The 115,343-nt window shown below is 32.9% G+C and carries 112 protein-coding genes, 1 tRNA gene and 1 riboswitch (1 of these 114 running past the window's edge); of the genes, 36 read left to right on the top strand and 77 right to left on the bottom strand.

Going from position 1 to position 115,343, the window contains the following annotated elements:
• Positions 1-227: 227 nt before the first annotated feature.
• Positions 228-1,556, top strand: coding sequence for a carboxylesterase family protein (locus tag ABD940_RS16580; protein ID WP_345206463.1), 1,329 nt, complete (start codon positions 228-230; stop codon positions 1,554-1,556).
• A gap of 137 nt (positions 1,557-1,693) precedes the next feature.
• Here ABD940_RS16580 and ABD940_RS16575 read toward each other — a convergent pair whose 3' ends face one another.
• From ABD940_RS16575 to ABD940_RS16560, 4 genes are all read right to left on the bottom strand, one after another.
• Positions 1,694-3,166, bottom strand: a complete 1,473-nt coding sequence (locus ABD940_RS16575) for an alpha-amylase (protein ID WP_345206459.1) — start codon at positions 3,164-3,166, stop codon at positions 1,694-1,696.
• Between the two features lie 45 nt (positions 3,167-3,211).
• Positions 3,212-4,309 carry a DNA polymerase IV gene (gene dinB / locus ABD940_RS16570; RefSeq protein WP_345206456.1) on the bottom strand — a complete coding sequence of 366 codons (1,098 nt, stop codon included), beginning with the start codon at positions 4,307-4,309 and terminating at the stop codon, positions 3,212-3,214.
• A 50-nt stretch (positions 4,310-4,359) separates the two neighbouring features.
• Positions 4,360-4,821: a hypothetical protein gene (locus ABD940_RS16565; protein ID WP_345206453.1), complete on the bottom strand. Its 462-nt coding sequence runs from the start codon at positions 4,819-4,821 to the stop codon at positions 4,360-4,362.
• 141 nt (positions 4,822-4,962) lie between these two features.
• Positions 4,963-5,478: a TlpA family protein disulfide reductase gene (locus tag ABD940_RS16560; RefSeq protein ID WP_345206451.1), complete on the bottom strand. Its 516-nt coding sequence runs from the start codon at positions 5,476-5,478 to the stop codon at positions 4,963-4,965.
• Positions 5,479-5,633: 155 nt separating this feature from the next.
• Between ABD940_RS16560 and ABD940_RS16555 the strand changes: the two genes are divergently transcribed.
• Positions 5,634-6,344, top strand: coding sequence for a hypothetical protein (locus tag ABD940_RS16555; protein WP_345206448.1), 711 nt, complete (start codon positions 5,634-5,636; stop codon positions 6,342-6,344).
• Here the strand turns inward: ABD940_RS16555 and ABD940_RS16550 are convergent.
• Both ABD940_RS16550 and lpxK read right to left on the bottom strand, forming a co-directional pair.
• A complete protein-coding gene (locus tag ABD940_RS16550) occupies positions 6,339-7,154 on the bottom strand; it encodes a purine-nucleoside phosphorylase (RefSeq protein WP_345206446.1) in 816 nt (271 codons plus the stop codon). The genes ABD940_RS16555 and ABD940_RS16550 overlap by 6 nt on opposite strands.
• Positions 7,138-8,163 (bottom strand): tetraacyldisaccharide 4'-kinase, encoded by a 1,026-nt coding sequence (gene lpxK / locus ABD940_RS16545; protein WP_345206444.1) that lies wholly within the window; start codon positions 8,161-8,163, stop codon positions 7,138-7,140. Before lpxK ends, ABD940_RS16550 begins: the two co-directional genes overlap by 17 nt.
• Before the next feature lie 130 nt (positions 8,164-8,293).
• On the opposite strand from lpxK, the gene truA reads away from it, so the two are divergent.
• The 4 genes from truA to ABD940_RS16525 all read left to right on the top strand — a co-directional run bounded on the left by truA (position 8,294) and on the right by ABD940_RS16525 (position 11,090).
• A complete protein-coding gene (gene truA / locus ABD940_RS16540) occupies positions 8,294-9,028 on the top strand; it encodes a tRNA pseudouridine(38-40) synthase TruA (RefSeq protein ID WP_345206441.1) in 735 nt (244 codons plus the stop codon).
• Between the two features lie 209 nt (positions 9,029-9,237).
• Positions 9,238-9,576 carry a hypothetical protein gene (locus ABD940_RS16535; RefSeq protein ID WP_345206439.1) on the top strand — a complete coding sequence of 113 codons (339 nt, stop codon included), beginning with the start codon at positions 9,238-9,240 and terminating at the stop codon, positions 9,574-9,576.
• A 69-nt stretch (positions 9,577-9,645) separates the two neighbouring features.
• On the top strand, positions 9,646-10,233 hold the full coding sequence (locus ABD940_RS16530) for a Crp/Fnr family transcriptional regulator (RefSeq protein ID WP_345206436.1): 588 nt from the start codon (positions 9,646-9,648) through the stop codon (positions 10,231-10,233).
• An 86-nt stretch (positions 10,234-10,319) separates the two neighbouring features.
• Positions 10,320-11,090, top strand: coding sequence for an alpha/beta hydrolase (locus ABD940_RS16525; RefSeq protein WP_345206434.1), 771 nt, complete (start codon positions 10,320-10,322; stop codon positions 11,088-11,090).
• 136 nt (positions 11,091-11,226) lie between these two features.
• Here ABD940_RS16525 and ABD940_RS16520 read toward each other — a convergent pair whose 3' ends face one another.
• Positions 11,227-11,388: a hypothetical protein gene (locus tag ABD940_RS16520; RefSeq protein ID WP_345206432.1), complete on the bottom strand. Its 162-nt coding sequence runs from the start codon at positions 11,386-11,388 to the stop codon at positions 11,227-11,229.
• A 163-nt stretch (positions 11,389-11,551) separates the two neighbouring features.
• On the opposite strand from ABD940_RS16520, the gene ABD940_RS16515 reads away from it, so the two are divergent.
• Entirely contained in the window at positions 11,552-13,312 is a 1,761-nt protein-coding gene (locus ABD940_RS16515; protein WP_345206429.1) for an ABC transporter ATP-binding protein, read from the top strand.
• Between the two features lie 515 nt (positions 13,313-13,827).
• Entirely contained in the window at positions 13,828-14,040 is a 213-nt protein-coding gene (locus ABD940_RS16510; protein ID WP_345206426.1) for a hypothetical protein, read from the top strand.
• Positions 14,041-14,099: 59 nt separating this feature from the next.
• On the opposite strand, the gene ABD940_RS16505 is transcribed toward ABD940_RS16510, so the two are convergent.
• From ABD940_RS16505 to ABD940_RS16270, 48 genes are all read right to left on the bottom strand, one after another.
• Positions 14,100-15,392, bottom strand: coding sequence for an MFS transporter (locus ABD940_RS16505; RefSeq protein WP_345206424.1), 1,293 nt, complete (start codon positions 15,390-15,392; stop codon positions 14,100-14,102).
• Positions 15,393-15,443: 51 nt separating this feature from the next.
• Entirely contained in the window at positions 15,444-16,106 is a 663-nt protein-coding gene (locus tag ABD940_RS16500; RefSeq protein ID WP_345206421.1) for a hypothetical protein, read from the bottom strand.
• An 82-nt stretch (positions 16,107-16,188) separates the two neighbouring features.
• Positions 16,189-16,941 (bottom strand): DUF3575 domain-containing protein, encoded by a 753-nt coding sequence (locus ABD940_RS16495; RefSeq protein ID WP_345206419.1) that lies wholly within the window; start codon positions 16,939-16,941, stop codon positions 16,189-16,191.
• A gap of 204 nt (positions 16,942-17,145) precedes the next feature.
• Positions 17,146-18,147 carry a T9SS type A sorting domain-containing protein gene (locus tag ABD940_RS16490; RefSeq protein WP_345206416.1) on the bottom strand — a complete coding sequence of 334 codons (1,002 nt, stop codon included), beginning with the start codon at positions 18,145-18,147 and terminating at the stop codon, positions 17,146-17,148.
• 145 nt (positions 18,148-18,292) lie between these two features.
• Positions 18,293-18,943, bottom strand: coding sequence for a 3,4-dihydroxy-2-butanone-4-phosphate synthase (ribB, locus tag ABD940_RS16485; RefSeq protein ID WP_345206413.1), 651 nt, complete (start codon positions 18,941-18,943; stop codon positions 18,293-18,295).
• Positions 18,944-19,037: 94 nt separating this feature from the next.
• A riboswitch (FMN riboswitch) is annotated at positions 19,038-19,163 on the bottom strand.
• A gap of 161 nt (positions 19,164-19,324) precedes the next feature.
• On the bottom strand, positions 19,325-19,732 hold the full coding sequence (locus ABD940_RS16480) for a DUF1801 domain-containing protein (protein WP_345206409.1): 408 nt from the start codon (positions 19,730-19,732) through the stop codon (positions 19,325-19,327).
• Between the two features lie 128 nt (positions 19,733-19,860).
• The gene (locus ABD940_RS16475) at positions 19,861-20,439 is read right to left on the bottom strand and encodes a peroxiredoxin family protein (protein ID WP_345206406.1); all 579 of its coding nucleotides are present in this window, start codon (positions 20,437-20,439) and stop codon (positions 19,861-19,863) included.
• An 81-nt stretch (positions 20,440-20,520) separates the two neighbouring features.
• Positions 20,521-21,771: an RNA polymerase sigma factor gene (locus ABD940_RS16470; RefSeq protein ID WP_345206403.1), complete on the bottom strand. Its 1,251-nt coding sequence runs from the start codon at positions 21,769-21,771 to the stop codon at positions 20,521-20,523.
• 13 nt (positions 21,772-21,784) lie between these two features.
• Positions 21,785-22,132, bottom strand: coding sequence for a YciI family protein (locus ABD940_RS16465; protein WP_345206401.1), 348 nt, complete (start codon positions 22,130-22,132; stop codon positions 21,785-21,787).
• A gap of 73 nt (positions 22,133-22,205) precedes the next feature.
• Positions 22,206-22,961, bottom strand: coding sequence for an SDR family oxidoreductase (locus tag ABD940_RS16460; RefSeq protein WP_345206398.1), 756 nt, complete (start codon positions 22,959-22,961; stop codon positions 22,206-22,208).
• A 132-nt stretch (positions 22,962-23,093) separates the two neighbouring features.
• Positions 23,094-23,519, bottom strand: coding sequence for an NAD(+)--rifampin ADP-ribosyltransferase (gene arr / locus ABD940_RS16455; RefSeq protein ID WP_345206396.1), 426 nt, complete (start codon positions 23,517-23,519; stop codon positions 23,094-23,096).
• Between the two features lie 45 nt (positions 23,520-23,564).
• Positions 23,565-23,900, bottom strand: coding sequence for a peptidoglycan DD-metalloendopeptidase family protein (locus ABD940_RS16450; protein WP_345206394.1), 336 nt, complete (start codon positions 23,898-23,900; stop codon positions 23,565-23,567).
• Positions 23,901-24,066: 166 nt separating this feature from the next.
• Positions 24,067-25,104 (bottom strand): RNA ligase family protein, encoded by a 1,038-nt coding sequence (locus ABD940_RS16445; RefSeq protein WP_345206391.1) that lies wholly within the window; start codon positions 25,102-25,104, stop codon positions 24,067-24,069.
• Positions 25,105-25,204: 100 nt separating this feature from the next.
• Entirely contained in the window at positions 25,205-25,888 is a 684-nt protein-coding gene (locus ABD940_RS16440) for a hypothetical protein (RefSeq protein WP_345206387.1), read from the bottom strand.
• A gap of 93 nt (positions 25,889-25,981) precedes the next feature.
• Positions 25,982-26,521 (bottom strand): hypothetical protein, encoded by a 540-nt coding sequence (locus ABD940_RS16435; RefSeq protein WP_345206384.1) that lies wholly within the window; start codon positions 26,519-26,521, stop codon positions 25,982-25,984.
• Positions 26,522-26,568: 47 nt separating this feature from the next.
• A complete protein-coding gene (locus tag ABD940_RS16430; protein ID WP_345206381.1) occupies positions 26,569-26,979 on the bottom strand; it encodes a hypothetical protein in 411 nt (136 codons plus the stop codon).
• Entirely contained in the window at positions 26,976-27,524 is a 549-nt protein-coding gene (locus tag ABD940_RS16425) for a bifunctional (p)ppGpp synthetase/guanosine-3',5'-bis(diphosphate) 3'-pyrophosphohydrolase (protein ID WP_345206378.1), read from the bottom strand. The genes ABD940_RS16430 and ABD940_RS16425 overlap by 4 nt, the downstream gene beginning before the upstream one ends.
• A 10-nt stretch (positions 27,525-27,534) precedes the next feature.
• Positions 27,535-28,227, bottom strand: a complete 693-nt coding sequence (locus ABD940_RS16420; RefSeq protein ID WP_345206376.1) for a hypothetical protein — start codon at positions 28,225-28,227, stop codon at positions 27,535-27,537.
• Positions 28,228-28,251: 24 nt separating this feature from the next.
• Complete coding sequence (locus ABD940_RS16415; RefSeq protein ID WP_345206373.1) at positions 28,252-28,650, bottom strand: hypothetical protein; 399 nt, start codon at positions 28,648-28,650, stop codon at positions 28,252-28,254.
• Between the two features lie 132 nt (positions 28,651-28,782).
• Positions 28,783-29,469, bottom strand: a complete 687-nt coding sequence (locus ABD940_RS16410; protein ID WP_345206370.1) for a hypothetical protein — start codon at positions 29,467-29,469, stop codon at positions 28,783-28,785.
• A 50-nt stretch (positions 29,470-29,519) separates the two neighbouring features.
• A complete protein-coding gene (locus tag ABD940_RS16405; RefSeq protein WP_345206368.1) occupies positions 29,520-30,287 on the bottom strand; it encodes a hypothetical protein in 768 nt (255 codons plus the stop codon).
• Positions 30,288-30,300: 13 nt separating this feature from the next.
• Positions 30,301-30,660 carry a hypothetical protein gene (locus ABD940_RS16400; protein WP_345206365.1) on the bottom strand — a complete coding sequence of 120 codons (360 nt, stop codon included), beginning with the start codon at positions 30,658-30,660 and terminating at the stop codon, positions 30,301-30,303.
• A gap of 34 nt (positions 30,661-30,694) precedes the next feature.
• The gene (locus ABD940_RS16395) at positions 30,695-31,570 is read right to left on the bottom strand and encodes a hypothetical protein (RefSeq protein ID WP_345206362.1); all 876 of its coding nucleotides are present in this window, start codon (positions 31,568-31,570) and stop codon (positions 30,695-30,697) included.
• A gap of 46 nt (positions 31,571-31,616) precedes the next feature.
• The gene (locus ABD940_RS16390; protein WP_345206359.1) at positions 31,617-32,126 is read right to left on the bottom strand and encodes a hypothetical protein; all 510 of its coding nucleotides are present in this window, start codon (positions 32,124-32,126) and stop codon (positions 31,617-31,619) included.
• A gap of 37 nt (positions 32,127-32,163) precedes the next feature.
• Complete coding sequence (locus tag ABD940_RS16385) at positions 32,164-33,030, bottom strand: metallophosphoesterase family protein (protein WP_345206356.1); 867 nt, start codon at positions 33,028-33,030, stop codon at positions 32,164-32,166.
• Between the two features lie 78 nt (positions 33,031-33,108).
• Positions 33,109-33,543, bottom strand: coding sequence for a hypothetical protein (locus tag ABD940_RS16380; protein ID WP_345206353.1), 435 nt, complete (start codon positions 33,541-33,543; stop codon positions 33,109-33,111).
• Positions 33,544-33,718: 175 nt separating this feature from the next.
• Positions 33,719-34,024, bottom strand: coding sequence for a hypothetical protein (locus ABD940_RS16375; RefSeq protein ID WP_345206351.1), 306 nt, complete (start codon positions 34,022-34,024; stop codon positions 33,719-33,721).
• A 24-nt stretch (positions 34,025-34,048) separates the two neighbouring features.
• Positions 34,049-34,795 carry a hypothetical protein gene (locus tag ABD940_RS16370; protein WP_345206348.1) on the bottom strand — a complete coding sequence of 249 codons (747 nt, stop codon included), beginning with the start codon at positions 34,793-34,795 and terminating at the stop codon, positions 34,049-34,051.
• A gap of 24 nt (positions 34,796-34,819) precedes the next feature.
• Positions 34,820-35,374: a hypothetical protein gene (locus ABD940_RS16365; RefSeq protein ID WP_345206345.1), complete on the bottom strand. Its 555-nt coding sequence runs from the start codon at positions 35,372-35,374 to the stop codon at positions 34,820-34,822.
• Between the two features lie 17 nt (positions 35,375-35,391).
• A complete protein-coding gene (locus ABD940_RS16360) occupies positions 35,392-35,925 on the bottom strand; it encodes a hypothetical protein (protein ID WP_345206342.1) in 534 nt (177 codons plus the stop codon).
• A gap of 307 nt (positions 35,926-36,232) precedes the next feature.
• Positions 36,233-37,243 carry a hypothetical protein gene (locus ABD940_RS16355; protein WP_345206340.1) on the bottom strand — a complete coding sequence of 337 codons (1,011 nt, stop codon included), beginning with the start codon at positions 37,241-37,243 and terminating at the stop codon, positions 36,233-36,235.
• A gap of 34 nt (positions 37,244-37,277) precedes the next feature.
• Positions 37,278-37,502, bottom strand: coding sequence for a hypothetical protein (locus ABD940_RS16350; RefSeq protein WP_345206338.1), 225 nt, complete (start codon positions 37,500-37,502; stop codon positions 37,278-37,280).
• Between the two features lie 16 nt (positions 37,503-37,518).
• Complete coding sequence (locus ABD940_RS16345; protein ID WP_345206335.1) at positions 37,519-38,379, bottom strand: hypothetical protein; 861 nt, start codon at positions 38,377-38,379, stop codon at positions 37,519-37,521.
• A 39-nt stretch (positions 38,380-38,418) separates the two neighbouring features.
• On the bottom strand, positions 38,419-38,946 hold the full coding sequence (locus ABD940_RS16340) for a hypothetical protein (RefSeq protein ID WP_345206333.1): 528 nt from the start codon (positions 38,944-38,946) through the stop codon (positions 38,419-38,421).
• Between the two features lie 5 nt (positions 38,947-38,951).
• Positions 38,952-40,133: a leucine-rich repeat domain-containing protein gene (locus tag ABD940_RS16335; protein ID WP_345206331.1), complete on the bottom strand. Its 1,182-nt coding sequence runs from the start codon at positions 40,131-40,133 to the stop codon at positions 38,952-38,954.
• Positions 40,134-40,189: 56 nt separating this feature from the next.
• Complete coding sequence (locus tag ABD940_RS16330; RefSeq protein WP_345206329.1) at positions 40,190-40,687, bottom strand: hypothetical protein; 498 nt, start codon at positions 40,685-40,687, stop codon at positions 40,190-40,192.
• A 68-nt stretch (positions 40,688-40,755) separates the two neighbouring features.
• Positions 40,756-41,490 (bottom strand): hypothetical protein, encoded by a 735-nt coding sequence (locus ABD940_RS16325; RefSeq protein WP_345206326.1) that lies wholly within the window; start codon positions 41,488-41,490, stop codon positions 40,756-40,758.
• Between the two features lie 9 nt (positions 41,491-41,499).
• Positions 41,500-42,678 carry a Kelch repeat-containing protein gene (locus tag ABD940_RS16320; protein ID WP_345206323.1) on the bottom strand — a complete coding sequence of 393 codons (1,179 nt, stop codon included), beginning with the start codon at positions 42,676-42,678 and terminating at the stop codon, positions 41,500-41,502.
• 219 nt (positions 42,679-42,897) lie between these two features.
• Positions 42,898-43,626 (bottom strand): hypothetical protein, encoded by a 729-nt coding sequence (locus ABD940_RS16315; protein WP_345206321.1) that lies wholly within the window; start codon positions 43,624-43,626, stop codon positions 42,898-42,900.
• Positions 43,623-45,215: an RNA-directed DNA polymerase gene (locus tag ABD940_RS16310; RefSeq protein WP_345206318.1), complete on the bottom strand. Its 1,593-nt coding sequence runs from the start codon at positions 45,213-45,215 to the stop codon at positions 43,623-43,625. Before ABD940_RS16310 ends, ABD940_RS16315 begins: the two co-directional genes overlap by 4 nt.
• 115 nt (positions 45,216-45,330) lie before the next feature.
• A complete protein-coding gene (gene groL / locus ABD940_RS16305) occupies positions 45,331-46,956 on the bottom strand; it encodes a chaperonin GroEL (protein ID WP_345206316.1) in 1,626 nt (541 codons plus the stop codon).
• A gap of 79 nt (positions 46,957-47,035) precedes the next feature.
• Positions 47,036-47,365 (bottom strand): four helix bundle protein, encoded by a 330-nt coding sequence (locus ABD940_RS16300; protein ID WP_345206313.1) that lies wholly within the window; start codon positions 47,363-47,365, stop codon positions 47,036-47,038.
• Between the two features lie 34 nt (positions 47,366-47,399).
• The gene (locus tag ABD940_RS16295) at positions 47,400-47,678 is read right to left on the bottom strand and encodes a co-chaperone GroES (RefSeq protein ID WP_047399416.1); all 279 of its coding nucleotides are present in this window, start codon (positions 47,676-47,678) and stop codon (positions 47,400-47,402) included.
• 145 nt (positions 47,679-47,823) lie between these two features.
• Positions 47,824-48,714, bottom strand: a complete 891-nt coding sequence (locus ABD940_RS16290) for a hypothetical protein (RefSeq protein ID WP_345206311.1) — start codon at positions 48,712-48,714, stop codon at positions 47,824-47,826.
• An 89-nt stretch (positions 48,715-48,803) separates the two neighbouring features.
• Complete coding sequence (locus ABD940_RS16285; RefSeq protein ID WP_345206308.1) at positions 48,804-49,301, bottom strand: DUF3108 domain-containing protein; 498 nt, start codon at positions 49,299-49,301, stop codon at positions 48,804-48,806.
• On the bottom strand, positions 49,298-49,525 hold the full coding sequence (locus tag ABD940_RS16280) for a hypothetical protein (RefSeq protein WP_345206305.1): 228 nt from the start codon (positions 49,523-49,525) through the stop codon (positions 49,298-49,300). Before ABD940_RS16280 ends, ABD940_RS16285 begins: the two co-directional genes overlap by 4 nt.
• A gap of 54 nt (positions 49,526-49,579) precedes the next feature.
• Positions 49,580-51,964 (bottom strand): M1 family metallopeptidase, encoded by a 2,385-nt coding sequence (locus ABD940_RS16275; protein ID WP_345206302.1) that lies wholly within the window; start codon positions 51,962-51,964, stop codon positions 49,580-49,582.
• A 68-nt stretch (positions 51,965-52,032) separates the two neighbouring features.
• The gene (locus ABD940_RS16270) at positions 52,033-52,611 is read right to left on the bottom strand and encodes a HupE/UreJ family protein (protein WP_345206299.1); all 579 of its coding nucleotides are present in this window, start codon (positions 52,609-52,611) and stop codon (positions 52,033-52,035) included.
• Positions 52,612-52,676: 65 nt separating this feature from the next.
• Here ABD940_RS16270 and ABD940_RS16265 point away from each other — a divergent pair, with 65 nt between their 5' ends.
• The 3 genes from ABD940_RS16265 to ABD940_RS16255 are packed head-to-tail and all read left to right on the top strand — an operon-like array spanning position 52,677 to position 53,694.
• Complete coding sequence (locus tag ABD940_RS16265) at positions 52,677-52,919, top strand: hypothetical protein (protein ID WP_345206297.1); 243 nt, start codon at positions 52,677-52,679, stop codon at positions 52,917-52,919.
• Positions 52,895-53,197: a hypothetical protein gene (locus ABD940_RS16260; protein WP_345206295.1), complete on the top strand. Its 303-nt coding sequence runs from the start codon at positions 52,895-52,897 to the stop codon at positions 53,195-53,197. Before ABD940_RS16265 ends, ABD940_RS16260 begins: the two co-directional genes overlap by 25 nt.
• A complete protein-coding gene (locus ABD940_RS16255) occupies positions 53,194-53,694 on the top strand; it encodes a DUF6702 family protein (RefSeq protein ID WP_345206293.1) in 501 nt (166 codons plus the stop codon). The genes ABD940_RS16260 and ABD940_RS16255 overlap by 4 nt, the downstream gene beginning before the upstream one ends.
• 1 nt (position 53,695) lies before the next feature.
• On the opposite strand, the gene ABD940_RS16250 is transcribed toward ABD940_RS16255, so the two are convergent.
• The 5 genes from ABD940_RS16250 to radA all read right to left on the bottom strand — a co-directional run bounded on the left by ABD940_RS16250 (position 53,696) and on the right by radA (position 58,670).
• Entirely contained in the window at positions 53,696-54,289 is a 594-nt protein-coding gene (locus ABD940_RS16250; protein WP_345206291.1) for an acyl carrier protein phosphodiesterase, read from the bottom strand.
• A complete protein-coding gene (locus ABD940_RS16245) occupies positions 54,286-54,993 on the bottom strand; it encodes a VanW family protein (RefSeq protein ID WP_345206289.1) in 708 nt (235 codons plus the stop codon). Before ABD940_RS16245 ends, ABD940_RS16250 begins: the two co-directional genes overlap by 4 nt.
• The gene (locus tag ABD940_RS16240) at positions 54,990-55,658 is read right to left on the bottom strand and encodes a class I SAM-dependent DNA methyltransferase (RefSeq protein ID WP_345206287.1); all 669 of its coding nucleotides are present in this window, start codon (positions 55,656-55,658) and stop codon (positions 54,990-54,992) included. The genes ABD940_RS16245 and ABD940_RS16240 overlap by 4 nt, the downstream gene beginning before the upstream one ends.
• A gap of 46 nt (positions 55,659-55,704) precedes the next feature.
• Positions 55,705-57,249, bottom strand: coding sequence for a M12 family metallo-peptidase (locus tag ABD940_RS16235; RefSeq protein ID WP_345206284.1), 1,545 nt, complete (start codon positions 57,247-57,249; stop codon positions 55,705-55,707).
• A 68-nt stretch (positions 57,250-57,317) separates the two neighbouring features.
• A complete protein-coding gene (gene radA, locus ABD940_RS16230; protein ID WP_345206508.1) occupies positions 57,318-58,670 on the bottom strand; it encodes a DNA repair protein RadA in 1,353 nt (450 codons plus the stop codon).
• A gap of 59 nt (positions 58,671-58,729) precedes the next feature.
• Between radA and ABD940_RS16225 the strand changes: the two genes are divergently transcribed.
• The 4 genes from ABD940_RS16225 (at position 58,730) to yidC (ending at position 63,718) form a co-directional block, all read left to right on the top strand.
• Positions 58,730-59,137 (top strand): hypothetical protein, encoded by a 408-nt coding sequence (locus ABD940_RS16225; RefSeq protein WP_345206281.1) that lies wholly within the window; start codon positions 58,730-58,732, stop codon positions 59,135-59,137.
• 69 nt (positions 59,138-59,206) lie between these two features.
• Entirely contained in the window at positions 59,207-59,776 is a 570-nt protein-coding gene (locus ABD940_RS16220; RefSeq protein WP_345206278.1) for a YceI family protein, read from the top strand.
• Positions 59,777-60,114: 338 nt separating this feature from the next.
• Positions 60,115-61,722 carry a CTP synthase gene (pyrG, locus tag ABD940_RS16215; RefSeq protein WP_345206275.1) on the top strand — a complete coding sequence of 536 codons (1,608 nt, stop codon included), beginning with the start codon at positions 60,115-60,117 and terminating at the stop codon, positions 61,720-61,722.
• Between the two features lie 199 nt (positions 61,723-61,921).
• Positions 61,922-63,718, top strand: coding sequence for a membrane protein insertase YidC (gene yidC, locus ABD940_RS16210; protein ID WP_345206272.1), 1,797 nt, complete (start codon positions 61,922-61,924; stop codon positions 63,716-63,718).
• A gap of 90 nt (positions 63,719-63,808) precedes the next feature.
• Here the strand turns inward: yidC and ABD940_RS16205 are convergent, their stop codons facing one another.
• Positions 63,809-64,393 (bottom strand): ribonuclease HII, encoded by a 585-nt coding sequence (locus tag ABD940_RS16205; RefSeq protein ID WP_345206269.1) that lies wholly within the window; start codon positions 64,391-64,393, stop codon positions 63,809-63,811.
• Positions 64,394-64,511: 118 nt separating this feature from the next.
• Here ABD940_RS16205 and ABD940_RS16200 point away from each other — a divergent pair, with 118 nt between their 5' ends.
• The 6 genes from ABD940_RS16200 (at position 64,512) to argS (ending at position 76,827) form a co-directional block, all read left to right on the top strand.
• Entirely contained in the window at positions 64,512-67,508 is a 2,997-nt protein-coding gene (locus ABD940_RS16200) for a SusC/RagA family TonB-linked outer membrane protein (RefSeq protein ID WP_345206267.1), read from the top strand.
• A 29-nt stretch (positions 67,509-67,537) separates the two neighbouring features.
• Complete coding sequence (locus ABD940_RS16195; protein ID WP_345206264.1) at positions 67,538-69,169, top strand: SusD/RagB family nutrient-binding outer membrane lipoprotein; 1,632 nt, start codon at positions 67,538-67,540, stop codon at positions 69,167-69,169.
• Positions 69,170-69,582: 413 nt separating this feature from the next.
• Positions 69,583-72,591 (top strand): SusC/RagA family TonB-linked outer membrane protein, encoded by a 3,009-nt coding sequence (locus tag ABD940_RS16190; protein WP_345206260.1) that lies wholly within the window; start codon positions 69,583-69,585, stop codon positions 72,589-72,591.
• Positions 72,592-72,594: 3 nt separating this feature from the next.
• Entirely contained in the window at positions 72,595-74,106 is a 1,512-nt protein-coding gene (locus ABD940_RS16185) for a SusD/RagB family nutrient-binding outer membrane lipoprotein (RefSeq protein ID WP_345206257.1), read from the top strand.
• A 72-nt stretch (positions 74,107-74,178) separates the two neighbouring features.
• A complete protein-coding gene (locus ABD940_RS16180; RefSeq protein ID WP_345206254.1) occupies positions 74,179-74,631 on the top strand; it encodes a lipocalin-like domain-containing protein in 453 nt (150 codons plus the stop codon).
• Between the two features lie 108 nt (positions 74,632-74,739).
• Positions 74,740-76,827, top strand: a complete 2,088-nt coding sequence (argS, locus tag ABD940_RS16175; protein ID WP_345206250.1) for an arginine--tRNA ligase — start codon at positions 74,740-74,742, stop codon at positions 76,825-76,827.
• Positions 76,828-76,881: 54 nt separating this feature from the next.
• On the opposite strand, the gene ABD940_RS16170 is transcribed toward argS, so the two are convergent.
• The 5 genes from ABD940_RS16170 to ccoN form a co-directional block, all read right to left on the bottom strand.
• Complete coding sequence (locus tag ABD940_RS16170) at positions 76,882-77,811, bottom strand: YihY/virulence factor BrkB family protein (protein ID WP_345206247.1); 930 nt, start codon at positions 77,809-77,811, stop codon at positions 76,882-76,884.
• Between the two features lie 17 nt (positions 77,812-77,828).
• On the bottom strand, positions 77,829-80,156 hold the full coding sequence (gene tamL, locus ABD940_RS16165) for a translocation and assembly module lipoprotein TamL (protein WP_345206245.1): 2,328 nt from the start codon (positions 80,154-80,156) through the stop codon (positions 77,829-77,831).
• Positions 80,156-85,192 (bottom strand): translocation/assembly module TamB domain-containing protein, encoded by a 5,037-nt coding sequence (locus ABD940_RS16160; RefSeq protein WP_345206242.1) that lies wholly within the window; start codon positions 85,190-85,192, stop codon positions 80,156-80,158. The genes tamL and ABD940_RS16160 overlap by 1 nt, the downstream gene beginning before the upstream one ends.
• A gap of 303 nt (positions 85,193-85,495) precedes the next feature.
• Positions 85,496-86,383, bottom strand: coding sequence for a cbb3-type cytochrome c oxidase N-terminal domain-containing protein (locus ABD940_RS16155; protein WP_345206239.1), 888 nt, complete (start codon positions 86,381-86,383; stop codon positions 85,496-85,498).
• A gap of 16 nt (positions 86,384-86,399) precedes the next feature.
• Positions 86,400-88,679 (bottom strand): cytochrome-c oxidase, cbb3-type subunit I, encoded by a 2,280-nt coding sequence (gene ccoN / locus ABD940_RS16150; RefSeq protein ID WP_345206235.1) that lies wholly within the window; start codon positions 88,677-88,679, stop codon positions 86,400-86,402.
• Positions 88,680-88,862: 183 nt separating this feature from the next.
• Between ccoN and ABD940_RS16145 the strand changes: the two genes are divergently transcribed.
• Positions 88,863-89,156, top strand: coding sequence for a helix-turn-helix domain-containing protein (locus ABD940_RS16145; RefSeq protein WP_345206232.1), 294 nt, complete (start codon positions 88,863-88,865; stop codon positions 89,154-89,156).
• Positions 89,157-89,224: 68 nt separating this feature from the next.
• Here ABD940_RS16145 and ABD940_RS16140 read toward each other — a convergent pair whose 3' ends face one another.
• Both ABD940_RS16140 and ABD940_RS16135 read right to left on the bottom strand, forming a co-directional pair.
• Positions 89,225-90,568, bottom strand: coding sequence for an alkaline phosphatase family protein (locus ABD940_RS16140; protein ID WP_345206229.1), 1,344 nt, complete (start codon positions 90,566-90,568; stop codon positions 89,225-89,227).
• A 194-nt stretch (positions 90,569-90,762) separates the two neighbouring features.
• Positions 90,763-90,833, bottom strand: a tRNA-Gln gene (locus tag ABD940_RS16135).
• A 98-nt stretch (positions 90,834-90,931) separates the two neighbouring features.
• On the opposite strand from ABD940_RS16135, the gene ABD940_RS16130 reads away from it, so the two are divergent.
• The 7 genes from ABD940_RS16130 (at position 90,932) to ABD940_RS16100 (ending at position 96,425) form a co-directional block, all read left to right on the top strand.
• Positions 90,932-91,969: an AMP-binding protein gene (locus tag ABD940_RS16130; protein ID WP_345206226.1), complete on the top strand. Its 1,038-nt coding sequence runs from the start codon at positions 90,932-90,934 to the stop codon at positions 91,967-91,969.
• On the top strand, positions 91,950-92,414 hold the full coding sequence (locus tag ABD940_RS16125; protein WP_345206222.1) for a hypothetical protein: 465 nt from the start codon (positions 91,950-91,952) through the stop codon (positions 92,412-92,414). Before ABD940_RS16130 ends, ABD940_RS16125 begins: the two co-directional genes overlap by 20 nt.
• Positions 92,411-92,803, top strand: a complete 393-nt coding sequence (gene arfB, locus ABD940_RS16120) for an alternative ribosome rescue aminoacyl-tRNA hydrolase ArfB (protein WP_345206218.1) — start codon at positions 92,411-92,413, stop codon at positions 92,801-92,803. Before ABD940_RS16125 ends, arfB begins: the two co-directional genes overlap by 4 nt.
• A gap of 66 nt (positions 92,804-92,869) precedes the next feature.
• Positions 92,870-93,841 (top strand): deoxyhypusine synthase family protein, encoded by a 972-nt coding sequence (locus tag ABD940_RS16115; protein WP_345206215.1) that lies wholly within the window; start codon positions 92,870-92,872, stop codon positions 93,839-93,841.
• A gap of 63 nt (positions 93,842-93,904) precedes the next feature.
• A complete protein-coding gene (locus ABD940_RS16110; RefSeq protein ID WP_345206212.1) occupies positions 93,905-94,996 on the top strand; it encodes an acyltransferase family protein in 1,092 nt (363 codons plus the stop codon).
• Between the two features lie 226 nt (positions 94,997-95,222).
• The gene (locus tag ABD940_RS16105) at positions 95,223-95,519 is read left to right on the top strand and encodes an MGMT family protein (RefSeq protein WP_345206208.1); all 297 of its coding nucleotides are present in this window, start codon (positions 95,223-95,225) and stop codon (positions 95,517-95,519) included.
• Between the two features lie 102 nt (positions 95,520-95,621).
• Positions 95,622-96,425 (top strand): alpha/beta hydrolase, encoded by an 804-nt coding sequence (locus ABD940_RS16100; RefSeq protein ID WP_345206205.1) that lies wholly within the window; start codon positions 95,622-95,624, stop codon positions 96,423-96,425.
• Between the two features lie 96 nt (positions 96,426-96,521).
• Here the strand turns inward: ABD940_RS16100 and htpG are convergent, their stop codons facing one another.
• The 9 genes from htpG to ABD940_RS16055 all read right to left on the bottom strand — a co-directional run bounded on the left by htpG (position 96,522) and on the right by ABD940_RS16055 (position 107,557).
• Positions 96,522-98,414, bottom strand: coding sequence for a molecular chaperone HtpG (htpG, locus tag ABD940_RS16095; RefSeq protein WP_345206200.1), 1,893 nt, complete (start codon positions 98,412-98,414; stop codon positions 96,522-96,524).
• Positions 98,415-98,505: 91 nt separating this feature from the next.
• A complete protein-coding gene (locus tag ABD940_RS16090; RefSeq protein WP_345206197.1) occupies positions 98,506-99,234 on the bottom strand; it encodes a phosphodiester glycosidase family protein in 729 nt (242 codons plus the stop codon).
• 74 nt (positions 99,235-99,308) lie between these two features.
• Complete coding sequence (gene recA / locus ABD940_RS16085; protein WP_345206193.1) at positions 99,309-100,310, bottom strand: recombinase RecA; 1,002 nt, start codon at positions 100,308-100,310, stop codon at positions 99,309-99,311.
• Positions 100,311-100,568: 258 nt separating this feature from the next.
• Complete coding sequence (locus tag ABD940_RS16080; protein WP_345206190.1) at positions 100,569-101,765, bottom strand: oxygenase MpaB family protein; 1,197 nt, start codon at positions 101,763-101,765, stop codon at positions 100,569-100,571.
• A 146-nt stretch (positions 101,766-101,911) separates the two neighbouring features.
• The gene (locus ABD940_RS16075; RefSeq protein ID WP_345206186.1) at positions 101,912-102,691 is read right to left on the bottom strand and encodes a response regulator transcription factor; all 780 of its coding nucleotides are present in this window, start codon (positions 102,689-102,691) and stop codon (positions 101,912-101,914) included.
• Positions 102,692-103,042: 351 nt separating this feature from the next.
• On the bottom strand, positions 103,043-104,053 hold the full coding sequence (gene gap, locus ABD940_RS16070; RefSeq protein ID WP_345206183.1) for a type I glyceraldehyde-3-phosphate dehydrogenase: 1,011 nt from the start codon (positions 104,051-104,053) through the stop codon (positions 103,043-103,045).
• A 30-nt stretch (positions 104,054-104,083) separates the two neighbouring features.
• The gene (pfkA, locus tag ABD940_RS16065) at positions 104,084-105,070 is read right to left on the bottom strand and encodes a 6-phosphofructokinase (RefSeq protein ID WP_345206179.1); all 987 of its coding nucleotides are present in this window, start codon (positions 105,068-105,070) and stop codon (positions 104,084-104,086) included.
• A 286-nt stretch (positions 105,071-105,356) separates the two neighbouring features.
• Entirely contained in the window at positions 105,357-106,115 is a 759-nt protein-coding gene (locus ABD940_RS16060; protein WP_345206175.1) for a TIGR03915 family putative DNA repair protein, read from the bottom strand.
• Between the two features lie 182 nt (positions 106,116-106,297).
• Entirely contained in the window at positions 106,298-107,557 is a 1,260-nt protein-coding gene (locus ABD940_RS16055) for a putative DNA modification/repair radical SAM protein (protein WP_345206172.1), read from the bottom strand.
• Between the two features lie 145 nt (positions 107,558-107,702).
• Here ABD940_RS16055 and ABD940_RS16050 point away from each other — a divergent pair, with 145 nt between their 5' ends.
• The 7 genes from ABD940_RS16050 to ABD940_RS16020 form a co-directional block, all read left to right on the top strand.
• Positions 107,703-109,031: a hydroxymethylglutaryl-CoA reductase, degradative gene (locus ABD940_RS16050; protein WP_345206168.1), complete on the top strand. Its 1,329-nt coding sequence runs from the start codon at positions 107,703-107,705 to the stop codon at positions 109,029-109,031.
• 196 nt (positions 109,032-109,227) lie between these two features.
• Positions 109,228-109,614: a DUF423 domain-containing protein gene (locus ABD940_RS16045; RefSeq protein WP_345206165.1), complete on the top strand. Its 387-nt coding sequence runs from the start codon at positions 109,228-109,230 to the stop codon at positions 109,612-109,614.
• Positions 109,615-109,805: 191 nt separating this feature from the next.
• Complete coding sequence (locus tag ABD940_RS16040; RefSeq protein ID WP_345206161.1) at positions 109,806-111,083, top strand: chloride channel protein; 1,278 nt, start codon at positions 109,806-109,808, stop codon at positions 111,081-111,083.
• A gap of 132 nt (positions 111,084-111,215) precedes the next feature.
• Positions 111,216-112,406, top strand: a complete 1,191-nt coding sequence (sucC, locus tag ABD940_RS16035; RefSeq protein ID WP_345206159.1) for an ADP-forming succinate--CoA ligase subunit beta — start codon at positions 111,216-111,218, stop codon at positions 112,404-112,406.
• 78 nt (positions 112,407-112,484) lie between these two features.
• Complete coding sequence (locus tag ABD940_RS16030) at positions 112,485-112,982, top strand: hypothetical protein (protein WP_345206156.1); 498 nt, start codon at positions 112,485-112,487, stop codon at positions 112,980-112,982.
• Positions 112,983-113,068: 86 nt separating this feature from the next.
• Positions 113,069-113,518: a hypothetical protein gene (locus ABD940_RS16025; RefSeq protein ID WP_345206152.1), complete on the top strand. Its 450-nt coding sequence runs from the start codon at positions 113,069-113,071 to the stop codon at positions 113,516-113,518.
• Positions 113,519-113,536: 18 nt separating this feature from the next.
• Positions 113,537-115,343: the 5' portion of a reprolysin-like metallopeptidase gene (locus tag ABD940_RS16020; RefSeq protein WP_345206150.1), read on the top strand. The gene runs 398 nt beyond the window's last position; 1,807 of the gene's 2,205 nt are visible here — the first part of the coding sequence; it begins with the start codon at positions 113,537-113,539; its stop codon lies off the right edge, out of view.

Genomic DNA, 115,343 nt, shown 5'->3' with positions numbered 1-115,343 from the left:
ACTAATCTTTCCATATTATTTCTAATACTATTTTTAGATTCCTAGGGGATGACAGACTCTGAAAATAGATTTGAAGAGAACTTATGTGTTCTTATTTACGGTTTAATAATAAACTTAAAATAACTAAAGTGTTAATCTTTTGTGACTTTTGCGGTTGAAAAAATTAGTGTTTGATCAAAACAAAAAAATTACTAAATTTAATATGAAAAAATAAATTTTGTTTTGGGATGACAACACGGCAAAATATAGGAACTCACATATTTTATACGCCTTTCGGAAAAATTTTAGCCTTAAAAGAAAACGGAGTTATTAAAGCTAAAAGTATTCGTTATGCCCGTTCGGAAAGATATAAAATGCCTGTTGCTTTAGAATCTGTAGAATCATACGAAATTGCAGATAAAACTCCGGTTTGCCCGCAACATATCACTCCGCTTTTAGAAAGATTAATTGGCAAAACAGACATTGAAAAATTTCAACCCGATGAATCTCCACAATTCTTAACGATCACCCGTTCCGAAAAATTTAATGAAAATGAAAAATTACCTGTCGTAGTTTGGATTCATGGTGGTTCTTATGAAATTGGCTGTGGCGATCTTCCTACTTCCGATCCTACATTTTGGGTAAAAGAACAGAATATCATTATCGTTTCTATTTCTTATCGTCTCGGACTTTTTGGATTTCTAGGTGGTGATGAAAACAGACTTCCCAATCTGGGGTTATTCGATATTATTGAATCTTTAAAATGGGTCAAAAAAAATATTCAGAGTTTCGGTGGAAATAAAGAAAATATTACACTTTTAGGACAATCTTCCGGAGGCGATGCGATTGCACATTTAATGATTTCTGAAGGAGTAGAAAATTTTTTTCAAAGAGCAATTATTCAAAGTGCGCCGCTTGGTTTTCGTCTTAAAAGAAGTCGAATGTCTCTGGAATTTTTCAGGAAAACAGAATTGCTGAAAGATGAAACTGATCCTTTAAAAATGACCGAAAGTTATGCGGGATTTTTACCGTCATTTAGAAAATATGGTTTAAAAACTTCAATGCCTTTTTGTACACAATATGGTTATCCGCCTTTATGCAAGGAGGAGGAAAGCCTTCCAAAATGGAAAGAAAATGCGAAAAAATATGATGTTTTAATAGGTTTAAACAACGATGAAACGGCTTTCTACGTAAAAACAGCGAAAGAAGGGTTGTACACATATCTGCATGAAAAAATTCTCAATAAAATAGTTCGTAAAACCACAGAGTCAATTTATGAGAAACCTGCAAATATTTTTGCTCAAAATTACAAAGAAGGTGGTGGAAATATTTATCAGTTTAAAATTCATTCCAAACTAAAAAACAATTACATCGGAGCTTCCCATTGCGTCGATCTTCCGTTGATTTTTGAAAACGAATCTGCATGGAAAAATTCAGAATTATTAAAAGATGTTCCTTGGAATCATATTCAGGAAAATGGAGGAAAACTTCGTGCACTGTGGGCAGAATTTGCTCGAAGCGGAAAAATTTCTGATGATTCAGAAAGACCTGAAATTCTGGAACTCCGAAAAGTTTAGTTTAAAATTCACGAAAAAAATTATCCCTCACGTCTGTCATTCCGTAGGAATCTAAGCGATTATTTTTGTTATTTATCTCTAATACTATACTTAGGTTCCTACGGAATGACAAATGATATGGGTGGTTTAAAATAAAACTATTCAGCAATCCAAACACTCACATTTCCAGCCGGAGCCGGAAAATTTCCCCAACCTTTTTCATCGATTGTTACTTTTTCTTCGGATCTTCCCAACACATCAAAAAAGACTTTTCCAATATATTTTTCGCCCATTTCCAGAGGTTTTTCGTATGCATCTTTATTGCTCAAAACAACCGCACAGCCGGAATGTTCATCATCTCCTTCGCGAGTCCAGCCAATACAATTTGTATCTTCAAAATAATCTCTCTGTTCTCCGTAAGCATGATCTTTTCTGGCTTTCAAGAGTTCTTCAATTCCATCAACTTTGTTTAAAAATATTTCCTGATCATTACCTTCCTTATCTTTATCAACATAATGTGCTCCGAATAAATCAGGATAAAAAACACAAGGATAACCATCTTTCCTCAATAAAATCAAGGCATAAGCGATCGGTTTGAACCATTCTTCAACAGGAGCTTCCAAATCCTGCAAAGGCTGTGTGTCGTGATTGTCTACCAAGCTCACTGAATGAAGCGGATCTGCCTGAGTAAGACTTCCGTCCAAGATTTTGCTTAGATCATAAGAATTTCCTTCTTTGGAAGCCGTGTGAAAATTATTTTGCAGCGAACTATCGAATAAACTCATGCATCCTTCCGTAACCTCAATATATTTTTGAAGTAAATTCAAATATCCGGGAGCCCAATATTCGCCGACAGCAAAGATGTTTTTCCCAGAATTGGAGCGGAGTAGGGTGATCCATTCTTTATAAAAATCAAAAGAAATATGTTTTAAGGCATCAAGTCTGACTCCATCAAAATCGGTCTGCTCAAAATACCATGTTGCCCAATTATTGAGTTCCTCGCGAACAAATGGGTTACGATGTTCGATGTCATTATACATCAGATAATCGTAGTTTCCCTTTTCGTCATCGATCATTTCTTCCCAGTCGGTTCCGTATTCATTTTTAATTTTAAAAATGTGGGAATCCATTCCTTCTGCATAATCAACTCCGCTAAAGCAAGTGAAGTTCCATTCAAAATCTGAATATTTTTTTCCACGCCCGGGAAATGTAAATTTGGTATAAGACTGTATTTCTATTTCACCCGAAATTATTTTTTCACGATTCTCTTCGTCTACTTTTACAGCTTTGAAAGTTTCCAGTTCATCACCACCGCCTTTGTGTCCCAAAACAATATCTACAATAATCTGCAGTTTATTTTCTTTAAGGGTTTTAATAGCTTTTAAATAATCTTCTTTAGTTCCGTATTTTGTGGGAATTGTTCCTTTTTGGTCAAATTCTCCAAGATCGTAAAGATCATAAGTGTCATATCCGATAGAATAACCTCCGCTTGTTCCTTTATATGCGGGAGGAAACCAAACTGTTGTGATTCCCAGATCTGATAAATATTTTGCCTGTTTTTCGGCTTCTTTCCATAATTTTCCTTCTCCTTCCGAATACCAGTGGAAAAATTGAATCATCGTTTCATTCATAAAATTGTAAATTTGGTTACTACAATGTAGTGAAAAATTTTCAATTTATTGATCTTCAAATTCCTTAAACGGTATTTTTAGTTGAACAGAAACCAGTTTTTTTTCTTCTGTATTAAGATGAGAAAGTGATAATCCCAACAATCTTACAGGTTTATCAAAGGGGCGAAGTTCCCAAAGTTTTTTCCCGGTATTGAAATATTGTTCGGCTGATGAAAAATATTCTTCTTTGGTAATGCTTCGTGTAAAAAGTGAGAAATCTTTATATTTAATTTTTAAAGTTAAAGATCTTCCGAGAATATTATTTTTCTGTAAACGGTTTTGAAGTTCTTCACTTAAGCTCTGTAATTTTTCATCAACCTGCTGTTCATCAAAAAGGTCTTCAAAGAAAGTTCTTTCCACGGCAACACTTTTCTGAATGCGATGAGGTTTTACTTCAGAATTGTGAATTCCACGAACGACATTGTAATAATATGCTCCGGATTTTCCGAACATTCGTGTGAGATCTTCAATGGATCTTTTCTTTAAATCTTTTCCTTTATAAATGCCTAAACTAAACATTTTATTAGCGGTAACTTTTCCAACGCCGTAAAATTTTTCAACAGGCAGTTCTTCTAAAAATTCTTCAATCTTATCGGGATGGATTGTTTTTTGTCCGTTTGGTTTATTGATATCGGAAGCTACTTTTGCTAAAAATTTATTGACGGAAATTCCTGCAGAAGCCGTTAATCCTGTCTCTTCAAATATTTTCTGACGAATTTCTTTCGCAATCTGATTGGCAGATTCTATTCCTTTTTTATTTTCTGTAACATCAAGATAAGCTTCGTCCAAAGAAAGTGGTTCCACTAAATCGGTATATTCATGAAAGATTTCCCGAATTTTTTTCGAAATTTCTTTGTAACGTGCAAATCGGGGAGGAACAAATATCAAATGCGGACATTTTTCTTTAGCTATTTTACTGGACATCGCAGAACGGACGCCAAATTTTCTGGCTTCATAACTCGCTGCGGAAACAACTCCACGATGTTCGCCGCCAACAGCAAGGGCTTTTCCTCTCAATGCAGGATTATCATGCTGTTCCACGGAAGCATAAAATGCATCCATATCGACATGAATTATTTTGCGGATAGGAAAAGAAGAATCCATACCGTAAAGATATGGATTCCTGTATTTTTAATTATTTTCTTTGGCTTGAATTATTTTACTTTTATATTCGGTAATTGATAATTTCCAACAACTTCAATTAAATCTGTATTGTTATTTTTAAGATTTTCAAAAAAACTATTTATATTATTTTCATAAGCTCTCTCACTAACCGCAAAAAGCATCACACCATTTTTTTCAGAATTTGAGATTAGTTTGTAGCGATATACGTTTCTTTCTACAATTTCAATTTCTTTTCCATCCTTTGAGTTTTCACTTACAAGAAAATCTAAAATATATTCGCCATTATTTTCGTAAACATTATAATTTACAAGTGGATTATTTTTTTTTAGATTTTCAATCTCATTCACTTTTTGATCAACAACTTTATCAAGACTAAAATCTCCTTCAACAAATTCAATAATAATCAATTTATTATAATGTTCAAGCTTTTCGTTTGAACTTAAATATTCTTGCTTATAATAATCTGAACTTGGGTGTGAACTCCACGCCAAATTATATGATTTATTTTCAATTCTTATAGGACTAGAAATGTTTAAATAATCAATTATTTTAGATTGAGAATTTAGTACAACGAATTGAAGTAATAAAATTATGATAATTATTTTTAATGTGTTGGTCATTAGTGTTTTGTGCTATTTCAAAAGCTTATCAATCGTAGCCTGAATTTCTGGATCATCGGGAGTTATGGCGTAATATTTTGCAATGGCAGATTTTTGATCGATCACCATATATCTGGGAATCCAGTTTAAGTCTATATAATTATTGAAGTCATTCTTCCAGCCAGAAGCGAACCAATAATTTTCTTTGTTTTTCATTTCAAATCTTTCCAAACTTTTACCAAAACCTTCTTTGGAACGGTCTAATGAAAGGAAAACGAAATCTATATTTTTATTATTTTCTTCTAATTCTTTAGCTTTTGGAAGAGCATTTAAACAATCTCTGCACCATCCTGCCCAAAAATCAATTACTAAAACTTTTCCTTTATGTTGATCTAAAATTTGCTGAATGGTAACAGTTTTTCCTTCTTCATCTTCCAGTTTCTGAGCTAAAGCTTCTTTGGAAAAACCGGTTTTTAGAACTTTCGGAGTTTGTTGCGAACAGCCTAACCCAAAAATACTTAATGTAAAAATTAATAAGAACTTTCTCATTTTTTCAATTTCATTTTATGCAAATCTAAACAATGAAACGTAATTAGGGATTTATTTTTGCTGATTTAGTGAAAATTTATGAGATTGATGGTATCTATCTTGTGATGAGGTTATATTTTAAAGTATTTTTATACAAAGTTTTTATTTTAAAATAAATGAAGAAAAGAGTTTTGATTTCAATATGTGTAGCAATTATAGCGTTAATTATTTTGGTATTTATGTTTTTAAGAAATACTGCTAACAAAATGGAAGATGAACAGAATCGTGTAGTCATAATTCATAAAAAACCTTCATTTACATTATCTCAATTATTTGATATTTCTGAAAATAGAGTAAAGTATTTGTATACAGATTATTTTGATGGAAAAGAAGTGGGATATTTGTGTAAAATTGATGATAAGTATGATGTTACGGTTACCAACTTGGGAAAAATCCAACATCTGAAAATTAACTTTTTTAAACAAAAATTTGAAAATTTTGATAATAAAGTTCCATTGGTATATTTGGATTCTCTTAATAATTTTTTCAAACAACTTCCAGAAAGAAATATTGATGTTGATATTTATAAACGAGAGATTATTAGAGAATTACGAATAGGATACTTAGAGCAAAAAATTGAAATAAATAAGATAAGCCAAACTCAAAATGAATACAATTTTAAAGAGTCTCCATTAAATTTTTACGTCAATAAATCGAAAAAGATTAATTTTCAACTGGGAGCAGCTTCAAAACAAGATGTTACAGAAGTTGATGAAAATGATTTAGGAAAACCTTTGGTGATGAAAACTAATAGCTTATTTTTTGTTGAATATAAGAACGAACTTTATATTTTAAGTTTAATGGAGAAAAAATGGAGTGAATTATAAATAATTCTTCACCAAGCCTTTCACAATAGTAATCACATTCGGCATCGCTTTATTCGCAGCATTCAAAACTTCTTCATGAGAAACAGAATGTGCAATATCTGATCCGCCCAAATCTGTAACAATCGAAATACCGAAAACATCCATTCCCATGTGTTTGGCAACAATTACTTCCGGAACGGTGCTCATTCCGACCATATCACCGCCGATCGCTTTAATCATGCCATATTCTGCGGGAGTTTCAAAAGTTGGCCCTTGAAGAGCAACATAAACACCTTGGTGAATTTTAATATTATTTTCAGAAGCAACTTTTTCGGCAACCGAAATCATTTTTCTGTTGTAAGGTTCGCTCATATCAACAAAACGAGGACCAAAAGAATCAATGTTTTTACCACGAAGCGGATGTTCGGGCATCATGTTGATGTGATCTTTTATAATAGCAATATCTGCAATGCTGTAGCTTTTATTAATTCCTCCGGAAGCATTGGAAAGAATTAAATTTTTAATTCCCAGTAAATGAAAAACACGGATCGGGAAAACAACCGTTTCAATGGAATGACCTTCATAATAATGAAAACGACCACTCATCATCAATACTTTTTTGCCTTGGAGAATTCCATAAATCAGTTTTCCGCCATGACCGACAACCGTAGTTTGGGGGAAATTCGGGATTTCAGGATATTCCAACGTATGAATGGCTTCAACTTCGTCCTGTAATTTTCCTAAGCCCGAACCTAGAACGATTGCGAAATCAGGAGTTTCTTTAATAATGTTTTTTATAAACTCGGCGGTTTGCTTAATTTTTTCTAACATAATCTAAGATGATTTGATTGAATTCTTCCTTCTTATCAATAATCACATTGATAGGCCAATAGTAAACAATATCTCTAAGATAGTCAAAACTTTTAAGACGAACGTAGTCTTTTTCAGTTGTTAAGATTAATTTATATTCACCTAATTTTTTATATTCTGCGATGATATTTTTGATATCAGCATCGGTAAAATTATGATGATCTCTGAATTTTAAATGTTTTACCCTTTGCGAAAACTTAGCAAGGTGAGTCAGCAAAGGTTTCGGATTCGCAATTCCTGTAATTAAAAGAATGTCGTAATAATTCAGGTTGTTATCGGGAAGCATTTTTTCTCTTCCGTGCACATTTTCGTCGTATCCGATGGATGAAAAGAATACTTTTTGGGTGCGATCCGGTCTTATTCTTGAAATATAATACTGCTTGGTTTCATCAGTAAGTTCATCCGGACATTTGCTTACCATGATGATATCCGCTCTTTTTGATCCCGCTCTCGATTCTCGCAAATCTCCTGCAGGAAGAAGATGATCTTTAAAATAAGGATCATTAAAATCCGTCATCATAATATTGAATCCGGGTTTGATCGCTCTGTGTTGCATTGCATCATCCAACACCAAAACATCAAGATCCATATCCTCGATCACTTTTTTTGCTCCCGGAACCCTTTCTTCTGAAACTGCGATCACAAAACGGTTTTTGAAACGTTCAAACAACTGCATTGCTTCATCGCCTACCATTTTGTAGTTGCTTTCGTAATTCGTTACGGCATAACCTTTTGTCAGCCTTCCGTAACCTCTGGAAAGTACTCCCGTTCTGTAATGTTTGGATAAAAACTGGGCAAGGTACATCACCATCGGCGATTTTCCGCTTCCGCCCACAGAAAGGTTGCCGACACAGATTATCGGAGTCTTGAATTTCGTTGATTTAAAAATTCCCAGATCATACATCGTGTTTCGGATACCCGTTACCATATGATAACCGAGGGAAAAAGGATAGAGGTACCATCTTTTCATACGTTTGCAAAAATAGGAAATTTCACATGGATTTGGGGTAATATGGTAGCTACTTTTCAATATTTATTTTAAAAATTCAATTATTGATTATCATTAAATTAGATTATTTTTGTAGAGTTATTTTATTACATTGAGGTATTTTATTGAATTTTCCTACAACGGCAAGAAGTATTTCGGCTATCAGATTCAGCCGAATGCTATTTCCGTACAGGAAGAACTGGAAAAAGCACTTTCCACGATTTTAAGAGAAGAAATTAAAACAACAGGAGCGGGTAGAACAGACACAGGAGTTCATGCAAAGAAGATTTTTGCTCATTTTGATACTGAAAAAGTTTTGGATGAAGAACTTCCACGCAAATTGAACAGTTTTCTTCCGGCTGATATTTCTATTAAAAAAATTTTCCCTGTGAAAGATGATTTCCATGCAAGATTTGATGCAACTTTCAGAACGTATGAATATTATATTTCGCTGGAAAAAAATCCGTTCACGGAAGAATCTGCTTGGCAACATTGGAGAAAACCTCTGGATATTGATAAAATGAATGAAGCCTGTAAAATTTTATTTGAATATGAAGATTTTACAAGTTTTGCCAAACTTCACACAGACAACAAAACCAATCTTTGTAAAATGTACAAAGCAGAGTGGGAGCAAAAGGGAAGCGAGTTGAAATTTACTGTTTCGGCAAACCGTTTTTTACGAAATATGGTAAGAGCAATTGTTGGAACAATGGTGGAAATTGGTTCTGGAAAATTAAAACCTGAAGATTTACGAAAGGTGATTGAAGATAAACACCGCAATTCTGCAGGAACTTCTGCGCCGGCTCACGGACTTTATTTGGTAGATGTGGGGTATGAATTTGATTAATTTTTTTAACCACAAAAGAAACAAAAGATTAGCACATTAGTAATTTAAGTTCAGTGTTAAACCGCAAAATAAGAACACATAAGTTTTAAAAATCTTTAATTTTTGTTCTTTTGCAAACCTGTGTTATTATATTAAAACAAAGATTGGAGAATCAAATAGCTTTTGTTTCTTTTGTGGTAAAAAAAGTAATATAAAAAACTAATAATATTATGATGGGTATTTTTATTTTGATCGCTGCATACAGATATTATGCAAGACTTGCCGAGAAATTCAGAAAAACGAAGTGGCATTACGGACTTCTAGCAATTGGAGTTTATTTGGGAACTCAATTGGTGTTCGGTTTTTCTTATGGAATTTATAAAGGAATTACTGATCCTGAATCTTTGGATGATTCCAATTTTATGGCTTTTTCAGGAATTAATCTTGTAAGCTGGTTACTTTCGATTGCTGCTGTATGTGGAGTGTATATGTTTCTTGAGAGCAAATTTATCAAAGAGAATCGTCAAAAACCTTCTTTGGAAATAGAAGAAATCGGAAAAGAATTATAATAAATGATGGTGGCTTGATGTTTCAAAGTCACCATTTTAATTTTAATAATCTAACTAAAAACTAAAACCATGAATGAAATCGAAAAACTAGCTTTTGCCCTCAATCATTTTGCCGGACTTACAGCGGAAGATTTTAAACTGTCTGAAGATTTCTGGTTGCCTAAAAATTATAAAAAAGGAGATTTCTATAATCTTCGCGGAACGGTTTGTACCTATTTCGGATTTATTGTTGATGGTGTTTTCCGTTCGTATACGATTGATGAAAAAACAGGGGAGGAGAAAAATGTTTTTCTCTATTCTGCCAATGGTTTTGTGGTTTCTTTCAAAAGTTTTATCAATCAGATTCCTTGTGATTATCATACGCAGGCTTTAACGGATGCTTCGATTATTTTTATTCGATATACAGATTTGATATCATTATATAATCAGTCGCATCGTTGGGAAAAGTTCGGGAGACTTCTTGCGCAGGAAGCATTTAATATTACCATGTCCCGAATCGAAGGATTTATTTTAAAATCTCCTGAAGAACGATATTTAGACCTGATCAAACAGCATCCTGATATTTTTAATAATGTTCCGTTGTATCATATTTCTTCTTATTTAGGCATTCAGGGACCGTCTCTGAGCAGAATCCGAAAAAGAATTTCGGGTAAGTAATACGATTTTAACCAAGGTTAAAATTATCCTCATTTTATTCGCGGAACTTTGTCTCATAATTTAAAACCAATTAAAAATAAAAAGTTATGAAAACAAAAACTATCGTATTAATTCATGGATTATTTGTGAACAATACAAGCTGGAAAGAATGGAAAACTTATTTCGAGGCGCAAGGTTACACCGTACACACTCCTGCAAATCCCGGACATAAAGGAGATCCGAAAGAATTGAAAAAGAACATTCCTTCCGATTTAAAAGATGTAGGTTTCGATGATGTAGTAAAATATTTATCAGCATTTATAGATACACTTCCAGAAAAGCCAATTGTTATCGGACATTCATTCGGAGGATTGATGGTTCAGAAGTTAATTGATATGGGGAAAGCGGTTGCCGGGGTAAGTATCGACGGCGCTCCTCCAAAAAATGTAATGGCTCCATTTTCTACTGTGAAAATAGTTTGGCCTGTCGTGAATTTTTTTAAAGGAAACACTGTATTCTTAGGTTCAAAAGAATGGTATCATAAAGCATTTTTCAACAATTATTCAAAAGAAGAAAGCGACAAATTATATGAAACCGTTGCTGCACCGGAAAGTAGAAAACTGGCAAAAGATCCGTTATTCAAATCATCTGCAAAATTAGATTTAAAGAAACCTCACGAACCGTTATTGTTTATTGCAGGAGGAAATGATCATATTTTCCCGGCAGAGTTTTCAAGAAAAATTGCGGGCGCTTACAAAGATAAAAACAGTATTGTGGATTTTAAAGCATTTCCAGGAAGAAGTCACTTTATCGCCGGAGAAAAAGGATGGGAAGAAGTTGCGGGATATATTCTGAACTGGCTTAAAAAAGTCAATTAATCAGAATTTTAAATAATAGAAATATTCTATCTCGCTTTGGGATGGAATATTTTTTTTGATTGTTTTTGAAGAATTATTGGCTATTATTTGTGGTTTGCCTCGTCGAGCGTTCATTTTTGCTTCCCTGAGTATTGGTTCACTCCGTCGGAAGTTCCGACGATCTGAAACAGTTTTGGTTTGCCCCGTCGGAGATCTCCGAAAGCTTCCCTGAGTATTGGTTTGCTCCGTCGGAAGTTCCGACAGTAAGAATCACCAAAATCTTGCCGTCGGAAGTCTCCGACGACACAGTATTTTTCATCATCTTAATTTTATGATAATCTGCTTATCTGTTTTCCATCTATACCATAAATAACATCGATCTGAATTTTTCATCAGGAATTAATGAAGTTGTAAAGCTTGTCAAATTAGAAAGTCTTATTTTTGCAGAGAATTTTATTTAATTCTTTTCTTCAATTCGTACAATGAAAAAACAAGATACCTGGGGAATTGTAAAGAGGCTGTTCTTTATCGGAATGAAGTTTCGTTCTTGGTTCATCCTTACTTTAATCATCTCCATCATATTGGCATTAGTTTCTACTTATAGACCTTATCTTACAATGCAAGTTGTGGATAATGACATCACAAAGTTAAAAGACAAAGCTTTGATGATGCAACACATCTACTTATTGGTAGGTTTGGTATTTGCAGAAACGGTCTTAAACTTCTTTTTGGTGTATTTCTCTAATTATATTTCACAAAATGTGATCCGAGATATACGTGAAAGGCTTTATAATAAACTGATCTATTTTAAAACATCGTTTTTTGATAAAACCCCGATCGGGCAATTGGTAACAAGAGCGGTTGGTGATGTGGAAACTATTGCAACCGTTTATACAGACGGATTTTTGATGGTTTTTGGAGACGTGTTGAGAATTATCTTCGTTTTAGTGATGATGTTTAGCACAAACGTTCACCTGAGTTATATTACGTTGGCAATTTTACCTTTGATGGTCGTGATTACAAGATTTTTCCAGAAAAGACTGAAAACGGCTTTCGGTGACGAAAGAAACTGGACCTCTAATCAAAACTCTTTTGTTCAGGAAAGATTGGCGGGAATGCCGATTATTCAGGTTTTCAACAGACAGGAATCTGAGTTTAAAAAATTCGATGATATTAATATTACTTTAAAAAGTGCATTATTGAGAACGGTTTTTATTTTCTCATTGTTCTTTCCTGTGGTTGAATTGATTTCTTCGCTTTTCATCGGATTTATCCTTTTTTATGGAGGTTATATTACGATCAGTGCGGGTGTTGTCATTGCATTTATCCAATATATTTCTATGCTGATTCGTCCTTTAAGACAGATTGCTGATCGATTCAATAATATCCAGAGAGGAATTGTAGGAGCGGAAAGAGTATTGGGTTTAATGGATGAAGATAATTCGATGCCGAATACCGGAAAAGTAGAAAAAGATCACTTCGACGGAAAAATTGAATTCAAAGGAGTTCATTTTGCTTATGATGATAAACAGGAAGTTTTAAAAGGAATTGATTTTAAAGTAAATCCGGGAGAAACTGTCGCCATCGTAGGAGCAACTGGAGCCGGAAAATCTACAATTATCAGCTTGATTACAAGATTATATGATATTAATTCAGGAAATATTTTAATTGATGATGTTGATCTTAAAGATTATGAATTATATAATTTAAGGAGCCACATCGGAGTTGTTTTGCAGGATGTGTTCCTGTTCCACGGAAGTATTTTTGAGAATCTTGCGTTTGGCGACGAAACGATTACTTTAGATAAAATAAAAGCAGGTGCAAAGGAAATTGAAGTAGATGAATTTATCGAAAGTCTTCCCGGAGGTTACGATTATGTCGTGAGCGAGAGAGGTTCGTCGATTTCATTAGGACAGAGACAATTATTGTCTTTCCTGAGAGCTTATTTATCGGATCCGAAGATTTTAATTCTGGATGAAGCCACATCTTCCATTGACCACGAAAGTGAAAAATTAATCCAAAGAGCAACGGAGAAAATTACGAAAAACAGAACATCAATTATCATCGCACACAGACTTTCTACCATTGAGAAAGCGGATAAAATTATCGTCATGGAGCATGGAAAGATCGTTGAAGAAGGAAAACATCTTGAACTTTTAGATAAAAACGGTTATTATTCTACTTTATACAAAGCGCAATTGAGACATGAAGTAGAAATGGAGGAAGAGGAAAGTTCGAAATAATAATTTTGTTTATAAAACATAAATAAAGGTTAGAATCAATTGATTTTAACCTTTATTTTTTTACTTGAAATTGTATTCTTTCTGTAAGATTTTTAAAAATTCCTGTTTGGAAATTCCGCCTTTTGATTTGACAGATTTTTTATAGGTAAATGTTATTTTTTAAAGGGTGCAACCCTTTTTCAGCGGTTTTTGACTGAAAATTCTAACGTTGGATTTCAAATCAAGAATGGTAGGTTGAAAATATAATATTTTACTAATAAACATTGTAAAAAGCTTTTGTAATGAGGGTTTCAGAATAGTTGTTTAAGTTTTCTATAAATATTAAATCTAAACAAAACGCAAATGTGTTGTGAAATTGATTTTTTATTTTGAATTAAATTGTAAAAATGTTAAGTAAATGTTGTAATTATATGAAATAATTCACTAACTTTATTCAGGATTTGAACGCCACCCCTTAAAAATGGTAGGGTGTTTGATATAAAAAGGTAGTTTTAATTTAAATACAAAAAATATAGATGAAGAATATCCAAGATGAATTTCAGGTTTTTAAAGACGAATTAAGAAAGTTGAATATCGAAGTACAAAAAGTGGTAAAAATGGGGAATGGAAGTATGGATTTCCACGAAGTTTTTTACAAGTCGCCGAGGTATGAAGATGTGAAAAGTGTGTATGTTCAGCGACATAATCTGGACAATATTCTGGCAAAATTTAGGGAAGCCTATCATTAAAAATAGAGCGCGCGGCTCAGGAAACCTGAGCCGCGCGTTTTTTATTCACAGTAAAGAAATTAATCTTTATCTAAAGTCGAAGTTTTCTTAGTGTCTTTCATTCCCGCATATACAATGAATGAAAAGAAAATACAAGCTGTGATATACCAATAAAAATAATGCTCTACATTTTCCTGTTTGAACCAAAGTGCAATATATTCTGCGGTTCCGCCAAAAATCGCAACTGTCAAAGCGTAAGGCAATCCAACTCCCAAAGCTCTTACTTCAGAAGGGAAAAGCTCAGCCTTTACAACTGCATTGATTGAAGTGTAACCACTTACAATAATCAAAGCTGACATAATTAAGAAAAATGCTCCCCACATTGAAGTGGTTGTACTCAAAGCATTCAATAACGGATAAGTGAAAATTGTTCCTAAAATTCCGAAGCTTAAAAGCAAAGGTCTTCTCCCAATCTTATCTGATAAAGCTCCAAAAACAGGTTGCAGACAAGCAAAGATAAACAGTGAAATAAACGAAATTAAAGTTGATTCTTCTTTTGTAAGATGAACTGTATTCACCAAAAATTTCTGCATATACGTTGTATAAGTGTAAAATGCTAAAGTTCCGCCCAACGTTAATCCAACTACGGTAATTAATGCTTTTGGATGTTTCAATAATTCTTTGATGGAGCCTTTTTTCTTTTCGCTGACGTCTTTTTTATTTTCAAACGCTTCGGTTTCATGAAGGTTGGCTCTTAAATATAAGGCAATCACAGAAAGTAAAGCTCCGACCACGAAAGGAATTCTCCATCCCCAATCTTCGAGTTGAGCTTCCGTTAATAATAATTTCTGTAAAATCAATTGAATTCCCAACGCGATCAATTGTCCGCCAATCAACGTTACATATTGAAAACTTGAATAAAATCCCCGTCGTTCTGAAGTTGCCATTTCGCTGAGGTAAGTTGCGGAAACTCCGTATTCTCCGCCAACACTTAATCCTTGTAATAATCTTGCAACCAACAACAATAATGGTGCTAAAACTCCGATCGTTTTGTAAGTTGGAGTTAATGCAATTAATAAAGAACCAAATGACATTAATAAAACAGAAAGTGTCATCGCTTTTTTTCTTCCGATTCTGTCGGCAATACTTCCGAAAAGCCAGCCTCCGACTGGTCGCATCAGGAAACCTACAGCAAAAATTCCTGCCGTATTTAAAAGTTGCGCTGTCATATCCGAATCCGGAAAAAATGAATGTGAAAAATAAATGGCAAATGCAGCATAAGCATACCAATCGTACCATTCTACCAAATTTCCTATCGATCCGCCGACAATGGCTTTGATTCTTTGGGCGGTGGTGATTTGTGATGAATTCATGAAGGAAAGATATTTCTTTTCTGTAAGTATGAAAAATATTTTAAATATAAATTATCTGAAAATTGTATATAAGAACTGACTTCCAAGCTCAGGAAGCATATATGTTCGTAAATTTTCATCTTTTGGTAAAAATTCCATTCCCTGCAGACCATTATGCATTTCCATATTTCCAACCCCTTTTATACTAAACATTGCCATCATAAGACGATATTTTTTTTCATCCATCAATAGATAAATTTTAAGTGTATTATCGTCAATTTTACTTGTGAGATGGGAAAATGCGCTTCCGTAAAAATGTTTATACATTGAATCATTAGATTCTATTAAAGAACTGTCGTAATAATATTTAATAATGTTATAAATATCCTCGTATAAATTATCTTCTGTCCTTAGCAAAAATTGTTTTCTGTAATTTTTAACTGGAACTATTCTTTCTGATGAAATATAAAAATATTCAGAATAACCGGAATACAATGCTTCAACCAAAGGCTCATGATTAAAACTTGAGAATCTTCTGAGAATAAAATTTTCTTCTATTTTATTTCTAGGGATCAAAGCTAAGTTTAGCACTCCTTTTTGTTTTAATTCTTCATAAAAATTTTCCGATCCGGCAATATATGAAGAATCTTTATAGACTTCATTGTATTTAAGGAAATATCTGTATCCTAAAATAAAACGAATGGCATAATGAATTGAAAGATGAGAAGAAAACATAGTAGATTTTATTAAAATTAAATATAAAAATAAAACCGCCCTTAAAAAGAACGGTTCCAAAAAATTATTTAAATAAAATATTTTAAAATCTATATCCTAAAGACAATCCGCTTCTGAAACCTATCCAAGGTCCGTCTACTTTTACTCTTGCTCCATTTGCATTAGTTTCTACGGTATAATTTACATAAGGAATGTCGAGGTCTTCAATTTCTTTTTTCAGCTGAGCCTGCATATCCGGCGTTAAGATAACATCACTTGTCATTGTGAAATCACCCTGTCCTTTTCCGTAATGTGCTCCTGCAATCCAAAAATCCAGCACTAAGTTCTGACTTCGTGTTAAGAAAAACTGAACTCCGACCATCAATCCGCCGCTATTTCCGTGAGCGCTTCCGTTTCCTTTCAAAGGAATCTGATAAGTTGCCCCACTGAAAGTATAATCATAATAAAAATCAAACGTATTGGAAGTCACTTTTGAATAACGGTAATATGGCGCAATATAAAATCCTTTTCCATAACCTGCGCCAAGATAAAATCGAGGCTCAATAGTGAAATTGAAAGATTTTACTTCAAGATTCTGAAATCTTTTTTCATCTTCATCACTCAAAAAAGAATTAATGAAAGGAACTTTTCCTTCGGGCATCACTCCGAATCCCATATTTACTGAAAACCAGTTTGTGAATGCTCTTTCATAGGAAAGATTGATATTTCTAAAAACATAAGCGGTAACATTTGTTTTTACGATATTCATCTTTTCCGAAGGTTCGGCAGATGGTGTCTCTTGTGCTTTTATTCCTGAAAAAATAATGCACGGAAGTAAAATGAGATATTTTTTCATGACTTTATATTTTAAGGTTTGGTGTTGTTGAGATGAAAGCAAAAAACGGGCAAAAAATCAATAAAAAGTGAATTTAATTTTAATTATTGTTAAATTTTAAAATGCATTTAATGATTATGAGTGAATATTTTTAGTTAATACAGACGAAAAATCCGCTTAGAAAATTTCCGGGCGGATTTGTTATTAATAATTAAAATGTAAATTCTATTTTTTGATAAATTTCGAAGCTTCCGGCTTTTTGTTGTCTTTTCCTGAAACTTCAATGAAATAAGATGCAGAAGGAAGGTCGGAAACCTGTACTTTTCCAGCTTTTACATCAGATGTTTTTACCAGTTTTCCATCTAAACTATAAATTTTAGCTGTTGAATAATTTTCAGTTCCTTTAAATTCAATAAAATCCTGAGCAGGATTCGGATAAATTTTTAATCCTTCTTTTTTAACAGCCAAATCTCCTGTTGATAATGTTGAAGTATTCAAAGCTTGAGCAGCGTTTGTCGTTTGATTGTTGATTCCCGCGACAGGAACGTTAATCACAGTCTGAATGGTTGTCAACAAAGGAAATTTGTGCGTATTGTCGTAGTATGAATAAGATGTATTGATAATTGATCCTATTGGAAATATAAAACTTGTATCATTCGGTAAATGAAGGTTGAAGTTTTGAACAGATTTTATTCTCAATACGTTTGAATAAGTAGATGAGCCTAAGATCAGAGTTCCTGTAGCATCTGCAGCAATAGTAATTGTTCCTTTACACAAACCGCTTGCAGAAGGTGAGGTAAATGTTCCCTGCGCTTGATCGGTTTCAGAATAAGTATTGTTGGCAGGATAAGAAATAAATGTTCCGTTATTTACAGAAAGATTCAAAGTAGCATCAGAAGTTACCAAACCTGTGATTTCCAGTTTTGAAGCTGTTTGTTTATAATAAATAGTATTTCCGCTTCCAACCATTTTGATAGTAGAACCTGGAAATGTTGTCACTTCTCCTGAAGTTGGAGTTGAATATGTTGTTGGAGATGCTGAACCTAATGTCAGAGAAGCGTTGTTGAACGTCGCATTTGCTCCTGTTGCAGAATTATCGGGTGTTCCGTTTACCGTTAAATAATTTGCAGTTTCTCCTGTGGCAGGATCATTAAATGCTTTGGTAATCGTGGGTTGAGCTGAACAAAGACCAGCAGTGGTCAGCAAAATAAGTAAAGTTCGTTTCATAGCTTAAATTTTTTATAAAGGTAATTAAAAACACATATTCAAAATGTATTTAATTGAAACATAATTCTTTTTTAATATGATTATGAAAAATAAAAAACCGCTCAAAAAAATTGAACGGTTAATCTGTGCATTAAATATTTTTATTTTAATTCTGACTGATCATCATTTTTCGGTAAGAATAAATGTCTTCAATCGTAACGACGGTCATTTCTTTTTTCTCTGCGAAATCTACAATTTCAGGAAGTCTTGCCATCGTTCCGTCTTCGTTGGTTAATTCACAAAGAACAGCATCGTCACCAAGATTGGCGAGTTTTACCAGATCTACGCTTCCTTCTGTATGTCCGCGTCTTTCGAAAACACCATCTTTTTTGGCAATTAAAGGAAAAACGTGTCCCGGACTTGCTATTTGTTCTGCAATCGCATTTTCAGCAACTGCAGTTCTGATCGTCGTTACACGGTCTTTCGCCGAAACTCCAGATTCAACGCCTTCTTTAGCCTCAATGGAAATTGTAAATGCGGTTTGATTTTTAGAATTGTTGGTTTCCACCATCGGACGAAGATTCAGGTGTTTACTTTTCTCTTCCGAAATGCACAGACAAACGATTCCGCTGCATTCGCGAATCAAAAGTGCCATGTCTTTTTCTGTAATGGTAGATGCGGGAAAGATGATGTCGCCTTCGTTTTCACGGTTTTCATCATCGACTAAAAGGATGCCTTTTCCCTGTTGTAGTGTAAGAAGTGCTTTTTCTACACGTTCTTTCGGAGTTGCTCCGAATTTTTCTATTAATTTTTCCATGTTATTTTACTTTTTTGAAAGTTAAAATACACTTCGGTACATGGAAATGAAATACAATACAATGAGTCCATCGGAATAGCCTCACTGATTGCTCCATTTTCTTCTCCCATCCAGACTGTAACTGTCGGTTTTGGAATTTCACCAAATCAGTCCTTTCGTTAAAAAGGAGTCGCGGACTGTAACCGCCGGTAGGGAATTTCACCCTGCCCCGAAGAAAACTTATACTAAGTTTTTACTGTATGTTTTGTTAAATTGTTCTTTAATTCATTAATTTTTTATTTAATACACAGGTGACAAATTTCGGGAAGTTTTTTGGAATGGAGAAGAAATTTATTAATAATCAACCTACATTATTTTTCTCTGCAGGCACATTCATGATTTTCATTTAAAATAAGCAATTGTTGCTTTGCACATTTTTTCTAAAGTATCGATATTGATGTCGGAAAGTTTTTTTACATAAATACAGGCTTTACCCATTTTAAATTTCCCAAGATCATCCAATAAAGGTTTATTTTCTTCGGTTGGCGAAAAAACATACAGTGAAAATTCGGCTTTACGAGGTGAAAAACCTATGAGTGGTGCATCGCCTTCATGTCCGCTTGCGTATTTGTAATGATAACTGCCAAATCCGATAATGGTTGGTCCCCACATTTTGGGTTCAAACCCAGACCAATCGCTCATTAATTTTATTAATTCAAAACTGTCTGCTTTTTTCTCGTCTTTTTCTACGTATGAGTTGATGAAATCTGCTACGCTGACTTGGGTTTCTGTTGTTTTATTTTTAGCCATTATTGTGGATTTTATTGCTTTGTCTTTAAGAAATTCAAGATGTTTTAAAGCCTGAATTTTATCTTAATTCATTCTTGTTTTTTGTAAAAATAAAAAATACTCTAAAAATTAGAGTATTTTAATTTGATTTATTTAGATGCTACCTTTATACTATCCAGTTTTCGGCTAATTTCAATGTTGTTTCCACCACCACAGGAAGAATGAATGACCTTTCCATTGATGTCGATAAGTATTTTCGCAGGACTGCAAAAGATATCATAATTTAATTTTTCAGACTTATCGTAAGACTTGGTATTATCAATCTGCTCAAACAGGATATTTGACTGATTTAAATAATCTTTCAGTTCTTTTTCATTTTTTATAAATCCCTCTATGATACCGATGAAATATGCATTATTTTTAAATTCTTTATAAAGTGTATTAAATTCTTCCGCCATGTAGTAAGATTCACTCTTTTTAAGATAAGATTTATCGTAAATAAAAATCACAAGATTCTTGCCTTTGTAATTTTGTGAATTAAAAGTAGTTCCGCTAATTGTTTTTGCTGAAAAATATTTTGGTTTTGCGTTTAAGAATAAATCAATTTGATTTTTTTTCATCTCTTTAGCCTGCTCCTGAAAATCCTTTAGAAACTTTTCTTTTTTTTCTTCTTTACTTTCACAGGAAAGCATTGAGAATATGATGAAATAAGCTAAAATCTTTTTCATGATGTAATATTTATGGTGATATCCAAATATACATTATTATTTTACACCTTATTTAGCAAGAATCACGTCGGAAAAGTAATTTTACAATTTAAATTTTTCCTTTTCTTTCAAAGTTTCAATATACTTTCTCAAAGTATCAGAAACCGAACTTGAATTGGAAAGTTTCAATGCATTTTCATAATTTTCTTTAGCTTTCAAATTATCCATATCCGTATAAAGATATCCCAAAAGAGAATAATAAAAAGGATTATCTGTAAGTTGAAGTTTTTCGGCTTCGGTGATTGCCACGGATTTTCCTCTCACTTTCGCAAAAGCAAAAGTTCTGTTGAGTGCAGCAATAGGAGAGTATTCGATCTGTAAAAGCTGATTGTATAACTGTAAAATATTTTCCCACTTTTCACCAGAATCTTTTTTTCTGGTGTGCCAGAAAGCAATGGCGGCTTCGATGTGAAATTTAGTCAGGGAATTTCCGGAAGCACTTTGGTTTAAAAAATCAATTCCTTTTTCAATTGAAGCATAATCCCATAAAGTGTCGTCCTGTTCATCATATAAAATATTTTCTCCATATTCGTTAATTCGTGCATTAAATCTTGAAGAATGAAAATACATCAAAGACAATAATGCATAAATGCAAGGAGTTTTGGTTATTGGGTTTTCCAGCAGTAATAAAGTAAGGCGTATTGCTTCTTCACATAAATCTTTTCGCAAAATTGTATTTTGTGATGTAGAATAATAACCTTCGGAAAATAATAAGTATAAAGTCGTAAGGACTGTTTCTAAATTTGAATCGATCTGTGAAACTGAAGGTTGTTCGATTTTTATACCTTCTGTCTTCAGTTTTTCTTTGGCTCGCTTCAGTCGTTTGTAAATGACTTCTTTGTTCACCAAAAAAGCGTCTGAAACTTCCTGAATTCCGAATCCGCAGAGTAAATTTAAAGCTAAAGAAATTTGAGATTCCTTTGAAATGGAAGGATTACAGATCGTAAACATCATCGCAAGCTGGCTGTCGATAATATTTTTTAGGGAAAGATCAATCTCGAATTCTTCAGTATTGGATGAGGTATATTTTATTTCGGATGAAATTTTTTGTTGAAATAGATTGTTTCGTTTTAAATGATTTTTGGTTTTATTTTTTGCCACAGTATAAAGCCAAGCCGTAGGATTTTCGGGAATTCCGTTGAGACTCCAGGATTCTGTTGCGGTGAGAAAAGTATCACTTACAATATCTTCTGCAGTTTCGATATGATCAATACCAAAGGTAGAACAGAGTACAGAAACAATTTTCCTGTACTCCGTTCTGAATAAATTGGGGATTAATGCCTTTTCGTGCATTTGTTTTTAATTATTATGTTGTAGGAGGAATCGCCATTCTTACTTCCACACTCGCTCCCCACTGAAGAAGTGGGCAACCTTTTGCAATTTCTACGGCTTCATCATAATCATTGGCTCTTACAATGAACATTCCGCCGATAGATTCTTTGATTTCTGCATAAGGTCCGTTGGTGACAGTATCATTTTTCACGACTCTTCCGCCAAGATCCCATCTTTTTGGTGGAGCAACCAATTTGTTCTGAGCTGCAATTCCTCCCAACCAATCTTGAAAAGGCTGTATTGCGGCCTGCATTTGTTCCGGTGAAGGAGAGGCGTCTTTATTGATAATATCTCTGTGGATGGCAATTAAAAATTCGTTCATGATTTTGTTGATTTTTTTTAGTTTAAATAAATGTGTTCGGGTATATAAATTTAAGGATAAAATTTTTTGATTTTTATCTTTGATTATCAGGATTTGAAATCCATTCGTCGTAACGGATTGTTCCTAATGTTGCGTCGTTGTCTGGAATTAAAGTAGAATCATTTAAAGGAGCACCAAAATAGGTTGCATCAGGTTTGGAAACAACTTCATCGGTATTTTTCATGATCGTTGTATATTTTTTAACAAGATCTGATAACTTAATCTTTTCAGGACCTCCGATTTCTACGATTGTATTTTTTGGTTCACCAATAGTTACTTCTGTCATAGATTTCACAACATCATCAGAAGCGATTGGTTGGATTAAAGCCGGAGAAACTAAAATTTTCCCGTCAACTGTACTGGAATGAACAATTCCGCCAACAAATTCGAAAAACTGGGTAGAGTGTACAATTGTATAAGGGATTCCCGCGTTTTTGATAATATTTTCCTGAACCTGTTTTGCTCTGAAATATCCGCTTTCCTGCAAACGCTCTGTTCCAACAACTGAAAGTGCAATGTGGTGATTTACACCTGCTTTTTTCTCTGCAGCCATTAAATTTTCTCCTGAAGTTTTGAAAAAATTCATAACATCATCGTCTGCAAAAGAAGGAGAATTTGCGACGTCAACTACAACGTCAACATTTTCCAATGCTCTGTCAAGACCTTCTCCTGTAAGTGTGTTCACTCCTGAATTTGGTGAAGCAGCAAAAACTTCATGTCCTAAATTTTTAAGGCTGTTGACAAGTTTGCTTCCGATAAGACCTGTTCCGCCAATTACTGTGATTTTCATTGTGTATAATTTTTATGGGTTATATTGTAATGACAATCGGATTTTTGGAATTGGACAGGTTTTATGAAAAAAAATAAAAATTGTTTAGGTTTATTTCTTTAAAATCTTTTCCATTGATTTAAAAAACATTAACTAGTTAATAATCTCTGCATCTGGATTTTCACGAAGTTTCGCAATTCTTTCTTTCCAGTTTTGCAGCTCTTCATCTGTGAGTTTTATCCATTCCGTTACTTCGCCGACAATTTTTAACGGCTCTGTACTGCGATAAGATCTGGTAGGATTTCCCGGAAATTTTTTATCTGTTACATTAGGATCATTTTCGAATTTTCCTGTAGGTTCTACTATATAGATGCGTTCACAACCATCTCCGCTTGCCAATGCCGCAGCCAATCCTGCGCCATTTTGTAAGGCTGTGAAATAAATGTGATTCATGATTATTTCAGTATAATAATTCGATTGGAATCCGGCAGTCAAAAGATCTCCGATTTGCAGATCGGCTTTTGTCCCGTGATAGAATGGACCGTTGTCCAGGATTTGTTCGTCTTTTTTGTTTTCCATTTTGTGAATGTTTATTAATTTTTTCCAGATTTGATCCACAATATTTTATAAATCATTTTTTAAGTATTTGATTGGATCCAGTTTCTCAGCATTTTTATTCCAAATTTCAAATCCCAAATAGTTTTCTGAATTAATTGTCAGAATTTGTCCTAAGATTTGATTCTCAGATATCTTATCATGTACATTAACTTTTACATTTGTTAAATTTTTATATACAAATATTATATCATTTGATTTTACCAGAATTACTTCAGATTTATCGTAGCTATTTTTAATGATTTTAGTGATTATTCCTGGTTTATAAGCTTTTACATTGGATTCATTTTCATAGCCATAAATTCTTAATTCATTTTCGACGGGAGTGATAAGTCCTAGTAACATATTGCATCTGTTTAGACAACAATTCTCATAGCCTTTAAATTTATCTACCGGAATCTTTAAGGAATTATTATTTCTTTCTTGTGCATTAACAAAGAAAGTAACGAAGAGCAATATTATCAATTGAATTTTCATGGATATGATTGAAAGAAAATAATTAACAAGAACCTTAAGAATCCGCAAGATCTGGAGTTATTATTCTATTGATCTCAGAATTAACTCTTTCAATAATCCATTCTTTTTCGCCAGAAGATAAATCATTTAAAAGATTATCATTGTTTTCATTAAAATCTGTGATTACATCTTCTAAAAATTCTTTTTTAACTTCAGAAACCCGAAGTTGATTGCTCATATCCAGTTCACCTATTTTAGAGATCGCACTTTTTAACCTGTTTTGAGTGACGTAGTTTCTCAATTCCTCTACAATAAAAGATAAGTCTTCTGTTTTAGAAGAAATATTGGGGATGAATGACCATTTTTCAGCCTCATGAAATTTTTCTTCTTCATCGAATTCCGGATTTTTTAATTTAATAATCGGTCTTGAAAAAAGCGTGTTATCTGTTTGATTAAAAGGTTTTATCACAACGCCTTCAATTAAATTATTTTGTAGCTCCGGAAGGTTAAATTCTTTAGGAATACCGGAATTGATTCTGATATTGAAGTTTGTGGCTTCATTGAATTTTCCAATCAATAATGGCTGTGCGTGAAATATTTCAAACTGATTAAAATAGGCTACTGAAGTTTCATAATCCAGATAATATTTAGAATCTGAACCCTCAGTTTCAATGGCAATATCAAAGGCGCAAAATTCTATGTCAGGAGTGTAATAGACTCCAGTTTGGATCGCGTGCAAATCCTTTACAGGATCAACTTCAGGATGAGGATATTTTCCTCCGAACAATTCACCATAAATAATATATTTTTCTCCAGAAATTTCATTGCTCAGTTTTTCAAAAAGTCGAAGAATATTATCTTCCAGTTTGTTTACCACCAATTGAAAACCAAAAAAATCATCTGTCCAGTTGAGGTATTCTTTTCTTTTGGCAAATTTCAGAGTCCCGTTTTCATAGACGAAACTGAAGTTTGCACCGTGAACTTTTTCTGTAACCACCCATTTTAATTTTTCCATTTTGGAAAAATCGCTTTCGCTAAGACCTAATTTTTTTAAGTTGTTGGGCATTTTTTCGTACCCTGAAAATTCATTCATTGTTTTGTTTTTCTATATTATTCCAATCAAATAATTTATCATTTTGGCAAATATAATATTTTACAGCATTCTTATTTTCAGAATGTATTAATACAATTTGCTATTGAGACTCATAACTTGCTATTTGTTTTTTTAACCAAGATATACAATCATTTGCTTCATTGGTTGGTAGAAAATCTTTATAGTTATTAAATTTATCCAGAAGCTCCTCGTAATCTTCAGGATCATACCTTTCTTGTGGATTGTCTTCCATTTTTATTAATTCTTCATAACGTAATTGGAATTCATGAATTTCTTCCGCATAATAACTGGCAATAATCTCCGGAGATGAAGCATAATTCAGGAGAAGATAGTCTTCAAAATAATCGAATTTGCCTTTATTCTGGAAGTTTAAAATACCGTCTTTAATTTCGTATTGATCAATATTATCATAATAATATACACAAAATAAAGCATCTTCTAAATAAACAGACAAATTGCTCATAAAATCTATATAGCTATTACCACTGGGACCACTTTTACTTTGACCTTGTATTCGTATGTATACTCCAGGTGTTTTAAAATCGATCACTTTATCTTCATAATACATGGCATATCTTTCTACAATTCCATCATTAGAAATTACCCCAAAAGTATTGTCAAAAAATCCCCACTCACCTGTATGAGTACGTTCATTAGAATATTTTTCTAAAAATTCCTCCTCTTTTTCTTTTTTTACCTGCAAAATAGCACCACCTGTAATTACTTTTGGCTTTAGCTGTTCAACATTATGTAATTCTCCCATTTTAAAGAACTTTTATTTTTAATTTGTGTTTAACTTATATGCGGAAGATTTTTTATTGAATAATTTATTTTCTAAAAAAGATAATTATTCAATTTACTCATAAATTCTGCCCATTTCCAACAAATCGCCCAAAGTGCGCCAACTTACTTCAAATTCTTCGTCATCATCTTTGTTGTAGTCCATAAAACATCTCATACCACATTCCAAAATAGAACCTGGATCAAAATTGTACCATCTATTTCCTGTTTCAGAATCAATTCCCTCATATTTCGATTCATTATCCAATTGTTTACCGTTCATTTTGTGCAATTCAGCAATCTGAAACTTCAGAACAGCCATTGAATAATCAAATTCACTAATATCTGAAATTATGGTTTTATCTGTTGAAGAGTTTGTTTTTGAATCAATAAATGTATTTTCATCAGGTGCATCTTTGATTTTTAACCATTCAATATTAAATTTTTTTGATTCAGAAGTGGATGAGTCGTGTAAAAGTTTTAATAATAATTCGGCGGTTAAAATTTGTTCTCTTTCCTGTTCAACCAGCTTGAGTAAAGCTAAGAGATAAGTTTCCAAATCCCTATTTTTTAAGATTCTGAGATTAATATTATTGTAAAATTCTTTATATGTCATATTTTAATCAAATGTATTGGTAATATTATTCACTTTATTTCAGGAGGTTAATTCATAAAAATGTCTAAATAATCCTGTAGAATAGCATCATTGCCTATTATCTCGTTGGTGAGTTTTTTAATTTTTTGTATCAGCTTAGACTCATTTGTATTTTCATCTATATCTATCAGACGTAATGAAATTTGCGATTCCTCATCTTTTAGATTGATTTTTATTGATCTTCCGTCAAGAATGGTTATTCTGGTTGGAACATATGGGTTTCTGTAACACTCTTTTATAAGATTTGTGATTTCAAAAAGCTTTTCTGTTTCCATAATTTTTCCACTCCAGACTTTGCAATTGTGATCTCGGAAATACTCGGATTTAGATGCGATCACTAAAAGAGCATAAAAATCTTCATTTTTCTTGATTTCAATATCAAATTGCCCGTCAAGAGTATGTATTTTAATCTTGATCATTTGGTTTTATAAGCTTCAATTTTTTCTGATAATCTTTTGGCTAAATAGTCGTTTCCTTCTCTTAAATATTCAAGAATAATTTTGGCTTCTTCGAGGTATTTTTCTTTTTTCGATTCGTTCCAATAATAGGGTGCATATAAATTACAGATTCTGTCTGCCATTTTAACTGCCCAGACTTCTTTTGGCTGTGCTTTTATCCGTTCAAGACTATCAATCATTTGATGCTTTTTTTCAAGATTTGTGTTTTTTGTCAATGCAAGAACACCTTCCTTTACTTCTTTGCCATATTCTTTTTCAAGATTTTCGATACTAAAGTCTGTATCTTCTATGGTATCGTGTAAAAACGCACATTTTACAGCAAGATCAAAATTAAAAACTGAAGTGTTTTTAGCCGCATTCATAATTTCAAATACAACACTTCCGATATGATTGATGTATTCTATTTTTTGATTTTTACTTTGTCCGCCGTATGTTTGTCCGTTATGCAGAATGCTTACTTTTTGCCATGTATTCTGTAAGTCATCAATTGTAAAATTGTCGTTCATTTTTGTGATTTTATTGATAATAATTGATCTGGATTTTCAGCCAGTCTTCTAATTCTTTAAATTTTTCAATGGAAATGTATTGCTTATAATTATTAATTATAGCTAACTGCTCTTCATATTCTTCTTTGTCGTAATATTCTTTTGGATTGCATCCGTCTTCAATTAATTCATTGTGGTAAAGTATCAATTCATTTGTATCTTCAGTGTAAAAATCAGCAATAAGTTGTTTGTCTGATGTGTAATTTCTGGATAAATATTTTCCAAAATTATAATCCCAAGAGTCGAACTTAGAATCCAATGTTCTTTCAAAAAGTAATTGCTCGTCTTTAATTTCATATTTACTGATTGATGTACCCACAACCACATAAAATAAAGCGTTTTCCAAGTAAGGAGAAATTTCAGCCATAGATTCTTCAAAATCGATAAAACCAGACTTTCTGCCGTCCTGTATTGATACATATACACCTGATTCTTCAAAGTTTATTATTCTTGCAGTTGCATAAAGCGCGTACCTACGAACCTTTCCATCATTAGAATTTATTATAAATATATTGGGGGAAATTTCCTGCCCTTTATTATGAAAATTCTTACTGATTTTGTATTTTTCTAAAAAGATATTTTCTTGGTCTTTTTTAACACGTAAAATAGTACCGTTAGTTAAAACTTTTGGTTTAAGTTGGTATACGCAATGTAAATCTCCCATTTTTTGATCTTAGATTATATAAAATTATAAACAGGCAAAACTGTCCCAATTTGGTCTATTGATTATTTTGCCTTTGTTTTCTATTGGAAGCAGATGATCCAGATATTTTTGATCGGACATGGTGATTTCAACAACAGATTCAATACTGTATTTTTCAATTTCGGTTTCATAGGCTTCTTCCCATTCGTCAGAATACATTTCCAAGCCCATATTTTCTAATAAATCCGTAACGATTAATTCAATATTTTCTTCGCTCTGGTCATTAATAATTTTGATAGATTCAATATACTGATCAACAACTTTTTCAAGATAATCATTATCGCAGGATTGCGATGTGTTTATCTCGGTCAAAAGAGTTCCTTTCGGAAATTCGAAAGTCTGATGCGAACCTTGTAAACAGGCATCATGTATAATTTGAATCATAAACACAGGTTCTGTTGGTATGTATCCATCATTATTATGGACATTTTTAATTTTTAGCGTACATTTTCTATCTTCTAATGATAATAGCTGAACCCTTCCAAAGTACTGACATATTTTTATTTAAATTAATTATTAATAATTATTTATCTGAGTTTTCAACCAATTTTTTAATTCTGTAAATCTCTCCATTGAAATATACTCTTTATAATGATTAATTTTGGTTAACAGTTCTTCGTATTCTTCTACTTCATAAAATTCTTTTGGATCGTCATCGTATTTAATCCTTTCGATATGATGCAATATTATCTCATCCGTTTCTTCAACATAAAAATCGGCAATAATTTGTTGGGAAGAGGAGTAGTTTGCGAGTATATATTTTTCAAAAGAATAATTCCAATTGGCAAAGTTCTCTGTGGATTCAAAATATAATTTTCCATTTATAATTTTATATCGATAGATGATTGTATCCCAAAATACATAGAATAAAGCATCTTCCAAATAAGGAGACATCTCGTTTAGAAATTTATTAAAATCTTTCTCAAAACCATATTTACTGCCGCCCTGAATAGATATATATAAACCGGATTCCTCAAAATTTATTGTTTTTTCGTTCGCATGCATTGCATATCTCTCAATTTTTCCGTCAGTAGAGTTTGTTACTCCTGTATTTGAAAAAATACCTTGTCTTTCGTTATGTAAGTTTTTATCAATATTGTATTTTTCTGAAAATAGATTTTCTTGATCTTTCCTAACGTGTAAAATGGCTCCGGAAATGATAACTTTTGGTTTAAGCTGATATACTTCGTGTAATGTTCCCATTATTTGCTTTTAGATGGATTTCGATCTGGAATTTATTATAAATAGTTCGTTTATTTAACCAATCTTTCCTTGATAAATGATGCTATTTCTTTAAATTTCCAATCTTCAATAGAAGCGGAATAATCTACTCCGGCGTAAATAGCAATATTATTATCTTTTTCGCCAAAGACGGTCTGGCTCCAAAAATCAAAATAATCAAAGAAAAATACATTGATATCATCAGTTTGATATTTTACTTTATTATCTTCTGAAAATAAATGGATTGCAGATGGAATAAATGTTTTTGTTCCTAAATCATTCATCTCGATAGATTCATCATAGAATAAAAACTCTTTTAATTTATTTGGGTTTGACAGACGATTATTAAAAGCAGGTTCATCAAAATCTAATCCTATTAAAGAATGGAATTCATTTTTTACTTCATCTTCATATTTTTCATTTTTAATCATGTCGCCATAACTCAAATTTTCAGGATCGACATCAAATTCCTCCCAATCGACTATTTCGTCTTTATCAAATTCTTCCCAAACCTTACTGGGATTTATATAACGAAACTCAAAGCCATCAAAACAATGATAAAACGATAATAATTCAGAATCAATCTCTGTATTAAACAATTGTCTAAACTGAGTTTCTAATATTTGTACATTTTCTACAGAACCTTTTGGAATGTATAAATGTGTGATAAATAAATCTGGATCCTGAATAATATTTTTTATTTTGCTATAAATACTTTGTCCTAAATTTTCTAATTTGCTGCCTTTTATTCCTTTACAGTCCTTTAAGTATTCTATCTGACTTAATAAGTTTTCATTCATAGTTTTTGTTTATTTATTCTATCATTAATTTTACACGAGTAATTCCATCATCTCCAACATATTCAGAATTATAGACCCTTTTCCCAATAATTGATTGGATAACATTCTGAACATCTGATAATTCTCCGGCTAATTCAAGATTTGCATTTTTTGAGCTGTAAAAAGCATCTTCATCAATAAAGTCGGAAACGTGTAAATAAAATTTGTCCAATATATCTTCAAGCGGATACTGGGAATCTTCTTCTTCCTCCAGTTCAAAGTTTATTGCAAAAACATAAATGTCTTCTTCTGTATTTTTGTAAATATTGTCTTCAATAAGTTCATATTTGGAGTTGTTGTACTTATCGAGATTAATTTGTTTAATATTTTTCATGAGTGTTTATTGTATAAGTTGATATTATTGTTTCTTAATCATTTTTGATAATATCTTCAGGCTTAATATTTTCATCACTAAAAAAATCTATAACTTTACTGTAATCTTTTGTTTCTGATTCTTCGAATTCTTTTAAAAACTGATGCAAAGTTTCCGTTCTGTCATTAGGAAATTTCAGTTCTGAACTTCTATGCTCTACTGAAAAAAATGTAGCCAGTAAAAATTCCATGTAAATAACAAAGTCACAATACGTAAGATCATTATAAGATGCACTATAGTCTTCACCCAAAATAATTGTAGGATTGGGATCATTTTTCGACAAAACTAAAGCTGTATCGTTATAATAATTGAAATAGTCTAAAAAACACATTTGTAAACCTTCCTCTTTGTTTAGATCTTCATTATATCCTGTATAATCGAAATCGGATTCGATAGAATATTTATAAGGATCAATGAATGCCTGAAGAGGAATCAAGGCACAAAAACCTTCAAAATCAGCTCTTTCGTCTTCTCCAGATGTGGCTGAAAAGAAGGAGCCAATATTTTCATTTTTTTTATTGATATTTTCCAGATCGAAAGAATGTAAGTTAGAGTGCCAAACAATGTTTAATCCGTTACTTATTTTGTAAAATGCTCTTATATAGATATTAAACTTAAATTTTTTGTCAAAATCATATTTTATTTCATCTATAGCTTCCTGATTTTCTTCAAATTCATAATCATCAATAATAGTTTGTACAACATCATTTAACATTGAAGTTATTTCTTTTTCAATTTCATCTATTTCGGAATCATTTAGTCCTTTGTATTGAACACTTACCACTTTATCAACTGTCGGATGTGTATTAAGAACTTTAAGTTTTTCTTCTAATCTTAAGAAATAACTATTTGCCCATTCGGTTGCGTTCATTTTATTTAATTATAGAGTTTTTGGGTTATTAGATTTTTAGCTTTTATCAGATTCTATCCAAATATTTTTCTCTCATCAAATTAATAAGAGGAACAAATACATTGATATCTTCCGTTGCTGCTTTCCAAGTATAATCAATATTTTTATTTTTCAAAATAAATCCAAATTTCCAAAGAGAACTATCTAAAATGATTACATTTTCTTTGTTTATATTTTCCGGCAGATGTATTTTTTCCAACTGTGATAAATATTCTTTCAATAAGGCAGATTCTGTTTGGGAAAGAATTTTTTCATCTGTAATGATTCTCAGCCTATCCAGATTGTAAACTCCGTTATCCCAACGTGTGAAATCATATTCTGTATCCCATTGTCTAAATCTTGCATAAACAATTCCATCAGAGTTTTCAACTAAAATTATTTTATAAGGAAATCCACTAATTGATGGTATTTCAGAGAAATAAGCAATAATTTTTTCTCCGTCTTTTATATCAAAACTTTCTATTTCAATTTTGGCTTCATTCATCAGAGCTTCTGTAATGTTTGAAAATCTTTCCATTTTTTCTTGTTTTAATTTTGGGGAATGAAATAGATGATTATATTTTTTTGACAAAGTTTTTTTGATCTTTCCAATTAAACTTCGTCATTTTATTCGTCAATTTTTGGTCAACAATTTCAATGCTTAGTTCTCCGTTTTCTTTTGTCAAAATAATCATACAGCCTTTTTCTAAAATTCCACTTTCGTTAAATTCCAGCTCATTTACTTTGATGGATTGTGTGATGCCGTTAAAATCCGTTTCCTGTTTAAATGGTTCTCCCGTATGTCCGTAAAAATGATAATGAAAAATCACATTATCTAAAACTTCTCGGATTTCTGTCATGCCATAACCGCTTTGACTATCATCTTTATCGTGGGTGAGTAAGATATCAAAAGAATGTTTTGTTTTTAACAACTTTTTGATTTCCTTTCTTTCATAATCCTGAATAAACCGGTTTTCTGTTCTTCCTTTTCGATCTCCGATTCTGCCGATACCCACGAAATTTAAAACCTCATCTTCCGTTTCTAATTTTTGTTCCAAACCAGATCTGCATACAAAAACTCTTTCATAAACATCAATTGGAAATATACTTTTATCTGAACTTTCCTTTTCAAGATTATCCAAAAAATCATGATCTTCATGATTTCCGCGAACACAGATCATATTGATATTAAGTTCATCTAAAAATGACTGTATTTCATGATTTGTTTTAGTAAAATCGTCATGAAATCCCAGTTCATCCCTGTCGTATTGTGCATGTTTTATTGTTGCTTTGTCCAGATTTTCTATGTTTGGATAAGCTCCCATATCTCCGCATTGCAGGATGAAATCTATTTTGTTGCCTGTTTCTTTTTGGTATAAATCTACAAGTTTGAAAGGTAATAGTATCTTACCATGTATGTCAGAAAAAATAGCTATTCTCATAGTTGCGTTCGTTTGTCTAAAATTGAGATTACCATTACTTAAACAATATCTAAAATTAAATAAAGTAAAATTGGTTCCTTATTTTAATTCAATATTAAATTCATCCTTTACAAATTCTTTGAAATCTGCCCATTCAACTTCTGGTCTATGCCATTCGCACCAAGGATGTGCATCGTTGTAATCAAATATTTTTCCAAAATCCGGAGAAGATTTGTCGCAATTTATATGAAAATCATGATGAGAACCCCAATCTCCGATTGTTAAATATATTTTATCCTTTTTCGTAAGTGTATTTGAATTTTTACGTTCTATAAATTCATCTCCATATAAATCTATTCCCCATTCAGTATTTGGTATAGAACCCAATTCATATAAATCTTTAACAGATATTTTTCCAATAGAATCAAGATAAATTTTTGGTATTTCGAGGTTTTTATCAACGTATTCCTGATCAAAATATTTTGAATAAATTTCTTTTAAATGTTCGGTTAATTCTTTGTCTTTTGTGTTCATCTTAAATTTTCGGTTATTGTTTTTTTTTAGATTAAAAAAGTAAGTTGACAAACAAAGATAGCCGAAAACAATTAAAGAAAAAACAGACTTCAACTGTCTTAGAATTCTTTAGAAACAAAAATCCCGAATTTGAAGTCCGGGATTTTGTTTATTGTTGAATTTCTGAACGTACCAATTATATTTTAAATATACTCATCGAAATTATAAATCCGATTACTCCTGCGATCGCCCATGCGATTTTGTGGCTTTTCGGAGCTTCACCAACCCAAACTTTAGGATCTTTTGTTTTATTTTTACTTTCAGCTGTTGTAATATCTCCTCCCGGAAAAAATAACATTGCAATCCCGATTAAAACAAAAACCGGTGCTGCCACAAGAAATTTAAAAACTGATCCTGTTGTTTCCATCATTCCATATCCTAAATATGTGAATATGCTGCCACAAAAGATGGCAAGAATCCCAACTAATCTTCCTAATTGCATAGTATAGTTTTTTTAGTTAAATGATTATTTATAATGAGGTTTTACCACTAAGCTTGTAATTTTACCATTCTCCCAGGTTGTATATACTTTTGCAATGTTTTTGAAAATATCTGTAGTTTTGAAAATATAAAACTTACCATCCGGAGAAAAATACTCAACTTCTGCTTTCATACTCATACGGTTTACAGGCAAATCTCCTTCGTTTTTGGTAATAGTCATCACATCTTTACCGTCTTTTACATACGGAGCAAAAGCATTTAATAAATTTATTTCTTTGGAGAAAGAATCTACTATTTTTTGAGCTTCAGGAGAAATTACATTGCTGGATTTTGTAATTTTAGGATTCATAAGAACGAATTGCTCTTCAGAAGGATCTGTTATCACTACTTTATCTATCGAGCTGTTATCATCAATAAGAAAATAATCATCAGTAAATCCTTTGTCGATATCGTGTTTAAAATAAGTAAGATTTATGTTATCATCATATTTCAATTCTGCATCTTTGTTGAAAGCCTTAAGGAAAATCATTTCATTCTTAGGGTTTTTCACTTCCAGGTAAACATATTTTTTACCATTTGGAGCTATAAGCAAAGTAGAATCTTTATCGTTTCTTAAAACTTTGCTTTCTTCTAATTTTAAAACCGTTATTGGGTTTTCATATACTTTGAACTCTTTTCCCATTTCTACTTTTTGATCTTCTTTTCCACCACAAGATGTAAGCAGTAATGAAGCCGCAAAAAATGATGTTGCTAAAATTGATGTTCTTTTCATGTTATTAAATTTTTAGGTTGTTTTTTATTTATTGTTTTTTGCTTTTTGCCACGCGGTTTCAAACCCTAATTCTATTTCCGGAGCAACTGTTTCTACAAACTGTAAAATTTTATTTCGGTCATTTTCAGTTGATTCAAATAAAGAAGGGAATGCATCCACATCTGTTTTAAATAAGCTGGTTCTGCTTCCTTTTTCCTCAAATGCATAGGAATAATTATTCATTAAATAGCGGGTTCTTTTTTTTACAATATAAAATCTGCCCATTTTATTTAAGTCGATCTCTTCAGATTTATTGAATATTTTCCCTGAATCGTTTTTGTTATAAAAAGTTATTGTATTTCCATCAGATTCTACAACTAAATGTACTTGTCTGCTCGTTAAATAAGTATAAATTTTTGAGGCAAATAAAAGCACACCGAAAACGAACAGTAATCCAATAATCAATACCCACCATGAGAAACCTTCTGTAAACAAAAATGTACCGAAGCCAATCACTCCAAATGCGAAAAAAAAGGTTGCAATAATGCATAACAGAAACTTAAAACCTCTTTTGATCAAGGGGATTTCAATATTTTTCATAAAAATTGTTTAGGTTTTTAAAAAGCTTCTTTAGCATCTTTCTTTGCCGAATTATATTCAATTAAAGATGCAAAAGCTTTTTTTAATCTTTCTACTAAATTATTATCATTTCTAAAGTCAAAAGGATCTGAATAATCATTATAATTTTGTCCACCAATAGACAATTCATTATATACATCACCTCTCGCTTCATATCCTTTTTCACATGCAGTATTCAATATACCTGTGCCTTTTACATAAAAATCGGAAGAATATTCAGGAGAAGAACCTGTAATTTTATTTAAATATATTGTAGTATTACAACTGTAAACACCTACTTGTTTTTTATAAACAAATTCCCCGTTTGAATAAGAAATAAATTGTCTATAACCAGTTAGATGTTCTTTCATTTTATCCGCAATCCAATCCATCGTTTCCTGTTTGGTAGGTTTTGCGGCTTTGCTTTCCGTGGTAGGTTTTGTAGATTTTGCCGGTGCTTTCTTTTGAGCATTTACATTCATGCCTGCAACTGTTATCAATAATACAATTGCAAACTTTAATTGTTTGGTCATTATGTTTTATTTAAATGTTTTTTTAAAGATTTTTTTAGAAATCTTGTTTTGTATGTTTCAAAATAATTTTAATGAATAATTCAATAAAAAATTCTTTTAAGAGTGGTAAACGGATTTTTTGATGGAATTTTTAAGTGTTAAAAAATAGTAATTCAATACTAACACTTTTGTAAATAAAGAGTAATTTTCATGATATAATTTTAATAATTCAATAGTTTTTGGTTTTTTAGTTTTGCCAAATATAGAATATACTTTGCAAATTTGCAAATTGAAGTATTAAAAGTAAACGTTATTTAAAGACCGAAAATTAGAGATTTCGGTTTTTTAGAATAGCTTCTTCATTCATTTTAAGACCGATAAGTTCCTGTATTTGATAAGCTTCATCCGTAAGATCAACTATTCCTGCCAAATCAATAATACTATCATTTTCATTTTTCCATTTGAATAATGTGGTATGGATTTCTGCAAACGACTCTTTTTTATTGACTGCAATATCATCAACTTTTCTTCTAAGTAATGCAAAAAGAACGTCCAGATAATATTCAAGATTTTCTTTATCGGAAATAGTTTTTATTTCCTGATATAATTCTTTAAAAGTAATCTCTAAATTTTTTAATCCTTCATAAGCAAAATGAACAGTACCTGTTCCTGTAGAAGATGTTTCCCAGCCTCTGTCAAAAAGAACTTTCTTAAAATATCCTCTTCCTTCTTCTCCACAAAGCGAAAAACCAAGTATTATTCCTGCATTGCAGTCTGTCGAGGCAAATTCGCTGCCCAATTCATAGAGTTTTTCAAGAATTAAAGTTCTGTCTTTCAGTTTGCAGACCAATGCAGGAATAAACTCAGGAAATAAACCTTTTCCATAGCATTTTTCAATTTCTGTTTCAATCTCTTTTTGGTATTTGGTACAGTCAAAATGTAACAATCCCAAAACAGCCGATCTTGAAATATAATAATCGTTTTTTTCTTGATTTCCAAATGTATAATCAGCCAGAATTGACTTTATAGGTTCATATTTTAAATGTCCTAAAACTTCCAAAAGTTCATAATTGGCATCTTCAATTAATTTGTCTTGGTAGATAGAGCTCTTGAAAAGCTTTTCTGCAACAGAAAGATCTCCAAATGCTTTAAAAACAGGGAGTAAATAACTGTAATCAAAATCAAAAGGATGAATCAGATATTGTTTTAAAATTTCATCAGCATCAGTTTTATCTCCACATTTTAGAATAGAGTAGACCAATGAAGAGATGACAGTTAATTCCCTTTCGGATTGATCCAGTTTTAAATATTCAATGAGTTCGAAGGTTGTTTTCAGCATTTTTTGTGTTTTGAAGATTTATGGTTTAGCTAGTTTAAGGCTGTTTGTCTAAGATTTCTCCTAATTTTTGAGCGAAAAAATCATTATCTTTCATGTTAACCATTCTCCATTTTTCTCCATCATATTTTGTAATTAAAATAGAATTTTCTTCGTCAAATTTAAAAGTGTAATAAATGAATCCTTCTATTTTATCGACATTTCCTGTAACTTCAATGCTGTAATCTGTGTTGTTGAAGTTTAATTTAATTATTTCTTTCATTTAGTTTTTTATGTTTTTATTCTACAAAATAGGCAGTACTGTTAAATTCCGCTTTATTTTTTATGAGATCTTCAATATTTGGAAACCATGGATTATGAATTAATACATTTACAGTAACCACTTCAAGAGGGTATTCCTGAAGTGTATTGATCCAATTTTGCGCATTATGCTGTATCTTATATTCAACAGTTTTTTGTAATAAATCTTTCCACCAATGATGATTGTAATTCCCCCAAGAATTATTATCGGTGATCAATATTCTGGCTTCTTCTTTTACGCCCCAAATGATTTCAGTATTTGTTATAAAATTGTCAAATAAATCCGCATCATTTTTTTCAAACCATTCTGCAATAGGGAAATGAGATGGAGTAGAGTCGGGTAGATTAGCTAAAAGACGTGTTAAAAATTCTCTGTATTGTCCACCCCAAAATATCTTTTCATCAACATTAGGAAACGTAACTATGCCGTCTTCAATTTGGGCTATTTCTATTTTTAATTCTTTTAAAGGAAATTTTAAAAAACCATCTATAGACAAGTCTGCAAAAATATGATACCATAGAAGAGCTTCAGCAGAAGTCAAATTTATAATTTCACCAGAGTTATTATTCTCTTTCAAATGGTTAAACTCGTTATTGTACAGTCTGAAAATCAAATCGAAAAATGATAATCCTTTATGACTGTAATTTTCCGAAAGTATAGAAAAGAATTTGTCGAAATCCATTTCAACAGAATTGTTGATATCGACTCTTAATCTGTCAAACCAATCCTCAAAACTAAAGTCTTCGTTTGAAAAACCAAAGCAATAATTAAAAATTTCTTTTGTACTTCTTTCTTTTACTAAACAATCCGTTATTCTGTATTTGTGTATTGTTGACATTTATTTTATGTGAATTTTAATTTTTTATTTCCACTAAATTCAAAATCTTTCTTCGCTGTAATTTTTTATTATTGAAATCGCCAAATCTTCTTTGTTGAAAATAGTTGAATACCAAAATCCTTTTCCCCACGTTCCTTTCCCTACAAATTTATCCGGATATTCAAAGCTTAAAAGTGTTGCCGTTCGACTTTTTAATCTTGAAACTTTTTGAGTAATTGATGTGATATCAGAGAATACCAGCATTTCGACTTTTGATTCATTAATGCTCAGCATTGCAATTTCAAGTCCATCAATAATTCTGTCTCCATTCTTTCTGCAAAGTTTTTCTATATCAAGCTTCAATTGATTTCTTGATTTTTCATCTAACAAAAGCCGATCATTTCGCGAATCTCTATTTACATATTCTGTGGGTAATTTACGAGATAAATTGCAGTTGATATAGTTTATATTCTGCTTTTGTAATTCGGTATATGTATCAATGAGTTTTTGCCAATTTCCATTTTTATCCCAGACAGGATATTCGTTAAATGTTGTCCAGATAATGTGAAATAGCTGTTTGTTACTCATGATTTTTATATACCGTCTTCTCTTAATATTTCCTCGACACTATCCCAAATATAAAAAGGTACATCACTTTTCGGTCTCCATGCTCTATGTAAAAAGCGTGCGATTTCAGATTTTTCCAATTGTTGATCTACATCTTCCTGAGTAATATTATTTCCCGCAACATTTACTTCTTTCAAATTCGGGAGTTTATTCAGAACACGTATGTCTGAAATTTTATTCTCGTATAAATTGATGTATTCTAAATTTTTCAGGTTTTCTATACCGTCTATATTTTCAATTGTGTAATTTTCATATAGATTTAATACTCTCAGGTTTGAAAGTTTATCCAGATTTTTAATCTCAGTAATTTTACATTCATTAAATTCCAATTGCTCTAAATTAGGCAAATTCTCAAAGGCTGTAGATTTTTCTAACTCAAATTCTCTTGAACTGATAGATAAAATTTTAAGTTTTTTTAATTCTCCTAGATTAATATTATTACATCTTCTAATCTTAAGATTCTCTAAATTGGGAAACTGCTCCAAAGTATAGATCGTGTATTCATCTTTAAGCGCTACGATTTCAAGGGTTTTAAGAGATTCTAATCTTTCTGTTGCCTGAAGCTGAATACTTTCTGTTTTTAAATATTTTAAGTTTTTAAATTTATTCAGTTCTTCTATAATGCAGTCACATTCTATTGTTAGTTTTTCAAGATTAGTAAGATACTCTGCACCTTTGAAAACGAACATCTTGTCGCTACCAACATTATAACTGTAAAGTCTTAGATTTTTAATGCTTTTAAGCTCTTTGAAATCAAGGATTAAAGTATTTGTGGGAATCATTTCATAATCAATAATGAGCTGTAATTCTTTAATTGTTTCTAACCGCAAAAATGTTTTTATAGTTGTTACACATCCCGAATCAACAAGTATTGTTTCCAATGCAGTAAATTGTCGTATGCCTTTAACAATATTATCTGTATCAGATGTAGTGAATGTACAATCAAAAAAATGTAACGCTTTTACTATATTGAAAAGAGGTTGTAAAGCATCTAAATCATCAAAATGCAAATCTGTGAGTTGCAGTGATATAAATTTTTCATCCAGTAGATTGTATTGTGTTTCCGCGGCATGTGCCTTGTCAAATTCTTTTATACGGATTTTTAAGTTTTTTTCTACTGCATTTATTGCTTGTTCAATAAGATTCATGGGTAAATGTGTCTTTAAAATTTTTGGTTTTCAACTTCATCATTTGGCGTTCTGCCTTATATTTCTGATACTTTCGTTTCAGTATTTTGATACTTTGCTTTTAAGGTTGTAATTTTCTCTGCAAATTTCTTATGATTCTCTTCAATTTCTCCGGGATAAAAATTAAGCCAGCGACTATGCTCTCTATACGCTTTTTGTCCATTAGCAAGTTGTTGTTGTCTTTTGGAGTCGTTGGGTACTAAAATATTGTTGATGATTAATTCGTGCGGTTTTAACATTTCAGAGATGGTGTCAAAATCTTCAAGGCTTAATCTGGTATTGTAAATTACAATATTATCTTCCGAATTAATAATCTCTTTAGAGAGGTACTCAAGCTCATTCAGTTCCGAATCTTTTGAGGGATGATAATTATTTTTTAGAAGAATGTCAGAAAAATCCACAATTTTAAAATGTGCAAATTCAGAACTTTTTATATCAGATTCATCAATCCTATAAGTTAAAATTACGTTTATTCTCTTTTTTGATTCTGATAAATTGTTTTTTGTAGAATTCATGGTTTTGTTTTTTTATTAAATTGACGTTCATATATTGATCGTCTTTATTGTAAATGAAACAGATCGGTTTATCTTTTCCATATTAATTCTACGGAATTTTCCAATGTCCAGATGTCAGGTTTTACGATCTTATTATTTGGTAGCAATTCCAATATCTCATCTCTCATATCAACACCTATAATAAAGCCAAGTTCGTTACTGTGTGCTATTTCAAGAAGTGAAAGAAAGGCTTTTGCTCTTTCATTATCGTCATGTTTCAAACTATCTTTGTCCAGATAAAGATACTGAACATCTTCATGAGAGATCCAGTTTGTAATTCCTGTAGTATAAAAACAAAAGAAATCATTCCAATTATCAAGTTCTCCGGTGATTGAATCTGACAATGCTTCTGCAGAAATTTCAAAATTCCGGGAAACGCCACCTTTTCCTAGTGGTAGATGTGGGAAAAAATCGGCACAAGTCTTAAATATATAATATTCAAAAAACTTACAAAAGTCATAATGTTTATCTGAACTATTTAAAAATGCCAATTTAGCATCATAATTTTCTATTTTTTGATATTCACTATTTATTTTAAAATTTTTGTCGAATGAGTTTGATATGGAAACAATATTTTTAATTGTTTCATTAACGAGTTTTTCCAATTCCTGTTTAGACAGACGTGAAGTACTTCCGGTAACATGAGATTTTAAGAATTCCTGACAATCGGCGGTTAAGTCTCCTGTTTCTCCTTTTAATGTCGGAACTATTTCTTTATAAAATTTTTTATCGTCAAATAAATGTAGAGTGCACCAATATCCCATTTGTATTAGTTAAAATTGCTTTATAATTCTAATCTTTTTCAGAATTCCTTTTTCGTTTTTATAACTGAAAATATAAGTTCCCTTTGATACTTTTGTTAAGTCTATATTATTGTTGTAATAAGCTAAACCTCTCGCAATTTGTTTACCATCCTCTGATAAAATGGCGTATTCAAACTGATTGCTGTTATTTTGATTATTGATGATAAAACCGTCTTTGCGGGCGTTGGCATAGACTTTTGTTTCAGAGATATCTTCAGGAGCTTTATTGTCGGAGAGTACACTTTCGCTAATGTCTGCAACCTGTGTGCTTTTAATGGCTGACGTTGTAATAGAAGTAGTATTTCCTCCTATAATGTATAATTTATTGTTATAAACTTCCGCAGTCGCATGTCTTCGCGGAATCATGTTTGAAGATAACTGATGCAGTTTATTGGTTTCTGTATCGAAATAAGCCAAAAAAGTTTGATTATTATAACCCCCTACAATAAAAATCTTATTACCGGATACCGCTAATGAATGACCAGATATCGCAGCGGGCATCGTATATTGTTCGGTCCAAAGATTTTTCTTGAGATCGTAAACGTTGATTAGTCGAGAAGACGTACCGTTAAAACCTCCAATGACATAAAGTTTATCATTCACAATTTTGCCCTTTGTTTCTCTGGCTGTAGGCATATCTGGTAATGGATTCCATGTATCTGAAGCAATATCATAGTATTGGAATCTGTTAGAAAATACAGTGGTTGCGGCATTGTTTAGTCCGCTGCCGCCGAACACATATATTTTTCCATTATGGATGGCAGAACCAGCATTTCCTGTGTAGGCACGATTAACAGCTCCCTTCGTTATTTTATGAGTTTCAAGGTCTAAAATTTCAAGATGGCTATTTCCCCAACCGTTAAAAATATAAATTTTATTATTGTAAGTCTCCGAATTTGCGAATTTTTTTGGAAGCAGAGTAGAGTTGATCATACTCCAGCGGTTGTCTTTAATATTGTATTTCTCAATAAAGTTGGCGTTACCACCAGTGTCCTTATAACCATTGCTCACATAGATATTATCATCTACAATGACACTGCTTATAGCTCCTCTTCCAATAGACATATCCGAAAGGTATTTAAAATTTAGGGTTTGTGCATTCGCGAAGAATAAACCGAAAATTGAAAGGAGGAATAGTTTTGTTTTCAATGGTGGTGGGATTTGGTTTTAAAGATAGGGAAAATGATTGATTGGATTGTAAATCTGCGATATTGAGTTTGTTTTGAAATGGAAAAAAACCGCTCTGGAGTTGAGCGGTTTTATGTTTATTGATATGAGCGAGATGCTCGAACCGGTGGTGATGTACCTCAAAATGAGGACACTTTGCGGAGGAGATTCTTACGAATTAAAAAGCAAAGCAAAGTTGAATTAAAATCTACTATCAATATTTACTTCCCTCGTAAAGCTATCTAAAAGAGATTTAAAAGATTCACTGATAGATTTCCCTGCAGAAATATCATATATTAATTTTTCTACATTGAAAACACAATATGTACCTTTTCTCGGATTATAAAGTCCTGCATATTCCCAAATTACATCACCTCTCACATGTGATAAGGCTAAATAAATTATAAGTTGTTTAATGTCTGATGAGCGAAAATTTCTTTGCACTGTCTTGATTTCGTATAATATTCCATCTATTTGTAAATCTCCAATTAAATCAGAAATAATACCATATCCAGAAAATCTTGGTTTGAAAGAGCTCGATACTACTGTTTTTTTGTTTAAAAACTCAAAAATATTATTACAAATATTTTGACAGTCTTTCTCTTCAACTTGTAAAAAATTAATTTCTTTATAACTCAAACTTTTTCTCCAAATCTCAAATGCAGTTTGCTCAATGATTGGTTTTAAATTTTTTTCTTTCCAAACATCATCATAGTCACTCTTTTTTAAAGACACTTTTTCTACAATATTAAATGCTAATTGTGAAACCAAATCATATCGAATATCTTCAGAATGATTAGTGATAATTTCTTGATTGATGATTTTTGGTTTAGCTTCGTTAAATAATTTCATATAACTCGATGTTAGTAATGGAAAATGCTGCTTCCAAACATCTGTAAATTTTTCTGCTAAATCTCTTTCACTTATCATACTAAGATTTTTTGTTTTGTTTGACTTTTTTTGCTAAACCACTCTTTGATAAGGTTTTCTTCAACAGTAAAACGTTTTTTATTGTGATCTCTCCAATGCTGACCTTCGTCTCCTAATACATATGAAGAAAACATAAAAGCTCGTCTTTCCCACATTGATAAAGTAGAAAAATTACTTTTGACATCAATAAGCCAATAATGACAATCCCAATTTGACATTGCAATAATAATTTGTCTCCGCAATAAATGACTAGTTGCTGTATCATATAATTTTATAAATAATGATTCCTTTGCATGTGAATGTCTTACTGATAAAATTTGAATAATGTAATTAACATTTAAGTCAATTTTTGTTAGGTAGCTATCAATTTGAAACAGATTCAATAGCTCTTTGTCGATAAAGTTTTGGATATGAGAATCTAATTCATCATAAATTCCTCGAATTAAACGAAGTATAGATGGAAAAACGGGTGACAGGGTTAGGAGATTATTATTATCAAGTAAAATTTTGATTGCAGATATTTGATGATGAGAATCCATAACTTTAATGGCATTTATTGCTTGTTTTGTTACGGTTTGGTCAATGGTTGATTTATTGACTTCTTTAGATAAAATTCCAATAATATCAATTTCTTGCACAGCTTTTTTCAGGTCTTCATAGTCATCTACTGCGGTAGGAGAGTATGGATCAAACCTAATTGAAATATTTAAAAGCTTTTGCTCATCGTCACTCTCTATAGATTCAATATTTTGAGGGTCTAAAAATTTATGTATATCTTGAAATTCTTGTGATGTCAAAATTTTTGTTTTGCCTTTTTGTAGTTCTAACTGATCATTAGCTAGTTTTTCAGAAAGAAAAATCAAGTTTTTATAACCCTCAGATTCTGAATTACAAAAAATAGTGTAGTCGTCAGCATATCTGCAAAATATAATACCTTGAGAATAAAGATGTTTATCAGCATGATTTAATGATAATTCGGCTAAAATACGCGCAGCAGGTCCTCCCACTGGTAATCCATAAGAAATTGTTCCTGAAAAATGACTTAAAAGTGTTGAAATTTTTTCAGTTGTGTTTGAACTGTTTAATCTTTTTAATTCATTCTCTAATTTATGATGGTTTACTCTTGGATAAAAGTTAGATATATCTGTCTGAAGTATAAACGGATATTTTGTCGATAATTCGATACATTTTTTCTTATAATCAATCCATGTAGTGTTTTGGAATAAAGTATTTTTTGTTTTGTCCCATTTATATCGATAAGAAAATATTTTGTTTTCTGAAATAGGAATTCTAATATCTTCTATTTTCTGTGCGATAGAAATTACTAAGCCTAAAAAATAAGCATTCCAAAAAGGCTCTATTAAGGTTGCACGTCTAAAACCGTAATAACCTACTTGACTAGCTTTTACAATTGTTAGTGGTGGAGAACTAATTAAATGATTAGTGAAGTCTTTATGAATATTTTCTAAAACATTTAGAGTATCTTCAATTTTATCCTCAAATAGGTTTCTTTCAAATGGAAATGGAAATACATCGGTGTCACCATGGGCAATGATGTTTTTAAGTGCTTTTCTAAAGTTTTCTCTCATATTAAGTTTGCCTGGTTAAGAATATAAATTTATTACAAAATTTAATATTTAACAAAAAAACCGCCCCACTAAAAGCAGAACGGTTTATATATTAAATTGTCTTAGCGACTCGCTACTACATCATTCCCGGCATTCCACCACCCATTGGCATAGCTGGTTCAGCGCTTTTCACTTCAGTGATAACACATTCAGTTGTAAGAAGCATTCCAGAAACAGAAGCTGCATTTTCAAGAGCAACTCTTGTTACTTTAGTTGGATCGATGATTCCTGCTTCAAGCATGTTTACATACTCGTCAGTTTTAGCGTTGTATCCGAAGTCTCCGCTTCCTTCTGCAACTTTAGCAACGATTACAGAACCTTCACCACCTGCATTAGCAACGATTTGTCTCAATGGCTCCTCGATTGCTCTTTTTACGATTTTGATACCTGTAGTTTCGTCAGGATTGATCCCTGTAAGGTTTTCCAAAGCAGCGATAGCTCTTACCAAAGCAACACCACCACCTGCAACAATACCTTCCTCAACAGCTGCTCTTGTAGCATGAAGCGCATCATCAACTCTGTCTTTTTTCTCTTTCATTTCAACTTCAGAAGCTGCACCTACGTAAAGAACTGCAACACCACCGGCTAATTTAGCCAATCTCTCCTGTAATTTTTCTTTATCGTAATCAGAAGTGGATGTTTCCATCTGAGCTTTGATCTGAGCAACTCTTCCTTTGATTTTGCTTTCTTCACCACCACCATTTACGATAGTTGTGTTGTCTTTATCGATAGATACTTTCTCAGCAGTTCCCAACATATCCAATGTAATGTTTTCCATTGTAAAACCTTGCTCTTCAGAGATAACTGTACCACCTGTTAAGATTGCGATATCTTCCAACATTGCTTTTCTTCTGTCTCCAAATCCTGGAGCTTTTACAGCAGCAATTTTAAGAGAACCTCTTAATTTGTTTACCACTAAAGTTGCCAAAGCTTCACCTTCAACTTCTTCAGAGATAATTAATAAAGACTTACCACCTTGAGCAATTGGTTCAAGAACCGGAAGCAATTCTTTCATAGAAGAGATTTTTTTCTCTACTAAAAGGATGTAAGGATTTTCGACTTCAGCTACCATTTTTTCAGGGTTAGTCACGAAATACGGTGACTGATAACCTCTGTCAAACTGCATACCTTCTACAACATCAACTGTTGTATCGATACCTTTAGCTTCTTCTACAGTGATTACACCTTCTTTACCAACTTTTCCGAAAGCTTCAGCAATTAAAGATCCGATAGTTTCGTCGTTGTTAGCAGAAACTGAAGCAACCTGCTTCACCATTTCTGTAGAATCTCCAACAGTTTTAGATTGAGATTTTAAGTTTTCAACAACTGCAGTTACTGCTTTGTCGATACCTCTTTTCAAATCCATTGGGTTTGCACCTGCAGCTACGTTTTTAAGACCTTCTCTTACGATAGCCTGTGCCAATACAGTAGCGGTAGTAGTACCGTCTCCTGCAATATCATTGGTTTTGGAAGCAACTTCTTTTACCATTTGCGCTCCCATGTTTTCTACCCTGTCTTCAAGTTCGATTTCTTTTGCTACAGAAACACCGTCTTTAGTAACGTGAGGTGCACCGAAAGATTTTTCGATTACCACGTTTCTACCTTTTGGTCCTAAAGTTACTTTTACTGCATTAGCCAATGCATCAACACCTCTTTTTAAAGCGTCTCTTGATTCAATATCGAATTTTATTTCTTTTGCCATAATATTAAAGCTTTAAGCTTTAGGCAATAAGCAGTAAGCTTTGCCTTGAAGCTGTTAATTATTATTTAATAATTTTTTTCTAAGTTGTATAAGTTTTTGTCTGATTAAATTTAGGATTAAGGCTTGATAATTTATCTTCGGATGTGAAACCTAAATCGCAGAAGAGAAGAAGCAAATATTCAGTTTCGTTTGTTGAACCAATACTTATTTCTAAAAATCTTGCAAATTCTTTATCGGTTGATCTTCCACAACCTTCGGCAATATTTGTTGGAATAGAAACTGATGCTCTTCTTATTTGAGATGTTAATCCAAAAAGTTCAGATTTTGGAAAATTTTCAGAAACAATATAAATTTCTTTTACCAACTCATGGGCAACTTTCCAAGTATCATATTTTTTGTAGTCTCTCATTGCCTATTGCTTACTGCCTAAAGCCTACTGCTTTTTACCCAATAATACCTAAAAGATCTCCTTCTTTAACGATTAAGAAATCTTTCCCTTCCAATTTCAATTCAGAACCTGAATATTTCCCGTAAAGAACTTTGTCACCTACTTTTACAGTTGTTGGCTCATCTTTTTTACCAGGACCTACTGCTACTACTGTACCTTCTTGTGGTTTTTCTTTCGCTGTGTCCGGAATAATAATACCTGAAGCTGTTTTAGTTTCTGCAGCGATCGGCTCGATCAAAACTCTGTCTGCTAATGGTTTAAAGTTTACTGACATAATATGTTTAATTTTTAATTATTTCTGTGTTGTAATTGGCGAAATGTGTGCCATCGGTTGTTCTTGGTTGAAATGGCAGATTTTATTTTTAGGGAGTGGAAATTTTGGCAGAAAAAAGTCACCCGTTTTGGAGGTGACTTGTATTTTATTTATGACAAGAATCTTTGTAATCGTCAATTAATTTTTTATAAATATCAGTGTAAATTGCCGATCTGTATTTCATATTAATTTTTGATGCTTGAGCTCCTTTTTTACCTTTCAACGCTGCTTTTCTTTCATCATCCGTTGCTCTTTTCTTTTCCTTAAAAGTTTTATTGGAAAAATAATCGTTCTGTCTTGCTTCATCTACTTTTTTCAGGAATTCTGGACAATCGGCTCCTACAATTTCATAGGCTGTATAGAATTTTTTGTATAATGTTTTCAGATTAAATAAATCTAAAGGACTTAATGAAGGATAATCTACCGGTGCAATAGCAACAGTGTCGTCCGGCTTACTCAGATAGATCATTACATAGGTTAACTGACAGTCGTTTTCGTTTCCATTAGAAGCTGCGGAATAATTATTTCCAAAATCTGCTTTGCACATCATGCTTCTGTAACCGTAAAGATTGATTGGTCCTTTTTCCATTAAGGGAAGCATCAGTACTTTTCCTTCGGATTCCAGTTCCTGATCTTTGTTAATTTCTTTTACAAGACGTTTATCCAGCTGAAATTGTTCCTGAGTTTCTTCATTTGTATACAGTAAACTTTTAATATCCGAAACAGGAATTAATTGCACCTGACTATCGCTTTTTGAGGACTTAAATTTTACTTCTTTTCTGTCTAAATTGGCATATTTCGGTCCTTTTCCCATAATGCTGAAAGTGGCAACATCGGGAAGCATAAAATCTTGGGCAAATCCTTTTTTCGTACTACCGTCTTCCATTAAAATTTCAATAGGAATGAAGTCTCTTTTTCCCGTATAAAATTGTAAAGACTGTGCAAAAAAATTCTGTACTGAAAGAATAAACAGCAATAAAAGACTAAGTTTTTTCATGGATATTTTAAAGTTTTTTATCGAAAGCAAATCTAAAAAAAAAGTATCCAGATTCTGAATACTTTTTAAAGAAATTATATTATTGGTTTCTATTTCACAGTTTCCATGACCATTTTTCTTCCATTCGAGTCAATTTCCTGTTTCAAAACTTCTCTTGTGTCAATATCCATATAATACGTAACAATTGTTTTTCTGTCCTGAATATCATCCGTTGTTTTTACGATCCAAACTTTTTTACCATTCAGTTCGCCTTTGTTTACATCTTCAATATAAGCTTTTACAACTCCTTTTTTAGCTGAAGGATTATAATCGAAAATCGGCATTTCGATGGAGTAGTGTTCTTTTAAAGGAAGGTATCTTATTAATCCGGGATAAGAATTACTGTCAAAATATTCGGAGGAAATTTTTTCATCAACTTGATCTTTTTTCTGAGATTTTTTATCCAGATAATAACCTGTTGCTTTATTTTTTTCAAATTTTAAAACCATATCTCTCATCGAATTGTAAGACGAATGATAAATAGGCTGGAAATCTGAAATCTTAACCAATGTAGAATCTACCCAAAGCGTTTCCGGAACCTGATTCATTTTACACTTGTTTTAATAAGAAGTGTTGCTTTGTCGATTTTCTTTACCTGAGTAGCAATCTTTCCGATTTCTATTTTTTGATCTCCTTTTTCTGCGTACCAAATTGCATTGGAAGTTTCATCTTTGATGAATTTGGATTCAAGTTTTACAGTACTCGGAATCAATGTTTTTTGAGCAAAAAACTGGGCACTGCTCATTATCAAAATTATCAGAAATAGTCTCATGATTTTTTTAATAATAAGTAGTGCCCTTTATATAAAAGTTACATTACCTTTTTGTTATTTTTTCCCTGCAGCCTGCATCGGATTTACTTTTCCGTTGGCTCCGCCTCTCACATTTGTACCTTCTTTTTGTTTAAATAAATCGAATTTCGAAATCTGTGCAGTTCCGCCGTCATTGCTCCAAAAATTGTTTGAAGTATCAATATCGGCAGTTTCTCTCATCGGATCAAGCTGAATTGATTTTAATTTTTTATCAAAATAATACGTTTTCGAAACTTTCTGTTCGTTCATTCTCCAGATTTGAGCCGAAGATTTGTCTCTCAATTTTGTTCCGTCTTCGAAAGTGAATTCAAGAATAATTGGCATTACCAAACCTCCTTTGTTCACGAAATCAATCTGATAAGCTGTAAGATTTTTAAACTTGTCTTTTTCTTTTTGCGTTAAAGGTTCAGTTCCGTCGAACTTAGAAGTGTATTCTTTGTTATTATCCACTTTTTCCTGACCTCTGTCGTATCTGTAGTAAAAATCTTGAGCTTCTTTGTCTTTATCTACATAGAAAGTGATATTTTTATCTTCCCTGTTTCTGATTTTTGAAATATCTTCAAATTCATTTACTGCAGGTTTATCAACTTTATAAGTATTATCTTTTGCGGCTCTTGGAGCTGTTTCTAAGTCGGGAGTTGCAACTGTCACTTTATCGATTGCGATATCAACAGGATCTGTTCCATAAAACCATCCTCTCCAGAACCAATCTAAATCTTCGCCGCTTGCATCTTCCATCGTTCTGAAAAGATCTGCAGGTTCAGGATGTTTGAAAGCCCATCTTTTTGCATACGTTTTGAAAGCTTTATCGAAAAGTTCTCTTCCCATGATAGTTTCACGAAGAATATTCAATCCTGTTGCCGGTTTTGAATAGGCATTCGGACCAAACTGAACGATATTTTCAGAGTTTGTCATGATCGGTTCCAATTGATCTTTTGGAAGCTTCATGTAATCAACGATTGTCCAAGCCGGCCCTCTTTTTGACGGGAATTTGTTGTCCCATTTTTCTTCTGTAAGATATTCAACGAAAGTATTCAACCCTTCATCCATCCAAGTCCATTGTCTTTCATCTGAATTAATGATCATCGGGAAAAAGTTGTGACCAACTTCATGGATTACTACGCCCAACATTCCGTTTTTTGTTCCTTCAGAATAAGTTCCGTCTTTTTCCGTTCTTCCGAAATTGAAACAGATCATCGGATATTCCATACCATTTGCGGCTTCTACAGATTGTGCAACCGGATATGGATAAGGAATTGTAAATTCTGAATATGTTTTGATTGTATGTGCAACCGCTTTTGTAGAATATTTTCTGTACAATCCGTAAGCTTCTTTTGGATAGAAACTCATTGCCATTACTTTATTGTTGTTTTCAGGAATCGTAACGCCCATTCCGTCCCAAACAAATTTTCTTGAAGAAGTCCATGCAAAATCTCTTACGTCATTCGCTTCAAAAGTCCATGTTTTTCTTTGTTTTGAATGATTTTTTTCTGCCTTTTTAGCTTCATCCAACGTTACAATTTCTACAGGTTCAGTCGAAGTTTTAGACTTATTATATCTTGCCAATTGATCTGATGTTAAAACCTGATCGTAGTTTTTACATTCTCCGGTTCCGCCCACAACATGATCTGCAGGAACGTTCATCGAAACTTTAAAATTCCCGAAAACTAGAGCAAATTCTCCTCTTCCTGTAAACTGATGATTTTGCCATCCGTGGAAATCGCTGTAAACACACATTCTCGGATACCATTGCGTCATCGTATAAAGATCGTTTCCGTCTTCTGCAAAGTTTTCGTAACCGCCACGACCACCCATTTTTATTCTGTTGGAAATATTGTAATTCCAATCTACTTTAAAAACAAGTTTTTCGCCTTTTTTAAGAATTTTAGGTAAATCAATACGCATCATCGTTTTATTTACCGTATATTTTAAAGGATTTCCTGAAGCGTCTGTTACTTTTTCAAGATTCACTCCGAATCCGTTGTCGGTTGGAGGAACATCAGAGGTTTTTAACTGCTGATCCGTTGAAGCTTTCGGCAGAGTAGAAGAGAACGGAAAGTCCGCCTTTTTTACATTAGAAACCTGATTCTCATCTAATTGTAACCAGATGTAATCAAGATCATCCGGAGAATTGTTATAATATGTAATTGTTTCAGAACCTTTTAGATTTCTTTTGTCTTCATCAAGATAAGCATTGATGTCATAATCGGCTCTGTTTTGCCAATAAGCATGACCGGGAGCTCCTGAAGCGGTTCTGTAAACGTTTGGTGTAGGAAGAATGGTTCCTAACTGTTCGAATTTATTTCCGTGGTTGCTTCCCGGATTATTCTGAATATTTTGTGCGGTGAAACCTGTATAGGCAAATACAGAAAGTGAAAGTATGGCAACTTTTAGCTTCATAACCGAAATTGTTTTAAGGATTGTCAAATATAACAATAAGTAGTTGAAAAGTTGAAAATGTTTCAACCCTAAAACGGAATTCTTTCCAAAGTCATTTTTAATGATAAGGCAAAGACTCCTGAAGAGATAAAAAGTATCCAGTCTTTCTGATTAACCTTAAAGATTTTAAGCAAAATAAATAACAAAATTAAGATCCCTAAAACAATGGCAATTTGTCCTAATTCCAAACCAATATTAAACCCTAAAAGCGGAATTGCAATGCTTTGACTTTTCGCAATCATGACTCTTGCTGTATTCGCAAAGCCCATTCCGTGAATCAATCCAAAAATTAAGGCAAAATAATAATTGATTTTACTTTGCGACTGTTTTTTATTTTTTATTAAAATATTGCCGAGAGAGGTCAGAACAATAGTCAACGGAATCAAAAATTCTACCCAAGCAGAATTGATTCTTACAATATCAAAAATACTTAAAGCCAAAGTAACCGAATGTCCGATCGTAAAAGCGGTCACCAGAATCAAGATTTTCTTTAAATCATTAAAAGAATATACCGCAATTAAAGCCAAAACAAAAAGCTGATGATCGAGTGCGTCTAAGGAAATAATATGTTCCCAGCCGAGTTTTAGATAGAATAAGAAATCCTGCATTTTTAGTATTATTATTGGAATGCGATGATACAAAATTTATTTTAACTTTGCATAAAATTGAAGTGATGAACCTTACCATTGAAATAGAAGATCAGGAAAATTATTTGTTCATTAAAGAACTTTTGGGAAGATTAGAGGGAGTGAAAATCGTAAAAAACGATTACGAAACTGTTGAAGGATTGCCTATCAGTGTTTTTGAAAAGATTGAAAAATATGGAGAATCTTTAAAAGATGAAGATATGATTTCAAAAAAAGATTTCTTTAAGTTTATTGATGAAGAAATATGCAGGTTGAATTCTCAGAAATAGCAAAACGGACTTTACTGGAAAATATAGAGTTTCTAAAAAATGTTTGGACTCATCGTGAGATTGTAATTTTTCTGGAAGATGTTAAAAGAATTACAAATGATTTAGAAAATGGGAAATATCTTCAATTCCAAAATTCCTCTCAAAAAACTAAAAGTGTATTAATTGGTAAAAAACATGTAAGAATGTTTTTCAGGAAAGAAAATGACTCAAATATTAAAATTCTTCTTTTCTTTGATATGCGGCAAGATCCACAAAAAATAATTGATTTATTACAATGAAAAAGGCTTTCTTCTTTTTTTCTGTTCTGTTGATTCTTTTTTCTTTTACGAAAGAAAAACATCCGTATCATGTTGGTTCGGTAGAAATTAATTACAACCAAAAATCAAAAACTTTTGAAGTAACGGGACGTTTTTTTCTGGATGATCTTGAAAACGGATTGAATAATAAATACGGAAAATCTCTTCATTTCGATGATCCTAAGTTTAAAACTCAGCTTAACGAAGTCTTGAAAAATTACTGTTCAGAATATTTTAAATTAAAAGCAAACAATAAATTTCTGAATGTAAATTTTGTCGGTTACGAAGAAGATCACGAATCTGTAAATGTCTATCTGGAATCTGAAAAGGTTGAAAATCCTAAGAAAGTTGAAGCTGCGGTAAGCTTTCTGTATAATTTATTTGATGACCAGCTTAATATTGTTCATATTATAGTAAACGGAGAAAGAAAAAGTGAAAAACTGATTTATCCGAACAGATATTTGTTTCAACAGTTTTAAATTAATTTTCTAGCTGTAAAAGTGTATTGACTCCTTTTGCGTGTTCAAGTAAATCAGGAAAAAAATCATTGTAGCATTGCTGAAGCACTTCTTTATTATCTAAAAAAGCTTCAAAAACAGGAATATCCTTATCCAGATATTTTGCTTTATTGAGAACATTTCTCATACTGAATTTTATATTCTGATCATGGCGGTAATTGTAAAGCCAATTATCCTGTTCCATTTTCGTGAGCATATATCTGAAGTTTTCCGGAAGAAATTCATAATTTTCATTTAAGACGCGATAAACTCTTAAAGAATGATCTTTCCAGCCTTGTAAAGAATTCAGGCTTAAATCGTTCGCCACAAAATAATCCATCGAAACATCAACAAAAGCTCCTGCATACAATCTTACGAGCGGAGCAAAAACTTTTTTCGCCTCATGAATGGCGGGATGAGAATCTGTGAAGGTGTCAATGGCGCGGTGAAGGGTAATTCCGTCCTGAATATCTTTTGGAAACGAAAAACGATCTCTGTTTCGGATAAAATCTTCCAAAAACTGACCAACAATTTGTCCGTCGGTAAAAGTGAGAAAAGAATGCGCCAAATAATTCATAAACGAATATAGAAATTTTTAAGCAAAGTTTTGTTATTGCTTAAAGTTTCCGCCCAGACTCCTTTTTCGGCTTCAGAATATTTGAAATCGATTGTATTTAAAATAATTTCATTCGGAGAAATAAGGCTTAAAGAAAGTTCTTCCTCACTTACAGAACACCTCAACTGAATTGGAAAAGAAAACGGATTCTGAATCTGCAAATCTTTATAGCCGTAAACAACAGTACAATCCGAACCTAATGGTGTAAAACGTTCACTTTCCTTGTAAATATCAATCGAATGCGGAAATCTTTCAATAATTTTTAAGCCTGATTGTAAAGCTAAAAAATATAAAATTGAAGAAAACTGACAAATTCCGCCACCAAAATCACTCGAAATATTGTTTTTAATTAAATTTCGTCCTTCCTTAAAACCATTACTTTCACTCGGTTTTCCAATTAATTTCCAGAAGGAAAAAACTTCATTGGGTTGAATGATTAAATTATTTACTTTGCTTCCGACAATCTTTAAATTATGAACTTTATTCTCATGAAATTCTCCTTTTTTTATGATTTGCCGAAGCTCGATTTTGTATTCTCCAATATCTTCTAAACTGTAATTTTTTGAATATGAATATTGAGTTTTCTGTTCATCAAAATACATCTGCAATAGTTTCAACTGCATTTTCCAATGATGAGGCAGCCATTTTCTTAATTGCTGTTTCATATCTTTTCCAAAACTGCAATGTGATAAGAAGCCCAATTTTTCAGGAAAGTTTTACACAAAAAAATATCCAACGGAAGAAAATATTTTCTTACATTTTTTGGAAATCTGTGAATTGGGAACAATAAAATTCCGGGCGTGTTTTTAATTTTCCATTGCTCTTTTGACAGTTCAAGAATTTCTTTTGGCGTAAAACTATTTCCAGCATGCCAATCTTCCTGTGGAGAAACTGCTTTTCGCCTGTTTTTGGTTGGATAATCAAAAATTAAAGTTCCGTTTTTGCTTAATTTATGATAACATTCACTCAAAAAAGTTTTTGTTTCTTCTTTGTTTTGATGCATGATAACATGGAAACAAAAAATACAGTCAAATTCATTATTAAAAGGAATTTTTGAAATTTCTCCTTTGGCTAAAGTTTTTTCAGGGTATTTTTGTCGGGCAATATTCAGCATTTCTTCACTGAAATCTGTTCCATGAGTGGCAAAATTCAGCAAACGACCTGTTCCGCATCCAAGATCTAAAACTTTTGAATATTTTTTATTTTTAAAGAAAGAAGTTAAAAAAGATCTTTCCTGATAATCAATATATCTTCCGTAGGAATTTCCGAAACGGTTTTCATCGTAAGTTTTTGCAAGGCTATCGTAATATTCGAGAATGTTGGTTTTCATCAATGAAATTTTTTGTGTTTTTGTTTTTCAATCTTAGAAAATTTTATTATTTAACGATAAATTTTTTTGTTCCGATTGGTAAATTTTTATCATCATAAATACTTAAAAAGTAAACTCCGCTTGCAAAGTCTTTTACATAAATTGTTCTTTCTCTTGTTGTTAAAATTAACTGTCCGACTGTGTTGAAAACTTTAAAAGAATATTTATCTGTATCATTTAAATTAATGGTAATAGTTTCACTTGCAGGATTTGGATATAAAGTAAAATCCGGGGTTTGAGGAAGAACTTCGATGGTCGTTAAATTCGGTGCTTCAGGCATAAAATTCGAAACGATGCATGCAAAACGAGAAAAGGCAAAAGCTTCATCTGAAGGTTTTGGATTTCCAATAGCAATTCCTGTTGGTTCAAAATTATAAACGGCATGTGGATTTGCCCATCGGTTGATTCTTGCGCAACTGATACCGATTGCAGAACATTCATCTGCATAAGCCATAATTGTTCTCCACCTTTGATCGGGAGTGCTCGAAGTTCCCAAAGTAATTGCCGTTTTATTGGAGTAACCGTGATGATGACTGCATGGAGAAGAATCTGTATCTACATACCAATCATGTCTTAAACCCATATTATGTCCCATTTCGTGAATCATCGTGTAATTGGAAATCGCACAGGAATATATTGTAATTGAATAGGCATTTACTCCCGAATAATCTGTAGGATTTATATTGATGTATCCCAATCCGCAAAGGTTTGACAATGGCTGCTCCGAACAGATCAAGACATTAAGATCTGCACCGTAAGCTGTTTTCCAACCATGGATTTCATCCATAAAGCCATCATTGGTTCCTCGAAATCTTGTTAGATCCAAATTCATATTTCCGGTTTCCGAATAATTTACTTCGCCTACATGAACAAGATTAAAAGTAACATTTGAAATTCCTGAATTGATTAATCCATTATTAAATGCGGTAATTCCGGTTGCAATAAATGAGATGCTTTGCGCCAATCCGCCCCAGTTTGTTCTCGCTCCGTTTGTCACGGCTGCCACGACATCAATTTTGCTGGTGCTGCAAATAGGAGTTGTAGCCGAACATATATCAGGATTTAATTTTTGTCCATTTAAATTAGATTGCCCTAAAATGTAGTCATCTTTCGAATCCATGTCAGTAATTTTCTGATCACTTACAACAGACAATGCGAAAATATCACCGTTTGTCTGATGAAATATCACTTTTTTGTCGCCTGAAGAATACATTCCGGTGATAATATTATCATATTTTGAAAATATCAGTTCGGCATTCGGATTATTTTCAATGGCATAAACATAAGAAATACTACCGTTTGTATATTTATAAGTTGTTTTGAATTTTGCTTTAATATTCTGATGCGTTGGAAGGTCAATCTCTAAATTTGAATTAAGATTAAAAGCCGGTTGCGAAAAATATTGTGTGGAAACATATGTTTTTGCCAAACCTTCACTGATCTTCTGAGTGTTGTTTAAGCTATTTTCGCTGATGGAATTTTGGAAAATTTTGGTTTGGGAAAATAACAACGAAGAGAAAAAAATTACCAGAACAGTAAATTTTGTTTTCATGATTGAGTTTTAAAGGTTATAGTTCTACAAATATATCTATAACCTTTAAAACTTAAATTTATTTTGTATTAAAATAATCTTTCGTGAAAATCTTCAATTTTGCTGACTTCTTCAATTTTAATCCCGAACTTTTTCTTCGGAAGTTTATTTAAATTAGAGATGAAGATTTTCTCGTAACCCAATTTTTCAGCTTCGGTGATTCTTTGTTCAGCCTGTGCGATCGGACGAATTTCTCCACTCAAACCAATTTCTCCCGCGAAACAATAATGTTCCGAAATCGCAATATCGTCATTGGAAGAAAGGATAGAAGCAACAACTGCTAAATCCAAAGCTGGATCGTCGGTTTTTATTCCGCCTGTAATATTTAAAAAAACATCTTTTGCGCCTAGTTGAAAACCTGCTCTTTTTTCCAAAACGGCAAGAAGCATATTTAATCTTTTGGCATCAAAACCAGTCGAACTTCTTTGCGGAGTTCCATAAACCGCAGTACTTACCAAAGCCTGAATTTCCAGCAGCATCGGTCGGTTTCCTTCTAAAGTTACCGCAACTGAATTTCCGGAAAGTTCCTCAAATTTTTTAGTAATTAAAATTTCAGAAGGGTTTTTAATTTCCTTTAAACCTTGAGAAACCATTTCGTAAATTCCAATCTCGGAAGTTGATCCGAAACGGTTTTTATTAGCTCTCAACAATCTGAAAAGATGATTTCTGTCGCCATCGAAATTTAAAACAACATCAACCATGTGTTCCAATACTTTTGGTCCTGCAATTTGTCCGTCTTTTGTGATGTGACCAACTAAAAACACGGGAATACTGTTTTCTTTGGCATACTTAATGATCTCATTCGAACATTCGCGAATCTGAGAAACTGTTCCCGGAGAACTTTCAATCAATTGAGATTGCAATGTCTGAATTGAATCAATGATAACAAAATCAGGCTCTAATTTTTTAGCTTCGTGAAGGATTTTTTCCAACGAAGTTTCAGTGTAAAGAAAACAGTTCGGATTTTGAATATCCGTTAATCTGTCGGCTCTCATTTTGATTTGAGACGCACTTTCTTCCCCCGAAACATAGAAAACTTTCTTTTTCATTTTCAGGGCAAGTTGAAGAAGTAGAGTAGACTTACCGATTCCGGGTTCTCCTCCGATCAAAGTGACAGATCCTAAAACAATTCCACCGCCCAAAACACGATTGAGTTCTTCGGAAGGGGTTTTTATTCTTGGTTCTTCATTGGTTTCAACTTCTACAATATTGATAACATGCTGTTTCGTTTTTGAAAAAGGCGGAGTTTTGTGAGAAGTGGTTTTTTCTACAACTTCTTCCACCAAAGTATTCCATTCACCACAGTTTTTGCACTGTCCCATCCATTGGGAATACTGTGTTCCGCAGTTTTGACAGAAATATGCTGTTTTTAATTTTGCCATACTGCGAAGTTCAAAATTTTTTTTCAATTTTTCTTTCGAATTTTAATTAATTTTCAACCATGAAAAATATTTTTTTGAGTTTGCTGATTTTTGTGGTGATGTCGCTTTTGCATGCTCAGTTTACAGAATGGGCTGTGAAATTTTTAGGTTTACCCGGCGGAGATTTTGGAATGTATTCTTATTTGATTCTAATCTTTTGTTCAATAATTACAGGAATAGGATTGGTAACAGTGATTATTTTTAGAAAAAATTATCATTCAATACTGAGAATTGCGATTTTATTTGAAGTTATTTATCTGCTTTTCTTAATAATTTCAGGAAATAATCCATTTTTATATTTTTCGAACGCTACAAATGAAAACCTTTTAATGATAATGATGTATATGAATTCATTGATGATATTTATATTAATGTATTTAATTCATTTAATCTATTCAAAAATAATTTCATCAAAATTAAAAAAATAACATAGGTCAATGTCACGTTATAATAACTGGCTTACTTTTGTATCAGAAATTAATCTAAAATAATATACAATGAAAAAAGTACTTTTAACTTTCGTATTTACACTTATAAGCATTTTCAGTTTTGCACAGGTAGATTGGGCTGTAGATCCAATGCATTCTTCTGTTAATTTTAACATCAAACATATGGGAATCAGCTTTGTACAAGGTAGATTTGATAAATTTGACGGAAAAGCTTCAACTAAAGGAAATACTCTTGATAATGCAGACCTGAATTTTACAGTGGAAGTAAATTCAATCAACACAGGAGTTGAAATGAGAGACAAGCACTTGAAAAGTGGAGATTTTTTCGATGCTGAAAAATATCCGACAATGAATTTTGTGACAACGTCTATTACAAAAGATAAAAATAATTCTTACATCTTGAAAGGAAAACTGACCATTAAAGATGTAACAAGAGATATCAGTGTTCCGGTAACTTTTGGTGGTGTTACAAAAAACCAACAAGGAAAAGAAGTTATGGGAATCCAGACAACATTTAAAGTGAACCGTTTAGATTATGATATCAAATATGATCCAACGGGAACAGGTGTGGCTAAAGATGTAGATGTTAGCTTATATTTTGAGCTAGCTAAGCTATAGTTTTTATATAATTTGGTTTAGGAAGAAGGTTCTCAATGTATTGGGAACCTTTTTTGTTTTTTTAATTGTTTGTAATCGCAAAGGCGCAAAGATTATTCAATATCATTATGCTTTTAAGACGCAAGGATTTTATCTGCGATAAAATTTAACAGTGAATACTTTTTTAGAGTTAAAAAGTATCATTGCTGAAAATCTATGATTTTCTTGCGCCTTAAAATGTTTTTATTTATAAAAATCTTTGTGCCTTTGCGATTACCAACCATAAAAATCAAAGATTAAACTCACAACAAAATTGCTTTGTATTTCTTTTTCCCCTAACTTTGCACAAACCTAATCTAATGAGTAAAAAGAATACAAAGTACATCTTTGTGACAGGAGGTGTAACTTCATCTTTGGGGAAAGGAATCGTTTCTGCTTCTCTGGGACTTCTACTAAAATCACGCGGCTTTAATGTAACGATCCAAAAATTAGATCCTTATATCAATATCGACCCAGGAACACTGAATCCTTATGAACACGGAGAATGCTATGTAACCGAAGATGGTGCGGAGACGGATCTGGATTTAGGACACTATGAGCGTTATCTTGATGCTCCGACTTCTCAAAACAACAACGTTACGACAGGAAAAATCTACCAGACTGTAATCGAAAAAGAAAGAAAAGGAGACTTCCTTGGAAAAACAGTTCAGGTAATTCCTCATATTACGAACGAAATCAAACGTAGAATTAAAATTTTATCTAAACAGAACTACGATATCATCATTACCGAGATCGGCGGAACTGTCGGTGATATTGAATCTTTGCCTTACATTGAAACTGTTCGTCAGTTGAAATGGGAATTGGGTGAGAAAAATTCTATGGTGATTCACCTTACTTTATTGCCGTATTTGGCTTCAAGTGGAGAATTAAAAACAAAACCTTCTCAACATTCCGTTCGCCAGCTAATGGAAAGCGGAATTATGGCTGATGTTTTGGTTTGCAGAACAGAACATAAGATTCCAAAAGATCAGAGAGCAAAACTGGCTCAATTCTGTAATGTTCCTTTAGATAATGTAATTGAATGTAAAGATTTGGAAACGATCTACGAAGTTCCGATGTACCTTCAAAAACAAAACTTTGATGATGTAGTTCTTAAAGAATTGGATCTTAAAAGTGATAAAGAAGCAGACCTTAAAGACTGGAAATCTTTCTTAAAGAAATTCCAGAATCCTAAAAAATCTGTTGAAATTGCTTTGGTTGGAAAATATGTTTCTCTTCAGGATTCATATATTTCAATTGCTGAAGCTTTCAAACATGCAGGTGCAGACTTGGAAACTGAAGTGAAAATAAGATGGGTTTACAGTGGTGATCTTACCAAAGAGAATATTAAAGAAACTTTAGACGGAGTTTCCGGTATCTTGGTTGCTCCAGGTTTTGGTGACCGAGGTATTGAAGGAAAAATTCTTACGGCTCAGTATGCGCGAGAAAATAAAGTTCCGATGTTGGGAATTTGTTTAGGAATGCAGATCATGACGGTAGAATTTGCCAGAAACGTCTTGGGATATTCAAAAGCAAACTCAATGGAATTTGATACTTCTACAGAACATCCTGTAATTTCATTAATGGAAGAACAGAAAAATGTTGTAGATAAAGGAGGTACAATGCGTCTTGGAGCTTGGAAGTGTGCTGTGAAAAGCGGTTCCAAATTAGCTGAAATTTATGGAAGCAAGCATATTTCGGAAAGACACCGTCACAGATATGAATTCAACAGTGATTATATTGGAGAATTTGAAGGAAATGGTTTCTTAGCAACAGGTACAAACCCGGAAACAGGATTGGTAGAAGCATTGGAAATGCCAGATCATCCGTTCTACGTTGGAGTACAGTATCACCCGGAATATAAAAGTACGGTTGCGACACCGCATCCATTATTCAGAGCTTTTATTAAGGCTTGTTCAGCGAAATAAAGTAATTGTTTAATTACAAACGTCATAAATAAACTCAGACTGATCTTTCTCAGCCTGAGTTTATTATATAGTAACATATTATAGTATAGAGTTTTGATAAAAAAACAGTATTTTTGTCGACTCGAAATATAGAATATTGCTCTGTAATTTACAGAATATTACTCTATATATAAATAGGTAAAAATTTAATTAAGATAAAATGCAACAGAACAACGGACTCGATAAAAGTCAGATTATTAGTTTTGCGGTTTTATGTTTGGTTCTTTTCGGTTTCATGTTTTATTTCCAAAACAAGCAATCAAAAGAAGATGCAGTAAAAGCTCAGCAACAAAAAACTGAACAGGCAAAAAATGCTGTAAAACCAACTCAGGCAAGTAATATCAATCCAAATGTAACTCCTAACGCAATACAGACTGCGAATCTTTCCAATAAAGAATTGAATGTGGAATTTGCAAGTTTAGGAGGGCAGGTTTCTAAAGTAGAACTTGCAGAATACAAGGCATACGATCGTAAATCTGATAAGGCTGATCTTCCGCTTTATCTGATCACTAAAAATAATTCTAACTACGGTTTCCAATTCAAAGATAAAACAGGAAAAGTAATCAATACTAAAGATTTAGTTTTTGCTCCCACTGTTAATGGAAATGCTGTAACGATGACTGCTAATTATAATGGAGCGGTTATTCAATTCATATATACTTTACTTCCAAAATATACATTGGATTTTAAAGTAAGAACTCAGGGTCTTGCGAAAATTACTTCTGATAATAAGGCTGACTTTATTTGGGATTACAGTGTAAGAAATTTAGAAAAGGGTAGAGCTCAGGAGCAGTCTCATTCAGAATTCTCTTATGCATTTAATAATTATAAAGATTATGATTATGATGGAAGAACGACAATGGATGAAGAAAAAGAAACGTTGAACTGGATTGGTGTAAAGCAGCAGTTCTTCGCTTCTGTAATTGAATCTAAAACAGGTTTCACTCACAGCAAAGGAAATCAGGAAACAGTAGAAGAAGGTGAATATTTGAAAAAACTAAACTACGAAGGTTTTGTTCAAATGACTGGAAGCGAATTGAATCAGGATTTTACTTGGTACTTTATGCCGTTGGATTTACCGTTATTAAAATCTTATGATAAAAACTTCGATGAAATTTTACCATTAGGTTGGTCTATCATCGGATGGATGAACAGAGGATTCTTTATTCCTATTTATAACTTCATTGCATCTTGGGGATTAACTGCAGGTTGGGCAATCTTCTTATTGACAATTTTGGTTAAATTGATCTTGTCACCAATTATGTACAAACAACACAAGTTGAGTGCAATGATGAGAGTAATTCGTCCCGAAATTGATGAAGCTAATGCAAAATTCAAGGATGCAGATCCAATGAAAAAGCAACAGGCAACAATGGAAATCTATCGAAAGGCGGGTGTGAATCAAATGGCGGGATGTTTACCTGCATTAGTTCAGATTCCGATTTTCTATGCATTATTCCGTTTCTTCCCTAACTTTATTGATTTAAGAGGTAAAGGATTCTGGTTTGCAAAAGATTTGACGGCTTATGATGATTTGATCAAATTGCCATTTAAAATTCCTTTCTTGGGCGATCACTTGAGTATTTTTGCGTTAGCTTGTACTATCGTAATTTTGATTTACACGGTGATGACTTCAGGAAGCATGCAGCAACCGCAACAGGAAGGTATGCCAAATATGAAAGTGTTAATGTACATTTTCCCAGTTACATTCCTATTCTTCCTGAATACTTCTGCATCTGGTCTTTCTTGGTATTATTTTGTATCGAATGCGATTAACATTTTAATTATCCTTGTTATTAAATATGTGATTCTGGATGAAAAGAAAATTCATGCACAGATTCAGGCGAATAAAGAAAAGCCAAAAGCTGAGGGAAAGTTCCAAAAGCGAATGAGAGAAATGATGGAGAAAGCTCAGGAACAACAAAACGTACAAGGACAGCAGAAAAAGAAAAAATAAATAATTTCTATATAAAAAAAGAGAAGCAAACTGCTTCTCTTTTTTATTTGTATACAATGAGAGTAATTTAAAATAGTTCTAAATTAGACTTTAATCGTATTTCAATCTAAAAGTTTGTCTATGGTATTTTGTAGGTCCAAATTTAATTAAGGCTTCCTGATGTTTTTTTGTAGCATAACCAAAATTGGTGTTCCAACCATATTCAGGATGTTCATCGTGAAGTTCAATCATTAATTTATCCCTATAGTTCTTCGCTAAAATCGAAGCTGCCGCAATTGATAATACTTTTGAATCACCTTTAATAATACATTCATGGGGAATATAATTATAAGGATGAAATTTATTTCCGTCTACTAAAATCAGCTCTGGTCTGATTGTTAATTTATCAAGAGCTTGGTGCATTGCATGAATACTTGCATTCAGAATGTTGTGTTGATCTATAAATCCCGCAGAAAGTTCGGCAATTGCATAATCTTTTACATTGTCTTTTATATAGTCATCAAGATCCATCCTTGTCTTAAAATTTAACTTTTTAGAATCGTTAACCAAATTTTGGTTAAAATTTTCATCCAAAATAACTGCAGCTGCTACAACAGGACCACATAAACAGCCTCTACCGACTTCATCACAACCTGCTTCAACGTAAAAAAACGACCATTTTTTTATTAAATCCATAATTATCTTAAAATCTTGAACATAAAAACATGCAATATTAAAGATTTTTAACAAAATATTTGGTTACTTTAAGAAAGTTTTACATATTTGCAAATAATAAAAAATAATCAATTTAAATATGAAGAAATTAACTACAAGTGTGTTAGCTGTAGTTCTTACCTCTACTTTTGCAATGGTAAGCGCACAGGACACTCTGAGAACTCAGGACATTCGTGAGGTTGTTGTTACAGGTGCTCTTGGTATTAAAAAGAGACAAGACGCCGTTGTTACAAGTAATAAAGTTGTTGGAAATGCAGAATTGAACCAAGCATCCAGTCCATCTTTATCACAAGCTTTAATAGGTAAAGTATCAGGTTTACAAATTAACACTACAAATAGTGGTGTTAACCCAACGACTAAAATTGTTTTAAGAGGATTTAGATCTATTACTGGTGATACAAACCCTTTAGTAGTTATTGATGGTGTAGTATCAACTTTAACTGTTTTTAATCAACTTCCACCGGATATTGTTGAAAATGTTAACGTAATTAAAGGACAACAAGGTTCTTCATTATATGGTTCTCAAGGTAGTAATGGAGTAATTGTTGTTACAACTAAAAGAGGAAGTAAATCAGAAAGGGTTACTGTAAATTTGAGTTCTTCAATTGAATTTACAAATGCATATAAATTACCAATTAGACAGAAGCTATATGGACAAGGGTATCCAGGTGAAGCTGATTATTCAGCTGTTGACTATAATGGAACAAATTGGGTACCATATGAAAATACTGCTTGGGGACCAGCATTTAATGACCCTAATATTGGAGGACAGTTAATTGAAGTTGGTTTGCCTCAAGCAAATGGACAATTTTTGAAGACTACCTATTCTGCAAAAGATAATGGAAATAACATTAAGAAATTTTTTGATACAGGAATTATGTTGAAAAATGGATTTAATGTTAATATGGGTGGACCTGATTCTTATACGTTTTTATCTTACGATAGATTAGAAAATGAATTTATCATTCCAGGAGATAAACTAAAGAGAAATACAATTTTCTTAAAAAGTGGTAAAAAAATAGGTAACTTTAGAGTAGATGCTACGTTAAACATTATTGATCAGACTACAGATCAAACAAATGCAAATTTGTATGCACAAATGTTGCAAACTCCTACTAACGTTGATGTTACTGCGTTCAAAAACTCTGGATTTGCTGGAAATTATTCTCCTTTCGTCTATAATCCTTATACTATGAAGGATTATTTTAGAGGAAAAAGTAATTTGACATCTGCATCAGCTATTTTATCAATGGCTTATGAATTTAATAAACACATAAGCTTAAGCTATAATGGAACTCTATACATGATGGGTCAAGATGTTGAAAATCATGTGGATGCGTTTGATGCTACGGCTGTTGTTATCAATGCACCTGGAACAGGAATTGATGGTCTTACTCTAAGGCAGTTTGGGATGAGAAGTTTAACCTCTTCATATAATAAAGCAGTTTCCAGAACAAGAAATTACTATGGAGATTTAATGTTAAATTTCAAATATGATTTAACAGATGATATAAACTTTGTTGCTAATATTGGTAATAATATTACAGATAATTATACAACTACGACATCGGTTGGTGGTACAAATTTGAATATTCCAGGTTGGTATAATGCTGCAAATGTTGTGAATGCTACACCTTATTATCAATTAAATAATGGATTTACAAGATCAAGACTAGTTGCTCTTTTTGCCAATGTTGATTTAGGCTATAAAGATTATTTATTCTTAAACTTAACAGGTAGAGGAGAAGAGACTTCTCGTCTTAGTGTTAGACCTACTTATACTTTAGATTTAAAAAATAAAATTTATCCATATTATTCAGCTGGAGCATCATTTATTCCAACAAAAGCATTTACTGGATTAACTAGTAACAATATATTGAGTTACTTAAAGGTAAGTGGAAGTTATACGGTTACAGGTAATGCCGTTGTTGGTGCTTATGATCTTGATGAAATTGGAGTTTTCCCTACAGGATACCCATTGACGAATTCTTCTTATTTATTAAATAGAAATCCTACAAATCAATACATTAAACCAGAAGCTACTAAAACTGTAGAAGGAAATGTTAGTTTAGGATTCTTTAAAGATAGAATTACAATTGATGGATCTGCTTTCCAAACAATAACTGATCGCCTTATTACAGGGAGTACAGTATCTACAACGACAGGTATTTCTTCTTTGACTGACAATGTTGGTAAGATTAAGAATACAGGATTTGAATTAGATTTAGGTTTAACACCATTCAAATCAAAAGACTTTGAATGGAATCTGAAAGGGTCTTATTCAAAATATAAATCTTTAGTTCAAGATTTAGGAGAAGGAATTAATGAAGTAAACTTGGCTGCTGATACTTACGGTATCCCGGTTGGTATTTTTGCTGTTAAAGGTGAGCAAATGCCTGTAATAAAAGGTGTTAGATATGAGAGAGATCCTAGTGGTAATATTATTGTTGACGAAAATGGTTTACCAGTTACCAATTCTAAATACGAAATTTTAGGAAAAGTTAATCCTGATTATGTTATCGGATTTTCAACAAATGTTAGATATAAAGGTTTAACTCTTTCTGTAACAGGTGACTATAGAACTGGAAATAGTTTTGTTGCTGATACTAAAAGTTTATTAGGATTTTCAGGAGCACTTGAGAAAACTGTAGAATTTGACAGATCTCAAGGTTATATTATTCCAGGATCTGTACAGAATACTGGTACTGCGGCTAATCCAATTTATACTCCTAATACTACACCTGTATTGAATGATGCTTCGTATGCAGGAGCTGCTAACTACTTTACAAGTAGCTATCAAACTGCTGTAGGAGAAGAATTTGTTGTTGATGGTACAGCTTTAAAAATTAGAGAGATTGCACTATCTTATCAGATTCCAAAATCTATCTTAAGTACTACTTTTGTTAGAACATTAGCTGTAGGTGTTTATGCTAGAAATGCTTTCGCTTGGTATGCAAAATCAAATAGAAACTTCTCTGATCCTGAGACATCTTCAGTTGGAATAGGAGGTATTGCTGCTACTAGCCAATTTCCTACAACTAGAGTATTTGGATTTAGTTTAAATGCTTCTTTTTAATTCTAAGTGTTAATTGATAATTAAAAAAAATGAAAAAAATAAAAACTTTAGTGTCTTTACTTGCCATTGGGCTTGTATTAACTTCTTGCGAAAGATATTTGGATGTTAATGAAAATCCAAATAATGTACACCAAGAAAACTTAACACCAAAACTGGTATTTCCAGGAGCTGTTACTCAGACTTATAGAACTCAGGCTGTTAGTATGTTACAGTTTGGTAATGTAATGATGAACAGTTGGGCTGGTAATACATATGCTTATGGTGGTCCTTTTGCTGATGAATATACATTATCTTCTGTAAATAGTAGTTTCTATGACGAAATTTGGGATGGACTTTATGTAAATATTGCAAACTTCTCGTTTATCGAGAATTATCCAAATGCTAATCATTCTCAAGACTACTATATTGCGGCGGCTAAAATTATGAAAGCTTATTATATGCAATATTTAGTTGATCTATATGGAGACGTTCCTTATAGTGAAGCTTTCAAAGGACAAGCTAATTTAACTCCTAAATATGATGATGATGTTGCAATTTACAAATCATTAATTGCAGACATGGATACTGCTAAAAGTTTGATTACTAGTGGAGGAACTAATGGAGCTATTGCAATGGGAGCCACTGATATCGTTTTTCAAGGGACTATGGCGAATTGGACTGCTTTAGCAAATAGTATTAAATTAAGACTTTTATTAAGAATGTCAAATGTTACAGGTGATTTGGCAACTTATAGAAATCAACAATTAGCAACTCTTGCAGCTTCTAGCGTTACTTTTATAGGTAGTGATGTTTTTGAAAAACCTGGTTATGCAGGTACTAGTGATGCTGCGTTAAATCCAATGGTTGCTAGTTTATTTACAGATGCTGCAGGAAGTAGTCCACAAAATTATAGTTTAATAACAGCTTCTGAAAATTTGGCAACGGCATTAAATGGTAATAATTATAGTTTGCCAGATGCTGCTTATCAAAAATTTAATGGTATTGTTGATCCAAGAAGAAACAGATTATTCCTTCCAGTTTCTTATAATGGGGCAACTGTTGTTAGAGGAGTTAGACAAGGAGCTACTCCAGGTCAACCGGGAGCACCAAATGATAGTAATGTTGTATCTACCATTTCTCCATTCTATGTAGGTGCTAATTCTACTGCAGCAGCGACAATCATTGCTCAGGGAAATCCAAGAGGAGGTCTATTAATGTCTGCTGCTGAACTTAATTTATTAAGAGCAGAAGCGGCTTTGAGATACCCAACAATTTTTTCTACTTGGAATGCGCAAACCTTCTTCAATAATGCTGTTACTTTAAGTGGTCCAACAATGAGCGGTGGAGCTGCTCTTTCAATGACAGGGTACCAAACATTAATCGCTTCTAGACCAGGATTAGGATGGATTGGTACTGATGCTCAAAAGCTAGAGGCTATTATGACTCAAAAATGGATTTTGTTAACACAATATAATCCTACTGAAATGTATATTGAGTACAATAGAGTACAGCAACAATATCCATATTCTCCTATGGCAACTACTTCTATTAGAGCAAATAAGCCTTGGAGATTAATTTATCCAACATCTGAATATGTTGGTAACTCTGCAAATGTTCCGAATATTTCTAGTTCTGAAGCATTTACTAAGAATGCTAAGACTCCATTCTGGAATCAAAACTAATCTAACGTTTAGATTAATATATTTAAAAACCGCCTTCGGGCGGTTTTTTTATTTTTAAGTGTTAATTTTTTATTTTCAAATAAAAAATAATTATGCATTACATGGCTTGTATTTTATTTAATTATTATTTCTAATATAATTTTGTCACCTAAAAGGCTGTATATTACATAGTATAGATATTTTTATACTATTAATTAAATATAGATATTATCAATTATTAAAAATTGGATTTAATTTAATTTTAAGTTTTGTTAAATATGTATTCTTTGTTAATATTTGTATTATTAACAAAAATTATTAAATTATATTATGTTTTTAATTGAAATTTTTGATTAAATGTTAATTTTTTCACTTTTTCTTTTGTTTTTTTAATAAAGTTTTACACCTTTGCTTCAAGCAAAATTTAATTTGATATGAAGAAACTAACGACGGGAGTACTAGTATTAGTACTTTCCTCATCCCTAGCTATTACTCAAGCTCAACAGAAAAAGAGCGATACAGTTAGAACACAAGATATCGAAGGTGTAGTAGTAACTGCATTAGGTATTAAAAGAGAAAAAAAGTCCTTAGGTTATGCTTCCGAAGAAGTAAAGGCCGAAGCTCTTACCGGAGGGACTACCAATACAGGTAACGTGGCTTCTCTACTTTCGGGTAAAGTTTCCGGATTGCAGGTTAATACAAATAATAATTTCGGAGGTTCTGCCAATTTATTAATCAGAGGATATAAATCATTATCAGGAGGAAGTCCTCTAATTGTAATTGATGGTTCACCAGTCAATAATGGAACAGTAGGCGGAGCTATTTTTGATTACGGTAATTTTTTGTCCGATATTAATCAAGATGATATAGAAAGTATCAACGTATTAAAAGGTGCTGCTGCGTCTGCATTATATGGAGAGCGCGGGAGTGATGGGGTTATTTTGATCGTTACTAAAAACGGGAGAGGTAAGCAAGATGGAAGTTGGGGGGTAACACTTAATTCTGGTATTACAGCTGGATTTATTGACAAATCTACTTTTCCTAAATATCAATCAAGATATGGAGCAGGCTACGGTAAGGTATATGGAAACGATACCAATGGAGATGGCAATCCGGATGAATATTTTAATTATGATCCTGTTACAGGGCAGTTACAAACGCCTTTTACTGAAGATGCTTCCTATGGAGCTGAATTTAATCCGAATTTAATGGTTAGACAATGGGATTCGTATAATCCAGATTCACCAAATTATGGAAAAGCGACTCCTTGGCAGGCTGCTAAAAATGGACCGATTAAGTTTTTTGAAACTCCAGTTACATATGTGAATACAATTTCATTAGAAAAAGGTAGTAAATCTTCTAATATTTCCCTTTCATATACAAATATGTTATCTAATGGACTATTACCTAATTCAGATCTAAGAAAAAATAGTATATCAGCTAAATTTAATTATGATTTTACCGATAAATTACATGCAAGTGTATTCTCTACATTAACAATTCAGGATACAAAAGGTCGAAATGAAACAGGATATTCTGATAATCTTGTAACAGGTTTTAGACAATGGTGGCAAACTAACGTAGATGTTTATGAGTTGAGAGATGCATACCAAAGAAATAATTCTAATCTTACATGGAATAGAACTTCGGGTTCGGACGGAACACCAGCTTATTGGAATAATCCATATTTCCAGAGATATCAGAACTATCAATCAGATACAAGAACAAGAAGCTTTAGCTATGCACAGTTGAAATATGATATTACCAAAAATTTTGGAATTACCGGAAAATTATCTTATGATCAAATGCAAATGCTGATCGAAGAAAGATTAATGAATGGTTCTTTACCACAGGCTTTTGGGGCTTCAGGAAATAATGTAACTTCAGGATATTCTCGTCAGGACGTTAGAACAACGGAGACAAACTTCGATTTATTTTTAAACTATAAATTTGATATTACTGATGATTTAAATGTTAGTGGTATTGTTGGAGGAAATGTAAGAAGAAACTTAAGTGATAATGTTTATGCAAGTACAGAAGGAGGTTTAGCAACTCCGGGACTATTTGCAATTTCAAATTCAGCTAGTCCAATTATTCCACCGGATGAAAATTATGCTAAATGGTTAACATCAGGAGTTTATGCGACAGCATCAGTTGGGTATAAAAATTTATTATATGTAGATGGAACGATCAGAGCAGATAAGAGTTCTAATCTTCCAAAAAGTAATAATTCTTATGTATATCCATCAGTTACAGGATCTGTTATTCTTTCAGAATTGTGGAAACCAAGCTGGTTGAGTTTTTGGAAAATACGTGGTAATTATGCAGAGGTTGGATCTTCAACAGTGAATTATCAACTACAGAATACTTATAGAGTAAGAGGTGGATTTGGAAATACAGGGCTTGTTGATCAATCCTATTTCTTAGCAAATCCAAATTTAAAGCCACAAAGATCTAAAGAAGTAGAATTTGGGATGGAAGGTCAATTCTTTAAAAACAGATTAGGATTTGATGTAGCGATATACAAAACTCGTACTTACGACCAAATTATCAATCTTCCCGTATCATCGGCAACAGGTTATAGAACGTTTCTTGTGAATGCAGGGCAAATTAATAATAAAGGTATTGAAGTTCAATTAAATGGAACTCCTTTTAAAAGTGATAATTTCAAATGGGACGTTGATGTAAATTGGTCTAAAAATGAAAACGAGGTAGTTTCCTTATATGGAGATTCTCAAAACTATTTATTAGCATCTTATCAGGGAGGAGTTTCTTTAAATGCTCGTGTAGGTGAAGCTTTTGGAGCTTTAGTGGGTTCTGATTATGTATATTTAAATGGAGAAAGAGTTATAAATCCTACAACAGGTAGATATTTAACAAATCCAAATCAGGTTATCGGAAATATCACACCAGATTGGATTGGAGGTATTCGAAACAGTTTTAGTTATAAAGGATTATCGCTTAGTTTCCTTATTGATGTGAAGCATGGTGGAGATGTATTTTCAACAGATATGTACTATGGGCTTGCAACAGGATTATATGAAGAAACTGCAGTTGGAGATTACAGATCAGCTGGAGTAATTAATCAAGGTGTAAATCCAAACGGACAAGTCAATACAACGCCTACTTCAGCACCGGATACTTTTGGAAATGTTGACGGATACAGAAGAATGCCAAACTCAAGATTTGTTTATGATGCTTCATATGTGAAACTAAGAGAGGCAAGTGTTGGATACAGCCTTCCTAAATCTTTATTAGCAAATACATCATTTCAGGAAGTGAAAATTTCTTTAGTAGGAAGAAACTTATGGATTATTCACAAAAATTTACCTTATGCAGATCCTGAATCGGGAACAGGAAATGGTCTTGCTTCAAAAGGAAATTCAATTGGTGTATTGCCTACAACTCGTGATTTAGGTATCAACGTAACATTAAAATTCTAAAAAATGAAAAAAATATTTTTAATACTTAGCATACTTTCTTTAACAGTCATTACAAATTCTTGTGAAAGTGATATTACCTCACTGAATGAAGATCCGAAACACCCTACAGTAGTTCCGTCAGGATTATTGGTAGCAAGTGCAGAGCAGGAATTGATTTCACAATTGCTTACTCCCAATGTAAATAATAATATATCCAGATTTTTTACACAGCAATGGGCACAAACTACTTATATCGATGAGTCAAACTATGATATGGTTACAAGACCGATTCCAAGAAATCATTATAATAGAATGATGGCTTCCAGTTCTGCAATTATTCATTCGCCGGGTGTATTATCTGCTTTAAGAGATGCAAAACAATTTCTTCAAAATGAAGGGCTAGATGCGGTAAAGAAAAATAATAATGAAGCTATTATCGAGCTAATAAGTGTTTATACATGGGCAAATTTGGTTGATACTTATGGTGATGTTCCTTATTTTGGGGCTTTAAAAGCTGTTGCAGGCGCGAATAATGCTTCTGAAATTCCATATGATGATGCAAAAACTATTTATCTTGACTTGGTTAAAAGGATAGATGCTGCCAATGCGATGATCAATATAAATCAAAGTGGCTATACGGATGATATATTTTATAAAGGGAATATGGCTAAGTGGAAAAAGATGGCAAATTCTTTGAAATTTAGATTAGCAGTTACTTTAGCGGATGTAGAGCCAGCTTTGGCAAAAACTTATGCTGAAGCAGCTTATAATGCCGGTTTGTTTGATAATAAGGATGATAGTTGGGGATTAACAGCGTTTCCTTCTGGTTTATTTGCAAATCCTGTTTATCAGGAAGCAATACAATCAGGAAGAAATGATTTTATTCCTTCAGATGTATTAGTTGATTATATGAATACTACTACAGATCCAAGAAGAGATAGATGGTTTACTAAAAATGGAGGTGTTTATAAAGGTGGTGTGTATGGTTCGAATAATTCTTTTGGAGGTTATTCACACATGACCTCTCCAAAAATAGATGTGAATGGAAATGCTGAAGCAGGATCAGATGGTGCTTACATGTTAATTACTGAAAATGCTCAGGGATTTTTGTTAGACTATACAGAAATTTCATTTCTAAGAGCAGAAGCTGCAGCTCGTGGATTTAGTGTAGGAGGTACTGCTACAACTTTATATGCTGCTGCAATTACAGCTTCTATGACCGAATATGGAATCAGTTCAACGAATGCAAATGCTTTTATTGCGGCAAATCCATTCAATGCTTCAAATTGGAAACAATCAATCGGGTTCCAGGCATGGGTTGCAATGTTTAATAAAGGTTTTCAGGCATGGAATTTCGCAAGAAGGCTGGATTATCCGGTATTTGTAAATCCTGCTGACTCTGCTGTAGATGGAGTTCCTGTGAGAATGAAATACTCTGATCAGGAATATTTATTAAATAAAAATAATGTGACGGCTGCAGCACAGAAAATCGGAGGTGATCAGGTTACTACAAAAGTTTTCTGGGATGTTTTCTAATTAATTTAATTAAAATATAGGGAAATTATTCCTGTTCAAATACAGGAATATTTTCTTTAAAATTTATAATATATGAGATTATTTATTAGTCTATTCGTCATAATGACCATTGTTTTTTCATGTTCAAATGATGATAATAGAGAAGATACAATTCTTGAAACACCGGATATCAATGGAGTTTGGAAACCAACAAGATATGAATATAAAGGTAAAACATATCCATTAACCGACTGTGAAAAAAAAGGGCAGATTCTTGTTAATATAAATTTTGCTGGGATTTATGAAAGATACGGTGAGAATACTTCAGGAAACTGTAATTTATTTGATTCATTTTCAGGAAGCTGGACTTATGATAAGATGAATAAAATTTTAACCCTTACTTATAATGAAAACGGAACCGCTAAAACTTTAAAGAAACAAATTGAAGATTTTTCGAGTACTGAATTAAAAATTACGGATACTTCAAAAGACTTAGATAATGTACCTGGAAATGATGAGGCAAGTTTAGTCTTTACAAAACAATAATTTAATTTCCTTCATATTTATTCCGCCTTCGGGCGGTTTTTTTATTTCCGTATATTTGTATTTCAAAAATTTGGAAAGAAATTATTCGTTCTTTTAAAATAATAGATAATGAATATTAAAAATATAATAGAAGATAAACTTTCGGAGGTCATTTTAAATGTCTATCAATTGAAGGACATTAATCTGGAAGTTCAGGAAAATAAAACCGAGTTTGAAGGAGATTTTACAATTGTGACTTTTCCTTTGGTAAAGCAGTTGAAAAAAAATCCTGAAAGTATTGGTGTTGAGCTAGGAGAGGCTTTAACAGAACAAACTGAATTGTTAGAAAGTTTCAATGTAGTTAAAGGTTTTCTTAATGTTAAAGTAAAAAATCAATTTTTTGTAGATAATTTTATCTCTACTACAAATGATTTTGACAAAATAGAAAAGAAAAATTCTACGGTAATGGTAGAATATTCTTCGCCAAATACGAATAAACCACTTCATTTAGGACACATCAGAAATAATTTATTAGGATTTTCTGTTGCTCAGATTCTTAAAGAAGCTGGATATGATGTTGTCAAAACTCAGATTATCAATGATAGAGGAATCCACATCTGTAAGTCGATGTTGGCGTGGGAGAAATTTGGAAAAGGAGAAACTCCGGAAACCAATAATATCAAAGGAGATCATTTTGTAGGAAAGTATTATGTAGAATTCGACAAGGAATTAAAGAGACAGACACAAATTATTTATGAGGATTTCAGAATTAACAAATTCGATCGATTTGATACTCCTAAAAAGAATGAAGTTTTTGTTTTAAATGAAAAGATCAATCCTTTAGAATCAAAGAAAAAGGAATTATTGGATAGTCTAAATTATGATGAAGTTTCAACGTTACATCCTCAATTTAAAATCCAACTTGAAACGATATTAGCTAATGATTTGTTAATTTCCAATGTACCAAATATGGTTCTGAAAAATATTGGAAAAGATGAAAATTTGGATTTAATAGAAAAGCAATCAAAAACTTTCTTAAACATTTTTAAAGATGTTTTGGAAGTAGAAAAAAAACTTGAGGCTGAAAAATCAAATCTAAAAGAAATCTGTAAACCTATTACTGAGATCATGAAGGAAGCTCAACAAATGCTTTTGGATTGGGAAAATGGAGACGAAAAAGTAAGAAATCTTTGGAACGAAATGAACTCTTGGGTTTACAAAGGTTTCAATGAAACTTATAAAAGATTAGGAGTTGATTTCGATCAGGTTCAGTATGAAAGCAATACTTATATTTTAGGAAAAGACCTTATTCAAGAAGGTTTGGATAAAGGTGTTTTGTTCCAGAAAGAAGATGGTTCTGTTTGGTGCGATCTAACGGAAGATGGTTTGGATCAAAAATTATTATTACGTTCAGACGGAACTTCTGTGTATATGACTCAGGATTTGGGAACTGCAGTAGAACGTTTTAAGCAAAATAATATCCAAAAATTAATTTATACTGTTGGAAACGAGCAGGATTATCATTTCCAGGTTTTATTTAAAGTCTTAGGAAAATTAGGATATTCTTGGGCAGATCAATTATATCATTTGTCTTACGGAATGGTTGAACTTCCAAATGGAAAGATGAAATCCCGTGAAGGAACTGTTGTTGATGCGGATGATTTGATGCAGGAAATGTATGAAGAAGCAAAATTAAAAGCAACAGAACAAGGAAGATTAGAAGGTCTTTTTGATGAAGAAAAAGAAATTTCTTATGAAATTATAGGACAAGCTGCATTGAAATATTTCATGCTAAAAGTAGATCCAAAGAAAAAAATGCTTTTCAATCCAGAAGAAAGTATTGATTTTAATGGAAATACTGGACCATTCATTTTATATACTTATGCTCGTATTCAATCATTATTGTCTAAAGCGGATTATCAGTATAAAGAAATTTCTAATGTTGAACTCAATCAATATGAAAAAGAATTGATTATGTTTTTATCAAATTATAAAGGAATCGTTGAAAAAGCAGCTGAATTATTGAGTCCTGCTTTGGTGGCAAATTACCTTTATGATTTAGTTAAATCTTACAATTCATTTTATCAGAGTAATCCGATTTTAAAAAGTGAAGATGAAAGCATAAAACAAGTTCGTTTGAATTTATCAGATCTTACGGCAAAAACAATAAAAAAATCTTTAAGTTTATTGGGAATTGGAACGGTAAACAGAATGTAAAACAAAAACCTTCAGAATTTCTGAAGGTTTTTTTATTTATTTAAAATTATTGATTCATAATTCATCATTTTTCGTTTTCAAACTGTCTTCATACAACTTCGCATCACTCCATTTTGCATGTTTTGAAGGAATAATCGTATATCCTTTTTTATAAGCGTAAACTTTTGTGTATTCTGCGCCGAAGAAAATCAACATACATGAATAATTAATCCACATCATAATTAAAATCACGGTTCCTGCAGCCCCAAAAGCGGAAGTTGGTTTTGCTGTTCCAAAGTAAAGGCTTAATAAAAATTTCCCTAACGTAAATAGAACGGTTGTTAGAAAAGCACCTTTCCAGATAGGTTTCCAGCTAACTTTCACATCAGGAAGAACTTTAAATATTAAAGCAAAAAGAAACATGACGATAATAAAACCAATACTAAAATTTACCAGCTGTACCAACAAGTACGTTTCTAAACCAAAATAAGCAGTAATCCAATTATTTAAAACGCTGATCAGAGAGGAAAGAACCATAGTAATCATTAATAAAAAACCAATGATAAGAATCATTCCCAAGGAATTGGCTCTGTCTAAAAGAAACTTTACTAAAGCTTTTTTAGGTGCTGCCTTTACATCCCAAAGTGTATTTAAAGAATGCTGAAGCTGAAAAAATAAAGTAGTGGAACCATAAACCAGTGATCCGATTCCAACAGCTTTCATAATCACATTTTCTTTGTCAATCAAAGCTCCTGCAATCATATCCTGAATACTTTTAGCAACATCTTTTCCCATAATTCCACTGATCTGATTACTTATTTCCCCACGAATGGCTTCTTCTCCAAAGAAATATCCGGCAATCCAGATGATAATAATTAATAATCCGGGAATTGAGAAAATTGCATAATAAGCCAAACTTGCAGAATCATTTGACGCTGTAGAGTTATTCCATTCTTTGAAGGTTTCCTTTAATGTTTCCCAGAAAAAATTTACATGCTTTATCATCTGTAATTGTTTAATAATTAGAAAGGATATCCGATAGCAATATTCAGAACAAGATTATCTTTTCTCCAGCTGGAATCTCCAAAATTAATTCGGTCAAACGCCCATCTATCATTTTTTTCATAGTATGGAACTCTCAATGGCATTGCCAAATCTAGTCTTAATATTAAAATAGAGAAATCAAGTCTTAGACCAACTCCGGCTCCAACAGCAACTTCACTTAAAAATTCTTTGGAGAATTTAGCTCCGGGTCTTGTTGGATCATCATTAATTAACCAGACGTTTCCTGCATCGGCAAATACAGCAACATTTAAAAATTTGTAAAGATTAGCACGATATTCAGCATTTAGTTCCAGTTTTACATCACCAGATTGATCGAAATAAGATCCTTCAGGAATAGTTCTTGGATCGAAACTTCCAGGTCCTAAAGTTCTTGCGCGAAAAGCTCTTATACTGTTGCTCCCTCCTGAGAAAAATTGCTTAGAGAAGGGAACAAATTCTGAATTTCCGTAGGGATATGCAATTCCTCCAATGAATCTTGTTGCTAAAGAAGTTTTTTCGTTGAATTTATGATAGAATCTGAAATCATTTTCAATCTTTGCATACTGACTGAAAGGAACTCCAAAAATAGTTTTTTCTTTATCTTTTTTTGCGTTTGCTCCTGTTATCAAACCTGTTAAATTTCCTGCAAGATCCAATGTTCCTTTATAATACATGGTATTGTCTTTCGGGAGCATTGTATTGGTATAAGTGTAAGAGTAAGTAGGTCCAAAAATTAATTGCTTTTCAACTATTCTGCGCATTGCATCATTGTTTGCAGATTTTTCTTTGTATAGATCGGTAATATTTGCAGGAGAAACGTAAGTGATATCAATAATCTTTAAATCGTGTTCCTTTCTCGCATTTTCTTTCCACACATATCCGAATGATCCTGTAAAAGTATTTAAAGAGTAATATTCTGTTCTGTTTTGAAGTTCATAGCCTAAAGAAATATTAGTTCTCGGAACAAAAGCACTAGACGAATTAAAGCGGAATGGTGCAACAATTCTAGGAATTGAAAGCTGTACGTTTGAACCCGCTCTGAAAATATTTTTCGCATTTTCAGGACCACCGATTTGTACATCAAACGCTCCGTAAACGGAAGCTTTAAATTGTTCTGCCCCTCTGAAAAAATTTCTGTGCGTCCAGTTTAAATTTAATTCGCTTCCGGCATAATTCGCAGAATTAGTTCTTCCCAAAGCTTCCAGACGAAGGGATTGAAGTTCTCTTGGCGTTAATAAATAATAAGAGTCAAATTTATGTTGTAAAGAATCTGAAACGACAAATTCATTTTTTACAAATTTGAAAACTCCTAAACTGATTAATCGGTTTAAAGTAAGATTATGATTTGTTCTATTATATAAATCTCCTCTTTTAAAATATAAAGCCCTGTCAAAAATTTTCGGTTTAAATTTATGTTGAGGATCAATTACATAAATATCATCCTGAGCGTGCTTTTGAAGAGAATCTGCATTCATCGGAACAGAGTATTTTCCGTCTTTTACATCACGAATATTGTAATTAGGAAAAACGATCACTTTATCAATCGTAAACTGTTGTGTTGAAAGATCCGGTGTATTGTCTTTTAGTTTTACATTAAGTTCAACCTTATGATTTTTGGTAACCGTACTATCTGCCTGAACAATAATATTATCAGGATGAAAATAATAAAATCCTCTTTCTTTTAAGCTGTTATCAATTCTTTCTCTTTCAGATTTAATCACATCTAAATCAAAAGGCTGACCTTTTTTCAGAAGAGTTTTGCCTGTAATATTTTGGATTTCTTGATTGATCAGTGAAGAATCTTTCTGAAATTTAACATCACTGATCAGATATCTTGCTCCCGGTCTCAAGGTATAAATAACCTGTGCTTTTTTATTTTTAGAAACCGTATCGTAAGTTGCTTTTGCATTAAAATATCCTTTGTTTTCAGAATAATTTTCAATGATATCTTTATTAAATTCACGGTCGACATCGCCTAATAAAACAGGTTTTTCACCTACTTTATATTTCAGCCAGTAATTAAAGCCTTTTTCCTTTTTAGGTTCTTTAGCAATATTATAAAAATATAATTTTGGTCTTAAACCTAAAAATGACGAGTTTGGTTTGGGTGTAAGATTGGCTTCCAGTGCAGTCTGAAGTTCTTTCTTATCTTTTTTTGAAATGGTATCATCTTTAATTTTTACTTCTGCGCCTGTGTAAAGCATTTGACCTTCTTTCAGAAATCTCGTGTTACTACATGAAAGTGTAACGGAAGCCATTCCGAAAGTGAATAAATATTTAAAGTATGTTGGGTAATTTTTTTTCATTATTTAAATTCTACGGCTTGGTTTTGCTTATTTTTTCTAGATTCTTTTTGCTTTTGGTTTTTGGCTTTCCGGAAAATATCCCGGAATTTATCATAATCCAATGTAATGATAAATCCGACTCCCGTTTCCACGATTTGACCCTGAAGAGCAACCTGATATTCATTCTTTCTGTAGGCACGAAGCATATATCTTCCGTCTTTGGAAAGGCTGTAATCTACCGTTACGTCTCCTGCAATATTGGTCATGTTTTCATTTTGACGGGCGTCACCTTCCAATGCGAAATTACTTCCTACCGAAACTTTTAGTCGGTCGTTTAACAGTTTTTTGCTTAAACCAACGTTCAGGTCGGTTCTTGTATTTTTAGCTCCTGTCGAATAATCTTCAGAAGATTCTAAGTCAAAATTAAGATCAACTCCTTTAATAAGATCGGCAGCAAGATTGTTCAATTGTTGTGAAAGGATTTTACTCACACTTTGTCTTGCCAGCATTTCTCCGGATAATCCCGCTCCGGATTCAAATGGATTTTCACCGATAAATCTGTTTAAAAGCAATAAGGCAAAAACCTGCTTGTTCATTTCAGATTCCTGAGTTCTCAGCTGAGACAATTTTTGATCTACAATGTCTGTGACAGTTGAAGAAACAGCGTTGTTTTTCTCATCGGTTGTAATGTCAAAAGTAATGACTGGTTTTAGCAATTCTCCTTTCATCTTTAATAAAGTATTGAAAGGAATTCTTTGTTTAAACTGATTCAAAGTTCCGGCTTCCTCTCCACTGATTTGCTGTTCAACTAAATCAATCGGTGCAGCCTCAGTTTTATAAACTGCGGTAATATCAAGATTGGCGGTCGTCGGTTCTCCGGTCCATGTAATGGTGCTTCCTTTCTGAATGTCAAACTTACGTTTCAGAACACTTACCGTCATTTCATAACTTCCGGATTCTACTTCATAAACGCCGACAAGGGTAGTTTTTCCGGAAGGATCTACACCGCCCGTCAATTCAGCTTCACCCTGAATTTTTACAAAATCTCCGTTAGCTTTATCAATCAATAAAGATAGTTTGGCTTCTTTGCTGATTTCAATATTGACGTTTACATCCATTCCTTTGATGCGACTTTGGGCATTTAAAGAATCAGCTTTAATGGTTTTATTTAAAACAACTTGATCCTGATCAATAAATTCTACAATTCCTTCTCTTTCCTGCAAAGTAGGAGAAGATTGAGGCAGAACAAACGTGAAATCTGTATTGTCTGCAACCGCCAATCGTCCGTCAACTTTCGGTAAATCTAAATTTCCGCGAATATGTAATCCTGCATCAATTGCCAAAATTCCGTACATGATGGCGTCATTCGATTTTTCAGAATTTACGACTTTAAAATCTTTAGCATTCACATCAAGATTGAAAGCGAAATCTCTGTAAGTCTGTGTTAAAACCTGACCGTCAATTTTTAGTGAATTTCCGTCTTTATCATTGATTTTAAAATCATTAAATTCAATTCCTTTGTTAGTAAAGTCGATTTCGTCATTAAGTTTTCTGAAATCACTGCCTGTTTTGGCAATTTCCAGTCCGACATCGTTGAACTTTACTTTACCTAAAATATTCGGCTTATCTGTAGTTCCTGTAATTTTTAAATTCCCTGAAACGTAACCCTCCGTATTCGTAATTGCATTCATCGAAAATCCTTGTACAGATTTCATTTGGAGCTGATTGATCGCCATATTCAGATCAAATGTGTTGGAAGAAGTGTTATAATCTCCTAAAATTTTCACATCATTATTGTTTCCTGAAAGCGCAATATCAGCATTTAAAAGATTCGGTGAAGAGTTGTTAACTTTCACGGCGAGATTTCCGATCGGATTTCCGTACACAAATAAATCTGTAATATTTAAATCAGAAGTGAAGGTCATTTTTTTAGTTAAATCTCGTAACTGCGCTGTTCCGTTGATTGTTCCTTTTGCTAAAACCGTATCTTTTTTAATTAATTCTGTAATGGTTTCAATCTTAAAATCTTTCAACGAAACATTTAAAGGAGCATTTGGAGTTTGAGATTCAGACTGCAATGAAATTTCGCTTCCCGAATTGGAAAGCCTGAAATTATCGGCAAGAATTCCATTTTTTCCGATCTGGATTTTATTTCCTTCTGCAACAGTCCAGTCTGTATAATTTAATTTTAAACCGTTGGGATTTAATGAAATTTCGGTAATATCATTCAATGATTTTGCATTTCCTGCAATTAAGAATTGAGTGGCATCTTTTTCGTCTTTCGTGGTGATGTTGTAATTAATGATATTATTGGAAACATCTCCGGTAATTCCAACTTTATTTAAAGCAAAGCTTGAACTTTTTAATCCTGCAACATATAAATTATACTGTAAAGCCTGATTTTCGTTGGTAACTTTTAAGGTTGCATTTTCAATGGAATTTTCACCATAGAGAAGTTGTGGAATCTGTCCGTCGATTTCAATTTTTTGTGAATCGGCATCATAATTTCCAGTTAAATTAATAGTTTCAAAACTTTTTAAATCCGGAACAAATTTTCTGATCAGATCATCATTTTTAATTTTTGCACTAAAAGTAAAAAACTGTCCTGCCTGGATTTTCTGAGATTTATTAGGTTTCTGAAACTGATAATATTGATTAATGGTCTGCGTTAAAGCTCCAAATATTTGCGTTAATTTATATTTCCCTTTTAATTCAACATCAGCAATCTGCGAATTGAAAATAATATTGGTGGAATCATTTGTTGAAGAAGCTTTTAAATTGACTTCCTGAACAGGATAAACTTCTTTGGTATCCGAGAACGCAAAATCTTTTAAATTTAAATAACCATTCAAATTATCAGGATCTAAATTTGTGAAATCTCCGTCGATTTTTCCTGCTAGAATCATTGGATCTTTGTAGAAGCCAAGTTTATTAAGATCAAGCTTGATCACCTCACCATTGATTTTTACCGTAGGATTTTTTTCGTTATAAACACCGGAAGCGGTTAATGATAAATTCGCATTCGGATCTTTTGAGTTTAAATAAATATTGTATGCTCCACGTCTTATTTTTCCTGTTAAATTCATGTTTTGGTAACGGTAACCTTTGTAAACCGCCGAAGCAACGTGACCTTTTAGATCAGCATTGGCATTTTTGAAATCAAAACTTTCTCCTTTCGCATAAATTTGTGCTGAAACGGCTCCGATATCTTTATTCTGAATAATTTTTCCGATCTGTAAACCTTGAAGATTAGCTTTCACGTCATACAATTCATGATTTTTTCTGCGCATATCAACTTTAGCGATAACGGCTGCGTTTCCAAGAGTAGAGTAGAGGTTCAGGTTAGCGTCTACAACTTTGGTGGTGCCTTTTGCCGTTCCTTTGATGCTCATGTTGGAAGGCAGGGAAATGTTGGAAGGAATCGTATTTTTCGGAACTAAATTAAAGATCGTTTTTGCCGATGAAGATAATTCTGCAATTCTCAGATCATAATATAAATTCTCAGGATTCATCGCATTTTTGATTCTTCCTGAAGCTGCAACTCTCAACTGATCCAAACCGGAAACTTTAAGATTGTTGATCAACAAATCATTGACATTTCCTTTTACATTCGCATTGACATTTAAAATAGCATTCGGATATTTATTGAAAGGGACGGTATTTCGTAAAGTCGGAACTAAATTTAAAATATCAGCGAATCCGATTTTAGAATCTTTAATATTGGCTGCGATTTTTACAGCTCCCAAATTTGAACTTAATTGTTCGATAGAATTATAATTTAAAATAACCTCATCGCGCAGAATCGTTTTCGGTGTCTGTAAATAAAGATCTTTTAAATAAGCTTCTTTTTCATTGTAAACGAAATCTGTATTGAATTTCTGAATATCCAGACCTCTCGCTTCCTGAATTTCCGCAGAGTTTACATTTCCCGCAAACGTATTGTTCTGCATTTTAAAACTTCTGACCTCAACATTCATTTTAGAAAAATTCAGATGGTTGAAATCCATTCCCTGTTTAGTTGGAGCGATTGCGGTGTTATTGTAGGCAACTTTTACATCATTTAAAACTAATTTTCCGAGCAATAAACTTAATGCTTTTTGCTGATCTGTAGTTTTTGAAACTTCAGGTTGTTTGGTGTTTTTCGGATTGGCATTTTGTGCAGGAAGATAAAGATTAGCATTAACATCGGCTCCGGAAAGGAAAACGTTGTCAACATTATACGCATTGTTTTCCAGATCAAGTTTGTTGACTTTCGTACTTAATTCTTTAAATAAAACCTTCGCGAAAGTTTTGGTATTGTCATCGCCGTAATCAATGTCGAAATTCGTTAGTTTAATTCCTCTTAAACCAATCTGCATCGGTTTTTTGTTGTTTAGAGAATCAACTTTTTTCTCAACCTTTTTAGAAACTTCTTCGATGAGATCCTGTTTTAATTTTAGCTTTAATCCATCAAGATTAATATCATTGACAGCATATTTATTGTTGTTTAAATCAAAAGTTTTTACTCTTGTATCGAAAGTTTTGAAGTAAAGTTTTATGTCATTTCTGGATTGTTGGTCATTAAAAGTAACGCCGATATCTTTTAAATTAATTTTATCTAAAGAAATAATGAATGGTTTCGACGAACTTTCTTCTTTATCACTTGTCGCAAAAGCATTAATAATATAATCAAAATTGAATTTTCCGTCGGGTTTTCTCACCACGTTCGCTCTTGCTCCTTCCAGATCGACCGACGTAATATCTGCCGTGGAACTGAGAAGTTTCATCATATTTAATCCCACATCAAGCTTTTTTACAGCTAAAAGTGTGTCGACATCCTGTCCTTTTAAATACAGATTTTCCATCACAAGACTGTTGGGGAATCCTATATAAACCCTTTCTAGGCTTACTTTGGTCTTGATTTTTTTCTCAAGATAGACAACCAGTTTGTCTTTGATAAAATTCTGAACTGCAGGAAGTCTTAAGCTAAGTATAAGTAACGTGAAAAATACCAATATGGACATAATGGTAATTACAAAACGCTTTAAGAGTTTTCTTTTGTTGATTTTCAGTTTCAAGAGTGATTGGGTTTAAAACAAATATAACAATACTAATTGTACTGTTAATCTGTTGTGGTACTCTTTTCTGAATACAAAAATCCTGCCTTGACTGTCAATTATGGAATTTAGTTTAGTAAATTGTCAAGTGAATTAGTTGATGATGACAGTCAAAGCTAGGATTGATAGTTTAAAAAAAGCCCCCTTTTGTATCATTTTTATTAATGTTGTTGAAAAGGTTTAGCAAAAATGAATATTCAAATGTTAGTTTAGTTATTCAAAGGGGGCGTGGATAATTTACATATGTTGAGATAATAAATTTTCTTAGTCATTTCCATTTTCCCATTTTACTTCCTCGCCTTGCGGAGCTGCACCACCTTGAGCGGGAGTAACCGGAGCGGTTTCCTGATTGATGTGATAAATATAAGCTGCAATTTTCTCAGCATCTCTTCCCGTTATCGTTCCTTCTTTAATCAAAGGTCGCATTGTAGGATTGTTAGGCGAACCATTTTCTAACATCCAGATCACATTTTTAAATAAACTTTTCTGTTTTACATTGACCCAGTGAGTATCTGTTAAATTGGGACCGATTCCACCTTTTCCATTTTCTCCATGACAGGTTACACAGTTTGTTTTGAATAATTCCTGACCTTCTGCGATATTGTCTGCGCTATATTTTGCATTTTCAAGTGTGATTTGAGGTGCTGTTTTTTCAAATTCTTCAATGGAAGCGAGCATTGTTTTTGTTTCATGATTCAATTCTGCTTCCGGATGAGCGTAATCTGTGAAAGCAAAAGCCGTAAGATAAACTGCACAGAAAATACATCCGAAATAAAATAAACCGATCCACCATTTTGGAAGAGAATTATCCAATTCTGTAATTCCGTCGAAACCATGATCGATCAGAATATCTTTTTCCTCTGTCGCGGATTGTTTTTTGAAAGCGGAATTCCAAAGTTTTAAAAAGTAAGGTGTGTTTTTCTCTTTTACATATTGTGCTTTTTCTTCTTCCGATAATTTGGTGAAATTTTGATTTTCAATTAAATCTCCAATCGAATTCATAATTAAAAGCAAGATGATTGCTATCAACATTAATCCCCAAAAAAATGGTGAAGAAAAATATCCTGAATCTTGTGCGAACATTTCGAACGCCATGATCGTCAAACCTACTGTAAGAAGGATGTATACTGAAATTGGGGTTCTTGTTTTCATTTCAAATTAATTTAAATTATTCTGCACTTGCAGTTTTTATCTGAGTTGTTTTGATGTCTGTTCCTAATCTTTGCAGATAAGCAATCATGGCTACAATTTCCCTTTGATCAAGCGGAACGAATGATGATCCTTTTGCGAGTCTGTCTTTTTCTATTTGCTCTTTCAGATCAGTTGCTTCGGAATAAATTCTCTTTACGATACCTTTTGCCTGATTGTCTGCCCAAGAATTTGCAGAATCGATCTCGGCTTTTGAATAGGGAACATCGAAATAGTTTTTCATTAATTTCATCTTATCCACCATTTTTGTTTTATCTAATTTATTTGTAATCAGCCAGGGAAAACGCGGCATAATAGATCCTGCAGATGTAATTCTAGGATTGTACATATGTTTAAAGTGCCATGAATCAGGGTTTCTTCCTCCTTCTCTGTGAAGATCGGGTCCTGTTCTTTTTGAACCCCAAAGAAACGGTCTGTCATAAATGAATTCTCCAGCTTTTGAATATTGTCCGTTTTTACCTTCAAATCTTACAATTTCATCACGGAAAGGTCGGATCATTTGTGAGTGACAAGCGTTACAACCTTCTCGAATATATAAATCTCTTCCTTCTAATTCTAAAGGTGAATAAGGTTTTACCGCTGAAATTGTCGGAACACTTTGTTTTAAAGTCAGGGTTGGAATAATTTCCACTAAACCTCCGATCGCAACAGTAACGAAAGCTAATATTGCCATGATTCTCGGAGTTCTTTCGATCCAAAGGTGAATTCCTTCGCCTTCTTTTCTTGCTGTTCCGATATTTGCCAAAGCCGGAGCTTCTGCAGGAACATTTTTCTGGAATGATCCTTTTCTGACAGTTTTAATAACATTTACAACCATTAAGATTGCCCCTGAAAGATAAAGCAGACCTCCCAAAAATCTCATTTTGAAGTAGGGAATAATTGCAGTTACCGTATCCAGCCAGTTTTTCCAAACTAAAGTTCCATCCGGATTGAACTGTTTCCACATTAATCCTTGTGTAAATCCTGAAATATACATTGGAACAGCGTAGAAAATAATTCCTAAAGTTCCCAGCCAGAAATGCCAGTTGGCTAATTTTTTAGACCAAAGTTCAGTTCTCCACATGATCGGAATTAAGTAATAAACAACTCCGAAAGCCATGAAACCATTCCATCCAAGCGCACCTAAATGTACGTGACCGATTACCCAATCTGTGTAATGTCCGATTTTATTTAAAGATTTTGTTGCTAATAATGGACCTTCAAAAGTTGCCATTCCATAACAAGTCACGGCTACAACAAAGAATTTTAGAATAGGATTTTCTCGTACTTTATCCCAAGCTCCTCTTAAAGTTAAAAGTCCGTTCAACATTCCTCCCCAAGATGGAGCAATCAACATGATAGAGAAACCAGTTCCCACCGCTTGAGCCCAAGCCGGAAGTGCAGTATATTGTAAGTGATGAGGTCCTGCCCAAAGATAAACGAAGATTAGCGACCAGAAGTGGATAATTGATAATTTATAGGAAAATACAGGTCTGTCTGCAGCTTTTGGCAAGAAATAGTACATCAAACCTAAAACCGGAGTTGTCAATACAAATGCCACTGCATTGTGACCGTACCACCACTGCACCAAAGCATCTTTTGCTCCTGCATAGATTGAATAAGATTTCCAGGTTGTGAAAGATAACGGAACTTCCAAATTATTAAAAATATGAAGCATTGCTACGGCAAGCCAAGTTCCGATATAGAACCAGATTGCAACATATAAATGTCTCACTCTTCTTTTGGCAATTGTTCCGAACATATTGATTCCGAAAACCACCCATGAAATGGTAATTAAAATATCGATCGGCCATTCGTGTTCTGCATATTCTTTAGAAGTATTGATTCCCATTAAAAAAGTAATCACTACAGAAATAATCATGATCTGCCATGTCCAGAAGTGGATCCAAGATAGCGTATCGCTGTACATTCTTGTTTTAAGCAATCTCTGCATGCTGTAATAAGCACCACAGAAAAAGGAATTACAGACAAACGCAAAAATTACCGCACTCGTATGCAACATTCTGATCCTTCCGAAGCCTAAAGCTCCTTGTGTATTAATCAATCCCTGAATATTTCCAGATGCTAAACTTTTAATGGTGGTATCATCTGTTCCGAATAAAAATTCCGGAAATTCAGGATAAAAAAGCATCAGTGCAGCGGTAAGTCCGAGTAAAAAACCTACCAAACCGAATGCAAGTGTAGCATAGAGGAATGCTCTGACAATATTATTGTCATAATTAAATTTCTGCGTCTCCATAATTCCTATGTGTTGTACTGAGGTAATATTTTTCGTTAAAACAAAAGTTTTTAAGTAAATTTTTAACTTAGGTTTTAAATATCATGTAGCGTGATAATGTTTTGACAAAGGTATTTACTAACTTTGTGTAAGTCTAATAGATATACTTCTAAAATATACCGAAAACTACTAAAAGCGAAAGAGATGAAAATATGTGGTCAAAATATCAGGAAAATAAGAAGAAGTAAGGATCTTACGCAGGAATATATGGCTTTTGAGATGGGGATTTCTCAGAAAGCTTATTCTGATATCGAAAATTCTAAAGTGAAAATCAATCTCGAAATTTTAACCAAGATCTCAAATATTTTAGATATAAAACCTTCCGAAATTTGCAGTATTTCCCACAAATGCGGAAACAATGATTATGAAGATAAGTATAATGATTTGTTGGAGTATATGAAGAAAAATGGTATTTCTGTTCCAAATGAATATTTGTAGAATTAACTTCTTAAATATAAAAAGGCTGCTTCAAAATGAGGCAGCCTTTAATTTTTTGATTTAAAATTTTATTTAGCTAATAATCCAGGATAAAGAATTCCGTCTGTTTTTAGATTAAGATTTAATAAGTATGCAATTAATGGAGCAATATCTTCCTGTCCCATTAAAGGAATTACCGTCCCTTTTTTTATACCTTTTCCAAAAGCGACAAATCCTGTCTGAATTTCTTTGAAATCGGTTGGCAAATAACCGTGTGTTCCACCGTCGGCAGCTTTTAATAATTCTCCTGTAGCTGTTGCCCCAAAACTAATTCCCTGATAAGCAGCCAAAGCCAATGATGCTGTCGGATCTCCACTTGCTTCTGCAACTTGCTCTTTATTCAGAACATGGAACATTTTTTTGTATCCTTCAGGTAAATTATTCAGAAGTTCGTTTACTTTATTTAGAGTTGCTTTGTCATTAGGATTTTTTAAATGTAAAAATGCAGAACCTCCACTTGCCTGAAAATAAGCTTTCCAGTCTTCTTTTTTATCATTGTTATAAAGTCCTGCTTTTGCCAACATCACATTCGGATTAAACTGAGTATGAATATCTACAAAACCGTGATCTCCTGTAATAATAAATGTTGTGTTCTCGTCAATTCCTGTGGCAGTTGCAGCATCAATTAAAGTTTTGATTGCAACATCTGCTCCGACTACAGCCGAACGAACTTTATCTCCATCTCTTCCTTCTTCATGTTCGAAATGATCGGTTGCTGCAATGTGAAGTGCTAAAAAAGAAGGTTTGTATTTCCTTAGAATATAAGCAGCCATTCTTGCTTTGTTCTGATCTGTTACTGAGTAATCTAAGCTCGCTCCGTATTCTCCGAATTTACCCACTGCATAATCCTGCACTTCCTGAAAAAGTTCTTTCGGAGTAGATTCCATACTCATAGCTTTTACTTCGTCTTTTTTCTCACCTTTATTTTTTGGAAGATATACATATTCCGGTAAATTATAAGTGATAGGTGCTCCAACCGTTACGGGCCAGCTTACACCGGCAGTTGTAAGACCGGCTTCTTTGGCAACACTGAAAATTGTAGGAACTTTAATATCCTTATAAAACCAAAACCATTCTCCCGTAATTCCCAAAGGCTGAACAGGTGTGTTGTAATAAATACCATGTTTTGCAGGCAATACACCACTTACGATGGTTGTGTGAGAAGGGTAAGTAACGGTTGGGAAAGAACCACGAACACCTTCTGCATAAGCTCCTTTTCGCATCATTTGTCTTAGATTGACCATTGACCATTCAGTATTCATATAAAACTCAGGTCGTAAACCATCAACACTTATTAAAACCACATGATTTGACTTGTCTTGAGCTTTGGCTAATCCTACTGACAGCGCAAGAAAAAGGAATATTCTTTTCATTGTAAAAAATTTTTGCAAGATTAGAATATTAGTGTTAATCGAGCATGAACTGCTTATTAAATGTTTTGCATGAGAGATTATTTAGTAAGCATCTTATCAAGAATTATTTTTAGAACAAAAAATTATGAAATTTGGAGTATAAAATGTTAAAAGATTTATCAACAAAAAAACCACCCTCTAAAGGATGGTTTTCGTAGACCCACAGGGATTCGAACCCCGACTGACGGTACCAAAAACCGGAGTGCTACCGTTACACTATAGGTCTGTGTTATTTTGGTGAGGCAAATTTACAGCTTTTTTCATAATTTGCAAAAACTTTTTAAACTTTTTTTTAAATTTACTCTACTTTTATTCATGGAAATTATGCTGATAGACTTCAATAATCTCAATATTAATAAATTATCCTTCGAGACGGAATTTGAAAAAAAAATCAAAACTTTTTTAGAAGAATGGTTTTCGGATTCTGAAACGGTAAAAGTTCAGACATCCGGATCTACAGGTGTTCCGAAGGTTTTTGATATTGAAAAAAATAAAATGATTAATTCTTCGGAAATGACATGTGATTTTTTAGGATTGAAAGAAGGAGATAAGGCTTTAGTTTGTCTTCCTGTAGAATACATTTCAGGAAAAATGATGGTTGTACGTTCAATTATTAGAAAATTAAAATTAATTATTGTTGATCCGTCTACAAAACCGATTGAAAATTTAGAATCAGAAGTTGATTTCTGTGCAATGACTCCACTTCAGGTTGAAAACTCTTTGGATAAATTATATTTAATGAAAAATTTAATTATTGGTGGCGCATCAGTTTCGGAGAATTTGAAAAAAATAATTTTAAACAATAGTCAAAACTTACAATCAACTCGTATTTTTGAAACTTATGGAATGTCGGAAACGCTTTCTCATATAGGGTTAAAAAAAATTTTTCCTCATGCAGAAAATTATTTTACCGTTTTTGAAAATGTTGACATTTCTAAAGATGAGAGAGGTTGTTTAAAAATCTTTGCACCTAATTTAAATTCAGAAGTTTTACAAACTAATGATTTAGTTGAGATTAAAAATGAGAAACAGTTCAAATTTTTAGGACGAATAGATAATGTCATAAATTCCGGAGGAGCGAAAATTTTTCCCGAAGAGTTGGAAGCTTTAGTAAAAAAAGAAATCCCTAATGAAGTTGTTTTTCTTGGGATAGATGATGAAAGTTTGGGACAAAAATTAATAGCAGTTATCGAAGGAGAAAAATCGAAAGATTTGGTTGATAAATTTTCAGATATTTCTTTTGAGAAAAATTTTCATAAGCCTAAAAAAATTATTTTCATTGAAAAAATTCCAAGAACTCCAAATGGGAAGGTTTCAAGGTTAAATCTTTTAAAAATAATTAATGAAAAAAGAGATAATTAAAATTGTAATTTTATTTTTAGTTGCAATTGTCGGATGGATGTTTTGGGTAAAACAAGGTATAAAAGATGCTGCAATACAAGATAAATACGAACAATCTTTTTTTCAAAATAATATCTTAATAAATGGAAGAGTGAGCGGTATAAGTGATTCGGGAAATCACTGTTTCGGAATAATATATTTAAAAGATTTTGTAGGAAATGTAAAAGAATTTAATCCATACAAGAAAGATATTTTCCCCTATGCAATTAAAAATGATGAGGCTGAAATTTATTCATGGACGTGTTTGTATAATGTTGAGGCAGAAGATTCCATTATAATAAATTCAAATAACAGAAGTATATTAGTGATTAAAAAAGATTCAAGTGAAAAGATAGAAGGCAATCTCAGATTTGTTAATGAGGAAAAAGATTATATAAAAGAAAATTCAAAACTAAAATTCCAATGAAAGACTTTTCAAAAGAACTCAACTTCAAAACTTCCCGCAGCAGTGGAGCAGGAGGTCAGAATGTAAATAAAGTCGAAACTTCTGTGACTGTTCTTTGGAATGTTTCGGAATCTGAATTTTTTAATGATGATCAAAAAGATTTAATTCAAAACAAATTAAAAAACAGAATTAATGCAGAAGGTTTTTTATTCTTAACGGTTTCTGAAAGCCGGACGCAATTAATGAATAAGAACAAAGCCATCGAAAAAATTCTGGAAATTGTTGATAAGTCATTATTTATTCCCAAAAAACGTGTTGCTACGAAACCTTCAAAGGGACAAAAGCAAAAAAGATTGGATACGAAGAAAAAAATTTCGGATAAAAAAGAAAATAGAAGGTTTAAGTTTTAATATTCTTCCTGCTTCAAGCACCTATCTTCCAACCCAAAATTCTTATCTTTGCAAAAATTATAAAAAATGAGCAAACCGATTACCGAGTTCATAGAAAAATATTACCTGCATTTCAACGCAGCTGCATTGGTAGATGCTTCTAAAGGATATGTTGCACACCTTAAAGAAGGTGGAAAAATGATGATCACTTTGGCAGGAGCAATGTCTACTGCAGAATTGGGGAAAATCCTTGCAGAGATGATTCGTCAGGATAAAGTAGATTTCATTTCTTGTACGGGAGCAAACCTTGAAGAAGATCTAATGAACCTTGTAGCGCATTCTCACTACGAAAGAGTTCCTCATTACAGAGATTTAACAGCTCAGGATGAGTGGGATCTTTTGGAAAGAGGTCTGAACAGAGTTACCGATACTTGTATCCCTGAAGAAGAAGCTTTCAGAAGATTGCAAAAACATATCGTTGAGATCTGGAAAGATGCTGAATCAAAAGGAGAAAGATATTTCCCGCATGAATTTATGTATAAAATGATTCTTTCAGGAGTTTTGGAGCAGTATTACGAAATTCCTAGAGAAAATTCTTGGATGATCGCTGCGGCTGAGAAAAACTTGCCAATCGTGGTTCCGGGATGGGAAGATTCTACAATGGGTAACATTTTTGCTTCTTACTGTATCAAAGGTGAACTGACAGCTACAACAATGAAATCAGGTATCGAATATATGACGTATTTGGCTGATTGGTATACTAAAAATTCAGGTGGAAAAGGAGTTGGATTCTTCCAGATTGGTGGAGGTATTGCAGGAGATTTCCCGATCTGTGTTGTACCAATGTTGTATCAGGATATGGAAATGCATGACATTCCGTTCTGGTCTTATTTCTGTCAGATTTCGGATTCTACGACTTCTTACGGTTCTTATTCAGGAGCTGTTCCGAACGAGAAAATTACTTGGGGTAAACTAGATATCACTACACCGAAATTTATCGTTGAAAGTGATGCAACAATCTGTGCACCATTAATGTTCTCTTATATTTTAGAAAATTAATAATAGGATTATATAAATTTTAGATAAAAGGCTTATCATGTAAGCCTTTTATTTTTTTAGCTTTTGGAGAATCTCAGCAAAAATAAATTTGACGCTCTTACAGGAATGCGTGCTATTGCAGCGATTATGGTATTTGTTTATCATAACCGTAAATATTGGCGCGATGACTTGCCGTTTGTGGTATTGCGTTTTATCAGTGAATGGCATATTGGCGTAACTGTTTTTTTTGTTTTGAGTGGTTTTTTACTGGCTTACCGATATGAAGAAAAGCCTTTAGAATCCAAAAGATCTTATTTAAAATATATTTTACTTCGTATTGCAAGGATTTTTCCGCTATATTGGATTTTGTTGAGTGCCTATTTTTTAGATATTCCATATTCTAAAGGTGTAGATACTTATTTCCTGCAATATTCACTTTTTTATTCTTTATTTGATAAATATTCTGTTTCAGGAATCGTGCAGGCTTGGTCGCTTACCGTAGAATTTTTCTTTTATTTATTGGCACCGCTTTTATTTTCTTTATTAAAGAAAAGTTGGAAATATTGTATTTCTTTTTTAATAGGATTTTTTCTTTTAGGTTGGAGTATAAGTTATGGTCTGGATTGGTACAATGGTAATCCTGATGGTTTTTTATCGCCTTTTAAATTTATGGTCGGAAGTACTTTCTTCGGAAGAAGCCTTGAGTTCTTTTTCGGAATGCTGTTGGCTTATTTGATGAAAAAAGAGGAAGGAATACAGTTTTTAAAAAATCTGAAAAAACCGACACTTTTTGGTGGAATTTCAATTATAATTTTAACGATTTCGATTGCTTTTTTTGCCAGAAACAATTTTGTTCATGGCGTGGAACGTTGGGAAGGAAGAATAATTCATGAGATTTTTCTGCCTGTAGCAATTGCTGTTTTCTTTTGGGGATTGATGTCCGAAAAAACATTTGTTTCCAAAATATTGTCTACAAAAGTATTTGTTCTTTTGGGAAATGCGTCGTTCATTTTTTATCTGATCCATCTCAGTTATTTCAATATGAAACTGAAATCTTACATTTATTTACCGGATCATAATTTCGTTTTACTTTGGATTTGTTCGATCATTATTTATTTGGGAATCGAAAAGCCGCTTTATAATTGGTGTAGAGATTTGATTGCTAAAATTCGATAAAATTAATTATCATTAGAATTAATCTAAAGAATTAACCAGTATAAAATAACGGTACGCCAAAATTCCTTTCTGAAATTTCGTCAGTTTAGTGGGATCTTTATCACTCAACTTCGGTAATATTGCTTTATTCATTTTATTTAATAAGCGGAAAAACGATTTTTTCATAACTTTATATTTTTAGTGAATGGATTTTAAATGTAAAGTCCAAAAATGATGCAAAACAGATATGGACGAAATATTCAAACAACAAGTATGGGAAATTACTAAGCTTGTTCCTAAAGGCAGAGTAACAAGTTATGGAGCTATTGCAAAAGCAGTCGGCTATCCGAATCATTCGCGGCATGTAGGAAAAGCAATGGGAGGTTGCCCGAAAGATGTTCCTGCGCATCGTGTGATCTCAAGTTCGGGAACTTTATCTGTTCCGGAATTTCAAATAAAATTAGAAGCAGAAGGAATCGTTGTGGAAAACTTTAGAATCAAAAATTTCAAAAAATTGTTTTGGAATCCTTTGGAGGAGCTATAAAAATAAGAATTTTTACAATTCAGTATACTAAAGCTACAATTGAGTCTGTTTTTTTAGTCAGAAATATTTTGAAAGTTTAGTTTTGCTACATAAAATTAAACCATGAAAACAAAATTTTTACTTTCCGTACTTTTTTTATTCGCAATTTGCTTTTCTAAGGCGCAGATGGATGATAATTTTTATCAGCCTAATAAAATACTTCGTCCGATAGAAAATGTTAAATATGAAAATTTTTCTCTTCCCGTAAAAAATGATACGATCTCAGGAATTATTTTAAAACCTAAATCCGGAAAAATAAAAGCAACTGTTTTGTTTTTTCATGGAGCAGGAGGAAATGTTACGACCTATTTATTTATGACTAAACCTTTGGTTGATAATAATTTTCAGGTTGTGATGGTAGATTTTCGAGGCTATGGAAAGTCAACAGGAAAACCAACCCATCTTAATATCGTATCCGACGGACAATTATTTTTTAATAAAATGATTCAAAGACCTGAAATCGCGAATACAAAGATCATTCTCTACGGAGCTTCAATGGGTTCACAAATTGCCGCTCATTTAGCCAGAAATAATAAGGCTAAAATTGCCGGATTGGTAATGGACGGAAGTTTGTCTTCTTTCACGGATATTGCCATGTATTACAAACCTGAATATAAAGAAGTTATCTCCAAATATGTTGTTTCTCCTTATTCGGCTAAAGAAGATGTACAGGACATGGAAGGTCTTCCGAAACTTTTTATCCATAGCAAAGAAGATAAAGAGGTTCCTTATGAAGAAGGATATGAAAATTACTCAAAAGCCTCTCTGCCAAAAGAGTTTTTGGAATATTCAGGAAATCATTTGGAAGCGATGAATGGTAATTCTGAGAAAATTATTTTACAAATTGAGAAGATGTTGAATAAATAAGAGTTTTAGGTTTCGGGCGGCGAAGCCGCCCGAAACCTAAAATAAAAAACCCGGCGAAGCAAAGCTTCGCCGGGTTTTCAATATAAAATAGTCAAATTACTTTTCTAATTGCTTATAACTTCTTTGGATAAAGTCTGTCAAATCTTTACCGGTCAGCAAGTTTTGAGAAAGTTTAGCCAAATCTAGAGCATGTTTAATTAAACCTTCTTTTTCTTCAGTATTTTCAGTTTTCAATACCTGGTTTGCAAATTCGCTGTTTGAGTTGATCACCAGATTATACATTTCAGGGAAACCGCCCATTCCAAACATTCCGCCACCGCCTGTAGCCTGCATTTCTTTCATTCTTCTCATGAATTCCGGCTGTGTGATGGTAAATGGAGCATCATTACTGTCTAAATCTTCAAGCTGAACTGTGAATTTCTTATCATTGATGGCTTCTTCTACATTTTTCTTTAACGATTCTTTTTCAGTTTCATTTAATTTAGAAATAACTGGCTCATCTTTTTTGATCAGATTATTTACATGATCGGCATCAACTCTTACAAAAGAAACTTTTTCTTTTGAAGTTTCAAGCTTCTGAATAACGTGAGAAACTACAGGAGAATCTAACAAAATAACTTCATAACCTTTATCTTTTGCAGATTGAATATAGCCGTGTTGTGCATCCGAATTCGAAGCATAAAGAACAACCAAATTACCGTCTTTATCTGTCTGGTTAAGCTTGATTTTTTCTTCTAATTCATTCCAAAGGAAATATTTCCCGTCAGTTGTTGGATATAATGTGAATTTATCAGATTTTTCAGCAAACTTTTCTTCCGTTACAATTCCGTATTCGATCACAACTTTAATGTCGTTCCATTTTTGTTCGTAATCTTCACGGTTTTCATTGATTAAAGAAGACATTTTGTCGGCAACTTTTTTCGTGATGTAAGAAGAGATTTTCTTCACCGCACCGTCCGCTTGTAAGTAAGAACGTGAAACATTCAACGGAATATCCGGAGAATCGATCACTCCACGAAGAAGCATTAAGAAATCCGGAACGATTCCTTTCACTTCATCCGTTACAAAAACCTGATTTTGATATAATTGGATTTTATCTTTTTCAATATTTAAATTGTTGCTCAATTTCGGGAAGAATAAAACACCTGTCAAATTAAAAGGATAATCAACATTCAAATGAATATTAAATAAAGGCTCCTCAAACTGCATCGGATACAATTCGTGGTAGAATTTCATGTAATCTTCAGTTGTTAATTCGCTCGGAGCAATCGTCCAGGCTGGAGTAGGATTATTGATGATATTATCAACTTCTTCTGTTTCTGCAACTGCATCTTCAGGAGCATCTTCCGGCAAAGGTAATGTGTGAGTTTTTGTTCCAAATTTAATCGGAACAGGCATAAATTTGTTATATTTCAACAACAATTCACGGATTTTTCCTTCTTCTAAAAATTCTACAGAATCTTCTGCAATGTGAAGAATGATTTCCGTTCCTCTATCAGTTTTATCAGTTGTTTCTTCTAATGTAAATTCAGGGCTTCCGTCGCAAACCCAACGAACTGCAGGCTCATCTTTATAAGATTTTGTTAAGATTTCAACTTTCTCTGCAACCATAAATGCAGAATAAAATCCAAGTCCGAAATGACCGATAATTCCTGAATCTTTTGCCGAATCCTTATATTTTTCCAAGAACTCTTCAGCTCCCGAAAAAGCCACCTGATTGATATATTTTTCAACTTCTTCACCAGTCATCCCGATTCCCTGATCGATGATGGTAAGTGTTTTATTTTCTTTATCGATTTTAACTTCAAGTTTCGGATTTCCGTACTCAACTTTTGCTTCTCCAATGCTTGTTAAATGTTTCAATTTTAACGTAGCATCAGTTGCATTAGAGATTAGCTCTCTTAAAAATATTTCGTGGTCGCTGTATAAAAACTTTTTAATAAGGGGAAAAATATTTTCTACAGATACATTGATATTTCCTTTAGTCATAATAATTTTTGTTTTTTTAATTTCCTATTCTTTCTCAAAAAAAATACCGTTTGAGGAAAAGTGACATTTTGGCATTATTTGTCAATTGAAATTATTTTCCTTTTGTGATACCTATCATTACTCCAAAATCCCCATCTTCCTGAATCCATTTTTCTTCCGGAAAATATGTTCTTGAAACAAAACCATCAAGATATAAGGCATTTTTGCAACCTAAATTCTTGAACAATAATGCAAAGTTGTAGAAATTTATTTTTTTCTTAGACATCGCAAAGATCAAGTCTCCATTTTTCATTATTCCGACACCGTTTCTTATATTTAAATTATTTGAATTTTTCTGAAAAACGGGATTTATATTTTCATTAATAATAAGCAGTGGTCCGGATTGTGTGGCAAATTTCATATTTGAATTCTGTTTAAAATGCTCCGTTGAAACAATTGCAGATTCATTAGATTTTGTAATATAGAAAACACCGTTTGGTTTTAAATAAAAATTTCCTTCACCACTCAAAGTATCGATCGGGTTTAATATTTTAAAGTTTTCGATATACAATCCTTTTGGAATATTGTTTTGAATGAACATTCCGCCATTCATAGCGAATTTCAAATCTTTATTTTTTGTATTGAGGTATTTTTTTAAATTTTGAATACTTTTTAATGGATGGTTTTGGTCATCTTTCCAGAAAAACTCAATGTTTTCTTTCTTTGTATTGGTAGAATAAATGACAAAATCATTATTGAGAGATTCTTCTTTATTACAAGACAACACGATTGTGAATACAAAAAAGATTAATATTTTAGATAAAATATTTAGTTTCATCATAAATTTATTTTAAAATTAAGATAAAAAAAGGCAGCTTAAAAAAGCTGCCTTTCAATATTTTCAAAATCAAAAAACTATTTGTTCTTCAATTCTTCTTTTATTTTGTTTTCCAATTCTTCAGCAAGTTCAGGGTTATCTTTCAATACATCCTTCACTGCATCACGACCTTGTCCTAGTTTTGTTTCTTCATAGCTGAACCAAGAACCACTTTTCTTTACAATTCCCTGTTCTACGGCCTGATCCAGAATTTCTCCTGTTTTAGAAACTCCTTCACCGTACATAATATCGAATTCAGCCATTTTGAAAGGTGGAGCTACTTTATTTTTCACAATTTTCACTTTCACACGGCTTCCGATTGCTTCATCTCCGTTTTTAATTGGTGCACTTGCTTTTCTGATGTCTACTCTTACAGAAGCATAGAATTTCAATGCATTACCACCGGTTGTAGTTTCAGGATTTCCGAACATTACTCCGATTTTCTCTCTCAACTGGTTGATGAAGATTACCGTACATTTTGTTCTTGAAATTGTAGCCGTTAATTTTCTCAACGCCTGAGACATTAATCTTGCATGAAGACCCATTTTAGAATCTCCCATTTCTCCTTCAATCTCTGCTTTTGGTGTAAGAGCTGCAACCGAGTCAATTACAACGATATCGATAGCTCCTGAACGGATCAGGTTATCTGCAATTTCCAAAGCCTGTTCACCGTTATCTGGCTGAGAAATGATCAGGTTTTCAAGGTCAATTCCTAATTTTCCTGCATAACCTCTGTCAAAAGCATGCTCTGCATCAATGAATGCCGCAATTCCTCCTGCTTTTTGAGCTTCGGCAATAGCGTGAAGTGTTAAAGTTGTTTTACCGGAAGATTCAGGTCCGTAGATTTCGATGATTCTTCCTCTCGGATATCCACCTACTCCAAGAGCGATGTCTAATCCTAAAGATCCGGAAGGAATAACTTCAATTGTAGTGTCAATAGTACTGTCTCCCAAAGTCATTACAGTCCCTTTTCCGTATGTTTTATCTAGCTTGTCAAGCACTAATGCAAGTGCTTTTTTCTTATCGTCAATGTTACTCATCTGTCGTTTAAATAATTTATCAAAAATACAAAAATTTACAGTCCTAAACTAATATTATTTCTCTTATGGAATTGTTTTTATAGTTAAAAAAATATAAAATTTTGTTGCTGTCGGGAAATTTTCGGTGTTGTTATTTTTTGGAGCTTTTTCGCGCTTTCCGTTGCAATCTTTTTTTTCAAAAAAGGATTTCCACTTCAATCACGGCTAGGATTTTCAGTGTATAAATAACAGAAGGGATAAAATCGGCTTAAGAAGAATTTAATGAAAATTTGAATTTTGGGTAATGTTGTGATAATCGCTCAGAACCTTCATTTGATCTTTATTTCCTTTATTGATTCTGGCTTGTCGACTGACTAGATTATCGTAAATTTTATTAATGATCCATTTTGTTCGTGGAAAAGCTTTTCTGTTGCTTACTTTGGGTATTTGAAGCCTTTTACAAACCTCATCGTCAAGCAGAAACCAAGTACAGCAAATGTGTAAATAACGAAGATTCTTTCTTTGAAATTTATACTTTAAAATAGGATTTTCTAATGATTCATTTAATAAGGAATGAGCAAGAAGTACAGAATCTTTGTCGGCAGAAGGCTGAACAGAAGTCCATAAATAAAAATATTGAGTTGCCTGTTTTTTGTCGTTTGGTAGCAGATTTTCAGGAATTCCCAATATATATCCAACGTACTTCCAAAGGTGAAAAATACCTTTTTCTTCCGCATCGGAAAATGTATTTCCCAATTTATGAAGGCTGTGCATAAAAACCAAGCTGAAACCGATATAAGTTGCCATCATATCCCATGAATTGATGGGTTCTCCCCAGTTTTTAGTGTCCCAGTCTTTATAATGTTTTTTAATGGAAAGTCTTGCGTAAGAATGGATTAGTCGGGTTTTTATAGCGAATTCGTAACCTTTTTTATGAATTTCCAATGCATCATATCTTGTTACATTTACCCAAAAATCCAATGTCTCGGAAAGTCTTTTTACAGCTCCTTTTTTTAAAGCTTCAGTTGCGATCAAAGGTTTGTTGAGATATGCATAATCGTAGCCTCCAATTAAACAATAATCCCGAAGCGAAATCAAAGAATCGAGATTGCTTCTCATGCACAATTCTGCGCCGCTTTTGATTAAATTATAATCCAGCCAGTCGGGAATTTTTTGTGTCTGAAGAAAAAGCTGTTTTACACTTTCAGGAACATTATCGTTTTCAGAAACTCCATTTCGGATGTAACCCTCTATTTCTCTTGATGCTTCGTGAAATTTTTGAGTTAAATAAACATCTTTTACAACCTGATCGCCAATTTCATCAACATGATAAAAATAAGGGGAAAATTTTTCAAAATCTTTGAAACTTACCTCTGTTCCGGAAAATTCGAGTAGCTGTTTTCCGTTACCTTTCGCCCAAAAGTCTTTGAAATGTGTCGAATCCTTAAAATATGGTTGTAAAATCGTGTTTTCCATTACGCATAAAAGTACAAGTTTTACGCCGAAATTCCGAAGTGAGATTTATCAGATTTTTAATTGAACGTAAGATACAAATTTGCTTTACTTATGAATTTCTGGTCAGTCAATTTATTATTGGTTAAGAATTTAACTGCTCATTGAAATTAAATTAACCCCCATTCAAAAGCTTTTTTCAATAATTCCTTACTGTTTCTGGAACTTGTTTTAGCTAAAATATTTTTTCGATGTGTGCGAACGGTATGTTCCGATAGGATCAACATTTTCGAAATTTCTGATCCTGAATATCCTTTTGCGATAAATGATAAGATTTCAGTTTCTCTTTTAGTTAAGTTTACTTCTTGAAAGCTTTTAAATGTTGGCAGATTTTCAATTTTTATCTGATGAAATTCGTTTCTCGGTCCGATTCCTGTAACTAAAACCGTATTTGGATTTTCTTTGGTAATATGATTGATATTTGTATGAATATTAATGGCTTGTATCAGATTTTTATCTTCATCCTCCATTGTGAGAATAGCTTGATGATGGAAAAGTTCGTAGTTTCCTTTCGCTGTCTTCATCCTGAAACAGTAGCTGGATTTTAAATAAAGATGATTGTCTTTCCCGATTTCTTCCATTTTCTGAATTACTTTTTCTTCAGCTTTTAAGATAAACTGAATGTCGTCGGGATGCGTAAGATCAATAACTTCTTTTAAATTTTCAGGATATTTTTTTAACCCATGAATTTTTAAAATATTTGGATGATGATTAGAAAGTGTACTGTTGGTGAGGTTTAAGACATAATAATAGAATTCTCCGATAGCAAACATTTCCCCAATGATCCGCTCAATAGGAGGAGTATTGGAAACCTGTTTGTTTTCTTTTCTTATCCCTGAATAAGAGTTCCAGACTTCAACTAAAGGATGTTTTTTCTCGGAATTATCCATATCTAAGTTATGTGACTAAAATAGTTAAAGTTTTCTTAAAAATACCACAAAAGGGGGATTTTTTTGTATTGATAAAATTTTAAAATTTGTATTGATCAATAACCATGAAAACTCATTCTAAAATTGTACCGTTTTTACAGGATCATATATTCGTAATTTACTTATAAAACACAATTTTATCATAAAGGTAAACATATGTCAAAAATAGTTTAGAGTTTTCTGTTAGCTGTTTGAAAATGATAAACTTGAATCCTCTGCAATTTGTAGGGGATTCATTAATTTTATATTGAAATTGATAAAACAAAAAAACCTTCCAATTCGGAAGGTTTTATATTTAAAGCTAAAACTTTATTAGTTAGATAAAGAAGCAGCGTGGATTAACATATCAACCAACTTGTTAGAATAACCCATTTCATTGTCATACCAAGAAACAAGTTTTACGAAGTTAGGAGAAAGCATAATTCCAGCGTCTTTATCGAAGATTGAAGTTCTCTTATCTCCGATGAAATCTTGAGAAACTACAGCATCTTCAGTGTATCCAAGAATACCTTTCAATTCACCTTCAGAAGCAGCTTTGATTACTGAACAGATTTCTTCATAAGAAGCAGCTTTTTCAATTCTCACTGTTAAATCTACTACAGAAACGTCAACAGTTGGTACTCTGAAAGACATACCTGTTAATTTTCCGTTTAATGAAGGGATTACTTTTCCTACCGCTTTTGCAGCCCCTGTAGAAGAAGGAATAATATTGTTTAGAGCAGCTCTACCACCTCTCCAGTCTTTCGCTGAAGGACCGTCAACAGTTTTCTGAGTTGCAGTTGTAGCATGTACAGTTGTCATCAAACCTTCTACGATTCCGAAGTTATCGTGAATTACTTTAGCCAAAGGAGCTAAACAGTTTGTAGTACAAGAAGCGTTTGATAAGATTTTTACATCGTCAGTAAGTTCTGTGTGGTTTACACCCATTACGAACATTGGAGTATCATCTTTAGAAGGAGCAGAAAGGATTACTTTCTTAGCACCTGCAGTAATATGTTTTGCAGCACTGTCTTTATCTAAGAATAAACCTGTAGATTCTACTACGTAATCAGCACCGATTTCGTTCCACTTAAGGTTACTTGGATCTCTTTCAGCTGTTACTCTGATTCTTTTTCCGTTTACCACAAGATCATTTCCTTCTACAGAAACCTCACCCGGGAAAATACCGTGAACTGAATCATATTTAAGCATATAAGCCATGTATGTAGCATCGATAAGGTCATTGATTCCTACTACTTCGATGTTGTCTCTTTCAGTCATTGCTCTGAAAACAAGACGTCCAATTCTACCAAACCCGTTGATACCTACTTTAATTGTTGACATAATAGTTTGTTTTAAATTATATTAAAAATATTAGATTGCTAAAATTTCTGAAATCAGTAAAAGATCCTTATTGATTTCGTTATGTTTTTTAATGGCTTCTTCTATTGGTGTGTAAACCAAATCGTTGGAACGCATTCCTGCCATTACGTTATTTTGTCCTTCCATTAATCCTGTTACTGCTCCGTAACCCAATCTGCTTGCCAAAACTCTGTCGGCACAGCTCGGAGAACCTCCTCTTTGCATGTGTCCCAAAATTGCTACACGAATGTCATAATCAGGGAATGCAACTTTTGTTTTTTCTGCCAGTTCATAAACATTGGCTAACTTTTCACCTTCCGCTACTACAACTATACTTGAAGATTTTCCTGATTTTTCAGCCGTTCTGAAATTGGCAAAAAGCTCATCGATACTGTCTTTTTTCTCAGGAATTAAAATATCTAAAGCTCCAGTTGCCAATCCGCTGTTCAAAGCGATGAATCCGGCATCACGACCCATTACTTCCACAAAGAAAACTCTGTTGTGGGAAGTTGCCGTATCACGGATTTTGTCGATTGCATCCATTGCTGTGTTCAAGGCAGTGTCATAACCGATGGTATTATCCGTTCCGAAAATATCATTATCAATCGTTCCGGGAACACCAATTACGCGGATTCCGAATTCTTCATTGAAGACTTTTGCCCCTGTGAAAGTTCCGTCTCCACCGATACAAACCAAACCTTCAATTCCATATTTTACACAGTTTTCGTAGGCTTTTTGACGACCTTCTTTGGTTCTAAATTCCTGGGATCTTGCAGATTTCAGAATAGTTCCGCCCTGGTTGATTATATTTTTTACGGAACGAGGTCCCATTTTCAGGAAATCATCGTGGATTAAGCCATTGTAGCCTTCTCTTACTCCGTAACATTCTATGTTATAATAGTTTGCGGTCCTTACCACCGCTCTTAATGCTGCATTCATACCCGGAGAATCGCCTCCTGAAGTAAGAACTGCAATTTTTTTTACAGCACTCTCTTTCATCTAGTAAAAAATTTCGAACACAAATTTACAAAAACAAGTTCAGATAATAGTAGTAACTTTATAAGAGTTTTGAATATTAATTATTAAAAACTTCTAAAATTTGTCGGTTTGAAAATATATTTCGCAGTTTTAGTCTCGGAATTATTAACGCTCAAATTATATCTAAATTGAAATTTTTTTCGAAAAAAAATAAAGATATGGTGAATCGTTTCAGTAGCAATAAAAACTTAGCAGAATATTAGTATAAATTTTCAAGTCTTGAACTTTGTTTCGAAATAAAAGAAAATCAATGTTTTTCGGTAAGGTATTTCCAGTATCTTCTCGGAACGTGTTGAATATGTAATTTTAAATTCTTTCTTTCTACGATATTAGTTTTCGTAAAATACCGTTGCCAAAGCGTTTGATATTGAGTTTCCTCATCATGAAACTTCTGTTGGTATTTGTTTAAATCTAATTTTTCATCAGGATAAAAAAAGTCACAAGTGTCCAAATCATAGAGAAGCCCATAATTTCTTCTCAAATCATAAATCATCCACTTTTGATCCTGATAACGGTCTTTAAAATGTTTTCGAATCAACGGAAGTACATTGAAATCAGGATCTATTTTAGCAAAAAATACCTCATCCTGCATTTTTTCAAAGCGAACAAACGCTGTCATTCGATGTCTTTCACGACTTACGGATTTGCAGATTTTTGAGATTTTTAAAATATCATTGTCAGCATAATTCTGCAGGATATTTTCGTCGGGATGTTTAATAGATTGCCTTACTGCAGACAAAATAAGCTGCTCCAAATCTGATTCTTCTGATAAAAAAACTTTTAACAATTCATGAATTCCGGATTTTCCGATATTTTGTTCCAATTTATTCAAAACTCTTTCAGCTTTATCATTTTGAGTGATCACTTCATGGATTTCTGCAAAAATATTTTCCTGATGAAACCTTTCTCTGCTTGCAATTTCCACATCTTTATAACGATATTCAAAAACTTCAAATATCGCTGTGAAAAGTCCGTCGAAACTGCCGTCGTAGAGTAGAGTGGTCATGATTTAGTGTAACAATATAACAATTCAATTATTGCGTCTCAATTGTCATTTCGACGAAGGAGAAATCTATTATTTTTGATAGATTCTTCACTTCACTTTGTTCCGTTCTGAATGACAACTAAAAGTTTTTTTAAATAGATTTGTATTATTCCTGTAAAATACCAGTGCAATTTATGTTTAAATCAAAACAAAGTCAACTGCTGCGAAAACTGATTATGAAATTTCGAAGAACTTCCTCCAATCAATAATTTCTTCAGATTCTGATTTGTTAAATATTTTAAAAAAGCATTTCCAGCATTAAAATCAATAAAATATTTTGCTCGATTCACCGCTGCTCCCAATTTTTTCAGATGATCCATGTTCAAAACCTGAAAACGTCTTGCGCTAACAATTTTTTGTGCTGTTTTTACTCCAATTCCGGGAATTCTTAAAATCATCTGATAATCCGCAGTCTGCAAATTAACAGGAAACTGATCAAGATGTCTCAAAGCCCAGCATAATTTTGGGTCAACTTCCAAATCAAGAAACGGCATATTCGGATCTAAAATTTCCTCAGCCTTAAAACCATAAAAACGCATCAGCCAATCCGATTGATACAAACGGTTCTCACGAAGCATTGGAACTTCTGTCGTCAAAGAAGGCAATCTTTTATCTTCCAAAACCGGAACGTATCCTGAATAATAAACCCTTTTCAGATTAAAATTTTTATAAAAATGATCCGCAACTTTAATAATCTGTAAGTCATTTTCATTCGTTGCGCCCACAATCATTTGCGTAGATTGTCCTGCAGGAGCAAACTTCGGAACTTTCCTGAAAAGTTTCTTCTCGTCTTTATATTGTGCAATTCCGTTCTGAATATATTTCATCGGATTAAGCATATCCTGTCGATTTTTTTCAGGAGCCAATAATTTCAATCCACTTTCAGTCGGAATTTCAAGATTAATAGATAATCGGTCGGCATATAAAGCGGCTTCCTGCATCAGAATATCACTTGCTCCAGGAATTGATTTTAAATGAATATATCCATTGAAATTTTCTTCAAGACGCAGTTTTTTCGCAACACGAACCAAACGTTCCATCGTTGTATCCGCATTTTTGAAAATTCCTGAACTTAAAAATAACCCTTCAATATAATTTCTTCGGTAAAAATTAATTGTTAAATCAACAACCTCTTCAACCGTAAAAGCGGCTCTTTTAATATCATTCGAACTTCTGGAAACGCAGTAGGCACAATCATAAATACAATGATTGGTCAAAAGAATTTTGAGAAGCGAAACACATCGCCCGTCTTCCGTATAGGTATGACAAATCCCGCTTGCGGAACTGTCTCCCAAAGCGCCCTTTTTGTTCTTTCTCGAGCCACCGCTTGACGAACAGGAAACATCATATTTCGCTGCATCGGCAAGGATTTCAAGTTTTTCTTTCAGGCGGTCAAAATTCATAATTTTAATTGAAAATGTTATTTTTAAGAATTATATTCTATTCAAATGTAGTTCCAAAATTGATAAATGTCAACCTTTTTTGATAGAAGTTATCAACAATTGGCAGAGACAAAATTACTATATTTACGGTCATTAAATTTATGTTATGAATCATAAACCGGTAGAAGGTTTTTCCAAATTGACAAAACAAGGAAAAATCAATTGGCTTGTAAACGAATATCTTGAAGGAAATACAGAATATCAAAATATATTAAATCAATACTGGAACGAAAATGCTGATCTTCAGAAGCTTCACGATGAATTTTCTGAAAACACGATTTCCAACTTTTATATGCCTTACGGAATTGCCCCAAATTTCCTGATTGACGGGAAATTATTTGCTCTTCCGATGGCTGTTGAAGAAAGTTCTGTGGTTGCGGCGGCTTCAAAGGCTGCAAAATTCTGGATCGATAAAGGGGGCTTTAAAACAACAATCATTAATAACGAAAAGTTAGGTCATACACATTTTATATTCGATGTAGAGTCTCATAAATTACAACATTTCTTTAATTTTAATTTAAAGAAAAAATTGTTGGAAGCTACAGAAGCTATCACTGCAAATATGAGAAATCGTGGCGGTGGAATTTTAGATATAAAATTAATAGATAAAACTTCCGAAATGCACAATTATTATCAGCTTAAAGCAAGTTTTGATACAGTAGATTCTATGGGGGCGAACTTTATTAATTCCTGTCTGGAGCAATTCGGGAAAACTTTAAAACAGGAAGTTGCGACAAGTGAAGAGTTTACTCAGGAAGAGAAAAATTCTTTACAGATTGTAATGAATATTCTTTCCAACTTTACACCGGATTGTGTCGTAAGAGCCGAAGTTTCTTGTAAAATCGAAGATTTAAAAGACGACAGTGGAATTTCCAACGAAGAATTTGCAAGAAAATTCAAACAGGCGGTAACGATTGCTGAGATCGAACCTTTCAGAGCAACTACTCATAACAAAGGAATTATGAATGGAGTAGACGCAGTTGTTATTGCAACAGGAAATGATTTCAGAGCAACGGAAGCTTGTGCGCATGCATATGCTGCGAGAAACGGAAAATATTCTTCTTTAACACATTGTACAACCGATAACGGAATTTTCAGATTTTGGATCGATCTTCCGATTTCTGTAGGTGTTGTTGGTGGTTTAACGAATCTTCACCCGTTGGTAAAATTCTCTTTGGCTCTTCTTGGAAAACCTTCAGCTCAGGAATTAATGAGCATTTTAGCGGTTTCCGGATTGGCGCAAAATTTTGGGGCATTACGTTCTTTGGTGACAACCGGAATTCAGAAAGGTCACATGAAAATGCACTTACTGAATATTTTAAACCAAATGGGAGCTACAGAAGAAGAAAAACAGCATTTTGTAACGTATTTTAAAGATAAAACGGTAACTCATCACGAAGTTATCAATGAATTTAACAGATTAAGAGCTCAATAATGTTTGGAATTATTGTTTCTGCTTTTATGCTGGCTTTCGGGATTTTTCTGAAAATAACACAAAATCCAGGTTTTGCCCGAAATAAAAAATTCGCTTGGGTTTTTATTGCAATCGGTGCTGTATCACTGGTATTTAAAATTTTAAACTATAAATAAAAACAGTTTTACTTAAAAACTTGTTGGAATAAATCAATAAAATGAAAACAATTACTTTAGTCTTTGGAGCCGTTTATGGAATGCTATCCGTAATTTTAGGAGCATTTGGCGCGCACGCTTTAAAGAAAATTTTGTCTGTAGAAAGGCTTGAAAGTTTTGAAACAGGAGTGAGATATCAAATGTATGCTGCATTTTTCCTACTAATTGTAGGCTACATTTTGAAATTTGAAACCAAAACAGAAAACTGGATTTCGTGGCTGATGATTTTTGGAACGATATTATTTTCTTTCAGTATTTACGGCTTGAGTATGCAGGATTATTTAGGCACAAACCTTAAATTTTTAGGACCAATCACTCCGCTTGGAGGTTTGTTGATGATCTTAAGCTGGGGAATGCTTATTTTTCATTTTGCGAAGAATAGAGTTTAAATTTAGGATAAAAAGTTAACTGTCTGGCTAAAAAAGCGCGAGCGAAGCGAGCGTCAAAACAGTTAGTATTAGCAATGTCATGCTGGGTTTGTCGAAGCATCTTTAACGTTTTATAAGCTAAATTTTCCCGTTAACAAAAGCTTGAAAAATATCAACAACAAATGATGATCGTAATTTTAAAATAAATTAAAATGAAAATCAATAGAAGAAGACGGTTAATCAGAACATTTGATCTTTTGGATCAACCCATCAGATTCAATCCTTTTGTATTCAGCCGTACTTTTTTCATGTGGGCAATCACAGGTTTGGTTGGCGGAATTATTGCTGGTCTTTATTGGATCGTCCTCGAACATTTTACAGAATTTTTAGCTGAATTTCAAGGTTGGATGGTGATTCCGACGATGGCAATTTCAGGTCTTTTGGCAGGATTGGTGATTCATTTTATCGGAGATCCGGGAGAAATTCATTTGATTGTCAATAACATCAGATTTAATAAAGGAAAATTAGAACCGAAAAACAACCCTTCCATGATTTTGTCGTCACTTTTTTGTGTGGCATCGGGTGGAAGTTTAGGTCCGGAAGCACCTTTGGTCCAGGTGACGGGTTCTACGGGAACTTATCTTGGAAAATTATTCAGATTAAAAGGCGAAGAATTACGTTCTTTAAGTATTGCAGGAATGGCTTCAGGTTTTACGGCGCTTTTCGGTGCTCCGCTTGGCGGAAGTTTGTTTTCCTTAGAAATTCTGCATCATAAACACGCAGTTGAATATTATAAAGCCATTATTCCTGCGTTGGTGGCGAGTTGTTTCAGTTATCTGATGTTTGCTTTGATTATTCATTTGGGAATCGGGGCGACTTGGGATTTGAAAGCATATCATTACACAGGTGTTTACGATTTTGCGTATGCAACAGCTTTCGGAATTGTCGGAACTTTATTTGGCTGGATTTTCATTTTTGTTGTAAAATTTTTCAAGAAGGTTTTTGAATACAGAAAATTTCCAATTTACATTAAAACTTTAGTTGGCGGGATTATTTTAGGAATTATCGCTTTCTACTTTCCATTGACAAGATATTTCGGACATAACGAAATCAATCAGCTCATTCATGGAAATTTTGCTTTGAATTTTTTAATCATAATCTTAATTTTCAAAATAGTAGCGATTGCAGTCACCGTAACTTCTGGTTGGAGAGGAGGATTTATCATTCCGCTTTTCTTTGTGGGAACGACGTTGGGATTAATTATTCACAATTTATTTCCGACCGTTGATACAACTTTAGCGATTGTAAGTTGTATGGCTGCAATTAATGCGTGTGTAACGAGAACTCCGATGAGTACAACGATTATTTTGGGAACTTTAACAGGCTTTACATACTTCGTTCCGATACTTTTTGCGAGTTTAACAGGGTATTTTTTAGCACCAAAAATTCCTTTTATAGGTTCGCAGTCTGAAAAATTATCCGAAGAATAGAGCAAATTTGAAAGATATGTTAAAAATCAAGTCAAACAGACTTTAAATTTTAAGTCAATAAACTTGAACTTCCGTGTCTTTTTATTAAATTTGTCAACCTTTAACTATTAAAATAAAATAATAAAAAATAATATGAATCTTCACGAGTATCAATCAAAAGAGATTTTATCAAAGTATGGAGTAGCTATCCAACGTGGTTTCGTTGCAAACAACGTAGAAGAAGCTGTAGCAGCTGCTGAAAAATTGACTGCTGAAACCGGAGCTCAGGCTTGGGTTGTAAAAGCGCAGATCCATGCAGGTGGTCGTGGTAAAGGTGGTGGTGTTAAGTTTTCTCCAAACATGGATAAGCTTAAAGAAAACGCTGAAAACATCATCGGAATGCAGTTGGTAACTCCACAAACTTCTGCTGAAGGTAAAAAAGTACACTCTGTTTTGGTTGCAGAAGATGTTTATTATCCTGGAGAATCTGAAACTAAAGAATTTTACGTTTCTATTCTTTTAGACAGAGCTGAAGGTAAAAATACAATCGTATATTCTACTGAAGGTGGTATGGATATTGAGCACGTTGCAGAAGTAACTCCTCATTTGATTCACAACGAATTGATCGATCCTGCTTTGGGTCTTCAAGGTTTCCAGGCTAGAAAAATTGCTTTCAACTTAGGTCTTGAAGGAAATGCTTTCAAAGAATTTACAAAGTTTATCACTTCTTTATATAATGCTTATACAGGAATTGATGCTTCTCTTTTCGAAATCAACCCTGTGTTGAAAACTTCTGATAACAAAATTATCGCTGTAGATGCAAAAGTAACTTTGGATGGTAACTCTTTGTTCCGTCACAAAGATCTTGAAGCTCTTAGAGATACAAGAGAAGAAGATCCTATCGATGTTGAAGCTGGTGAAGCTGGTCTTAACTTCGTGAAATTGGACGGTAACGTTGCTTGTATGGTAAACGGAGCTGGTCTTGCAATGGCAACTATGGATATCATCAAATTATCTGGTGGTAACCCTGCAAACTTCTTGGACGTTGGTGGAACTGCTGATGCTCAGAGAGTACAGACTGCTTTCGGAATCATCTTAAGAGATCCAAACGTAAAAGCTATCTTGATCAACATCTTCGGAGGTATCGTAAGATGTGACAGAGTTGCACAAGGTGTTGTAGATGCTTATAAAGCTATGGGAAGCCTTCCTGTTCCATTGATCGTAAGATTACAGGGAACTAACGCTGTTGAAGCTAAAAAATTAATTGACGAGTCAGGTCTTCCTGTACATTCTGCAATTACTTTGGAAGAAGCTGCAAACAAAGTAAAAGAAGTTTTAGCTTAGTCTAAAATTTTTATATAAAATTAAAAACCGTTTCATTTTTGGAACGGTTTTTTTATTTTTGAGACAAAATAATAATCGATGAAAAATATAAATATTCCGAATCCCTGTTCAGAAAATTGGGAAATGATGTCTCCACGGGAAAAAGGGAAATTTTGTTCTGTTTGTAATAAATGTGTAATTGATTTTACTCAAAAATATCCGGACGAAATTCAACGGATTATTGAGGAAAAGAAAGATGAAGAAGTTTGCGGGAGATTTTATAATCATCAATTGAATAAAGTTGATCAGTCTGAAAAATTGAAAGCACAATTCTTTAAATATATTCCTACTTATTTTCAAAATAATAAAATTACATTAACTGTATTTTCTTTGATTTTATTTTTAACGGGATGCTCTAAACAGCAAAACGAATCTTGTACAACAACTACGGGAATGATGGTTTCGAATGTTGAAACAGATACTGTCAAAAATAAAGATTATATTATGGGTGAAGCCAAAATCGTTGAAAATGATTCGGTTGCAAAAATTTATAAGAAAGATAGTGTCACAAGAAAAAGTAAATCTTCAAAAAAATAACCGTCTCGAAATTGAAACGGTTTTTATGTTAAAAATCTAAATAATTCATTTTAAAATTGTTATTTTTACAATAATTGAGTTTTAAAATGAAAATATACCTTTACTTTTTTCTTTTTTTATTTCTTAATTGTCAATCTCAAATTGCCAGCAATAATGTGGTGCTTCAGGAAAAGCGAATCCAATTTGAAGATAAATCACATTATCCTTTTACTTTAACTCAAAAAGATTTTCTATTAATTAATTCTCAGCAAAAAATGGATGAGGTTTTCAATCTTATTCATCAAAAAAATAGCGGAAACAGATTTTCGCCAATTCCTGCAATTGTAGAAAACGAAACTTATATTATTATTAAACCTCAATTGAGAAATTCTAATGATGTTTCAATTGACAAAATAAGTTTAATTAAAAATATACTTTACATCAACGTATCAGAATTTGATAATCCCGATTTTACTAAAACAGCAAGAATATCACCTAACATTTTATTAAAACTAAATGGAAATATAACATTCAGAAAAATCATCCTTAAATACTAATATATAAAATTATTTCTCATGAAAACTAAAACATTAATTGTCTCGTGCCTGTTGATTGCAGCGCAGAGTTTTGGTCAGCAAAATTACTGGTCGAAACTGAAAGATAACAAAGTGAGTAGGGAAAACCTTCAGCCAAGATGGACAACTCCCAACAATTTTTCTTTGTATCAGGTAGATTTAGAAAAAATTAAAACTGATCTTAAAAAAGCTCCACAACGTTTTTCTAATGACGAAAGTGTAATCATTAAATTTCCGGATTCTGATGGGAAAATAAGAGATTACATCATTCAGGAAGCATCTGTAATGGAACCAAAACTGCAGTCAAAATTTCCTGAGATCCGTTCTTATACAGGTTGGCAAAAAAATCATCCTGAAAACTCAATTCGTTTCAGTGTTACTCCATCAACGGGACTCAGTGTGATGTATTTTGATAATTGGGAGGTTAGCTATCTTGACAGTTATGCAAAAGATAATTCAGCTTTCATTTTATACAAAAGAAAAGATTTGCCAAAAAACGACAGACTTTTTGAATGTAATGTTGAAAATGAATTAGACAATTTAAAAAATAATGGTTCAACAAACAAAGCTCCTTTAGTTTCTGATGGACAATTCAGGAAATATCGATTGGCTTTGGCTGCAACTGGAGAATATACAGCTTTTCATGGTGGAACTGTAGCTTTGGCAATGGCTGCAATGGCAACCACAATGACCAGAGTAAATGGAGTGTATGAAAAGACAATTTCCACAACAATGACAATGATTGCCAATAACAATCTTTTAATATATACAAATTCCGGGACAGATCCTTATACAAATGGAACTCCGGGAACAATGATCAATCAGAATCAAACCAATACAGATGCTGTTATTGGTGCTGCGAATTATGATATCGGTCACGTTTTCGGTACCAATAGTGGCGGATTGGCTGGTTTAGGCGTAGTTTGTGTTTCAGGAAATAAAGCTCGTGGAGTTACAGGTTCTGGAGCACCTATCGGAGATCCTTTTGATATTGATTATGTGGCTCACGAAATGGGACATCAATTTGGCGCAAATCATACATTCAGAGCGGCAACTTCTTCTTGTAGTGGTAATTTCAATAATTCTACGGCTTATGAACCGGGAAGTGGAAGTACAATTATGGCATATGCAGGAATTTGTGGAACGGCGAATAATGTGCAGAATAATAGTGATGCTTATTTCCATGCTGCAAGTGTTTTGGAGATGTATGCAGTTTTGCAGAGAGGGACAGATTGTGCAGTGAAAACTTCAAATAATAATGGAGTTCCGACTGCAGATGCAGGTTTGGACTACATTATTCCACAGGGAACAGCTTTCGTTTTGACAGGAACAGGAACAGATCCGAACGGAGATCCGTTGACGTATCTGTGGGAACAATATGATAATACAAACAATACACAACCTCCTGTTTCTACAGCAACGGCAGGTCCTGTTTATCGTTCGTTGACTCCGGTAACTTCTCCTTCAAGATATTTTCCTGTGTTAAGCTCAGTTGTTGCTAATAATTTAGTTCCAAAATGGGAGGTTACTCCAAGTGTTGCAAGAACGTTGAATTTTTCCCTTGTTGTAAATGATAATAAAGCAACCGGAAATCAGGCAGCAAGAGATGCTATGGTTGTAACGGTAACGAGTGACGGACCTTTTACGGTGACATCACAAGGAACAGGAGGTGCTTCATTTAACGGAAATTCTTCAATACCTGTAACCTGGAATGTGGCGGGAACGAATACAGGAACAATTAATACGCAAAATGTAACAATTTTATTGTCTAAAGATGGCGGGCTTACTTTCCCGACAGTTTTGGCAG

This window comes from Chryseobacterium ginsengisoli (assembly GCF_039542325.1).
GTDB classification, from domain to species: domain Bacteria; phylum Bacteroidota; class Bacteroidia; order Flavobacteriales; family Weeksellaceae; genus Chryseobacterium; species Chryseobacterium ginsengisoli.
This window is presented reverse-complemented; position numbering and strand designations above follow the sequence as displayed.

Excerpts from the sequence above, each read along its gene's own strand:
- ABD940_RS16580 (WP_345206463.1), top strand. The coding sequence starts at position 228 with ATGACAACACGGCAAAATATAGGAACTCACATATTTTATACGCCTTTC.
- ABD940_RS16575 (WP_345206459.1), bottom strand. The coding sequence starts at position 3,166 with ATGAATGAAACGATGATTCAATTTTTCCACTGGTATTCGGAAGGAGAA.
- dinB (WP_345206456.1), bottom strand. The coding sequence starts at position 4,309 with ATGGATTCTTCTTTTCCTATCCGCAAAATAATTCATGTCGATATGGAT.
- ABD940_RS16560 (WP_345206451.1), bottom strand. The coding sequence starts at position 5,478 with ATGAGAAAGTTCTTATTAATTTTTACATTAAGTATTTTTGGGTTAGGC.
- ABD940_RS16555 (WP_345206448.1), top strand. The coding sequence starts at position 5,634 with ATGAAGAAAAGAGTTTTGATTTCAATATGTGTAGCAATTATAGCGTTA.
- ABD940_RS16550 (WP_345206446.1), bottom strand. The coding sequence starts at position 7,154 with ATGTTAGAAAAAATTAAGCAAACCGCCGAGTTTATAAAAAACATTATT.
- lpxK (WP_345206444.1), bottom strand. The coding sequence starts at position 8,163 with ATGAAAAGATGGTACCTCTATCCTTTTTCCCTCGGTTATCATATGGTA.
- ABD940_RS16535 (WP_345206439.1), top strand. The coding sequence starts at position 9,238 with ATGATGGGTATTTTTATTTTGATCGCTGCATACAGATATTATGCAAGA.
- ABD940_RS16530 (WP_345206436.1), top strand. The coding sequence starts at position 9,646 with ATGAATGAAATCGAAAAACTAGCTTTTGCCCTCAATCATTTTGCCGGA.
- ABD940_RS16525 (WP_345206434.1), top strand. The coding sequence starts at position 10,320 with ATGAAAACAAAAACTATCGTATTAATTCATGGATTATTTGTGAACAAT.
- ABD940_RS16520 (WP_345206432.1), bottom strand. The coding sequence starts at position 11,388 with ATGAAAAATACTGTGTCGTCGGAGACTTCCGACGGCAAGATTTTGGTG.
- ABD940_RS16515 (WP_345206429.1), top strand. The coding sequence starts at position 11,552 with ATGAAAAAACAAGATACCTGGGGAATTGTAAAGAGGCTGTTCTTTATC.
- ABD940_RS16510 (WP_345206426.1), top strand. The coding sequence starts at position 13,828 with ATGAAGAATATCCAAGATGAATTTCAGGTTTTTAAAGACGAATTAAGA.
- ABD940_RS16505 (WP_345206424.1), bottom strand. The coding sequence starts at position 15,392 with ATGAATTCATCACAAATCACCACCGCCCAAAGAATCAAAGCCATTGTC.
- ABD940_RS16500 (WP_345206421.1), bottom strand. The coding sequence starts at position 16,106 with ATGTTTTCTTCTCATCTTTCAATTCATTATGCCATTCGTTTTATTTTA.
- ABD940_RS16495 (WP_345206419.1), bottom strand. The coding sequence starts at position 16,941 with ATGAAAAAATATCTCATTTTACTTCCGTGCATTATTTTTTCAGGAATA.
- ABD940_RS16490 (WP_345206416.1), bottom strand. The coding sequence starts at position 18,147 with ATGAAACGAACTTTACTTATTTTGCTGACCACTGCTGGTCTTTGTTCA.
- ribB (WP_345206413.1), bottom strand. The coding sequence starts at position 18,943 with ATGGAAAAATTAATAGAAAAATTCGGAGCAACTCCGAAAGAACGTGTA.
- ABD940_RS16480 (WP_345206409.1), bottom strand. The coding sequence starts at position 19,732 with ATGGCTAAAAATAAAACAACAGAAACCCAAGTCAGCGTAGCAGATTTC.
- ABD940_RS16475 (WP_345206406.1), bottom strand. The coding sequence starts at position 20,439 with ATGAAAAAGATTTTAGCTTATTTCATCATATTCTCAATGCTTTCCTGT.
- ABD940_RS16470 (WP_345206403.1), bottom strand. The coding sequence starts at position 21,771 with ATGCACGAAAAGGCATTAATCCCCAATTTATTCAGAACGGAGTACAGG.
- ABD940_RS16465 (WP_345206401.1), bottom strand. The coding sequence starts at position 22,132 with ATGAACGAATTTTTAATTGCCATCCACAGAGATATTATCAATAAAGAC.
- ABD940_RS16460 (WP_345206398.1), bottom strand. The coding sequence starts at position 22,961 with ATGAAAATCACAGTAATTGGCGGAACAGGTCTTATCGGAAGCAAACTT.
- arr (WP_345206396.1), bottom strand. The coding sequence starts at position 23,519 with ATGGAAAACAAAAAAGACGAACAAATCCTGGACAACGGTCCATTCTAT.
- ABD940_RS16450 (WP_345206394.1), bottom strand. The coding sequence starts at position 23,900 with ATGTTACTAGGACTTATCACTCCCGTCGAAAATGAATTAAGAATTTAT.
- ABD940_RS16445 (WP_345206391.1), bottom strand. The coding sequence starts at position 25,104 with ATGAATGAATTTTCAGGGTACGAAAAAATGCCCAACAACTTAAAAAAA.
- ABD940_RS16440 (WP_345206387.1), bottom strand. The coding sequence starts at position 25,888 with ATGGGAGAATTACATAATGTTGAACAGCTAAAGCCAAAAGTAATTACA.
- ABD940_RS16435 (WP_345206384.1), bottom strand. The coding sequence starts at position 26,521 with ATGACATATAAAGAATTTTACAATAATATTAATCTCAGAATCTTAAAA.
- ABD940_RS16430 (WP_345206381.1), bottom strand. The coding sequence starts at position 26,979 with ATGATCAAGATTAAAATACATACTCTTGACGGGCAATTTGATATTGAA.
- ABD940_RS16425 (WP_345206378.1), bottom strand. The coding sequence starts at position 27,524 with ATGAACGACAATTTTACAATTGATGACTTACAGAATACATGGCAAAAA.
- ABD940_RS16420 (WP_345206376.1), bottom strand. The coding sequence starts at position 28,227 with ATGGGAGATTTACATTGCGTATACCAACTTAAACCAAAAGTTTTAACT.
- ABD940_RS16415 (WP_345206373.1), bottom strand. The coding sequence starts at position 28,650 with ATGATTCAAATTATACATGATGCCTGTTTACAAGGTTCGCATCAGACT.
- ABD940_RS16410 (WP_345206370.1), bottom strand. The coding sequence starts at position 29,469 with ATGGGAACATTACACGAAGTATATCAGCTTAAACCAAAAGTTATCATT.
- ABD940_RS16405 (WP_345206368.1), bottom strand. The coding sequence starts at position 30,287 with ATGAATGAAAACTTATTAAGTCAGATAGAATACTTAAAGGACTGTAAA.
- ABD940_RS16400 (WP_345206365.1), bottom strand. The coding sequence starts at position 30,660 with ATGAAAAATATTAAACAAATTAATCTCGATAAGTACAACAACTCCAAA.
- ABD940_RS16395 (WP_345206362.1), bottom strand. The coding sequence starts at position 31,570 with ATGAACGCAACCGAATGGGCAAATAGTTATTTCTTAAGATTAGAAGAA.
- ABD940_RS16390 (WP_345206359.1), bottom strand. The coding sequence starts at position 32,126 with ATGGAAAGATTTTCAAACATTACAGAAGCTCTGATGAATGAAGCCAAA.
- ABD940_RS16385 (WP_345206356.1), bottom strand. The coding sequence starts at position 33,030 with ATGAGAATAGCTATTTTTTCTGACATACATGGTAAGATACTATTACCT.
- ABD940_RS16380 (WP_345206353.1), bottom strand. The coding sequence starts at position 33,543 with ATGAACACAAAAGACAAAGAATTAACCGAACATTTAAAAGAAATTTAT.
- ABD940_RS16375 (WP_345206351.1), bottom strand. The coding sequence starts at position 34,024 with ATGCAATTAGGAAGATTAGTTGGGATTCTTGCCATCTTTTGTGGCAGC.
- ABD940_RS16370 (WP_345206348.1), bottom strand. The coding sequence starts at position 34,795 with ATGAAAAGAACATCAATTTTAGCAACATCATTTTTTGCGGCTTCATTA.
- ABD940_RS16365 (WP_345206345.1), bottom strand. The coding sequence starts at position 35,374 with ATGAAAAATATTGAAATCCCCTTGATCAAAAGAGGTTTTAAGTTTCTG.
- ABD940_RS16360 (WP_345206342.1), bottom strand. The coding sequence starts at position 35,925 with ATGACCAAACAATTAAAGTTTGCAATTGTATTATTGATAACAGTTGCA.
- ABD940_RS16355 (WP_345206340.1), bottom strand. The coding sequence starts at position 37,243 with ATGCTGAAAACAACCTTCGAACTCATTGAATATTTAAAACTGGATCAA.
- ABD940_RS16350 (WP_345206338.1), bottom strand. The coding sequence starts at position 37,502 with ATGAAAGAAATAATTAAATTAAACTTCAACAACACAGATTACAGCATT.
- ABD940_RS16345 (WP_345206335.1), bottom strand. The coding sequence starts at position 38,379 with ATGTCAACAATACACAAATACAGAATAACGGATTGTTTAGTAAAAGAA.
- ABD940_RS16340 (WP_345206333.1), bottom strand. The coding sequence starts at position 38,946 with ATGAGTAACAAACAGCTATTTCACATTATCTGGACAACATTTAACGAA.
- ABD940_RS16335 (WP_345206331.1), bottom strand. The coding sequence starts at position 40,133 with ATGAATCTTATTGAACAAGCAATAAATGCAGTAGAAAAAAACTTAAAA.
- ABD940_RS16330 (WP_345206329.1), bottom strand. The coding sequence starts at position 40,687 with ATGAATTCTACAAAAAACAATTTATCAGAATCAAAAAAGAGAATAAAC.
- ABD940_RS16325 (WP_345206326.1), bottom strand. The coding sequence starts at position 41,490 with ATGGGATATTGGTGCACTCTACATTTATTTGACGATAAAAAATTTTAT.
- ABD940_RS16315 (WP_345206321.1), bottom strand. The coding sequence starts at position 43,626 with ATGATAAGTGAAAGAGATTTAGCAGAAAAATTTACAGATGTTTGGAAG.
- ABD940_RS16310 (WP_345206318.1), bottom strand. The coding sequence starts at position 45,215 with ATGAGAGAAAACTTTAGAAAAGCACTTAAAAACATCATTGCCCATGGT.
- groL (WP_345206316.1), bottom strand. The coding sequence starts at position 46,956 with ATGGCAAAAGAAATAAAATTCGATATTGAATCAAGAGACGCTTTAAAA.
- ABD940_RS16300 (WP_345206313.1), bottom strand. The coding sequence starts at position 47,365 with ATGAGAGACTACAAAAAATATGATACTTGGAAAGTTGCCCATGAGTTG.
- ABD940_RS16295 (WP_047399416.1), bottom strand. The coding sequence starts at position 47,678 with ATGTCAGTAAACTTTAAACCATTAGCAGACAGAGTTTTGATCGAGCCG.
- ABD940_RS16290 (WP_345206311.1), bottom strand. The coding sequence starts at position 48,714 with ATGAAAAAACTTAGTCTTTTATTGCTGTTTATTCTTTCAGTACAGAAT.
- ABD940_RS16285 (WP_345206308.1), bottom strand. The coding sequence starts at position 49,301 with ATGAATCAGGTTCCGGAAACGCTTTGGGTAGATTCTACATTGGTTAAG.
- ABD940_RS16280 (WP_345206305.1), bottom strand. The coding sequence starts at position 49,525 with ATGAGACTATTTCTGATAATTTTGATAATGAGCAGTGCCCAGTTTTTT.
- ABD940_RS16275 (WP_345206302.1), bottom strand. The coding sequence starts at position 51,964 with ATGAAGCTAAAAGTTGCCATACTTTCACTTTCTGTATTTGCCTATACA.
- ABD940_RS16270 (WP_345206299.1), bottom strand. The coding sequence starts at position 52,611 with ATGCAGGATTTCTTATTCTATCTAAAACTCGGCTGGGAACATATTATT.
- ABD940_RS16265 (WP_345206297.1), top strand. The coding sequence starts at position 52,677 with ATGAACCTTACCATTGAAATAGAAGATCAGGAAAATTATTTGTTCATT.
- ABD940_RS16260 (WP_345206295.1), top strand. The coding sequence starts at position 52,895 with ATGCAGGTTGAATTCTCAGAAATAGCAAAACGGACTTTACTGGAAAAT.
- ABD940_RS16255 (WP_345206293.1), top strand. The coding sequence starts at position 53,194 with ATGAAAAAGGCTTTCTTCTTTTTTTCTGTTCTGTTGATTCTTTTTTCT.
- ABD940_RS16250 (WP_345206291.1), bottom strand. The coding sequence starts at position 54,289 with ATGAATTATTTGGCGCATTCTTTTCTCACTTTTACCGACGGACAAATT.
- ABD940_RS16245 (WP_345206289.1), bottom strand. The coding sequence starts at position 54,993 with ATGAAACAGCAATTAAGAAAATGGCTGCCTCATCATTGGAAAATGCAG.
- ABD940_RS16240 (WP_345206287.1), bottom strand. The coding sequence starts at position 55,658 with ATGAAAACCAACATTCTCGAATATTACGATAGCCTTGCAAAAACTTAC.
- ABD940_RS16235 (WP_345206284.1), bottom strand. The coding sequence starts at position 57,249 with ATGAAAACAAAATTTACTGTTCTGGTAATTTTTTTCTCTTCGTTGTTA.
- radA (WP_345206508.1), bottom strand. The coding sequence starts at position 58,670 with ATGGCAAAATTAAAAACAGCATATTTCTGTCAAAACTGCGGAACACAG.
- ABD940_RS16225 (WP_345206281.1), top strand. The coding sequence starts at position 58,730 with ATGAAAAATATTTTTTTGAGTTTGCTGATTTTTGTGGTGATGTCGCTT.
- ABD940_RS16220 (WP_345206278.1), top strand. The coding sequence starts at position 59,207 with ATGAAAAAAGTACTTTTAACTTTCGTATTTACACTTATAAGCATTTTC.
- pyrG (WP_345206275.1), top strand. The coding sequence starts at position 60,115 with ATGAGTAAAAAGAATACAAAGTACATCTTTGTGACAGGAGGTGTAACT.
- yidC (WP_345206272.1), top strand. The coding sequence starts at position 61,922 with ATGCAACAGAACAACGGACTCGATAAAAGTCAGATTATTAGTTTTGCG.
- ABD940_RS16205 (WP_345206269.1), bottom strand. The coding sequence starts at position 64,393 with ATGGATTTAATAAAAAAATGGTCGTTTTTTTACGTTGAAGCAGGTTGT.
- ABD940_RS16200 (WP_345206267.1), top strand. The coding sequence starts at position 64,512 with ATGAAGAAATTAACTACAAGTGTGTTAGCTGTAGTTCTTACCTCTACT.
- ABD940_RS16195 (WP_345206264.1), top strand. The coding sequence starts at position 67,538 with ATGAAAAAAATAAAAACTTTAGTGTCTTTACTTGCCATTGGGCTTGTA.
- ABD940_RS16190 (WP_345206260.1), top strand. The coding sequence starts at position 69,583 with ATGAAGAAACTAACGACGGGAGTACTAGTATTAGTACTTTCCTCATCC.
- ABD940_RS16185 (WP_345206257.1), top strand. The coding sequence starts at position 72,595 with ATGAAAAAAATATTTTTAATACTTAGCATACTTTCTTTAACAGTCATT.
- ABD940_RS16180 (WP_345206254.1), top strand. The coding sequence starts at position 74,179 with ATGAGATTATTTATTAGTCTATTCGTCATAATGACCATTGTTTTTTCA.
- argS (WP_345206250.1), top strand. The coding sequence starts at position 74,740 with ATGAATATTAAAAATATAATAGAAGATAAACTTTCGGAGGTCATTTTA.
- ABD940_RS16170 (WP_345206247.1), bottom strand. The coding sequence starts at position 77,811 with ATGATAAAGCATGTAAATTTTTTCTGGGAAACATTAAAGGAAACCTTC.
- tamL (WP_345206245.1), bottom strand. The coding sequence starts at position 80,156 with ATGAAAAAAAATTACCCAACATACTTTAAATATTTATTCACTTTCGGA.
- ABD940_RS16155 (WP_345206239.1), bottom strand. The coding sequence starts at position 86,383 with ATGAAAACAAGAACCCCAATTTCAGTATACATCCTTCTTACAGTAGGT.
- ccoN (WP_345206235.1), bottom strand. The coding sequence starts at position 88,679 with ATGGAGACGCAGAAATTTAATTATGACAATAATATTGTCAGAGCATTC.
- ABD940_RS16145 (WP_345206232.1), top strand. The coding sequence starts at position 88,863 with ATGAAAATATGTGGTCAAAATATCAGGAAAATAAGAAGAAGTAAGGAT.
- ABD940_RS16140 (WP_345206229.1), bottom strand. The coding sequence starts at position 90,568 with ATGAAAAGAATATTCCTTTTTCTTGCGCTGTCAGTAGGATTAGCCAAA.
- ABD940_RS16130 (WP_345206226.1), top strand. The coding sequence starts at position 90,932 with ATGCTGATAGACTTCAATAATCTCAATATTAATAAATTATCCTTCGAG.
- ABD940_RS16125 (WP_345206222.1), top strand. The coding sequence starts at position 91,950 with ATGAAAAAAGAGATAATTAAAATTGTAATTTTATTTTTAGTTGCAATT.
- arfB (WP_345206218.1), top strand. The coding sequence starts at position 92,411 with ATGAAAGACTTTTCAAAAGAACTCAACTTCAAAACTTCCCGCAGCAGT.
- ABD940_RS16115 (WP_345206215.1), top strand. The coding sequence starts at position 92,870 with ATGAGCAAACCGATTACCGAGTTCATAGAAAAATATTACCTGCATTTC.
- ABD940_RS16105 (WP_345206208.1), top strand. The coding sequence starts at position 95,223 with ATGGACGAAATATTCAAACAACAAGTATGGGAAATTACTAAGCTTGTT.
- ABD940_RS16100 (WP_345206205.1), top strand. The coding sequence starts at position 95,622 with ATGAAAACAAAATTTTTACTTTCCGTACTTTTTTTATTCGCAATTTGC.
- htpG (WP_345206200.1), bottom strand. The coding sequence starts at position 98,414 with ATGACTAAAGGAAATATCAATGTATCTGTAGAAAATATTTTTCCCCTT.
- ABD940_RS16090 (WP_345206197.1), bottom strand. The coding sequence starts at position 99,234 with ATGATGAAACTAAATATTTTATCTAAAATATTAATCTTTTTTGTATTC.
- recA (WP_345206193.1), bottom strand. The coding sequence starts at position 100,310 with ATGAGTAACATTGACGATAAGAAAAAAGCACTTGCATTAGTGCTTGAC.
- ABD940_RS16080 (WP_345206190.1), bottom strand. The coding sequence starts at position 101,765 with ATGGAAAACACGATTTTACAACCATATTTTAAGGATTCGACACATTTC.
- ABD940_RS16075 (WP_345206186.1), bottom strand. The coding sequence starts at position 102,691 with ATGGATAATTCCGAGAAAAAACATCCTTTAGTTGAAGTCTGGAACTCT.
- gap (WP_345206183.1), bottom strand. The coding sequence starts at position 104,053 with ATGTCAACAATTAAAGTAGGTATCAACGGGTTTGGTAGAATTGGACGT.
- pfkA (WP_345206179.1), bottom strand. The coding sequence starts at position 105,070 with ATGAAAGAGAGTGCTGTAAAAAAAATTGCAGTTCTTACTTCAGGAGGC.
- ABD940_RS16060 (WP_345206175.1), bottom strand. The coding sequence starts at position 106,115 with ATGACCACTCTACTCTACGACGGCAGTTTCGACGGACTTTTCACAGCG.
- ABD940_RS16055 (WP_345206172.1), bottom strand. The coding sequence starts at position 107,557 with ATGAATTTTGACCGCCTGAAAGAAAAACTTGAAATCCTTGCCGATGCA.
- ABD940_RS16050 (WP_345206168.1), top strand. The coding sequence starts at position 107,703 with ATGAATCATAAACCGGTAGAAGGTTTTTCCAAATTGACAAAACAAGGA.
- ABD940_RS16045 (WP_345206165.1), top strand. The coding sequence starts at position 109,228 with ATGAAAACAATTACTTTAGTCTTTGGAGCCGTTTATGGAATGCTATCC.
- ABD940_RS16040 (WP_345206161.1), top strand. The coding sequence starts at position 109,806 with ATGAAAATCAATAGAAGAAGACGGTTAATCAGAACATTTGATCTTTTG.
- sucC (WP_345206159.1), top strand. The coding sequence starts at position 111,216 with ATGAATCTTCACGAGTATCAATCAAAAGAGATTTTATCAAAGTATGGA.
- ABD940_RS16030 (WP_345206156.1), top strand. The coding sequence starts at position 112,485 with ATGAAAAATATAAATATTCCGAATCCCTGTTCAGAAAATTGGGAAATG.
- ABD940_RS16025 (WP_345206152.1), top strand. The coding sequence starts at position 113,069 with ATGAAAATATACCTTTACTTTTTTCTTTTTTTATTTCTTAATTGTCAA.